Here is a 112,380-nt window from a genome sequence, read left to right as displayed (position 1 = left end):
TGTTCCACACCAAAATGTTGCTGAAGAACTTCGAACTGGACAACTACCTGTTCGGTGACGCCACCAGCAATCTGTCCTCTGAGCAGCGTGCCCAGGTGACCGACCGTGTGAAACACGAAATGCTCGAAATTTTCTACGCGCGCAATATGTCGAGCTAAGACCACCGAGCACAAAAAAGGCGACTACCTTGCGGCAGTCGCCTTTTTTATTACTGGCGCGGGCGCCTGTCAAAAACGGAGTCAGATCCGATAAGTACTCTTGGTCATGACCTTGGCCAACAAGCTCATGCCGAACTTCACCGGCGCCGGAAAGCGGAAACCACCCGCCTCGCGCGCGCTCTCGGCATGTTGTTCTTCATCAAGGCGCATCTGCTCAAGAATCGCCCGGGACTTTTCATCTTCGGCTGGCAGTTGCTCAAGGTGTTCGTTCAAATGCTTGCATACCTGATCTTCGGTCGCTGCAACGAACCCCAGGCTGACTTTGTCGCTGATCAACCCGGCGACCGCACCAATCCCGAAGGACATGCCGTAAAACAGCGGATTGAGAATGCTGGTATGGCTACCCAGCTGATGAATGCGTTGCTCGCACCAGACCAGATGGTCGATTTCTTCTTCGGCGGCATGCTCCATGGCGGCACGCACCTTCGGCAGCTTGGCGGTCAGGGCCTGACCCTGGTACAGCGCCTGGGCGCAGACTTCACCGGTGTGGTTGATGCGCATCAGGCCGGCAACGTGCCGAGTGTCTTCATCGCTCATCTTCGCATCCGGCTGCACGATGGCAGGCGACGGACGGTACGGTTGACCACTGAAGGGCAGCAAAGTACGCATTGCGGCATCGGCTTGCAACAGAAGGCGGTCAATTGGCGAGTAGTGACGCTGGGTAGTCATGCTGACCTCCGGGGGGGAATCTCGGCGGCCAGTTTAACTCAATCGGCCGTGGAAGGTTTGCGCTGGGTCATTTCCGGTGGGGCGATAGCAAACCTGTAGAAGCTCGGCTTGCCGGCGATAGCGACCTCACTGATGCCATCGTCGGTAAGTCGGGCTCCCACTAAGTCGGGTTATCAATCAGCCCGGCGGCCAGTGCATCTGGCGCTGACCCAGCACGTGCATGTGAATGTGATAGACGGTCTGGCCACCCAGTTCATTGCAGTTCATGACGACGCGGAAGCCGTCTTCGCAACCCAGTTCCTTGGCCAGGCGCTGGGCCGTGAACAGGATATGCCCGGCCAATGCCTTGTCGTCCTCGGTCAGGTCATTCAGGGTGCGCACCGGTTTTTTCGGAATCACCAGAAAATGCACGGGCGCCTGTGGGGCGATGTCGTGGAAGGCCAGTACCTGGTCGTCCTCGTAAATGATCTTCGCCGGGATTTCCCGGTTGATGATCTTGGTGAACAGAGTATCCACAGCTGTTTTCTCCGTTGTTTGGGCTGGCCTGAGTGTACTCATGGGTTCTGCCCGAGCCCAGCGTTTTACCTTGCAGGTCGATCAGCGCGGGCAGTGAGCCTTGATGACCATGCCAGCGATTGTCCGGGTCAGCCACCGCGAGCCGAAGCGGGGCAGGGCAGCGAGCCAGCGGTTGCGTCGTCCCGGGATGATGATTGCGCGATTTTTTTCCAGGGCCCGCACCGTATAGAGTGCAACTTCTTCCGGACTCATCAGCAGTTTGCTGTCGGCCAGTTTGTCGGTGTTCAGTTGTGCGGTACGGAAAAAGCCTGTGCGCGTCGGGCCAGGGCAGAGCACTGATACGTTGACCGCGCATTTTTTCAGCTCGACGCGCAGGCCTTCGGAAAAATGCAGCACGTAAGCCTTGCTGGCGTAATACGTACTCATCCACGGGCCGGGCTGGAACGCCGCAAGCGAGGCCACATTCAGAATCTGTCCACCGCCCTGTAGCGCCATGCTGTTGCCGATGGCATGGCACAGGCGAGTCAGGGCCAGGATGTTCACTTCGATCAGATCTTGTTCAGTCATCCAGTCCTGGGCCAGGAATGGGCCGCAAGTGCCAATGCCGGCACAATTGACCAGCAAGTCGATTTGCCGGTCACCTTCCTCCAGTTCCAGCAGGAACCCGGAGAGCCGCAGCGGCTCACCCAGGTCACAGGCACGGAACAACACTTCCACGCCAAAACGTTGGGTCAGTTCAATCGCAATACTTTCCAGCTGATCACGCTGGCGGGCCACCAGAATCAGGCTGCGGCCACGCCGGGCCAGCGCTTCGGCCATCGCCAGGCCGATGCCGCTGGAAGCGCCAGTGATCAGAGCGTAACGGGTCATGCAGTTCTCCATCGCAACAGCTCCGCGCCGCGACGCAGGTGTCATGGGCGGGGAGCGCTGTTCATTCTTGCGCAGAGTCTACAGGGGGCTGGGCTTGTTCGGCTGCATCGTCGGTGGAATTTGGTGTCGGTTCGACCTCGACCTCGATCTCGTCGGTGGTGACCGAGCCGCTTTGGTAGCTGTTTTCGAGGGTGTTTTCGTATGTGTCCTGAATGGCTGAGATACCGCCTGCCATTGCTCCGACGATCATCAGGGCGATCAACACCAGCCATAACGAAGACAGTACCTTGACCGCCGTGCTGTTGGGCGGCGGAGGTGCGCCGTAGCGGTTGGCCACGCCGGATCCCGGTAAAACTACTAGCAGCAGCGGAAAGAAACTGCCTACGAACGGTACAAGGTTCAGCAACCATAGCCAGCCCGACCAGCCGACATCATGCAGGCGCTGAACGCTGATGAGGATGGTGGCGATGAGGAATACCACACACAGGACGAACGCCAGAATGCCCCCGGCGATCAGGCCAGCGGTCGAGTCGGTGCTGACGAGGGCCAGGGCGATCAGGGCAAATACGCCGACCACCGCGATCGTCACCAGGCTCAGCACCATTGACCATGCCAGAAACCGCAAGCGTCCGATGCGTCCTTCGATGCTGAACGGCTTGAGCAGCGCGTACTCAGGCACGCGCTCAGCGACGTCAGCCTGCGGTGGCGCGTAAGGGGAGTCGGGCTCTGTTACGGCGGGCGCGTGATCACGGACATCGGAGAGACTCAGTTCAATCACGGGTTCCGGCTCGAGGCGGGCATCTATACCGGTGTTTTTCAGGGCTTGCAGGTAGGTCTGTGCGTCAATCTGCGACAGGTCACGTTTGAGTGTGACGGGTTGACCGCTGAACAAGCGTTCGACGGCGGCGACCTCGCTTTTGTATAGCGCGGCGAGATTGAGTTTGGCGGTATTGATATCAACACCCGGCAGTAGCGTGCCGTCGAAGACGATTTTGAAGCGGTGTTCGCTCATTGCCGAGGCATCCTTGTCGCGAGTGTTTTAAGGGTGAAATGCCGGATGGCCTGATTTTTCTGTCAGCGAGGCCAGCGTTTGGGCAGTTGTGCGGCTTGTTCCAGTGCCTTGCGATACTCCGCGTCGAGCCGCGCCACCAACTGGTCAACGCTGGGTAAATCATCTATTCCCCCAACGCCCTGGCCTGCGGACCACACGGTTTTCCAGGCTTTGGCTTCATCGCTGATCGGCTTGAGCTTGGCGCCGAAGTTGACTTCGCCCTTGTTTTGCAGCGCTGCCATGTCAAACCCGGCGGCTTCCAGGCTCTGGCGCATGAAACTCGCCGGTACACCCGACACCGCTGGAGTATGAATGATGTCTGCCGCCCTGGATGTCAGCAGCATCTCCTTGTAGGCGTCAGGCGCATGACTTTCGGCCGTGCCGATAAAGCGTGTGCCGAAGTAGGCCAGGTCCGCACCGAGCAATTGGGCGGCGAGGATTTCGTGCCCGTGGTTCAGGCATCCAGCCAGCAGCAACGTTTTGTCGAAGAATTGTCGGATCTCGGCGATCAGCGAGAACGGGCTCCAGGTCCCGGCATGCCCACCGGCACCGGCGGCCACGGCGATCAACCCATCCACGCCGGCCTCGGCGGCTTTTTCGGCATGGCGGCGAGTCGTCACGTCATGGAACACCAGGCCGCCGTAACTGTGCACGGCGTCGACCACTTCTTTCGCAGCACCAAGGCTGGTGATCACGATCGGCACTTTGTGCTCGATGCAGATCGCCAGATCCGCCTGTAATCGCGGGTTGCTGTTGTGGACGATGAGGTTCACAGCGTACGGCGCGGGATTGTCCAGCGAAGCGAGCCCGGCTTCGATCTCTTCCAGCCAGCCCTTGAAGCCGCTGCTCTCGCGCTGATTGAGCGCAGGAAAGCTGCCCACCAGCCCGTTGCGGCAGCAGGCGAGCACCAGTTGCGGATTGGAAATCAGGAACATCGGCGCCACCACCACGGGTAGGCGCAAGCATTGTTCGAGCAGAGCGGGCAGCGACATGGGATGTACCCCGGTGAGATGTGCCTGTTGAGTTTAGAACGGCCGTACAACGACCAGAATCACGATAGCCAGCAATATCAGAACCGGCACTTCATTGAACCAGCGATAAAAGACATGGCTACGGGTGTTTTCGCCACGGGCAAATCGCTTCACTTGGGCGCCGCACATGTGGTGGTAGCCGATCAGCAGGACCACCAGGGACAGTTTCGCGTGCATCCAGCCGCCCTGGCTGAAGTAGGCGCCAGGGTTGAGGCTGATCAGCCAGCCGCCGAAAATAAGCGTCGCGATCATTGCCGGGCCCATGATGCCGCGGTACAGCTTGCGCTCCATGAGGCTGAAGCGTTCCTTGCTGACGGTGTCCTCGCTTTGAGCGTGATAGACGAACAGGCGCGGCAGGTAAAACAGGCCGGCAAACCAGCACACGATGCTGATGATGTGAAAAGCTTTGAGCCACAGATAAAGCATTTTGGTTATTCCCAGATTCACGGTAGTCGGGATAGTAGAGGCTTGAGGCTCCATACGTCACCTTGCCGGTTGTCGCAGGCGCGCCAGCCCCCTATCATCGACGGCTTTCCAGTGGGTTCGTTGAGGGCAGGTTTATGGTCAAGGTCGGTATCGTCGGCGGCACGGGTTACACCGGTGTCGAACTGCTGCGTCTGTTGGCACAGCATCCGCAAGCTGAAGTGGTAGTCATCACTTCCCGATCCGAGGCCGGCCTGGCCGTGGCCGACCTGTACCCGAACCTGCGAGGCCATTACGACGGGCTCGCGTTCACGGTTCCGGACATCAAGACCCTGGGCGCCTGCGACGTGGTGTTCTTCGCCACGCCACACGGCGTTGCCCACGCTCTGGCGGGTGAGTTGCTGGCGGCGGGGACCAAGGTCATCGACCTGTCGGCTGACTTCCGTCTGCAGGATGCTGATGAATGGGCCAAGTGGTACGGCCAGCCGCACGGCGCACCAGAGTTGCTGGATGAGGCGGTGTATGGCCTGCCGGAAGTTAATCGCGAGCAGATCAAGAAGGCGCGACTGATCGCAGTGCCGGGTTGCTACCCGACTGCTACGCAATTGGGTTTCCTGCCGTTGCTTGAAGCTGGCCTTGCCGATGCATCGCGCCTGATCGCCGACTGCAAGTCCGGTGTCAGCGGTGCCGGTCGTGGCGCTGCTGTCGGTTCGTTGTACTCCGAGACATCGGAGAGCATGAAGGCCTATGCCGTCAAAGGCCACCGTCACTTGCCGGAAATCCGCCAGGGTCTGCGTCGTGCCGCAGGCAAGGATGTCGGCCTGACCTTTGTTCCGCATCTGACGCCGATGATCCGTGGCATTCATTCCACGCTGTACGCGACTGTCGTGGATCGCTCGGTGGATCTGCAGGCGCTGTTCGAAAAGCGTTATGCCAACGAACCGTTTGTCGACGTCATGCCCGCCGGAAGCCACCCGGAAACCCGCAGCGTGCGTGGTGCCAACGTCTGCCGGATTGCGGTACATCGGCCACAGGACGGCGATCTGGTGGTTGTGCTGTCGGTGATCGACAACCTGGTCAAAGGCGCATCGGGTCAGGCGGTGCAGAACATGAACATCCTGTTCGGACTGGATGAACGCCTTGGTCTGTCTCACGCTGGCATGTTGCCGTAAGGCTCTGTAGCGCCCAGTAAAAAGGCCCGTTGAACGGGCCTTTTTTCATTCTGGGTCGGCGACTTGATTGGTTGATATACCCTAACAATAGTTGACCGCTTTTCTAGGAGAAGCGGATAATGCGCGTCATCACGCATTATGGCGGCGTAGCGCCGGGAGATAGTCAGCATGAGCGTCGAATCCTTCACCCCCACGGCTTTGCAATTTACCCACGGTGCCGCGCACAAGGTGAAGAGCCTGGTCGATGAAGAGGGGAATGATCGCTTGAAGCTGCGCGTATTCGTTACGGGCGGCGGTTGTTCAGGTTTTCAGTACGGCTTCACCTTCGATGAAGAAGTGGCCGATGACGACACCATCGTCGAGCGCGAAGGTGTGAGTCTGGTGGTCGATCCGATGAGCTTCCAGTACCTGGCCGGGGCCGAGGTGGATTATCAGGAAGGTCTGGAAGGTTCGCGCTTCGTCATCAAGAACCCGAATGCAACCACAACCTGTGGCTGTGGCTCTTCGTTCTCGATCTGATCAGCACGCCTGCATCACTAAGCGCCGCATGGCCTCTGGGCTCTGCGGCGTTTTGCTGTCTGGCGTTTATGCGGGGTAGATCGCGCCCAATACACGCAAGCCGCGGGCGCCGGTGACGCTCGGGCGATTAGCCGCGATGCCTTCGAGACAGCAGTGGGCCAGCCAGGCGAAGGCCATGGCTTCGACCCAGTCAGGGTCGACACCGTAAGCCGCAGTGCTGCTGACGGTTGCGCCTGGCAGCAGGCTGGCCAGTCGGTTCATCAGCGTGGTGTTATGCGCGCCGCCGCCACAGACCAGCAGTTCCTGGGTGTTCGATTGGGCGCTTTGCAGGGATTCGACGATGGTCAGCGCAGTCAACTCAAGTAGTGTTGCCTGCACGTCCTCGGAAGCGAAGGTCGGCAACTGCGCCAGGTGATGCATCAGCCATGGCAGGTTGAAAACCTCCCGGCCTGTGCTCTTTGGTCCCTTGGTCAAGAAGAATGGGTCGCTAAGCAGCGCTTTTAACAGCACAGGCTCGACTTTTCCGCTGGCAGCCCATTGACCGTTGCGATCAAAGTTGTCGCCACGCTGCTGATGAATCCAGGCGTCCAGCAGTACATTCCCCGGGCCGCAATCGAAACCGGCGACAGGCTTGCCCGGCTCGATCAGGCTGAGGTTGCTGAAGCCGCCGACGTTGAGCACGGCTCGGTTGCCGGCCCGTTCTTCAAACAAGGCTTCGTGGAAGGCGGGCACCAGGGGGGCGCCTTGCCCGCCTGCGGCCACATCGCGGCTGCGGAAATCACTGACCACGGTGATATGGGTCAGCTCCGTCAGTAGCGCCGGATTACCGATCTGTACCGTAAAGCCTCGCGCCGGCTCGTGGCGAATGGTCTGGCCATGGCTGCCAATCGCTCGAATGTCTTCAGGTTTGAGTTGTTCTTGTGCGAGGAGGTCGTGAATGCCCTGCGCTGCGAGCGTTACCCAGTTCTGCTGGGCGATGGCGGAGCGGGCTATCTCGTCGGGTCCGCTGGCGCACAGGCCAAGTAGCTCGGTGCGCAGCGTTTCGGGCATGGGTATGTAGTGTGTGGCGATCAGCCTGATCGCCTGGTTTTGCTCGATCAGCGCAATATCCAATCCATCAAGGCTGGTCCCGGACATTACGCCTATATAGAGCGGCATGGCTTAGCGCTTGCTCGAAGCCAGCATGGTGGCCTTTTCCTGCTCCATGCGCGCCATCAGAGGCTGGCTCTGTGCGAGGAAGCGGGCGCGTTCGGCCTTGGCGATTGGATCAGCCATTGGCAATTTCTGGCCCAGTGGATCCACGTGCACGCCATTGACCTGGAACTCGTAGTGCAAGTGCGGTCCGGTCGAAAGTCCGGTGGTGCCAATGTAGCCGATGACCTGGCCCTGTTTGACGGTGCCACCGGTCTTCACACCCTTGGCAAAGCCTTGCATGTGGCCATACAGCGTGGTGTAGGTGTTGCCATGCTGGAGGATAATGGTATTGCCGTAGCCGCCGCGGCGTCCTGCCAGCAATACCTTGCCATCACCGGCAGCCTTGATCGGAGTGCCACGTGGTGCTGCGTAGTCGACACCTTTATGTGCGCGGATTTTGTTCAGGATCGGGTGCTTGCGCCCCATGGAAAACTTCGAGCTGATGCGGGCAAAGTCCACTGGGGTGCGGATGAATGCCTTGCGCATGCTGTTGCCTTCAGCGGTGTAGTAGCTGCTGTTGCCTTGTTTATTGGTGTAACGCACAGCCGTGTAGGTTTTGCCACGGTTTGTGAAGCGTGCGGACAGGATCGGACCGTTGCCGACGGCTTTGCCATTGACGACTTTCTGCTCGTAAATCACATCGAATTCGTCGCCCTGGCGAATGTCCTGGGCGAAATCGACGTCATAACCAAACACGCTGGCCATGTCCATGGTCAGGCTGTGGGACAGGCCGGCACGTGCAGCGGACTGCGACAGCGAGCTGTTGATCACGCCATGAACGTAGGCGGAGCGGACGGTCGGCTTGGCGGTAATGCGATTGAACGTATAGCCCTTGTTGTTCTTGGTGAGGGTGATGGTTTCGAGGTCGTTGACCTTGCTGTGCAGGTTGGTCAGCTGGCCGTCGGGGCTCAGTTCGAATTCGAGTTTCTGCCCGTGCTTGAGCTGACTGAACTGCTTGGCCTGCTTGTCGCTGGCCAGCACGTCATGTACCGAGGTGGCTGGAAGGCCAACTTTCTCGAACAGCGTGGAGAGAGTGTCGCCTTTGGCGACGATCACTTCCCTGTGGTTGGGAGCCTTCTTTTCTTCGACAGCCGGAGCAGGCGCGGATTGAGCGGTTTCCTGGGTGTCTTCAGCGCTGTTGTCGATCTGTGCGAAAGGTGAAGCTACTGGCTCATTTGTGGCTTGAACGGCGTCAGCAGCGTCTTGATCTTGTGTCAGTTGTTCAGCAGGACTTTCCAGTTCAAGACTCAGGGTCGTCTTTTTGGCTTCTACATCACTGGAGGGAAATACCAGAAGGGCCAGGCTCAGAAGGGCGGCGATGCCGCTCGCGGCGAGCAGGTGGGTCTTCGGGTAAAGCGGTGGCGCTTTAGACGATTCTTTGGTCATAAGTAATTTTGACTTTGAATAAAGATGAATTGGAAAAGATGAATGACATGATGAAGATGAAATAACTGTATAAAATATAACCAAATCATCTCTGAAGCAAGTCTGCGGACGCTCTGTCCGTGGATTGGCGTCCGTGCGCCGGGCAAACTTTGTATTTGACGCACGATCTTGTATGGTTGGGTCCCTTTGAATCTGAGCCTTGCGGGTCTGTTATGAAGTCGGTTGAAGAGCAGCTAGCGCTGATCAAACGTGGTGCGGAAGAACTGTTGGTCGAGTCCGAGCTGATTGAGAAGCTCAAGCGCGGCCAGCCGCTGCGCATTAAGGCAGGCTTCGATCCGACTGCGCCGGATTTGCACCTGGGTCATACCGTGCTTATCAATAAGCTGCGCCAGTTTCAGGAGTTGGGTCACCAGGTGATCTTCCTGATTGGCGATTTCACCGGGATGATCGGTGATCCCAGTGGCAAGAGTGCTACGCGCCCACCGCTGACCCGAGAGCAGGTGCTGGAGAACGCCGAGACCTACAAGACTCAAGTCTTCAAGATTCTTGATCCGGCTAAAACCGAGGTGGCTTTCAACTCCACCTGGATGGATCAGATGGGGCCGGCCGACTTCATTCGGCTGACCTCGCAGTACACCGTAGCTCGCATGCTTGAGCGCGATGACTTCGATAAGCGATATACGACCAATCAGCCGATCGCCATTCACGAGTTCCTCTATCCATTGGTTCAGGGCTACGATTCTGTTGCCTTGCGCGCGGACGTCGAGCTGGGCGGTACCGATCAGAAGTTCAACCTGTTGATGGGGCGTGAGCTGCAGCGTGGTTATGGTCAGGAGGCTCAGTGCATTCTGACCATGCCATTGCTCGAAGGGCTGGATGGCGTGAAGAAAATGTCCAAGTCGCTGGGCAACTACGTCGGCATTCAGGAGGCGCCGGGTGTCATGTACGGCAAACTGGTCTCCATTCCGGATGCGCTAATGTGGCGTTACTTCGAGCTGCTTAGCTTCCGTTCCATGGATGAGATCAATGCCTTCCGTGCTGATGTAGAGGCTGGCGCCAACCCGCGTGATATCAAGATCAAGCTGGCGGAAGAGATTGTTGCGCGCTTCCATGGCGAGGAGGCTGCGGCCAATGCTCATCGAGCAGCTGGCAACCGTATGAAGGATGGCGAGCTGCCTGATGATCTGCCGGAGATTGAGTTGAGTGCAACGGAGGATATGCCGATCGCTGCTGTCCTCAATAAAGCAGGCCTGGTGAAGAACTCGGCCGTCGCTCGGGATCTGCTCGGCTCCGGCGGCGTGCGTATCGATGGTGAGGTTGTTGATCGCACCTTTATATACGCGCTGGGTGCAACCCATGTTTGTCAGGCGGGAAAGAAGGTATTTGCGCGAATTACACTCAAATCAGAATGAACCTGAAATAAAGGGTTGACGGCGAATTATAGAAGCCTATAATTCGCCCCACTTCCGGCGCAGTCGAAACGGAAAACTCCTTGATAAACAATGAGTTACGCAGTTTTCGGCAGCAAGTTGCTTCAGGTCATCGAAGTCGAAAGGAAGTTGAAAAAGAGGTGTTGACAGCAGCGAGTAACGCTGTAGAATTCGCCTCCCGCTGACGAGAGATCGAAAGCGCAAGTGGTTGAAGTTGTTAAGGAATCCTTGAAAACTTCTGAAAATAATCACTTGACAGCAAATGAGGCTGCTGTAGAATGCGCGCCTCGGTTGAGACGAAAGATCTTAACCAACCGCTCTTTAACAACTGAATCAAGCAATTCGTGTGGGTGCTTGTGGAGTCAGACTGCTAGTCAACAGATTATCAGCATCACAAGTTACTCCGCGAGAAATCAAAGATGTAACCAACGATTGCTGAGCCAAGTTTAGGGTTTTCTCAAAACCCAAAGATGTTTGAACTGAAGAGTTTGATCATGGCTCAGATTGAACGCTGGCGGCAGGCCTAACACATGCAAGTCGAGCGGATGAAGAGAGCTTGCTCTCTGATTCAGCGGCGGACGGGTGAGTAATGCCTAGGAATCTGCCTGGTAGTGGGGGACAACGTCTCGAAAGGGACGCTAATACCGCATACGTCCTACGGGAGAAAGCAGGGGACCTTCGGGCCTTGCGCTATCAGATGAGCCTAGGTCGGATTAGCTAGTTGGTGAGGTAATGGCTCACCAAGGCGACGATCCGTAACTGGTCTGAGAGGATGATCAGTCACACTGGAACTGAGACACGGTCCAGACTCCTACGGGAGGCAGCAGTGGGGAATATTGGACAATGGGCGAAAGCCTGATCCAGCCATGCCGCGTGTGTGAAGAAGGTCTTCGGATTGTAAAGCACTTTAAGTTGGGAGGAAGGGCAGTAACTTAATACGTTGCTGTTTTGACGTTACCGACAGAATAAGCACCGGCTAACTCTGTGCCAGCAGCCGCGGTAATACAGAGGGTGCAAGCGTTAATCGGAATTACTGGGCGTAAAGCGCGCGTAGGTGGTTTGTTAAGTTGGATGTGAAAGCCCCGGGCTCAACCTGGGAACTGCATTCAAAACTGACAAGCTAGAGTATGGTAGAGGGTGGTGGAATTTCCTGTGTAGCGGTGAAATGCGTAGATATAGGAAGGAACACCAGTGGCGAAGGCGACCACCTGGACTGATACTGACACTGAGGTGCGAAAGCGTGGGGAGCAAACAGGATTAGATACCCTGGTAGTCCACGCCGTAAACGATGTCAACTAGCCGTTGGGAGCCTTGAGCTCTTAGTGGCGCAGCTAACGCATTAAGTTGACCGCCTGGGGAGTACGGCCGCAAGGTTAAAACTCAAATGAATTGACGGGGGCCCGCACAAGCGGTGGAGCATGTGGTTTAATTCGAAGCAACGCGAAGAACCTTACCAGGCCTTGACATCCAATGAACTTTCCAGAGATGGATTGGTGCCTTCGGGAACATTGAGACAGGTGCTGCATGGCTGTCGTCAGCTCGTGTCGTGAGATGTTGGGTTAAGTCCCGTAACGAGCGCAACCCTTGTCCTTAGTTACCAGCACGTAATGGTGGGCACTCTAAGGAGACTGCCGGTGACAAACCGGAGGAAGGTGGGGATGACGTCAAGTCATCATGGCCCTTACGGCCTGGGCTACACACGTGCTACAATGGTCGGTACAGAGGGTTGCCAAGCCGCGAGGTGGAGCTAATCCCACAAAACCGATCGTAGTCCGGATCGCAGTCTGCAACTCGACTGCGTGAAGTCGGAATCGCTAGTAATCGCGAATCAGAATGTCGCGGTGAATACGTTCCCGGGCCTTGTACACACCGCCCGTCACACCATGGGAGTGGGTTGCACCAGAAGTAGCTAGTCTAACCTTCGGGAGGACGGTTACCACGGTGTGATTCATGACTGGGGTGAAGTCGTAACAAGGTAGCCGTAGGGGAACCTGCGGCTGGATCACCTCCTTAATCGACGACTCAGCTGCTCCATAAGTTCCCACACGAATTGCTTGATTCATTGAAGAAGACGATAGAAGCAGCTTTAAGCTCCAAGCTGATAGCTCCAAGCTAACAGTTACGCGCTCGAAATTGGGTCTGTAGCTCAGTTGGTTAGAGCGCACCCCTGATAAGGGTGAGGTCGGCAGTTCGAATCTGCCCAGACCCACCAATTTTGTATGGGGCCATAGCTCAGCTGGGAGAGCGCCTGCCTTGCACGCAGGAGGTCAACGGTTCGATCCCGTTTGGCTCCACCATTAACTGCTTCGAAGCGTTTGAGAGTTTAGAAATGAATATTCCGATGTGAATATTGATTTCTAGTCTTTTGACTAGATCGTTCTTTAAAAATTTGGGTATGTGATAGAAAGATAGACTGAACGTTACTTTCACTGGTAACGGATCAGGCTAAGGTAAAATTTGTGAGTTGCTCTTTATTGAGCAGCGCGAATTTTCGGCGAATGTCGTCTTCACAGTATAACCAGATTGCTTGGGGTTATATGGTCAAGTGAAGAAGCGCATACGGTGGATGCCTTGGCAGTCAGAGGCGATGAAAGACGTGGTAGCCTGCGAAAAGCTTCGGGGAGTCGGCAAACAGACTTTGATCCGGAGATGTCTGAATGGGGGAACCCAGCCATCATAAGATGGTTATCTTAAGCTGAATACATAGGCTTAAGAGGCGAACCAGGGGAACTGAAACATCTAAGTACCCTGAGGAAAAGAAATCAACCGAGATTCCCTTAGTAGTGGCGAGCGAACGGGGACTAGCCCTTAAGTGGCTTTGAGATTAGCGGAACGCTCTGGAAAGTGCGGCCATAGTGGGTGATAGCCCTGTACGCGAAAATCTCTTAGTCATGAAATCGAGTAGGACGGAGCACGAGAAACTTTGTCTGAATATGGGGGGACCATCCTCCAAGGCTAAATACTACTGACTGACCGATAGTGAACTAGTACCGTGAGGGAAAGGCGAAAAGAACCCCGGAGAGGGGAGTGAAATAGATCCTGAAACCGTATGCGTACAAGCAGTGGGAGCAGACTTTGTTCTGTGACTGCGTACCTTTTGTATAATGGGTCAGCGACTTATTTTCAGTGGCGAGCTTAACCGAATAGGGGAGGCGTAGCGAAAGCGAGTCTTAATAGGGCGTCTAGTCGCTGGGAATAGACCCGAAACCGGGCGATCTATCCATGGGCAGGTTGAAGGTTAGGTAACACTGACTGGAGGACCGAACCGACTACCGTTGAAAAGTTAGCGGATGACCTGTGGATCGGAGTGAAAGGCTAATCAAGCTCGGAGATAGCTGGTTCTCCTCGAAAGCTATTTAGGTAGCGCCTCATGTATCACTGTAGGGGGTAGAGCACTGTTTCGGCTAGGGGGTCATCCCGACTTACCAAACCGATGCAAACTCCGAATACCTACAAGTGCCGAGCATGGGAGACACACGGCGGGTGCTAACGTCCGTCGTGAAAAGGGAAACAACCCAGACCGTCAGCTAAGGTCCCAAAGTTATGGTTAAGTGGGAAACGATGTGGGAAGGCTTAGACAGCTAGGAGGTTGGCTTAGAAGCAGCCACCCTTTAAAGAAAGCGTAATAGCTCACTAGTCGAGTCGGCCTGCGCGGAAGATGTAACGGGGCTCAAACCATACACCGAAGCTACGGGTATCACTTAGGTGATGCGGTAGAGGAGCGTTCTGTAAGCCTGTGAAGGTGAGTTGAGAAGCTTGCTGGAGGTATCAGAAGTGCGAATGCTGACATGAGTAACGACAATGGGTGTGAAAAACACCCACGCCGAAAGACCAAGGTTTCCTGCGCAACGTTAATCGACGCAGGGTTAGTCGGTCCCTAAGGCGAGGCTGAAAAGCGTAGTCGATGGAAAACAGGTTAATATTCCTGTACTTCTGGTTATTGCGATGGAGGGACGGAGAAGGCTAGGCCAGCTTGGCGTTGGTTGTCCAAGTTTAAGGTGGTAGGCTGGAATCTTAGGTAAATCCGGGATTCTAAGGCCGAGAGCTGATGACGAGTGTTCTTTTAGAACACGAAGTGGTTGATGCCATGCTTCCAAGAAAAGCTTCTAAGCTTCAGGTAACCAGGAACCGTACCCCAAACCGACACAGGTGGTTGGGTAGAGAATACCAAGGCGCTTGAGAGAACTCGGGTGAAGGAACTAGGCAAAATGGCACCGTAACTTCGGGAGAAGGTGCGCCGGTGAGGGTGAAGCACTTGCTGCGTAAGCCCACGCCGGTCGAAGATACCAGGCCGCTGCGACTGTTTATTAAAAACACAGCACTCTGCAAACACGAAAGTGGACGTATAGGGTGTGACGCCTGCCCGGTGCCGGAAGGTTAATTGATGGGGTTAGCTAACGCGAAGCTCTTGATCGAAGCCCCGGTAAACGGCGGCCGTAACTATAACGGTCCTAAGGTAGCGAAATTCCTTGTCGGGTAAGTTCCGACCTGCACGAATGGCGTAACGATGGCGGCGCTGTCTCCACCCGAGACTCAGTGAAATTGAAATCGCTGTGAAGATGCAGTGTATCCGCGGCTAGACGGAAAGACCCCGTGAACCTTTACTATAGCTTTGCACTGGACTTTGAATTTGCTTGTGTAGGATAGGTGGGAGGCTTTGAAGCGTGGACGCCAGTTCGCGTGGAGCCATCCTTGAAATACCACCCTGGCAACTTTGAGGTTCTAACTCAGGTCCGTTATCCGGATCGAGGACAGTGTATGGTGGGTAGTTTGACTGGGGCGGTCTCCTCCTAAAGAGTAACGGAGGAGTACGAAGGTGCGCTCAGACCGGTCGGAAATCGGTCGTAGAGTATAAAGGCAAAAGCGCGCTTGACTGCGAGACAGACACGTCGAGCAGGTACGAAAGTAGGTCTTAGTGATCCGGTGGTTCTGTATGGAAGGGCCATCGCTCAACGGATAAAAGGTACTCCGGGGATAACAGGCTGATACCGCCCAAGAGTTCATATCGACGGCGGTGTTTGGCACCTCGATGTCGGCTCATCACATCCTGGGGCTGAAGCCGGTCCCAAGGGTATGGCTGTTCGCCATTTAAAGTGGTACGCGAGCTGGGTTTAGAACGTCGTGAGACAGTTCGGTCCCTATCTGCCGTGGACGTTTGAGATTTGAGAGGGGCTGCTCCTAGTACGAGAGGACCGGAGTGGACGAACCTCTGGTGTTCCGGTTGTCACGCCAGTGGCATTGCCGGGTAGCTATGTTCGGAATAGATAACCGCTGAAAGCATCTAAGCGGGAAACTAGCCTCAAGATGAGATCTCACTGGGACCTTGAGTCCCCTGAAGGGCCGTCGAAGACTACGACGTTGATAGGTTGGGTGTGTAAGCGCTGTGAGGCGTTGAGCTAACCAATACTAATTGCCCGTGAGGCTTGACCATATAACACCCAAGCAATTTGCTGACCTGAAAAGGCACCAGATTGCGGTGTGTGAAGACGCCATGAACCGAAAGTTCGCAACCATTCACAAAAGCCGCACAAACTATCGCATACCCAATTTGCTGAAGCGAGGCCAACTGGCCACGACTCAGTACCCGAATTTCTTGACGACCATAGAGCATTGGAACCACCTGATCCCATCCCGAACTCAGCAGTGAAACGATGCATCGCCGATGGTAGTGTGGGGTTTCCCCATGTGAGAGTAGGTCATCGTCAAGATTAAATTCCAAAACCCCTATCTGCGTATGCAGGTAGGGGTTTTGTTTTTGTCCGCAGGAAAATCTGACTCTCCGGGTTTCTATGCAACTGCTCGGGGCGTGGCTATCATGCGGGCCTCATTGTGAGGCGAGACTTGCATGCTGACGTTGTTAAAGCTTCTTAAAGATGGCCGATTCCATTCGGGTGAAGCGCTAGGTGCTGCCTTGGGCATCAGTCGCAGTGCTGTCTGGAAGCAGCTCCAGCACCTGGAGGCTGAGCTGGGTTTGTCCATTCATAAGGTCCGAGGGCGAGGTTATCAGTTGGCCGCGCCATTGACGCTGCTTGATCCACAGGAAATTGGCCGGCTTGCGTCTTCCTGTAATTGGCCGGTTTTGGCTTTTGACTCGATTGACTCCACCAATGCCGAGGCGCTACGCGCCATAGATCAAGGCCAGGCGTCTCCCTTTATCGTACTCGCCGAGCGTCAGACGGCGGGTCGTGGAAGGCGCGGAAGGCGATGGGCGAGTCCATTTGCAGAGAATATCTATTACAGCCTGGTGCTACGTATTGAAGGTGGGATGCGTCAGCTGGAAGGTTTGAGCCTTGTTGTGGGGCTCGCTGTCATGCATACGCTGCGAGAGCTTGGCATTTCGGCGGCTGGATTGAAGTGGCCCAACGATGTTCTTGTGGGTCAGAAGAAGATTGCCGGAATTCTGCTTGAGCTGGTGGGGGATCCCGCCGATGTCTGCCATGTGGTGCTGGGTGTTGGGATCAATGTAAACATGCAGGTAACTGAGGAGGTCGATCAGCAGTGGACTTCCATGCGGCTTCAGTCCGGCAAGGTGTTCGATCGCAATCTTCTTGTCGCCGAGCTTGGATTGATGCTTCAGAAGTATCTGTCGCGTCACCAGGCGGGCGGATTTTCAGCTATTCAGGCTGAGTGGGAGCAAAATCATCTGTGGCAGGGGCGAGCGGTGTCGTTGATAGCTGGTGTAACCCATATAGACGGTGAAGTGCTGGGGATCGATAGCCAAGGCGCCTTGCGCTTGAAGGTGGATGGCGTGGAAAAAGTTTTCAGTGGTGGCGAGCTGAGTCTGAGGTTGCGCGATGATTCTTGAGCTCGATTGCGGAAATAGTTTCATCAAGTGGCGCGTGCTTGAGGCGAATGCGCGGTCAGTGGTGGGTGAGGGCGTTGTCGATTCGGATCTGGCGCTGCTTGACGACTTGAAAACACTGAAAGGCCTTGCTCTGAAGTTTTGTCGGCTGGTGAGTGTCAGGACCGCGGATGAAACCAGTGAGTTGACTGCTTTGTTGAAGGCATCCTTCAATGTCTCGGCGGTCTGCGCGGTTCCCGCGCGGGAAATGTCCGGGGTGCGCAATGGTTATGAGGATTTCGATCGGCTCGGGCTGGATCGCTGGCTCGCAATGCTGGGCGGTTTTCATCTGGCTGCAGGCGCGTGCCTTGTCCTTGATTTCGGTACTGCTGTGACAGCTGACTTCGTTGCCAGGGATGGAGGGCACTTGGGTGGATTCATCTGTCCAGGTATGCCATTGATGCGTAATCAGCTTCGCACACATACCCGCAAAATTCGTTACGGTGATCGCGCGGCCGAGCGCGCGTTGGAGAGTCTGATTCCGGGTCGTACGACGGTCGAAGCTGTCGAGCGGGGGTGTCTGTTGATGCTTCAAGGGTTTGTGCTTACTCAGCTGGAACTGGCGCGCAGTTACTGGGGTAAAGAATTCGTAGTGTTCCTGACGGGGGGCGATGCTGCCTTGGTTTCAGGCATCGTGCCGGAGGCGAGGGTGGTTCCGGACCTGGTATTCGTTGGCTTGGCTATGGCGTGTCCTTTGTCCTGAGGTCCTTATGCGTTGGTTGTTTCTGCTTCTGCTGGTTCTCAACGTCTTCTATTACATCTGGCATCAGCAAGAGGCTCCTCTGCGTGCGAAAGATGTGACGCCTTTAAGTTTGTATCGGGGGGGGCAGCAGGATATTCGCCTGTTGAGTGAAACGCCTGATTCGACCAAGGAAAAAGAAAAGGCTGCTCAAGTAGATGCTGGCTGCCTCTATATAGGCGGATTTTCGCGGCAGGATGTCGCTCAGGGGCTTGAGCGCCGATTGAGCGGCATGGAGGTGAAATATCAGTCGTTGCCGAAGGGGAGCGCCGAATCAGCCGGTTACTGGGTGCGTGTGGCCCCCGAGAGCAGGCGTTGGCTCGACGATTTGCAGTTGCTAAACCTTTCTAGAGAATTCAATGAGTTAAAACATAAAATAATGCCTTGCGAGGGGGTTGCGCCCATCGAATAGTTTGCATAGAATGGCGCCCGCTCCACAGCGAAGACCTAAAGCGGTCAGCGATGTGAAGCAAGGTCAACGCAGCTAACCTCAGGTTTTTAATGAGAAAAATGCTTGACAGAAGGCTGGCATGATGTAGAATGCCGGCTCGCTTAGGAGGGGTTCCCGAGCGGCCAAAGGGATCAGACTGTAAATCTGACGTCTACGACTTCGAAGGTTCGAATCCTTCCCCCTCCACCATTTTTAGCGAGAGCTGCAAGCCTCGCGGGTATAGTTTAGTGGTAGAACCTCAGCCTTCCAAGCTGATGATGCGGGTTCGATTCCCGCTACCCGCTCCAAGTTTGCAGGTTTTGCACGGTGTTTCGCTCTTGTAGCTCAGTTGGTAGAGCACACCCTTGGTAAGGGTGAGGTCAGCGGTTCAAATCCGCTCAAGAGCTCCATATAACAAGGCAGATATGAAAATATCTGCCTTTGTTTTAATGGCTAGAGGTTGTTTGTCATTGTTTGCAAGGGTGGTTTTGGCCTCCTGGTGCGGGCGAGCGATCTGGGTCATTGAGTAAGTTGTTGTAAAGTCTTTTTCAGGCCGGCATAATGGTCGGCCTGATTTTGTTTTAGGTCAGTAGCTCAATTGGCAGAGCGACGGTCTCCAAAACCGTAGGTTGGGGGTTCGATTCCCTCCTGACCTGCCAGATTCACCAGGTGTGTCTGGCTTTCTTTTCACAGGATCTTCATAGATGACTCCTAAAGCTGAAGCTCAAGGTTCTCGCTTCGATCTGCTCAAGTGGCTAGTGGTAGTCGCTTTGGTGGTTATTGGCGTTGTTGGCAATCAGTATTTCTCTGCTTCGCCGATCCTGTACCGTGTGCTCGCTTTGCTTGTGATTGCTGCTGTAGCTGCCTTTGTAGGCTTGCAGACGGTCAAGGGCAAGTCTTTCTTTGTTCTTGTCAAGGAAGCGCGCACCGAGATTCGTAAAGTCGTTTGGCCAACTCGCCAAGAAACCACGCAGACCACGTTGATTGTTGTGGCTGTTGTTCTGGTTATGGCGTTGCTGTTGTGGGGGCTTGATTCCCTGCTCGGCTGGCTTGTTTCCTTGATTGTCGGCTAAGGGTGTCCCGTGGCTAAGCGTTGGTATGTTGTGCATGCTTACTCCGGTTACGAGAAGCATGTCATGCGCTCGTTGATTGAGCGCGTAAAGCTGGCTGGCATGGAAGATGGCTTCGGCGAGATTCTGGTTCCCACTGAAGAAGTGGTTGAAATGCGTAATGGCCAGAAGCGTAAAAGCGAGCGTAAATTCTTCCCTGGTTACGTGCTGGTCCAGATGGACATGAATGAGGGTACTTGGCACTTGGTCAAGGATACTCCTCGAGTTATGGGTTTCATTGGCGGTACCGCTGATAAGCCGGCTCCAATCACTGATAAGGAAGCAGAAGCAATTCTGCGCCGCGTCGCTGATGGTAGCGACAAGCCGAAGCCGAAGACGCTGTTCGAGCCTGGTGAGTCGGTGCGCGTCAATGACGGTCCTTTTGCCGATTTTACCGGCACTGTTGAAGAAGTTAACTACGAAAAGAGTCGCATCCAGGTGGCTGTACTCATTTTCGGTCGCTCTACTCCGGTAGAGTTGGAGTTCAGTCAGGTCGAAAAGGTCTAACTGAGCAAGCATCCCAACCCCGCAGCCTTAGGCTGTGGGGTTTTGTCGTCACTGGGATAAACGCGCAAGTAACCGGGGAGCCTTTCGAGGCGTTTGAACCCGTAATTGGAGTGCCTCATGGCCAAGAAGATTACCGCTTACATCAAGCTGCAAGTGAAGGCCGCTCAGGCTAACCCAAGCCCACCTGTTGGTCCTGCTCTGGGTCAGCACGGCGTGAACATCATGGAATTCTGCAAGGCTTTCAACGCCCGTACTCAGGGTCTTGAGCCAGGTCTGCCGACTCCAGTGATCATCACTGTCTACAGCGACCGTAGCTTCACGTTCGAAACCAAATCCACCCCTGCTTCGGTTCTGCTGAAGAAGGCGGCCGGTCTGACCAGCGGTTCCGCTCGTCCGAACACCGTTAAGGTTGGCACCGTTACCCGTGCTCAGCTGGAAGAAATCGCGAAAACCAAAAACGCGGATCTGACTGCAGCTGATATGGAAGCAGCCGTGCGTACTATCGCCGGTTCTGCTCGTAGCATGGGCCTTAACGTGGAGGGTGTGTAATGGCTAAGCTGACCAAGCGTCAAAAGGCTATCGCCGGCAAAATCGAAGCAGGCAAGGCCTACAACTTTGTAGACGCCGCTGCACTGCTGGCCGAGCTGTCGACTGTCAAGTTCAGCGAGTCGTTCGACGTTGCTGTAAACCTGGGCGTTGACCCACGTAAATCCGACCAGGTCGTTCGTAGCGCTACTGTGCTGCCACACGGCACTGGCAAGACCGTTCGCGTTGCCGTGTTCACCCAGGGTCCAGCTGCTGAAGCCGCTCTGGCTGCCGGCGCTGACCGCGTAGGTATGGACGATCTGGCTGCCGAAATGAAAGGCGGCGACCTGAACTACGACGTAGTGATCGCATCCCCGGATGCCATGCGCGTAGTGGGTCAGCTGGGTCAGATCCTCGGTCCACGTGGTCTGATGCCTAACCCTAAAGTCGGCACCGTAACTCCAGACGTAGCTACCGCGGTTAAAAACGCCAAGGCTGGTCAGGTTCGTTATCGCACCGACAAAAACGGCATCATCCACACTTCCGTTGGCAAGATTGGCTTCGACGCCGTCAAGCTGAAGGAAAACGTTGAAGCCCTGATCGCTGATCTGAAGCGTATCAAGCCGGCTTCCTCGAAAGGTATTTACGTCAAGCGCGTTACCCTGAGCACCACTATGGGCCCAGGTCTGGTCATCGACCAGAGCTCGCTGGACGCGTAAGACGCGGATTGACGCAAGCGATTGCGTCAATTGAAAAATTGGGGTCCCTGCCTGGCGGGGGCTGTCCAAGACCGTAGGCGACGCAAGTCTTAAACCTCAAGCCTACGCAGATGGTGCTCCCGGTTCCTTACCGAATCAGACACCAAAACGACATCTGGTTTCGACTGGATGAAACGGTAACAAGCAGGAGTTAAACCCGTGGCAATTAAACTCGAAGACAAGAAGGCCATCGTCGCTGAAGTCAACGAGGCTGCCAAAGTCGCTCTGTCCGCTGTCGTGGCTGATGCCCGTGGCGTAACAGTAGGCGCGATGACCGGACTCCGTAAAGAGGCTCGTGAAGCTGGCGTTTACGTACGTGTTGTACGTAACACCCTGCTCAAGCGCGCTGTTGCTGACACTGAATACAGTGTTCTCAACGACGTGTTCACCGGCCCTACCTTGATTGCATTCTCGAAAGAGCATCCGGGCGCTGCTGCCCGTATCTTCAAAGAGTTCGCAAAAGGTCAGGATAAGTTCGAGATCAAGGCAGCTGCGTTCGAGGGCAAGTTCCTCGCAGCTAACCAAATCGACGTGCTGGCAACTCTGCCGACCCGTGACGAAGCAATTTCTCAGCTGATGAGCGTGATTCAAGGCGCAACCAGCAAATTGGCTCGTACTCTGGCGGCACTTCGCGACCAGAAAGAAGCTGCTGCAGCCTAAGGCTGAGCGACTCCTTTCAGCGTTTATTGTTTATTTCGATGGCCGCGTAGGCCGTCACCCCAATACAGGAATTAATAGTCATGTCTCTGACTAACGAGCAAATCATCGAAGCAATCGGCGAAAAATCCGTAATGGAAATCGTTGAGCTGATCAAGGCAATGGAAGAGAAGTTCGGCGTTTCCGCTGCTGCTGCTTCCGCTGGCCCAGCTGTTGCTGCTGCCGTTGTTGAAGAACAAACTGAATTCAACGTCATGCTGACCGAAGCTGGCGAGAAGAAAGTTAACGTGATCAAGGCTGTACGTGAACTGACCGGTCTGGGCCTGAAAGAAGCCAAGGCTGTAGTTGACGGCGCTCCTGCCATGGTTCTGGAAGCTGTTGCCAAAGACGCAGCTGACAAAGCCAAAGCAGCTCTGGAAGAAGCAGGCGCTAAAGTCGAGCTGAAGTAAGCATCGACTTTGCGTTTCCAGCCCGAGCGTTAAGCGACAGGCTGATGGCTGGTGGCTCTTGCCACCGGCCTTTTTCCGTTATTGGCAGCCGGCTCGGTCGGCGCTGATAGCGAGCTGTAACCACCCGATGCGGTGGCGCAAACCATGGGGTTTGCACGATTTTCTGGCTGCTCCCGTCGGGAGGGGCCAAACAAGCAGGTGACCAAGCTGGGGAACGCTGATGGCTTACTCATATACTGAGAAAAAACGTATCCGCAAGGACTTTAGCAAGTTGCCGGACGTCATGGATGTGCCGTACCTCCTGGCCATCCAGCTGGATTCGTATCGTGAATTCTTGCAAGCGGGAGCGACTAAAGATCAGTTCCGCGACGTGGGCCTGCATGCGGCCTTCAAATCCGTTTTCCCGATCATCAGCTACTCCGGCAATGCTGCGCTGGAGTACGTCGGTTATCGCCTGGGCGAACCGGCATTTGATGTCAAAGAATGCGTATTGCGCGGTGTAACTTACGCCGTACCTTTGCGGGTAAAAGTGCGCCTGATCATTTTCGACAAAGAGTCGTCGAACAAAGCGATCAAGGACATCAAAGAGCAAGAAGTCTACATGGGTGAAATCCCCCTGATGACTGAGAACGGTACCTTCGTAATCAACGGTACTGAGCGTGTAATCGTTTCCCAGCTGCACCGTTCCCCGGGCGTGTTCTTCGACCACGACCGTGGCAAGACGCACAGCTCCGGTAAACTGCTGTACTCCGCGCGCATCATTCCTTACCGCGGTTCGTGGCTGGACTTCGAGTTCGACCCGAAAGACTGCGTATTCGTGCGTATCGACCGTCGTCGCAAGCTGCCTGCATCGGTACTGCTGCGCGCGCTCGGCTATACCACCGAAGAAGTGCTGGACGCGTTCTACACCACCAACGTATTCCACGTGAAAGGCGAGAGCCTGAGCCTGGAGCTGGTGCCTCAGCGCCTGCGTGGTGAAATTGCGGTCCTGGATATCCTGGATGACAAAGGCAAGGTTATTGTCGAGCAAGGTCGTCGTATCACCGCTCGTCACATCAACCAGCTGGAAAAAGCAGCGATCAAAGAGCTGGAAGTGCCTCTGGACTACGTCCTGGGTCGCACCACCGCCAAGGTCATCGTGCATCCAGCAACTGGCGAAATCCTGGCAGAGTGCAACACCGAGCTGAACACCGAGATCCTGGCGAAAATCGCCAAGGCCGGCGTTGTACGCATCGAAACTCTGTACACCAACGATATCGACTGCGGTCCGTTCGTCTCCGACACGCTGAAGATCGACTCCACCAGCAACCAACTGGAAGCGCTGGTCGAGATCTATCGCATGATGCGCCCTGGCGAGCCGCCGACCAAGGACGCTGCCGAAACCCTGTTCAACAACCTGTTCTTCAGCCCTGAGCGCTATGACCTGTCTGCGGTCGGCCGGATGAAGTTCAACCGTCGTATCGGTCGTACCGAAATCGAAGGTTCGGGCGTGTTGTGCAAGGAAGACATCGTTGCGGTACTGAAGACTCTGGTCGACATCCGTAACGGTAAAGGCATCGTCGATGACATCGACCACCTGGGTAACCGTCGTGTTCGCTGCGTAGGCGAAATGGCCGAGAACCAGTTCCGCGTTGGCCTTGTGCGTGTTGAGCGTGCGGTCAAAGAGCGTCTGTCGATGGCTGAAAGCGAAGGCCTGATGCCGCAAGACCTGATCAACGCCAAGCCGGTAGCGGCAGCGGTGAAAGAGTTCTTCGGTTCGAGCCAGCTGTCCCAGTTCATGGACCAGAACAACCCGCTGTCCGAGATCACCCACAAGCGCCGTGTTTCTGCACTCGGCCCTGGCGGTCTGACTCGTGAGCGTGCCGGCTTCGAAGTTCGTGACGTACACCCGACGCACTACGGTCGTGTTTGCCCGATCGAAACGCCGGAAGGTCCGAACATTGGTCTGATCAACTCCCTGGCTGCCTATGCGCGCACCAACCAGTACGGCTTCCTCGAGAGCCCGTACCGCGTGGTGAAAGACGCTCTGGTCACCGACGAGATCGTGTTCCTGTCCGCCATCGAAGAAGCTGATCACGTGATCGCTCAGGCTTCGGCCACGATGAACGACAAGAAAGTCCTGATCGACGAGCTGGTAGCTGTTCGTCACCTGAACGAGTTCACCGTCAAGGCGCCTGAAGACGTCACCTTGATGGACGTATCGCCGAAGCAGGTAGTTTCGGTTGCAGCGTCGCTGATCCCGTTCCTCGAGCACGACGACGCCAACCGTGCGTTGATGGGTTCGAACATGCAGCGTCAAGCTGTACCAACCCTGCGTGCTGACAAGCCGCTGGTCGGTACCGGTATGGAGCGTAACGTAGCCCGTGACTCCGGCGTTTGCGTCGTGGCTCGTCGTGGTGGCGTGATCGATTCCGTCGATGCCAGCCGTATCGTGGTTCGTGTTGCCGATGACGAAGTTGAAACCGGTGAAGCCGGTGTCGACATCTACAACCTGACCAAATACACCCGCTCCAACCAGAACACCTGCATCAACCAGCGTCCGCTGGTGCGTAAAGGTGATCGGGTTCAGCGTAGCGACATCATGGCCGATGGTCCGTCCACCGATATGGGTGAATTGGCACTGGGTCAGAACATGCGCATCGCGTTCATGGCATGGAACGGCTTCAACTTCGAAGACTCCATCTGCCTGTCCGAGCGTGTTGTTCAGGAAGACCGTTTCACCACGATCCACATCCAGGAACTGACCTGTGTGGCCCGTGACACCAAGCTTGGCCCAGAGGAAATCACTGCGGACATCCCGAACGTGGGTGAAGCTGCACTGAACAAGCTGGACGAAGCCGGTATCGTTTACGTAGGTGCTGAAGTAGGCGCAGGCGACATCCTGGTTGGTAAAGTCACTCCGAAAGGCGAGACCCAGCTGACTCCGGAAGAGAAGCTCTTGCGTGCGATCTTCGGTGAAAAAGCCAGCGACGTTAAAGACACCTCCCTGCGTGTACCTACCGGTACCAAGGGTACTGTCATCGACGTACAGGTCTTCACCCGCGACGGCGTTGAGCGTGATGCTCGTGCCCTGTCGATCGAGAAGTCCCAGCTGGACGAGATCCGCAAGGACCTCAACGAAGAGTTCCGTATCGTCGAAGGCGCTACTTTCGAACGTCTGCGTTCCGCTCTGGTCGGCCACAAAGCCGAAGGCGGCGCCGGTCTGAAGAAAGGCCAGGACATCACCGACGAAGTACTCGACGGTCTTGAGCACGGCCAGTGGTTCAAACTGCGCATGGCTGAAGATGCTCTGAACGAGCAGCTCGAGAAGGCTCAGGCCTACATCGTTGATCGTCGTCGTCTGCTGGATGACAAGTTCGAAGACAAGAAGCGCAAACTGCAGCAAGGCGATGACCTAGCTCCAGGCGTGCTGAAGATCGTCAAGGTTTACCTGGCAATCCGTCGTCGCATCCAACCGGGCGACAAGATGGCCGGTCGTCACGGTAACAAGGGTGTGGTCTCCGTGATCATGCCGGTTGAAGACATGCCGCACGATGCCAATGGCACCCCGGTCGACGTCGTCCTCAACCCGTTGGGCGTACCTTCGCGTATGAACGTTGGTCAGATCCTTGAAACCCACCTGGGCCTCGCGGCCAAAGGTCTGGGCGAGAAGATCAACCGCATGATTGAAGAGCAGCGTAAAGTTGCCGAGCTGCGTAAATTCCTGCACGAGATCTACAACGAGATCGGCGGTCGTCAGGAAAGCCTCGATGACTTCTCGGACCAGGAAATTCTGGATCTGGCTCAAAACCTGCGCGGCGGTGTACCGATGGCCACTCCGGTGTTCGACGGTGCCAAGGAAAGCGAAATCAAGGCCATGCTGAAACTGGCAGACCTGCCAGAAAGCGGCCAGATGCAGCTGACCGATGGCCGTACCGGCAACAAGTTCGAGCGCCCGGTTACCGTTGGCTACATGTACATGCTGAAGCTGAACCACTTGGTAGACGACAAGATGCACGCTCGTTCTACCGGTTCGTACAGCCTGGTTACCCAGCAACCGTTGGGTGGTAAGGCGCAGTTCGGTGGTCAGCGTTTCGGGGAGATGGAGGTCTGGGCACTGGAAGCATACGGTGCTGCATACACTCTGCAAGAAATGCTCACAGTGAAGTCGGACGATGTGAACGGCCGGACCAAGATGTACAAAAACATCGTGGACGGCGATCACCGTATGGAGCCGGGCATGCCCGAGTCCTTCAACGTGTTGATCAAGGAAATTCGTTCCCTCGGCATCGATATCGATCTGGAAACCGAATAACACGTGACGCGAATCGAGAGCGGGGCTGGATTGCCCGCTCTCTGCTCCGCCAGGAGGAAAGGCCTTGAAAGACCTACTGAATTTGCTGAAAAACCAGGGTCAAGTCGAAGAGTTCGACGCCATCCGTATCGGATTGGCATCACCTGAGATGATCCGTTCGTGGTCGTTCGGTGAAGTTAAAAAGCCGGAAACCATCAACTACCGTACGTTCAAACCTGAGCGTGACGGCCTGTTCTGCGCCAAAATCTTTGGCCCGGTAAAGGATTACGAGTGCCTGTGCGGTAAGTACAAGCGCTTGAAGCACCGCGGTGTGATCTGCGAGAAGTGCGGCGTTGAAGTCGCGCTGGCAAAAGTTCGTCGTGAGCGCATGGCGCACATCGAACTGGCTTCTCCGGTCGCCCACATCTGGTTCCTGAAGTCGCTGCCGTCCCGTATCGGCTTGCTGATGGACATGACCCTGCGTGATATCGAGCGCGTTCTCTACTTCGAGAGCTACGTCGTTATCGATCCAGGCATGACCACCCTTGAAAAAGGTCAGCTGCTCAACGACGAGCAGTACTTCGAAGCGCTGGAAGAGTTCGGCGACGATTTCGATGCCCGCATGGGTGCCGAGGCTGTCCGTGAACTGCTGCACGCTATCGACCTGGAGCACGAGATTGGTCGCCTGCGTGAAGAGATTCCGCAAACCAACTCCGAAACCAAGATCAAGAAGCTGTCCAAGCGTCTGAAGTTGATGGAAGCCTTCCAGGGTTCCGGCAACCTGCCAGAGTGGATGGTGCTGACCGTTCTGCCGGTTCTGCCGCCAGATCTGCGTCCACTGGTCCCGCTGGATGGCGGTCGTTTCGCGACTTCCGACCTCAACGATCTGTATCGTCGGGTGATCAACCGTAACAACCGTTTGAAGCGCCTGCTGGATCTGTCCGCTCCGGACATCATCGTGCGCAACGAAAAGCGTATGTTGCAGGAAGCCGTCGACGCATTGCTCGACAACGGTCGTCGTGGCCGCGCGATTACTGGTTCCAACAAGCGTCCTCTGAAATCCCTGGCTGACATGATCAAGGGTAAGCAGGGTCGTTTCCGTCAGAACTTGCTCGGTAAGCGTGTTGACTACTCGGGTCGTTCGGTAATTACCGTAGGTCCGACCCTGCGTCTGCACCAGTGCGGTCTGCCGAAGAAGATGGCTCTCGAGCTGTTCAAGCCGTTCATTTTCGGCAAGCTGGAAATGCGTGGTCTCGCGACCACCATCAAAGCTGCCAAGAAGATGGTCGAGCGCGAGCTGCCAGAGGTTTGGGACGTTCTCGCTGAAGTGATTCGCGAACACCCAGTGCTTCTCAACCGTGCACCGACCCTTCACCGTCTGGGTATCCAGGCGTTTGAACCGGTACTGATCGAAGGTAAGGCTATCCAGCTGCACCCTCTGGTCTGCGCTGCGTACAACGCCGACTTCGACGGCGACCAAATGGCCGTGCACGTACCGCTGACACTGGAAGCCCAGTTGGAAGCGCGTGCGTTGATGATGTCGACCAACAACATTCTGTCGCCAGCCAACGGTGAGCCAATCATCGTTCCGTCGCAGGACGTTGTATTGGGTCTGTACTACATGACTCGTGAAGCGATCAACGCCAAGGGCGAAGGTCGTGTGTTCGCGGATCTGCAGGAAGTTGACCGTGTGTTCCGTGCCGGCGAAGCCGCTCTGCACGCCAAGGTCAAAGTGCGGATCAACGAAACCGTCAACGACCGTGATGGCGGCAGCGTGACCAACACCCGTATCGTCGACACCACTGTCGGCCGTGCGCTGTTGTTCCAGGTTGTGCCAAAAGGTCTGTCGTACGACGTCGTCAACCTGCCGATGAAGAAAAAGGCGATCTCCAAGCTGATCAACCAGTGCTACCGCGTGGTTGGTCTGAAAGAGACCGTGATTTTCGCTGACCAGTTGATGTACACCGGTTTTGCCTATTCGACCATTTCCGGCGTTTCCATCGGTGTTAACGACTTCGTTATCCCGGATGAAAAAGCCCGCATCATCGGTGCAGCCACCGACGAAGTGAAAGAGATCGAAAGTCAGTACGCCTCCGGCCTGGTAACCCAGGGCGAGAAGTACAACAAAGTGATCGACCTCTGGTCCAAGGCGAACGACGAAGTTTCCAAGGCGATGATGGCCAACCTCTCGAAAGAGAAAGTCATCGACCGTCATGGTGTCGAAGTCGACCAGGAATCCTTCAACTCGATGTACATGATGGCCGACTCGGGCGCACGGGGTTCTGCTGCGCAGATCCGTCAGCTCGCCGGTATGCGTGGCCTGATGGCCAAGCCGGACGGCTCCATCATCGAAACGCCGATTACTGCGAACTTCCGTGAAGGTTTGAGCGTACTCCAGTACTTCATCTCCACTCACGGTGCTCGTAAGGGTCTTGCGGATACCGCGTTGAAAACAGCTAACTCTGGTTATCTGACTCGTCGTCTGGTAGACGTAGCACAAGATCTGGTTGTAACCGAGATCGATTGCGGTACCGAACACGGCCTGGTAATGACTCCGCACATTGAAGGCGGTGACGTTGTAGAGCCGTTGGGTGAACGCGTATTGGGTCGTGTTATCGCCCGTGACGTATTCAAGCCGGGTACCGAGGACGTCATCGTTCCTGCCGGCACTCTGGTAGACGAGAAGTGGGTCGAGTTCATCGAGCTGAACAGCATCGACGAAGTGATCGTGCGTTCGCCGATCAGCTGCGAAACCCGCTATGGCATTTGCGCCAAGTGCTACGGCCGTGACCTGGCTCGTGGTCACCAGGTGAACATCGGTGAAGCGGTCGGCGTTATCGCTGCCCAGTCCATCGGTGAGCCGGGTACCCAGCTGACGATGCGTACGTTCCACATCGGTGGTGCGGCAAGCCGGACCTCCGCAGCCGACAGCGTTCAGGTGAAGAATGGCGGTACCGTCCGTCTGCACAACCTGAAACACGTTGAGCGAGTGGATGGCCACCTGGTTGCCGTGTCCCGTTCTGGCGAGCTGGCTATCGCTGATGACTTCGGTCGTGAGCGCGAGCGTTACAAGCTGCCGTACGGTGCCGTGATTTCGGTTAAAGAAGGTGACAAGGTCGACGCTGGCGCAATCGTGGCCAAGTGGGATCCGCACACTCACCCAATCGTCACCGAGATGAAAGGTACCGTGACCTACGTGGGCATGGAAGAAGGCATCACGATCAAGCGTCAGACTGACGAATTGACCGGTATGACCAACATTGAAGTGCTCGACGCCAAAGACCGTCCAGCTGCCGGTAAGGACATCCGTCCCGCCGTGAAGATGGTCGACGACAACGGCAAGGATCTGTTGCTGCCAGGTACTGACGTTATTGCTCAGTACTTCCTGCCAGCCAACGCCCTGGTCGGTGTGGCGGATGGTGCGAAGATTGCGATCGGTGATGTTATCGCTCGTATTCCGCAAGAAACTTCGAAAACCCGTGACATCACCGGTGGTCTGCCGCGTGTTGCCGACTTGTTCGAAGCTCGTCGTCCGAAAGAAGCGTCGATTCTGGCTGAAGTCAGCGGCACCATCGCGTTCGGTAAAGAGACCAAAGGCAAGCGCCGTCTGGTTATCACCCCGAACGACGGTAGCGATCCGTATGAAGAGCTGATTCCGAAGTGGCGTCACCTGAACGTCTTCGAAGGCGAACAAGTGAACCGCGGCGAAGTTATCTCCGACGGCCCGAGCGATCCACACGACATCCTGCGTCTGTTGGGTGTAAGTGCGCTCGCCAAGTACATCGTTAACGAGATCCAGGACGTTTACCGTCTGCAAGGCGTGAAGATCAACGACAAGCACATCGAGACCATCCTGCGTCAGATGCTGCGTAAAGTTGAGATCGCTGAATCCGGCGATTCCAGTTTCATCAAGGGCGACCAGATGGAACTGACTCACGTACTGGTAGAGAACGAGCGCCTGAGCGCGGAAGACAAGTTTGTCTCCAAGTTCACTCGCGTTCTGCTGGGTATCACCAAGGCGTCGTTGTCCACCGAATCGTTCATCTCGGCGGCTTCCTTCCAGGAAACCACTCGCGTACTGACCGAAGCGGCGGTAACCGGCAAGCGCGATTACCTGCGCGGCCTGAAAGAAAACGTGGTCGTGGGTCGTCTGATCCCGGCTGGTACCGGTCTGGCTTATCACAGCGAGCGCAAGCGTCGCCGTGATGCAGACAAACCGTTGCGCGTGAGCGCCAGTGAAGTGGAAGCTGCACTGACCGAAGCGCTGAACTCGAGCGGTAACTGAGTTCTGCGGTAAATGAGCGTAAGGCCCTGGTCACTCCGTTCATCGAATCAAGACAATTTGTCGAGGTTGGATGAGTGGGGAGGTCGGGGCCTTGCCTTGACTGGGGGCAAGATCCTCTTTAGACTCTTGTACCCCTAAATTTGGCGGGAACTCGTTCCTGCCATTTTGCTTTTCTTGCAAGACAATAGCGTCGCAAGACAACAGTGGAGCTAGTAGATGGCAACTATCAACCAGCTGGTACGTCAGCCGCGTAAGCGTATCGTCGAGAAATCCGACGTGCCTGCGCTGCAGAACTGCCCGCAACGTCGTGGCGTGTGCACCCGTGTGTACACCACTACGCCGAAAAAACCTAACTCGGCACTGCGTAAAGTATGCCGTGTGCGTCTGACCAACGGTTTCGAGGTTTCCTCGTACATCGGCGGTGAAGGCCACAACCTGCAAGAGCACAGCGTGGTACTGATCCGCGGCGGTCGTGTAAAAGACTTGCCAGGTGTTCGTTACCACACCGTACGCGGTTCTTTGGATACTTCCGGCGTTAAGGGTCGTAACCAGGGTCGTTCGAAGTACGGTACCAAGAAGCCTAAGTAGTAGCGGCTTTTTGTAAACTGAATCATCTATTTTTCTGAGTCGATAAGAGTAAGGTCGGAGGCGTCCCGCAAGGGCACCGATTCCGAGCGAACCTGAAGACCGTTTGAGGGCTTATCCATGCCAAGAAGACGCGTAGCAGCCAAGCGCGAAGTGCTTGACGATCCAAAATACGGAAGCCAGATCCTGGCCAAGTTCATGAACCACGTGATGGAAAGCGGCAAGAAAGCCGTTGCCGAGCGTATCGTTTATGGCGCGCTGGAAAAGGTTAAAGAACGCAAGAACAGCGACCCCCTGGAAATCTTCGAGAAAGCTCTCGACGCCATCGCTCCGCTGGTCGAAGTAAAGTCGCGCCGTGTAGGCGGTGCTACTTACCAGGTTCCGGTTGAAGTTCGTCCGTCCCGTCGTAACGCTCTGGCAATGCGCTGGTTGGTAGACTTCGCCCGTAAGCGCGGCGAGAAGTCTATGGCTCTGCGTTTGGCTGGCGAACTGTTGGACGCCGCCGAAGGTAAAGGTGCTGCAGTTAAGAAGCGTGAAGACGTGCACCGTATGGCTGAAGCTAACAAAGCTTTCTCGCACTACCGCTTCTAATTTTAGCGTCACTAATTTTGCGAGGGCTTTATGGCTCGTACTACACCGATTAATCGCTACCGTAACATTGGTATCGTTGCTCACGTGGATGCTGGTAAAACCACCACCACCGAGCGCGTCCTTTTTTACACTGGCAAAAGTCACAAGATGGGCGAGGTGCATGACGGCGCCGCGACCACAGACTGGATGGTTCAGGAGCAGGAGCGTGGTATTACCATTACTTCTGCTGCTATTACCGCCTTCTGGCAGGGTTCTGCTAAGCAGCACAAAGACCAATACCGCTTCAACGTCATTGACACCCCGGGTCACGTAGACTTCACCATTGAAGTTGAACGTTCCCTGCGTGTACTCGACGGCGCGGTCGTTGTGTTCTGCGGTACTTCCGGCGTTGAGCCTCAGTCCGAAACCGTATGGCGTCAAGCCAACAAGTACGGTGTTCCACGTATCGTTTACGTGAACAAGATGGACCGTGCCGGTGCGAACTTCCTGCGCGTGATCGCTCAGATCAAGCAGCGTCTGGGTCACACTCCGGTGCCGATCCAGTTGGCTATCGGTTCTGAAGACAACTTCCAGGGTCAGATCGATCTGATGACCATGGAAGCGGTTTACTGGAACGATGCTGACAAGGGCATGACTCCACGTCGCGAAGCTATCCCTGCTGAACTGCAGGAGCTGGCTGAAGAGTGGCGTAGCAACATGGTTGAGGCTGCGGCCGAAGCCAGCGAAGAGCTGATGAACAAGTACCTCGAGGGCGAAGAGCTCACCATCGAGGAAATCAAGGCCGCTCTGCGTCAGCGTACTATCGCTGGCGAAATCGTCCTGGCTGTTTGCGGTTCTTCCTTCAAGAACAAGGGTGTTCCCCTGGTTCTCGACGCCGTTATCGACTACCTGCCGGCTCCAACCGACATTCCTGCCATCAAGGGTACTGACCCGGATGACGAGGAAAAGCAAATGGAGCGTCATGCAGACGACAACGAGCCGTTCTCGGCTCTGGCGTTCAAGATCGCTACCGACCCATTCGTGGGTACCTTGACCTTCGTCCGCGTTTACTCGGGCGTGTTGGCCTCCGGCGACGGCGTGATCAACTCGGTTAAAGGCAAGAAAGAGCGCGTGGGTCGTATGGTGCAAATGCACGCAAACGCCCGTGAAGAGATCAAGGAAGTACGCGCTGGCGACATCGCGGCCCTGATCGGCATGAAGGACGTCACCACCGGTGAAACCCTCTGCAACGCTGACAAGCCAATCATCCTGGTTCGTATGGACTTCCCGGAGCCGGTTATTTCGGTTGCCGTTGAGCCTAAGACCAAGGATGACCAGGAAAAAATGGGTATCGCTCTGGGCAAACTTGCTCAGGAAGACCCGTCTTTCCGCGTCAAAACTGATGAAGAGACTGGTCAAACGATCATCTCTGGCATGGGCGAGCTGCACCTGGACATCCTGGTTGACCGGATGCGCCGTGAGTTCAACGTCGAAGCCAACATCGGTAAGCCTCAGGTTTCCTATCGTGAGCGCATCACGAAGAGCTGTGAAATCGAAGGCAAGTTCGTTCGTCAGTCCGGCGGTCGTGGCCAGTTCGGTCATTGCTGGATCCGTTTTGCACCTGCTGACGAAGGTCAGGAAGGTCTGCAATTCCTGAACGAAGTAGTGGGTGGTGTGGTTCCTAAGGAATACATCCCGGCTATCCAGAAGGGTATCGAAGAGCAGATGAAGAACGGTGTTGTTGCCGGCTATCCGCTGATCGGCCTGAAGGCTACCGTGTTTGATGGTTCTTACCACGACGTCGACTCGAACGAGATGGCGTTTAAGGTGGCTGCTTCCATGGCGACCAAGCAACTGGCCCAGAAGGGCGGTGGTGAGTTGCTCGAGCCGATCATGGCGGTAGAGGTTGTTACGCCTGAAGACTATATGGGTGACGTGATGGGCGACCTTAACCGTCGTCGCGGCATGATTCTGGGTATGGAAGATACGGTTTCCGGTAAGGTTATCCGTGCTGAAGTTCCGTTGGGCGAGATGTTCGGTTATGCGACCGACGTTCGTTCGATGTCCCAGGGTCGCGCAAGCTACTCTATGGAATTCAAAAAATACAATACGGCTCCGTCGCACATCGTCGAAACCGTTACCAAAAAACAAGGCTGATTCAGTCCTTTAGGCAAGGAGTTAATTGTCGTGGCTAAAGAAAAATTTGATCGTTCCCTACCGCACGTCAACGTTGGCACTATCGGTCACGTTGACCACGGTAAAACCACTCTGACCGCTGCTCTGACTCGCGTCTGCTCCGAAGTTTTCGGTTCGGCTCGTGTTGACTTCGACAAGATCGACAGCGCACCAGAAGAGAAAGCTCGCGGTATCACCATCAACACCGCGCACGTTGAGTACAACTCGAGCATTCGTCACTACGCTCACGTTGACTGCCCAGGTCACGCTGACTACGTGAAGAACATGATCACCGGTGCTGCCCAGATGGACGGCGCTATCCTGGTTTGCTCGGCCGCTGATGGTCCGATGCCACAAACCCGTGAGCACATCCTGCTGTCCCGTCAGGTAGGCGTTCCGTACATCGTGGTTTTCCTGAACAAGGCTGACCTGGTAGACGACGCAGAGCTGCTGGAACTGGTTGAGATGGAAGTGCGCGATCTGCTGAGCACTTACGACTTCCCAGGTGACGACACTCCAATCATCATCGGTTCCGCGCGTATGGCGCTGGAAGGTAACGATGAAAACGAGATGGGCACCACTGCTGTCAAGAAGCTGGTTGAAACTCTGGACAGCTACATCCCAGAGCCAGAGCGTGCTATCGACAAGCCATTCCTGATGCCAATCGAAGACGTATTCTCGATCTCGGGTCGTGGTACTGTTGTGACTGGTCGTATCGAGCGCGGTATCGTTCGCGTTCAAGATGCACTGGAAATCGTTGGTCTGCGTGACACCACCACCACCACCTGCACCGGTGTTGAAATGTTCCGCAAGCTGCTCGACGAAGGTCGTGCTGGCGAGAACTGCGGCGTTCTGCTGCGTGGTACCAAGCGTGACGACGTTGAGCGTGGCCAGGTTCTGGTTAAGCCAGGTTCGGTTAAGCCGCACACCAAGTTCACCGCAGAAGTTTACGTTCTGAGCAAGGAAGAAGGCGGTCGTCACACTCCGTTCTTCAAAGGCTACCGTCCACAGTTCTACTTCCGTACTACTGACGTGACCGGTAACTGCGAACTGCCAGAAGGCGTTGAAATGGTAATGCCAGGCGATAACATTCAAATGACTGTTACCCTGATCAAAACCATCGCAATGGAAGACGGTCTGCGCTTCGCTATCCGTGAAGGCGGCCGTACCGTTGGTGCTGGCGTTGTAGCTAAAATCATCGAGTAAGCTCTTTTTGAGTTAGCTTTGATGCTTTGAAAAGGCCCCCGCTCAGCGGGGGCTTTTTTTATTGGGTTGACACCTATCGGGGGCGTCTATAGAATTGCGCCTCCTTTTAACGGGCGTATTGCGCCCGGTGGGAATAGCAGCCGGAGTCTGAAATCCAATGCAAAATCAGCAAATCCGTATCAGGTTGAAGGCTTTCGACCATCGCCTGATCGACCAATCCACCCAGGAAATCGTGGAAACCGCGAAACGTACTGGTGCTCAAGTGCGTGGTCCAATTCCACTGCCTACCCGTAAAGAGCGGTTCACCGTTCTGGTCTCCCCGCACGTCAACAAAGACGCGCGTGACCAGTACGAGATCCGTACTCATAAGCGCGTTCTGGACATCGTCCAGCCAACGGATAAAACCGTTGATGCACTTATGAAGCTTGATCTTGCGGCCGGTGTGGAAGTGCAGATCAGCCTCGGCTAAGACTCGGTCTTAGTCGTGTAACGCTCTGAAATGGGCGGCCATAGCGGGTGAAAGCCCCGTACACTCATGAGGTTTACAACATGACTATTGGTGTAGTCGGTCGTAAATGCGGTATGACCCGTATTTTCACCGAAGAAGGTGTCTCCATTCCGGTCACGGTCATTGAGATCGAACCGAATCGCGTCACCCAGTTCAAAACTGAAGAGACCGATGGCTATCGTGCAGTGCAAGTCACTGTCGGCGAGCGTCGTGCTTCGCGTGTAACAGCAGCTCAGGCTGGCCACTTCGCTAAAGCGAACGTTGCCGCTGGTCGTACCGTAATGGAATTCCGTCTTGAAGAAGGCGAGTACCAGGCCGGCGATCTGATCAACGCTGAAATCTTCGCCGCTGGTCAACTGGTTGATGTAACCGGTCAGTCCAAGGGTAAAGGCTTCCAGGGTACGATCAAGCGTTGGAACTTCCGCGGGCAAGATAACACCCACGGTAACTCCGTATCCCACCGCGTTCCAGGCTCTATCGGCCAGTGCCAGACTCCTGGTCGTGTATTCAAGGGCAAAAAAATGTCCGGTCATATGGGCGCTGAGCGCGTGACCGTGCAGTCCCTCGAAGTAGTGCGCGTGGACGCTGAACGCAATCTGTTGTTGGTCAAGGGCGCTGTTCCTGGCGCTACTGGCGGCAACTTGGTTGTACGTCCAGCAGCCAAGGCTCGCGGTTAAGGGGAAGCTGACATGCAATTAAATGTAAATGACGCTCAAGCGATCGAAGTTTCCGAACTGACATTTGGCGGCGAATTCAACGAGACGCTGGTTCACCAAGCAGTCGTGGCCTACATGGCTGGCGGCCGTCAAGGTAGCAAGCAGCAAAAGACCCGTTCCGACGTTTCTGGTGGCGGTAAGCGCCCATGGCGTCAGAAAGGTACTGGCCGTGCTCGTGCCGGTACTATCCGTAGCCCAATCTGGCGTGGCGGCGGTACCACTTTCGCAGCTCGTCCTCAGGATCACTCCCAGAAGCTGAACAAGAAGATGTATCGCGCAGCAATGCGTTCCATCCTTGCTGAGCTGGTGCGTACTGATCGTCTGGTCGTGGTTCAGGATTTCGCTGTTGAAACGCCGAAAACCAAAGACCTGCTGGGCAAGCTGAACAACATGAGCCTGACCGATGTTTTGATCGTGTCGGACGCTGTTGATCAGAACCTGTACCTGGCTGCTCGTAACCTGCCACACGTAGATGTACGTGACGTGCAAGGTTCCGATCCAGTTAGTCTGATCGCATACGACAAGGTGTTGATCACCGTGTCGGCCGTGAAGAAATTCGAGGAGCTGCTGGGATGAACCAGGAACGCGTATTTAAAGTTCTGCTTGGCCCGCACGTTTCCGAGAAGGCTACGGTTCTGGCAGACAAGAAAGGCCAGTTCGTTTTCAAGGTTGCTACTGATGCAACCAAGCTGGAAATCAAGAAGGCCGTCGAAAGCCTGTTCAGCGTGAAAGTAGAGCGTGTTACTACCCTGAATGTTCTGGGTAAGAGCAAGCGCACTGCTCGCGGTCTGGGCAAGCGTAATGACTGGAAGAAGGCAGTTATCTCCCTTCAGCCAGGCCAAGATCTCGATTTCAGCAGCAGTGCTGAGTAAGGAAGGGGTGCATCATGGCAATCGTTAAATGCAAACCGACTTCCCCTGGCCGCCGTTTTGTGGTCAAGGTGGTCAACCAGGAGCTGCATAAAGGCGCTCCTCACGCACCGCTGCTCGAGAAGAAGTCGAAGTCTGGTGGTCGTAACAACAATGGCCGTATTACCACTCGTCACATCGGTGGTGGTCATAAGCAGCATTATCGTCTGGTCGACTTCCGTCGCAACGACAAAGATGGCATCGCTGCCACTGTCGAGCGTATCGAATACGATCCAAACCGTACTGCTCACATCGCTCTGCTGCTGTACGCAGATGGCGAGCGTCGCTACATCATCGCCCCTAAGGGCGTGAGCGCTGGCGACCAGCTGATCGCAGGTGCTCTGGCACCGATCAAGCCGGGCAACGCTCTGCAACTGCGTAACATTCCAGTTGGTAGCACCGTACACGGCATCGAATTGAAACCAGGTAAAGGCGCACAGATCGCTCGTTCCGCTGGTGCTTCGGCTCAGCTGATCGCTCGTGAAGGTGTCTACGTGACCCTGCGTCTGCGTTCTGGTGAGATGCGTAAAGTGCTGGCTGAATGCCGCGCGACCCTGGGCGAAGTCTCGAACTCCGAGCACAGCCTGCGTTCGCTGGGTAAAGCTGGTGCCAAACGCTGGCGTGGCGTTCGCCCAACCGTTCGTGGTGTTGCCATGAACCCGGTTGACCACCCACATGGTGGTGGTGAAGGTCGTACCTCTGGTGGTCGTCATCCGGTATCGCCATGGGGCTTCCCGACTAAGGGCGCGAAGACTCGTGGTAATAAGCGTACCGACAAAATGATCGTCCGTCGTCGCAAGTAAATAGAGGGATACGACAGTGCCACGTTCTCTGAAAAAAGGTCCTTTTATCGATCTTCACCTACTGAAGAAGATCGAAGTGGCGGCGGAAAAGAACGATCGCAAACCAGTTAAAACCTGGTCGCGTCGCTCGATGATCCTGCCACAAATGGTCGGTCTGACCATCGCAGTACACAACGGTCGTCAACACGTCCCAGTTCTCGTTAACGAAGACATGGTCGGCCACAAACTGGGCGAGTTCGCCGGTACCCGCACTTATCGTGGGCACGTGGCAGACAAGAAAGCCAAGCGTTAAGGGGTTAGGAAATGGAAGTAGCCGCTAAGTTGTCGGGCGCTCGAATCTCCGCCCAGAAAGCCCGCTTGGTCGCCGACCAGATCCGCGGGAAGAAGGTGGGCGAAGCGCTCAACCTGTTGGCTTTCAGCAGTAAGAAAGCCGCCGAGATCATGAAGAAAGTGCTGGAGTCGGCCGTAGCCAACGCCGAGCATAACGAAGGCGCAGACGTTGATGACCTGAAAGTCAGCACCGTTTTCGTTAACGAAGGGCGTTCGCTGAAGCGCATCATGCCACGTGCCAAAGGCCGTGCTGATCGCATCGTCAAGCGGTCTTGCCATATCACTGTCAAGGTTGCTGACAAGTAACGGAGTCGAAGAGATGGGTCAGAAAGTACATCCCATTGGCATTCGCCTGGGAATCGTCAAGGAGCACACCTCCGTCTGGTACGCAGACGGTCGGACTTATGCGGACTACTTGTTCGCTGATCTGAAGGTGCGTGAGTATCTCCAAGACAAACTAAAAAGCGCGTCCGTAAGCCGTATCGATATCCATCGTCCGGCCCAAACTGCACGTATCACCATTCACACCGCTCGCCCAGGTATCGTTATCGGGAAGAAAGGTGAAGATGTTGAGAAACTGCGTCAGGACCTGACCAAGCAAATGGGTGTGCCTGTGCACATCAATATCGAAGAGATCCGCAAGCCGGAGCTCGACGGTATGCTGGTTGCGCAGAGCGTAGCTCAGCAGCTGGAGCGTCGCGTTATGTTCCGTCGCGCTATGAAGCGCGCTGTACAGAACGCAATGCGCATTGGTGCCAAAGGCATCAAAATCCAAGTGAGCGGTCGTCTCGGCGGTGCTGAAATCGCACGTACTGAATGGTATCGCGAAGGTCGTGTGCCACTGCACACCCTGCGTGCCGACATCGACTATGCCAACTACGAAGCTCACACCACCTACGGTGTGATCGGTGTAAAGGTTTGGATCTTCAAAGGCGAAGTAATTGGTGGTCGCCAAGAAGAACTGAAACCACAAGCACCAGCGCCTCGTAAAAAAGCTGCTAAGTAAGGGGTACGCCAAATGTTGCAACCAAAGCGTACGAAGTTCCGCAAGCAAATGACTGGTCACAACCGTGGCCTGGCATTGCGCGGTAGCAAAGTCAGCTTCGGCGAGTTCGCGCTGAAGTCTGTTGCTCGTGGTCGTCTCACCGCTCGTCAGATCGAGTCAGCGCGTCGTGCTCTGACACGTCACGTAAAACGTGGCGGCAAGATCTGGATCCGTGTATTCCCGGACAAGCCGATCTCCAAAAAACCTCTCGAGGTTCGGATGGGTAAAGGTAAGGGTAACGTCGAATACTGGGTAGCCCAGATTCAGCCAGGCAAAGTCCTGTATGAAATCGAGGGTGTAACTGAAGAGCTGGCGCGTGAGGCTTTTGCCCTGGCTGCTGCAAAGCTGCCGCTCGCCACCGCCTTTGTTAAACGGACGGTGATGTGATGAAAGCGAATGAACTTCGTGAAAAATCCGCACAGCAGCTGAACGAGCAACTGCTCGGCTTGCTGCGCGACCAGTTCAATCTGCGTATGCAGAAAGCAACTGGCCAGTTGGGGCAGTCTCATCTGCTCTCGCAAGTTAAGCGTGACATCGCTCGCGTGAAGACTGTGCTCAACCAGCAGGCAGGTAAGTAATCATGGCTGAAGCCGAAAAAACTGTCCGTACGCTGACTGGCCGTGTTGTCAGCGACAAGATGGACAAAACCATCACCGTTCTGATCGAGCGTCGCGTAAAGCACCCGATCTACGGTAAATACGTTAAGCGTTCGACTAAGCTGCACGCGCACGACGAAACCAATCAGTGCCACATCGGCGACAAAGTCACTATTCGTGAAACTCGTCCTTTGGCCAAGACCAAGTCTTGGGCGCTGGTTGATGTTCTCGAACGCGCTGTGGAAGTCTAAGGACTAGGGGTCGGAGAAATTATATGATTCAGACTCAATCCATGCTCGATGTGGCCGATAACAGCGGCGCTCGCCGCGTTATGTGCATCAAGGTGCTGGGTGGCTCCCATCGTCGTTACGCTGGTATCGGTGACATCATCAAAGTTACCGTGAAGGAAGCAATTCCTCGCGGTAAGGTGAAAAAAGGCCAAGTGATGACTGCTGTTGTAGTCCGCACTCGTCACGGCGTACGTCGTGCTGATGGCTCCATTATCCGCTTTGATGGCAACGCTGCTGTTCTTCTGAACAACAAGCAAGAGCCAATCGGCACCCGTATCTTTGGGCCAGTGACCCGTGAACTTCGTACTGAGAAGTTCATGAAGATCGTCTCGCTCGCCCCAGAAGTGCTGTAAGGAGATCCGACATGCAAAAGATTCGTCGTGACGACGAGATCATCGTGATCGCCGGCAAAGACAAAGGTAAGCGCGGTAAGGTGCTGAAGGTTCTTGCTGACAACCGTCTGGTTGTTGGTGGTCTGAACCTGGTCAAGCGTCATACCAAGCCTAACCCGATGTCGGGCGTACAGGGCGGTATCGTCGAGAAAGAAGCGCCACTGCACGCTTCCAACGTCGCCATCTTCAACGGCGAAACCAACAAGGCTGACCGCGTTGGTTTCAAAGTAGAAGACGGTAAGAAAATTCGTGTCTTCAAGTCGACCCAAAAAGCGGTTGATGCTTGAACACTGCTAGGTAGAAGACCATGGCACGACTAAAAGAGATTTACCGGAAGGAAATCGCTCCGAAACTTAAGGAAGAACTTAAGCTTTCGAACGTGATGGAAGTTCCGCGCGTTACCAAAATCACCCTGAACATGGGTCTGGGCGAAGCGATCGGCGACAAAAAAGTCATCGAGCACGCTGTTGCTGACCTGGAAAAGATCACCGGCCAGAAAGTCGTTGTGACCTACGCTCGCAAATCCATCGCTGGCTTTAAAGTCCGTGAAGGTTGGCCGATCGGCGTCAAAGTGACCCTGCGCCGTGAGCGTATGTACGAGTTCCTGGATCGTCTGCTGTCGATCTCCCTGCCTCGGGTTCGCGACTTCCGCGGCCTGAATGCCAAGTCCTTCGATGGTCGTGGCAACTACAGCATGGGCGTGAAAGAGCAGATCATCTTCCCGGAAATCGACTACGACAAGATCGATGCTCTCCGCGGTCTGGACATCACCCTGACCACCACTGCCAAGAACGATGATGAAGGCCGCGCTCTGCTGCGTGCGTTCAAATTCCCGTTCCGCAACTGATTGGAGTAGGACCATGGCCAAGATGAGCATGAAAAACCGCGAGCTGAAGCGTCAGCTCACGGTTGCCAAGTACGCCAAGAAGCGTGCAGCACTGAAAGCTATCATCGTTGATCTGAACGCAAGTCCAGAAGCGCGTTGGGAAGCTACAGTAGCCCTGCAGAAGCAGCCACGTGACGCAAGCGCTTCGCGCATGCGTAACCGCTGCCGCCTGACCGGTCGTCCACACGGCGTTTACCGCAAGTTCGGCCTCGGCCGTAACAAACTGCGTGAAGCGGCAATGCGTGGTGATGTACCAGGTCTGGTTAAAGCTAGCTGGTAAGTACTGTCAAAGTCTCGGTGGTCGGAATCGCAAGATCCTGACCACCGGTGGCCTTGAATCTGAATCAAGCCCCTTTTGGGGCTTGATTCATTTCTGGGGTGTGTCTAGAATACCCGGCTCGCCTGAGCCCGTGTTTTCTATGCTCGGAGATTCTCGGCGACACGTAATAGCCGCAAGGCTAATTTTTTTGTATTAGGAGCGTCTAGCCCATGAGTATGCAGGACCCGTTAGCGGACATGCTAACTCGTATCCGTAATGCCCAGATGGCTGAAAAGTCCGTCGTAAGCATGCCATCTTCCACGTTGAAGGTAGCTGTTGCCAAAGTCCTGAAGGACGAAGGTTACATTGCGGGTTATCAGATCAGCAGCGAAACAAAGCCACTGCTGTCCATCGAGCTGAAATACTTCGAAGGCCGTCCGGTTATCGAAGAAGTGAAGCGCGTTAGCCGTCCAGGCCTGCGTCAGTACAAGTCCGTCGATGATCTGCCAAAAGTTCGTGGCGGTCTCGGTGTGTCTATCGTCTCCACCAACAAGGGTGTGATGACTGATCGTGCTGCGCGCGCTGCCGGTGTCGGCGGCGAAGTTCTTTGCACTGTGTTCTAAGGGGGGATAAGCATGTCTCGCGTCGCTAAGAACCCCGTTAAGCTGCCAGCCGGTGTCGAAGTAAAATTCGCAGGCCAACAGCTTTCGGTGAAGGGTGCCAAGGGCACTCTCGAACTGAACATCCATTCGTCCGTTGAGATTGTTGAAGAAGCTGGTGAGCTGCGTTTCGCTGCTCGCAATGGCGATCAACAAACTCGCGCAATGGCTGGTACCACTCGTGCGTTGGTAAACAACATGGTCCAAGGCGTAAGCCAAGGCTTCGAGCGCAAGCTCCAGCTGGTCGGTGTTGGTTACAAAGCGCAAGCAAAAGGCACAGTGCTGAACCTGGCTCTTGGCTTCTCGCATCCAGTGGATTACGAACTGCCGGAAGGCATCACCGCTGAGACTCCTAGCCAGACCGATATCCTGATCAAGGGCATCGACAAGCAGCTGGTAGGTCAAGTGGCCGCCGAGATCCGCGACTTCCGTCCACCAGAGCCGTACAAAGGCAAAGGTGTGCGCTACGCGGACGAAGTCGTCCGTCGTAAAGAAGCCAAGAAGAAGTAGGGCATAGCAAATGACCGACAAAAAAGTTACTCGACTGCGTCGCGCTCGCAAAGCACGCCTGAAAATGCACGAACTCGAAGTCGTGCGTCTCTGCGTGTTCCGCTCTTCGCAGCACATTTACGCCCAGGTCATTTCGGCCGACGGCAACAAAGTCCTGGCAAGCGCCTCGACTTTGGATAAAGAACTGCGTGATGGCGCCACTGGCAACATCGACGCGGCCACTAAGGTTGGCCAGCTGGTCGCTACGCGTGCTAAGGCCGCTGGCGTCTCGCAGGTGGCTTTCGACCGCTCTGGCTTCAAGTACCATGGCCGCGTTAAAGCGTTGGCTGATGCTGCTCGTGAAGCTGGGCTGGAGTTCTAAGTTATGTCAAATAACGACCAAAAGCGCGACGAAGGCTACATTGAGAAGCTGGTTCAAGTTAACCGCGTAGCCAAAACCGTTAAAGGCGGCCGTATCTTCACTTTCACCGCGTTGACCGTGGTTGGTGATGGTAAAGGGCGCGTTGGCTTCGGCCGTGGCAAGTCGCGTGAAGTGCCTGCTGCGATCCAGAAGGCAATGGAAGCTGCTCGCCGCAACATGATCCAGGTTGATCTGAACGGCACCACTCTGCAGTACGCAATGAAGTCCGCTCACGGCGCTTCGAAGGTGTACATGCAGCCTGCTTCTGAAGGTACCGGTATCATCGCTGGCGGCGCTATGCGTGCCGTTCTCGAAGTTGCTGGCGTTCAGAACGTTCTGGCCAAGTGCTACGGCTCGACTAACCCGGTAAACGTGGTTCACGCCACTTTCAAAGGTTTGAAGGCTATGCAGTCTCCTGAATCCATTGCCGCCAAGCGTGGCAAAAGCGTCAAGGAGATCTTCTGATCATGGCTACCGTTAAAGTTACGCTGATCAAAAGCATGACCGGCCGCATCCCTAACCACAAACTGTGCGTTAAGGGTCTGGGTCTGCGTCGCATCGGTCACACTGTAGAAGTCCAGGATACTCCCGAGAATCGCGGGATGATCAACAAGGCTTACTACATGCTGCGTGTCGAGGGTTAATCGATGAAACTCAATGATCTGAGTCCAGCGCCGGGTTCCCGTCGCGAAAAGCATCGTCCGGGCCGTGGTATCGGTAGTGGTTTGGGTAAGACTGGTGGCCGTGGCCACAAAGGTCAGACTTCCCGCTCCGGTGGCACCATTGCTCCAGGCTTTGAAGGCGGTCAACAGCCGCTGCATCGTCGCCTGCCGAAGTTCGGTTTCGTTTCCCTGAAAGCCATGGATCGCGCAGAAGTGCGTCTGTCCGAGCTGGCTAAAGTGGAAGGCGACATCGTCACCGTGCAGTCCCTGAAAGATGCCAACGTGATCAACGTCAACGTACAGCGTGTGAAAATCATGCTGTCCGGTGAAGTGACTCGCGCTGTCACTATCGGCAAGGGAATCGGCGCCACCAAAGGTGCGCGTGCGGCTATCGAAGCAGCTGGCGGCAAGTTCGAGGAATAAATGGCTAAGCAAGGTGCTCTCTCTGCGCTCGGCAAAGGCGGTATGTCTGAACTCTGGGCTCGTCTGCGTTTTCTGTTCTTGGCGATTATCGTCTACCGAATAGGCGCACACATCCCGGTTCCAGGTATCAACCCGGACCGACTCGCGGACCTGTTTCGACAGAATGAGGGGACCATTCTTAGCTTGTTCAACATGTTTTCCGGCGGCGCGCTGGAGCGGATGAGCATCTTTGCACTGGGGATCATGCCGTACATTTCGGCATCGATCATCATGCAGCTGATGACAGCCGTCAGCCCGCAGCTGGAGCAGTTGAAGAAGGAAGGTGAAGCTGGCCGTCGCAAGATCAGCCAGTACACCCGCTACGGCACTGTCGTCCTCGCTCTCGTTCAAGCCATTGGCATGTCCATTGGTCTGGCGGGGCAGGGCGTAGCGTTCACTGGTGACTTTGGCTTCCATTTCGTCGCGGTATCCACTTTTGTGGCTGGTGCGATGTTCATGATGTGGCTGGGTGAGCAGATTACTGAGCGTGGTGTTGGCAACGGTATCTCGATGTTGATTTTTTCGGGTATCGTCGCCGGTCTTCCGAGAGCGATCGGGCAGTCTTTCGAGTCTGCACGTCAGGGTGATATCAACATCTTCGCCCTGGTTGCCATCGGTTTGCTGGCAGTAGCGATTATCGGTTTCGTGGTGTTCATTGAGCGTGGCCAGCGTCGTATTGCTGTTCACTACGCCAAGCGTCAGCAGGGTCGCAAGGTCTTTGCTGCGCAGACCAGCCACTTGCCGCTGAAGGTGAACATGGCCGGTGTTATTCCGGCTATTTTCGCGAGCAGCATATTGCTGTTCCCGGCTTCGTTGGGTGCCTGGTTCGGCCAGTCTGAAGGTATGGGCTGGTTGCAGGACATCTCGCAGTCGATCGCTCCTGGTCAGCCGTTGAATATTCTGCTGTTTAGTGCAGGGATTATTTTCTTCTGCTTCTTCTATACGGCGTTGATGTTCAATCCGAAAGACGTAGCGGAAAACCTGAAGAAGTCCGGTGCCTTTATTCCGGGCATCCGTCCAGGTGAGCAGTCTGCGCGCTACATTGATGGCGTTCTGACTCGCTTGACCATGTTCGGTGCTCTTTACATGACGGCCGTCTGCCTGTTGCCCCAGTTCCTGGTGGTTGCAGCCAACGTTCCGTTCTACCTTGGCGGGACCTCGTTGCTGATCGTGGTCGTGGTTGTGATGGACTTCATGTCCCAAGTACAATCGCACCTCGTTTCGCACCAGTACGAATCCCTGATGAAGAAAGCCAACCTGAAGGGTTACGGCAGCGGCATGTTGCGCTGAGTACCCATAAGGTTCGAGGAGTTGGTGATGAAAGTTCGTGCATCGGTGAAAAAGCTGTGCCGTAACTGCAAGATTATTCGCCGCGAAGGTGTTGTTCGAGTAATTTGCAGCGCGGAACCGCGTCACAAACAGCGCCAAGGCTGAGTGTGATTGTGCTTCAAGCCCGGCAGCTAGTGCGCTGCCGGGTTGATTATTTGTTATTACAGCGATATTATCTCGCGCCCTATTTCTTGGCTTCCGGGGCGTAGGTAGCTGTCAATTGGAGTCCCACTGAATGGCCCGTATTGCAGGCGTTAACATTCCAGATAACAAGCATACTGTTATCTCGCTGACCTACATCTATGGTGTTGGTCGCACTACTGCACAGAAAATTTGTGCAGATACTGGGGTAAACCCAGCAGCAAAGATCAAGGATCTGAGCGACGAGCAAATTGAACAGCTGCGTGGCGAAGTGGCGAAGTTCACCACTGAAGGTGACCTGCGTCGCGAAATCAACATGAAAATCAAGCGCTTGATGGACCTCGGTTGCTATCGCGGTCTGCGTCATCGTCGTGGTCTTCCAGTACGCGGTCAGCGTACCAAGACCAACGCGCGTACCCGTAAAGGTCCGCGTAAGCCGATCCGCAAGTAATCGCCCCAGCGAATCGACAGGAAATTAATCATGGCAAAACCTGCTGCTCGTCCTCGTAAAAAAGTTAAAAAGACAGTGGTTGATGGCATCGCCCACATCCATGCATCTTTTAACAACACCATCGTGACCATTACCGACCGTCAAGGTAACGCTCTTTCCTGGGCTACCTCCGGTGGTTCGGGTTTCCGCGGTTCCCGCAAGTCCACCCCGTTTGCTGCTCAAGTAGCTGCTGAACGTGCTGGTCAAGCTGCGCTGGAATACGGCCTGAAAAACCTCGACGTAAACGTCAAAGGTCCAGGTCCAGGTCGTGAATCCGCAGTCCGCGCTTTGAACGGCTGTGGCTACAAGATCGCCAGCATCACCGACGTGACGCCAATCCCGCACAACGGGTGCCGTCCGCCGAAGAAGCGCCGCGTGTAATCCAGGAGATTGTAAAGAATGGCTCGTTACATTGGTCCAAAATGCAAACTCGCTCGTCGCGAAGGCACCGATCTCTTCCTGAAGAGCGGCGTGCGCGCGATCGAATCGAAGTGCAACATTGAAGCAGCACCTGGTATCCACGGTCAGCGCCGCGGTCGCCAGTCCGATTACGGCACCCAACTGCGTGAAAAGCAGAAGGTCCGTCGTATCTACGGCGTTCTCGAGCGTCAATTCAGCGGCTACTACAAAGAAGCTGCTGGCAAGAAAGGGGCAACTGGCGAAAACCTGTTGCAACTGCTCGAATGCCGTCTGGACAACGTTGTATACCGTATGGGCTTTGGTTCGACTCGTGCCGAATCCCGCCAACTGGTATCGCACAAGTCGATCAGCGTAAACGGTCAGACCGTTAACGTACCGTCCTACCAGGTTCGTGCTGGTGACGTGGTCGCTGTTCGCGAGAAAGCAAAAAATCAACTTCGCATTGTCCAAGCTCTCGATCTGTGTGCCCAACGTGGCCGCGTAGAATGGGTAGAAGTAGACACTGAGAAGAAGTCGGGCGTTTTCAAGAACGTTCCAGCTCGCAGTGATCTGTCCGCCGACATCAACGAAAGCCTGATTGTCGAGCTCTACTCCAAGTAAGGGCTAGAAAATAGGTGCATCCATGCAGATTTCGGTAAATGAGTTCCTGACACCCCGCCACATTGATGTGCAGGTTGTCAGTCCAACCCGCGCCAAGATCACTCTCGAGCCTCTCGAGCGTGGCTTTGGCCACACCCTGGGCAACGCGCTGCGCCGCATCCTGTTGTCCTCAATGCCCGGCTGTGCAGTAGTCGAGGCCGAGATTGACGGTGTGCTCCACGAGTACAGCGCCATCGAAGGTGTACAGGAAGACGTAATTGAAATCCTGTTGAACCTTAAAGGTCTGGCTATCAAGCTGCACGGCCGTGACGAAGTTACGCTGACCTTGTCGAAGAAGGGTTCGGGGGTGGTTACCGCTGCCGATATTCAGCTGGATCATGATGTCGAGATCGTTAACCCCGATCACGTAATCGCTAACCTGGCGTCTAACGGCGCCCTGAACATGAAGCTCGTCGTAGCTCGTGGTCGTGGTTATGAACCGGCAGACTCGCGTCAGAGCGATGAAGACGAAAGCCGCAGCATTGGTCGCTTGCAGCTTGACTCTTCGTTCAGCCCGGTTCGCCGTATCGCATACGTGGTGGAAAACGCCCGTGTCGAACAGCGTACTAACCTGGACAAGCTGGTTATTGATCTGGAAACCAACGGTACTCTGGATCCTGAAGAGGCTATTCGCCGCGCTGCAACCATCCTGCAACAGCAGTTGGCTGCGTTCGTCGACCTCAAAGGTGACAGCGAACCAGTGGTAATCGAGCAAGAAGACGAGATCGATCCGATCCTGCTTCGCCCGGTTGACGATCTGGAACTGACTGTACGTTCGGCTAACTGCCTTAAGGCGGAAAACATCTACTACATCGGTGACCTGATTCAGCGTACCGAAGTAGAGCTGTTGAAGACTCCGAACCTGGGCAAGAAATCCTTGACTGAAATCAAGGACGTTCTGGCCTCCCGCGGTCTGTCCCTCGGCATGCGCCTCGACAACTGGCCGCCTGCAAGTCTTAAGAAGGACGACAAGGCGACTGCCTGATCGTCGTAATCACCGAACGTAGTGTTTGGTAAGGAATGAACCATGCGTCATCGTAAAAGTGGTCGTCACCTCAGCCGCACCAGCTCGCACCGCAAGGCCATGTTCCAGAACATGGCGGTGTCGCTGTTCGAGCACGAGCTGATCAAAACTACTCTGCCAAAAGCCAAAGAACTGCGTCGCGTTGCTGAGCCGCTGATCACTCTGGCCAAGACAGACAGCCTGGCTAACCGCCGTCTGGCTTTCGACCGTACTCGTTCGAAAGCTATCGTTGGTAAGCTCTTCAACGACCTGGGCAAGCGTTACGCTACCCGTGAGGGTGGCTACCTGCGCATCCTCAAGTGCGGTTTCCGCGCTGGCGACAACGCGCCTATGGCGTACGTCGAGTTGGTTGATCGTGCTGTCGGCGGTGAAGCTGTATCCGCTGAGTAAGACGTCAGTCTGAAACAAGGAACCGGGCCCAGTGCCCGGTTTTTTGTGCCTGTAAGAAATGCGCTCTGCGTACAAGCTTCAATCCTTTCCGGTCGGCACTATAAGTGTGGGTTGATCATTAGTAATTTTCTATCGATGTCCACAAATTAATGAATTTGTGGCTGTCATGATGATGATCAATACTTCCCGCCAAGCCGATTACCCGGCAGTTCAAGACTGAAAAAGGAAGAGTTCGCATGAGCCAAAATAAAACACTGACTACCGCCAGTGGCGCTCCTGTCGCCGATAATCAGAATTCCCGTTCAGCCGGCCCCCGGGGCCCGCTGCTGCTCGACGATTTCCACCTGATCGAGAAACTCGCCCACTTCAACCGAGAAAACATCCCTGAACGACGTGTGCACGCCAAAGGTTCGGGTGCGTACGGTACGTTTACCGTGACTCGCGACATTACTCAGTTCACCAGCGCCAAGCTGTTTGAAACGGTGGGTAAACAAACGCCGACCTTTTTGCGGTTTTCCACCGTTGGCGGTGAGCGCGGTTCGGCGGACACCGAGCGCGATCCACGCGGTTTCGCGTTGAAGTTCTACACCGAGGAAGGAAACTGGGACATTGTTGGCAACAACACACCAGTGTTCTTCATCCGCGATCCGCTCAAATTCCCGGACTTTATCCATACGCAAAAGCGGCTGCCGCAAAGCAATCTCAAAAGCGCGCAGGCGATGTGGGACTTCTGGTCCCACTCTCCTGAAGCGCTGCACCAGGTCACGATCCTGTTTTCCGATCGAGGCATTCCTGACGGCTATCGTCATATGCACGGCTTTGGCAGTCACACGTACAGCTTGATCAATGCCAATGGCGAGCGCCACTGGGTCAAGTGGCACTACAAGACTCGACAAGGGATCAAGAACCTGGCGCCGGCAGAAGCTGCGCGCCTCGCGGGTACTGATCCGGATTACGCTCAGCGTGATCTGTTCAGCGCCATCGAGCGTGGCGACTTCCCGAAATGGCGTGTGTGCATCCAGATCATGACCGAGGCACAAGCTGCCGCGCATTATGAGAACCCGTTCGACGTGACCAAGACTTGGTCGCAGAAAGAGTTTCCGCTGATTGAAGTCGGCGAGTTGGAGCTCAATCGCAACCCGCTCAACTATTTCGCGGAAGTCGAGCAAGCGGCATTCGGCCCAAGCAACATGGTACCGGGGGTTGGGCTGTCGCCAGACCGGATGCTACAGGGGCGCGTTTTCGCTTATGCCGATGCCCACCGCTACCGTGTCGGCACCAATCACCAACAATTGCCGGTTAACGCTCCACGTAGCCCGGTTAACAGCTATCAGCGCGATGGATCGATGGCGTTTGGCACCAATGGCGGTGCAGCACCCAACTACGAACCGAACAGTTATGTCGAATCGCCTAAACAAGCACCTCGTTACGCTGAGCCAGCGCTAGCGTTAAGCGGTTCGGCCGATCGCTACGATCACCGCAAAGATACCGATTACTACAGTCATGCCGGTGCGCTGTTTCGCTTGATGAGCGATCAGCAGAAAGCATTGTTGGTCGGTAACATCGCCGGTGCGATGGGAGGTGTATCCAGTGATGTGGTTGACCGCCAATTGCAGCATTTCTACAAGGCCGATCCGGCGTATGGAGAAGCAATCGCGAAGCTACTCGACGTACAGCTTAACGAAGTCTAAATGAGAAGCAGAACCGCCCTTGATTGGGCGGTTTTTGCGTCATTTAAACCACTTTTCTCAGAATATCTTCTACTTTGTTGCGCCCGGCGAGTGACGTTATGTTCGGCTTGGTTCAAACTACAGACTTTCAAGCAGGGAGATGTAGGGCGATGCAAGGCCACCCAGACGTTATCGATTACCTCAACACGTTGCTGACCGGCGAATTGGCCGCGCGTGATCAATATTTCGTCCATTCGCGGATGTATGAGGACTGGGGATTCACCAAGCTCTACGAACGAATCAATCACGAGATGGAAGAAGAAGCCGGTCACGCCGATGCGTTGATGCGGCGGATCCTGATGCTGGAAGGCACGCCACGCATGCGTCCGGACGATCTCGATGTGGGCACTACAGTGCCTGAGATGCTCGAGGCTGATCTGCGTCTTGAGTACAAGGTCCGCGCAGCACTGTGCAAAGGTATCGAGCTTTGCGAGCAGCACAAGGACTACGTCAGTCGCGAAATCTTGCGTATTCAGCTCAATGACACCGAAGAAGATCACACGTACTGGCTGGAAAAGCAGTTGGGTCTGATCAAGTTGATCGGTCTCGAGAACTACCTGCAATCGCACACCTGATTGCAGCGGGTATCAAAAAGCCCCTGTCACTGATGAAGTGACAGGGGGCTTTTTCTTTTTGCGGGCTCAGGCCCGATCGCGTTCCAGCAGCGGTTTCAGGTAGAAGCCGGTGTGAGACTGTTTCATCTCTGCAACTTCCTCCGGTGTGCCGACGGCAATGATTTGGCCGCCCTTGGACCCGCCTTCAGGCCCCAGGTCCACCAACCAGTCAGCGGTCTTGATCACGTCCAGGTTGTGCTCGATCACTACGACCGTGTTGCCGTGGTCGCGCAGTCTATGCAACACGTCGAGCAATTGCTGGATATCTGCGAAGTGCAGGCCCGTGGTCGGCTCGTCCAGGATGTACAGGGTCTTGCCCGTGTCGCGCTTGGACAGTTCGCGGGACAGTTTCACCCGCTGTGCTTCGCCACCGGACAGCGTGGTCGCCGATTGCCCCAGCTTGATGTAAGACAGGCCGACATCCATCAGCGTCTGCAGCTTGCGCGCCAGTGCCGGCACGGCGTCGAAGAACTCCCGCGCTTCCTCGATGGTCATCTCGAGGGTTTCGTGGATGCTCTTGCCCTTGTACTTGATCTCCAGGGTTTCGCGGTTGTAGCGCTTGCTCTTGCACACGTCACAAGGAACGTAGATGTCCGGCAGGAAGTGCATTTCCACCTTGATCAGGCCATCGCCCTGGCAGGCCTCGCAGCGTCCGCCCTTCACGTTGAAGGAGAAGCGCCCTGGCCCGTAACCACGGGAGCGGGACTCCGGCACGCCGGCGAACAGCTCGCGAATCGGCGTGAACAATCCGGTGTAGGTCGCCGGGTTGGAACGCGGCGTACGACCAATCGGGCTCTGGTCGATATCGACGACCTTGTCCAGGTGTTCCAGACCCTTGATGCTGTCGTGTGCGGCGGCTTCCAGTGTGGTCGCGCCGTTAAGTGCCGTGGCGCTCAGGGGAAACAGCGTGTTGTTGATCAGGGTCGATTTGCCTGAACCGGATACACCGGTCACACAGGTCAGCAGCCCGATCGGAATCTCGAGGTCGACGTTGCGCAAATTGTTGCCGCGAGCGCCCTTGAGCGATAGCGACAGCTTCTTGTTGCGCGGCGTACGTTTGGCCGGCACCTCGATCTTCACCCGACCCGACAGGTACTTGCCCGTCAGCGAGTCTGGGTGAGCCATGACTTCGGCCGGCGTGCCTTCGGCAACGATATGCCCGCCATGAACCCCGGCGCCCGGGCCGATATCCACCACGTAGTCAGCCAGGCGAATCGCATCTTCGTCGTGCTCGACCACGATCACCGTGTTACCGATGTCCCGCAGGTGCTTGAGGGTGCCGAGCAGTCGGTCGTTGTCGCGTTGGTGCAAACCAATCGATGGCTCGTCGAGGATGTACAGGACACCAACCAGGCCGGCACCGATCTGGCTGGCCAGGCGAATACGCTGGGCCTCACCACCGGACAAGGTGTCGGCGCTGCGATCCAGCGACAGGTAATCAAGACCGACGTTGACGAGGAACTGCAGACGCTCGCGGATTTCCTTGAGGATCTTGTCGGCGATTTCCCCGCGGCGTCCGGTGAGCTTGAGCTCGCCGAAGTAGTCGCAGGCATCGCCGATAGGCAGGTTGGTCACCGCCGGCAGGGTTTTCTCGCCGACCCATACATGCCGCGCCTCACGCCGCAGACGGGTGCCGCGGCAGTCCGGGCAAGCCTGGGTGCTTAAGAACTTGGCCAGCTCTTCGCGCACTGAAGCCGATTCGGTTTCGCGGTAGCGGCGTTCCAGGTTCGGCACGATGCCTTCGAACGGGTGCGAACGCTTGACGATGTCGCCACGGTCGTTCAGGTATTTGAAGTCGACGTTTTGCGAGCCGCTACCGTGCAGGATGAACTTCTGCTGGTCGCCAGGCAGTTCGTTGAACGGCACTTCGAGGCTGAACTTGTAGTGCGAGGCCAGCGAGCCGAGCATCTGGAAGTAATAGACGTTGCGTCGATCCCAGCCGCGAATTGCGCCTTCGGCCAGGGTCAACTCGCCATTGACCAGTCGCTTGATGTCGAAAAACTGCTTCACACCCAGGCCATCACACGTCGGGCAGGCGCCGGCCGGGTTGTTGAAGGAGAACAGCTTGGGTTCGAGCTCGCTGATGGCGTGGCCGCAAATCGGGCAGGCGAAGCGCGCGGAGAAGATCATCTCTTCACCCGGCTCATCGTCCATCGGCGCTACAAGGGCGATGCCGTCCGCCAACTTCAACGCAGTCTCGAAGGATTCGGCCAGGCGTTGCTGCAGATCGGCGCGGACCTTGAAGCGGTCGACCACCACATCGATGGAATGCTTCTTTTGTTTGTCGAGCTTGGGCGCTTCGTCCAGCTCATACAGCTTGCCGTTGATCCGGGCACGCACGAAGCCCTGGGCGCGCAGCTCTTCGAACACCGAAAGGTGCTCGCCTTTGCGCTCGCGAATGACCGGGGCCAGCAGCATGAGCTTGCTGCCCTCCGGTTGCGCCAGAACCAGGTCGACCATCTGGCTGACGGTCTGTGCCTCAAGCGGGATGTCGTGATCCGGACAGCGCGGAATGCCCACGCGTGCATAAAGCAGGCGCAGGTAGTCGTAGATTTCGGTGATGGTGCCGACCGTCGAGCGCGGGTTGTGCGAGGTCGACTTCTGTTCGATGGAGATGGCCGGCGAAAGGCCTTCGATGGTGTCGACATCGGGCTTTTCCATCATCGACAGGAACTGGCGGGCGTAGGCCGACAAAGATTCGACGTAGCGGCGCTGGCCTTCGGCGTAGAGCGTATCGAAAGCCAGGGATGACTTGCCGGAGCCGGACAGGCCGGTGATGACGATCAGCTTGTCCCTTGGCAGGGTCAGGTCGATATTCTTCAGGTTGTGGGTTCGAGCCCCACGAATCAGGATCTTGTCCAAAGTGGCCTCGCTTGGCGGGCGTCGAAAACGTAAGAGTATACGGCCAAATACTGGATGGATGCACACTATCAAATGACGGGAGTATTGGCTTACATGAAGAGTCTGTCAGATGAGCGCGTCAAAGCGTCGCGATATACCCCGCCAATCGATGGGACTGGTAGAATCGCCGCCGGTTCACATGAGGTTTTTCCATGCACGATCCCCACAGCGAACGCATGAGTGGCAGCGAGACCCGCGCGGCGAGTGGTCTGGCCCTGGTGTTCGCCTTCCGTATGCTTGGCATGTTCATGGTGTTGCCGGTATTGGCGACCTATGGGATGGACCTGGCGGGAGCGACCCCGGCCCTTATTGGGCTGGCGATTGGCGCTTACGGCCTGACCCAGGCGATTTTCCAGATTCCTTTCGGTTTCATTTCCGACCGCATCGGTCGCCGCCCGGTCATTTATCTCGGTTTGATTATCTTTGCGCTGGGCAGTCTGCTGGCCGCCAACGCCGATTCGATCTGGGGCGTGATCGCCGGACGTATCCTCCAGGGGGCCGGAGCGATTTCCGCCGCAGTGATGGCATTGTTGTCAGATCTGACCCGCGAGCAGCATCGGACCAAAGCCATGGCCATGATCGGCATGACGATTGGCCTGTCGTTTGCCGTCGCCATGGTGGTCGGACCTTTGCTGACGCGCGCTTTCGGCCTGAGCGGATTGTTCCTCGCCACCGGTGGCATGGCGCTGTTCGGCATTGTGATCGTGATGTTCATGGTGCCGCGTGCCACCGGGCCGTTGCAGCATCGTGAATCCGGTGTCGCACGCCAGGCGCTGATTCCGACGCTCAAGCACCCGGACCTACTGCGCCTGGACCTGGGCATCTTTGTGTTGCACGCGATGTTGATGTCGAGTTTCGTTGCGTTGCCCTTGGCCTTGGTCGAAAAAGCCGGGCTGCCTAAAGAGCAGCACTGGTGGGTCTATCTGACCGCGCTGCTGATTTCCTTCTTCGCCATGATTCCGTTCATTATCTACGGCGAGAAAAAACGCAAAATGAAACGAGTTTTGTTGGGCGCGGTACTGACGCTGATGCTCACTGAGCTATTCTTCTGGCAGTTCGGCGACAGCTTGCGGGCTCTGGTGATCGGGACGGTGGTGTTCTTCACTGCGTTCAATCTGCTGGAAGCTTCGTTGCCGTCGCTGATCAGCAAGGTTTCACCGGCCGGCGGCAAGGGCACGGCCATGGGGGTGTATTCCACCAGCCAGTTCCTCGGTTCGGCACTGGGCGGCATTCTCGGCGGCTGGTTGTTCCAGCATGGCGGTTTGTCGGTTGTGTTCCTGGGATGCGCCGGTCTGGCTGCCCTCTGGCTGGCCTTTGCTGTTACCATGCGCGAACCTCCCTACGTCACGAGCCTGCGCTTGCCGTTGTCGCCCGAGGCGATCCGCGAAGCGGGTCTGGTTGAGCGCCTGAAGGCGGTCGTAGGGGTAACAGATGCAGTGATCGTCGCTGATGAAGCGGCCATTTACATCAAATTGGACACCGAACTATTGGATCGCACCACCCTTGAGCGCCTGGTGAACAGCCCGGCCGAGGCAGCGTGCGTAGCCTAGGAGAACGTAATGGCCCGTGGGGTTAACAAAGTCATATTGGTCGGCACTTGCGGCCAGGATCCTGAAGTTCGCTACCTGCCAAACGGTAACGCCGTGACCAACCTGAGTCTGGCGACCAGCGAGCAGTGGACTGACAAGCAAACCGGTCAGAAAGTCGAAAAGACCGAATGGCACCGTGTGTCGATGTTCGGCAAAGTTGCAGAGATCGCTGGCGAGTACCTGCGTAAAGGTTCGCAGGTGTACATCGAAGGCAAGCTGCAGACCCGCGAGTGGGAAAAAGACGGCATCAAGCGTTACACCACCGAAATCGTCGTCGACATGCAAGGCACCATGCAACTGCTGGGCGGCCGTCCACAGGGCGACCAGCAAGGCCAGGGCGGCGGTAACAACTACCAGCAATCCGCTCCGCGCCAGCAGGCTCCACGTCCTGCACCGCAACAGCAGCCACAGCGTCCGGCACCGCAACAAGCCGCGCCGCAACCGGCACCGGATTTCGACAGCTTTGATGACGATATTCCGTTCTGACAAGCCGCTTCACCCGCTCTAAATACAAAGGCCCGGCGCTCACAGCGTCGGGCCTTTTTTGTGGGCGTCGGATTGATCTATCCGTCACCAGGCGCGGCAAGCTCCGGTCCTAGACCTGGCTGGCAGACAGGAACTCGTCAGTGGAAATCACCTTGGCGTAGGCAAAACCCAAGGCTGACATAAAGGCCGCATGCACCTGGGCCGCCGGAACGGTCAGGCCGTTGAACTCCAGATCACGGGAAGCGCAGGCGTCGTGGATCACCGTGACGCTATAGCCGAGGTCGTTGGCGGCACGGGTGATACCGTCGATGCACATGTGGCTCATGCTGCCGGCGACCACCAGTTCCTTGATGCCTTGTTCGTCGAGGATCGACTGCAGTTCAGTTTCGCGGAACGAGTTGACGAAGTGCTTGAGTACCACCGGCTCATCGGCACGGTTGAGAACGTTGGGGTGCAACTTCGCGCCTTCGGAGCCAGGGGTGAAAAACGGTGCTTCTTCGGACGTGAATTCGTGGCGGATATGCACCACTGAATCACCAGCGTCGCGGAAGGCTTTGAGCAGGCGGACCGCGTTGTCTGCCGCGGCATCGGCGCCGACCAGCGGCCACTTGCCTTGGGGGAAGTAGTCGTTTTGGATATCGACTAGGATGAGTGCTTGCTTGGCCATGACTGTTTCCTTGAAGTGCGGGTTGAATGTGGAATCAAGTATTGGTCCAGGCACGCCATCCGGGGATTGGCCGCACCGACAATAGAAGGGGGAAAACTGACAATGGATGCACACAGGGCAATCGCCGAACTGGGCGTATTGATCTATCCCGGCGCGCAAATGGCGGCGGTGCATGGGTTGACGGACCTGTTCGGGGTGGCCAACCGGATCGCCGCCGAACATCAAGCGGCGCAGTTACCGTTGCTTCGGGTCAGTCATTGGCAAGTGGACGGCGAGCAGGCGCCAGCACGGGTGTACGACAGCCATCCCGGGGAGGACGGCGCCTTGGTGGCGGTATTGATTCCGCCGTCGATTGCCGGGTTCCGCGAAGGCCAGGCATCGCAGGCGTTGATTCGCTGGATGCGTCAGCAACATGCCAGCGGCGCAACCCTCGGTGGTATCTGCGTGGGCTCGATTCTGCTGGCCGAAAGCGGCCTGCTCGACGGCCGGAGTGCCACCACCCACTGGACCTCGGCCAAGGCATTCGCCGAACGTTACCCGGCAATCAAGCTCAAGGCCGATACCCCCATCGTCGATGACGGCGACCTGATCACCACCGCCGGGCTGATGGCCTGGTCGGAGCTGGGTCTGCGCCTGGTGGATCGCTTGCTGGGGCCGAGCATCGCCACCGGTACCGCGCGTTTTCTGGTGGTTGAACACAGTGACAGCGCCAGCGAGTGCGGCAGCAATTTCGCGCCGATTCTCAGTCATGGCGATGCATCGATCCTCAAGGTTCAACACTGGCTGCAAAGCACCGGGGCCACCGACGTGTCGTTGACGTCCATGGCCGAGCGGGCAGGATTGGAGGAGCGCACATTCCTGCGCCGGTTCCGTGCCGCCACCGGGCTCAAGCCCACCGAGTACTGCCAGCACTTGCGGGTCGGCAAGGCGCGGGAAATGCTTGAATTCACCAACAGCACCATCGACCACATTGCCTGGACCGTGGGGTATCAGGACCCAGGCGCCTTTCGCTCGACATTCAAGAAAATCACCGGGCTGGCGCCGAGTGATTACCGGACGCGGTTTGGGGTGATGCCGAGTGTTGTTACCCGATAAAAGCTGCACTACTTAGCCCGTGGGAGCGAGCTTGCCCGCGAATGCAATGTGCCAGTCAAATCGATGTTGAATAGTCTGCCGCCATCGCGAGCAAGTTCGCTTCCACAGGGGGGAGGAAGGTTGGAGCCGTGCAAAATGCCGGAATATTAAAGGTCGTCGTGCAGAATAGAGCAGGCGTGGTGCCACTACCCATTTCGCAAATGGCTGATTCGAAAACCGTTTTTCTCAAGAAGCGGTTGGCCTGAACCTTGCACCTCATCAGCTACATTCATTCAGCGACAATTGAAGGGGGACGCATGACCCCAACAAGCCGCAAGAAAACAGTGGTCGCCCATTCGGTGCGTTCCGACGCGCCATTGCACGAAGTCGAAACCAATCGCGCGCTGGCCCGCTGGCTGGCGCACATCCTCGGGCTCAAGTACGGCGGCAATTACGACCCTGTGCAGCATCACGGCCTTGAACATTACCTGCTCCCGACCCAGACGCTGGTGGGTGCTGCCGCCGCCCGGCAACTGGGCGTCAAGGGGCCGGAGGATTTGTGGGGCGGTTACGTCGAGCATGACTTCATCTGCACCAAGGCCATCAGTCACGGTTTGTGCAACCCTCAAGCCCGAGCTCCCCATGGCTGGTCGCCGTTGTTTTCCCAACGGGTGCGCCCTGTGGTGCTGGATGGCCTCAGCGTATTTTCCTTCGACGATGCGCGGCCGGCGGCGGAGCACCTGCTTTACACCGGCCCGATCCGCCTCAAGCCGATTCATGCGTGCGCCGGGCGGGGCCAGGAAGTCATCAAGAGCCTCGACCAGTTCGATGAAATCCTTGCCCGGCCCGAGGCCAAAACGCTATTCACTGAAGGCGTGGTGCTGGAGCAGGATCTGGACCAGGTGATTACCCACAGCGTTGGTCAGAGTTTCATCGGCGACAAGGTACTGAGTTACTGCGGTGATCAATATTTGACCAAGGACGCCCACGGTGAAGAGGTCTATGGTGGTTCCAACCTGCTGGTGGTGCAGGGGGGCTACGACGAATTGCTGAAACTGGACCTGCTCGATGACGTGCGGCTGGCCATCCAGCAGGCACAAGTGTTCGACAGCGCCGCGGACGAAGCCTACCCCGGTTTTTATGCATCACGGCGCAACTACGACATCGCCCAGGGCGTGGCCAGCGACGGCAAGCCACGCAGCGGCGTGCTCGAACAATCCTGGCGCATGGGCGGTGCCAGCAGTGCCGAAATGGCGGCCTTGCAGAGCTTCGTCAACGACCCTGGGATGCGCGCGATCCGTGTGTCTTCGGTGGAAACCTACATCGAACAGCCATTACCGGCGCACGCCATCGAGGTGTATCGCGGACCGGCGCAAGACAGTGATTTTCTCCTCAAGTACGTAACGGTCAAATCCTATGACGGCTAGAAGCGAAAGCATTCAAATCGACATCGATGACGAACAGATGAGCGGGACGTTTCTCAGTCCCAAATCGAAAGTCCCCGGCGTGTTATTCGTGCACGGTTGGGGCGGTAGTCAGGAGCGCGACCTGGAACGGGCGAAAGGCATCGCCGGCCTGGGTTGTGTGTGCCTGACCTTCGACCTGCGCGGGCATACCGGCGGCACCGGCATTCCGTTGTCCCGGGTGACCCGTGAAGATAACCTGCGCGACCTGCTGGCGGCTTACGATCGACTGCTCGCGCACCCGGCGCTCGATACCTCGGCGATTGCCGTGGTGGGCACTAGCTATGGCGGTTACCTGGCTGCGATCCTGACTTCGTTGCGCCCCGTGCGCTGGCTGGCGCTGCGGGTGCCGGCGCTGTACCGCGACGATCAATGGCACACGCCCAAGCGCGATCTGGACAAACTCGATCTGCGCGATTATCGCAGCACCCTGGTGCGCGCCGATGGCAACCGGGCGCTGCATGCCTGTTCGCAATTTACCGGGGATGTGCTGCTGGTGCAGTCCGAGACCGATGACTACGTGCCCCACGCAACCATCATGAGTTATCGCGCGGCCTGTCAGCAGACCCATTCGCTGACGCACCGCATCATCGACGGTGCCGACCATGCCCTGAGTGATCCGGTTTCACAGCAGGCCTACACCTCGATCCTCGTGGACTGGATCACGGAAATGGTGGTGGGCGAGCGGCTGAGCATCATTCAGTCCCGGTGATAGTGGGTGTCTCGAAGAACGCCATCGCGGGCAAGCCCGCTCCCACAATGGATCCTGGTTGAACACATTATTTGTGAACACCAGGGACCCTGTGGGAGCGGGCTTGCCCGCGAAGGCGGCCTTTCAGGCAGCAACAGTCACTTGGGCTTCTTCGAGATCCGCAACGCCTTGGCCTTGGCCTCGACTACCAGATACATCACCAGTGTGATCAACAACGGCAGCAGGAAGTAGATCGCCCGATAAGCCAGCAGCCCCGCCACCAGGCTGCCCCGCGACACCTCATGTTGCAGCAGCGCCACGAACACTGCCTCCAGCACACCGAGGCCGGCCGGGATGTGGGTGATTACCCCGGCGATGGCGCTGATCAGTAGCACGCCAAGCACCAGCGGATAGTCCAGTTTGCTCGGCAGCAGGGTGAAAATCACCGCCGCCATCAACGACCAATTCAAGGCCCCGAGGGCCAGTTGCAGGATCGCCATGCGCAGTGACGGCAAGTTGATTTCCACACCGCGAATGACCCATTCCCGGCGGGTGGAATACCGGCACGCGGCCAGATAGCCCGCACTCGCCAGCAGCAGCAACACGCCCACCCCTTGCAGCGCGCCGCTGCTGAGTGTCCAGCCGGTCGGCATGCGCACCAGACCGCTGCTGAACACCGCGCCTGCAATCACCATGTAGCCGAACCAATTGGTGGCCAGGCTCAGGCCGAGGATTTTCGCAATGTTGGCTTTGCTTACACCGAGTCGTGAGTACAGCCGATAACGCATGGCGATGCCGCCGACCCAGGCACTCAGGTTGAGGTTGAAGGCGTAACTGATGATCCCGACGGGCAGGATCTGTTTCCACGTGAGGTCCTGGCGGATGTAAGTGCGGCCGATCAGGTCGAAGCAGGCATACACCAGGAAACTCGTGAGGGTCAGCCCGGACGCGATGATCAGCGTACGCACCTTGAAGTCGGCCAGGGTGTCGAACACTTCGTTCCATTCGATGCGCTGGGCGAACATCGTCAACAGCACGATCAGCGCCAGAAAAAACAGCAGCGTCAACGGTCGCTTCCAGTGGCTCCAGCGCGACTTGGCCGGGTGTTCGGCGTTACGCATGGCGGGTGCTTCAGTGCGGCTCATGATGGCTCGCTCCCGGTCGGCGCGGTGAAGGCCTTGAGGCGGGGTTTATGCGCCGGCAACCAACCGGCCCAGGCCGGGAAATGCCGCAGGAAGTGGAAGACCAGAAAACCCACGGTCATGTGCCAAATTCGGCCGCGCGGGGCGTTGTCGACCGACATGACCTTGCAGTGGTTGTCGCTGAGATCTTCGAGGCGCTCGAACAGTTGCCGGTTGAACCCTCGGTCGCGGATCAACACGTTGGCCTCCAGGTTCATCGACAGGCTCAACGGGTCGAGGTTGCTGGAGCCGACCGTGCTCCAGTCCTCATCCACCAGCGCGACTTTGCCGTGCAGCGGGCGGTCGCAATATTCGTAAATCCTCACACCGGACTTGAGCAGGTAGTCGTAGGTCATGCGCGCCGCGAGTTTGGCCACCAGCATGTCCGGTTGCCCCTGCAGAATCAGCCGCACCTCGACACCCCGGCGGGCCGCGTTGCGAATCTCGCGCAGCAGGCGGTAGCCGGGAAAGAAGTAAGCATTGGCGATCACCACGCGCCGTTGCGCCGTACGCAGTACCTGGCGGTAAACCTCCTCGATGTCGGTCCGATGCTCGCCGTTGTCGCGATACACCAGGCGCACTTGTCCATCGTGATCGCTGAACGCCAACTCCGAGCGGCGTTGTCGACGGCGTTGCCACCAGTACTTGGCGCGTACCGGGCGCCCGCATTGCAGCAGGGCAAAGTGATGGATGTCGGTCACCGCCGGGCCTTGTACTTCCACCGAGTAATCCTGCTTGGCCTCCGGGCCGAAGTCGGCCAAATGGTCGGCGGAAAAATTGATCCCGCCGAGGAACGCGAAGGTCCCGTCGACGACCACGATCTTGCGGTGCAGGCGCCGAAACCAGTTGGTGCGGATGCCCAGGTGTTTTGGCGCCGGGTCGAACATTTGCAGATGCACACCGGCGTCACTGAGGGCAGCGAGGTAACCGCTGCTCAGTTCTCCGCAACCAAAACCATCGAAGCTGGCGGTGACGCGCACGCCGCGCCGGGCCGCGTCGATCAGTACGGCCTGCAGTTCTGCGCCGACCTTGTCCTCGAAGACGATGAAGGTTTCCAGGAGGATTTCGCTTTTGGCCTGACGCATGGCCTCGAACACCCGGGGGAAATAGGCTTCGCCGTTTTCCAGCAACTCGACCCGGTTGTTGCCCTGCCAGCGGTACTCGACATCGACGACAGCCGGTTCGCTGACCGGGGGCGCGGAAACCGGATCCACGGTGGTTTTATCCATCGGCGAAGCGCTCATAGCTCGATCTCCACTGATAGCGGTGCGTGGTCGGAAAGGTGTGACCAGGGTCGGTTCGTCAGTACTTGCGGGCGACTGGCCTTCAGATTGCGTACGTAGATGCGGTCCAGGCGCAGCGCCGGCCATCGCGCGGGAAAACTGCGCGCCGGTTGGCCATGGTGTTCGGCGAAGACTTCGCGCAAGCCGCAAGGCTTGAGCAAGGCATCGGCGCGCTGGCGCCAGTCGTTGAAATCACCGGCGATGATCACTGGTGCGTCACCGGGCAGTTCTTCCAGGCGACGGGCCAACAGTTTGAGCTGTTCAGTGCGGTGGCTTTCACGCAGGCCCAAGTGAACGCATATGGCATGCACCTCCGGGCCTTCGCCGGGCAAGCGCAACACACAATGCAGCACGCCGCGATTCTCGTGGCCGCTGATCGATACGTCGAGATTGTCATGGCGCACGATCTGGAATTTCGACAGCAGCGCATTACCGTGATCGCCCGCCGGATAGACCGCGTTGCGCCCATAGGCGAACTGCGGCCAGAGGCTGTCGGCGAGGAATTCGTATTGCGGCATCGCCGGCCAATTGTCATAGCGCTTGGGGTGGTGTTCGTGGGTGCCGTGGACTTCCTGCAAAAACACCACATCGGCGGACACACTGCGCACCGCTTCGCGCAATTGCGGCAAGATGAAACGCCGGTTCAATGCGGTGAAGCCTTTGTGGGTATTGACCGTCAGTACGGTGAAGCGATGCACCAGGGGCTCGATGGGCGCTTGCTCGTCGGTGACGCCAACCGGCTCGGGAATGCTCATGCCAGCACTCCTTCGGCAGCCGGCTCCCCGGGGGTGGTAGCCAGGTCCTTGTCGAGATCGAAACGTTCCAGCAAGCGCCGGGCATCGAAGGGTGCACGGACTTTGATGTCATTGTCGAAGTAGCAGAACACCTCGCGGGACTTTCGCGTCCTGGGTTTGAGCTGCGGCGCGATCAGTTGCGCGTCATCCGGTTGCTGGCCGTGTTGCCAGGCCTCGATCCGGTCACCCCAGCGCTTCAGCGCCTGCGGGGTGTAGCCGCTGGCGTAGAGCTCTTCGGCACCGTGCAGGCGCAGGTAGACGAAGTCGCTGGTGATGTCTTCACGGTATGGCCATTTACCGGCGGTGTCGGCAATGACCAGAGCTGTGTTGTAGCGCTTGAGCAGGCGGACAAACGTCGGGTCGACGAAGCTGTCATGGCGGATTTCCACGGCGTGACGAACCGGCTTCTTTTTGTAAGCCTTCAGGCTGGCGTGGCCATTGACGTGCGCGTCGTGCTGGCGGGCGAGGGCGGCGGCTTGTTCGGTATCGTGGGGCAATTGTTCGAGGAAGGTTTCGAACAGATCGGCATTGAATGTGAAGTTGGGCGGGAATTGCCAGAGGATCGGGCCGAGTTTTTCTTTCAGCTCCAGAACCCCGGAGGCGAAGAAATTCGCCAGGGGTTTATGAATGTCGCGCAGACGCTTGATGTGAGTGATGAAGCGTGGCGCCTTGACGCTGAATACGAACAACGCTGGGGTGTCGGCGTAACACTGCGCGTAGCGGTCTGGCCGTTGCAGGGCATAAAACGATCCATTGATTTCGATGCTGTTGACCGCCCGCGAGGCGAATTGCAATTCGCGCTTCTGGGCCAGGCCCTGCGGGTAGAAATCCCCCCGCCAAGGCGTGTACCGCCAACCTGAAATACCGATATGAATCGCCGCCATGTCGCCTCCGGTCCGTGTGCCCCTGTTTTTTGATGACTGCGGGGCAGTGGCGAAAGTTTCGACGGGACTACGGGTGGCCGATATTTCACAGGTCACCGCAAAAGCTGTAGGAGCCGGCTTGTCGGCGATGGTCGTCAACGATAACGCGTGTGTTCTGGATAGACGCGGCGTACTGGAGACCATCGCCAGCAGGCTGGCTCCTACAGGTATTACGTGACCGGCGCGGTCCTCTGTAGGAGCCGGCTTGTCGGCGATGGTCGTCAACGATAACGCGTGTGTTCTGGATAGACACGGCGCACTCGAGACCATCGCCAGCAGGCTGGCTCCTACAGGTATTACGTGACCGGCGCGGTCCTCTGTGGGAGCTGGCTTGCCAGCGATGGTCGTCAACGATAACGCATGTGGTCTGGATGAATGCGGCGCACTGGAGACCATCGCCAGCAGGCTGGCTCCTACAGGTATTGCGTGACCGGCGCGGTCCTCTGTGGGAGCTGGCTTGCCAGCGATGGTCGTCAACGATAACGCGTGTGTTCTGGATAGACGCGGCGTACTGGAGACCATCGCCAGCAGGCTGGCTCCTACAGGGGATCAGTGACCAACGACGATACGGGTTGAACCTTCGGCGTACGCAGGGCCGAGGCGATCGAGACGGCCGCTCCACGCGGTCAGCGCCAGTGCCACCAACACCACCAGGCCGCCAATCCACGCCGTATGAATCAGCCCCATATGCGCGACAATTAGGCCACCACCCCAGGCACCGCCGGCGATGCCGAGGTTGAACGCGGCAATGTTCAGGCCGGAAGCCACGTCCACCGCATGTGGCGTGTGATGTTCGGCCTGGCGCACCACATACACCTGCAACCCCGGCACATTACCGAACGCCACGGCCCCCCAGACCAGCACGGTGGCCAGCGCCAGCCATGGATTGCCGGCCGTGAAGGTCAGCACGAACAGCACGGCGGCGAGCAGGCTGAAGATGATTTTCAGGGCGCTGATCGGACCGCGTTTGTCCGCCAGTTTGCCGCCCCAGATGTTGCCCACGGCCACCGAGATGCCGTAGACCAGCAGCACCAGGCTGACGGTGCTGGCGCTGAAGCCGGAAATGTCCTGAAGGATCGGTGCCAGGAAGGTGAACGCAATGAACGAACCGCCGTAGCCAACCGCCGTCATGGCGTACACCAGCAACAACCGTGGCTGCTTGAGCACCTGCAATTGCTGCAACAGCGACGCGGGTTTGCTGTGGGCGATGTTTTTCGGCACGTACAGCAGGCTGCCGATGAACGCGATGACGCCCAGCGCCGACACGGCGAGAAAGGTTTCACGCCAGCCGAAATGCTGGCCGATGAAGGTGCCCAACGGCACGCCAGTCACCAGCGCCACGGTCAGTCCTGTGAACATGATGGCAATCGCGCTGGCGGCTTTTTCCTTGGGCACCAGGCTGGTGGCGATAGTCGAGCCGATGGAGAAAAACACCCCGTGGGCCAGGCCGGTGACGATCCGCGCAATGATCAGCGATTCATAGCTCGGGGCCTTCCAGGCCAGCAGGTTGCCGAGGGTGAACAGCACCATCAGCGACAACAGCAGCATTTTGCGGGGGACTTTGCCGGTGAGGGCGGTCAGCACGGGGGCGCCGACCGCGACGCCCAGCGCATACAGGCTGACCAGAAGGCCGGCGGACGGCAGGCTGACACCCAGGTCGGCGCCGATGGTGGGTAACAGGCCAACGATGACGAATTCGGTCGTCCCGATGGCGAATGCGCTGAGGGTCAGCGCGAGCAAGGCAATGGGCATGGCTGCAACTCCGGTGGGTTGATTCGATGGAGCGCAGTGTCGAGGTTTGGGGTGTGCGGAAAAATACAGGGATGAGCATTTGATATTTGCGTGCAGATCAAATATTGCCGCGACAATCGAAAACCTGCGGCGAGGGAGCTTGCACCGGGCGGCGTTCCGACGATGAGGCCAGCCCAGGCAGCACTAATGCCGGATCAGCTTGCCGTGCACTTCAGCCATGGCCTGTTGATCCAGCTCAAGCCAGAAATGCGGTTGGCCGGCGATCTCGGCAGCGGCCGGCAAACCGTCGCGGTACACCAGCCGATTGCTTGCCAGTGCCGGTACTTTGGGGCCGGGCAGCAGGGTGCCGGCGAGGTTCAAGGGATCGACGCCGCACACCGCGATCAAGCTGCCGTCATGGGGCCGGCGCCGAACTTCGCGCAACAGCGCAATCGCCTCGGGCAGGGCGAATTGCTCGCCCGCCAGGCCACTGACAAAGCGTCCACCGCGAATCTCGCCCCGCGCCTCCAGTCGATGGAAGGTGCGCAGCAATTCTCGCCAGCTCGGCAACCAATCGGCCTCGCGCTCCAGCAAACGCCAGAACACCACGCCATAGCGACGCAGCAGGGTCATGGCGATGTGTTCCAGGGTCTCGGCAGGCGTGGCCGCGGGTTGTTTGTTATCGACAACCGGCGCGACAGCCCCGCGCCGTAACAGTGCCCAACGTCCGGCATCGTCCATACCCCCGACAAACGCGCCGCGCCCGCGACGGCTGCTGCGATTCAGGCGTTTGCTGGCCGGAGTGATCAGCGCCCGCAGTCCGGCGAAGCTGTCGGCGTTTACCCGTCCGGCGCCCACCAGTTCCTGCAAGGCAATTTCCAACTCCGAGCGCAGCAGGTGGGCCTCGTGAATCAACTCATCGAAAAACAGCGCGCCGTGCTGGCTGAGTGCGGCATGGACCTTTTGCGTTTTCGGCGACAGTTCGCTGATCGGCGTTTGCTCGGTCAAGTCGCTCCAAAGCCCGACCCGATTGCGCGGCAGTAACAGAATCGGCGTACTGCGCAGCGCAGTGCCGGCGCTTTTGTTGCGCGCGGTGAGTCGGGTCCAGACCAGTTTGCCACTGCGGCACAGGTCATCCAGCCAACCTGGCGCATAGTCCTTGAGGCGTGCTGGCAGCAGGTCGCTGTCCCAGGCCGATGCGGCGCCGGGGTAGCCCTCGAACTGCGCGATGATCGTCGGCAACACCGCACTGCCCTGGCCCTGAGTGGCGCTGGACACGTGCTGCCAGTCGAACAGAAACCGCATGAAATCCTGCAACGCCACCGGCTCGATTTCCCGGCGCAGGCGCTTGACCGTGTAGCGATGAATCCGTGCCAGCAAATGACGCTCGCACCATTGTTCTTCGGTCGCACCCGGCGTGAAGCGGCCGCGCAGCACATAACCTTCGCGTTCCAGTTGCGCCAGTGCCTGGGCGACCTGAGTCGCGGGCAAGCCGAGCGGATCGGCAATCGCCTTCAACGGTAACGGGCCAAAAGCACTGAGCCGGGCGCGGATGACTTCAAGCACCGCATCGTCCGCGTTCCAGGCTTCATCGAATCCCGGCAGCGCCTCCCGTGCCGGCAGTACATCAGCCTGTGGGTAAATCGCCCGCAGACAGGTCAGCCGTTCCCGTGCCAGCCACAGCGACGAGTCGAGGCGGCAGGCGCGGCCGCTGTCGGCCAGGGTGTTGAGCCAGTCGAGCCAGTTCGGGTTGGCCTGGGCTTCGGCTTCGGTGATGCAGGCCAGGCTCATCAACGCCTCATGCATTTCATCGATGCCGTTGGGGGCAGGCCAGGCTTCTTCGCGCACGGCGGCAATCGCTTCGGCGTCCAGCGCGCCGAGGTCGTCGGTCGATTCCGGGTCGCTCCAGCGACGGTTGAGCACCGCTTGCGTGCGGCGTTCTTCCAGCGGCGCATCGTCGAGAAAGGTGTAGGGGCGGGCGCTGAGAATCTCCGCCGCCAATGGCGAGGGCGCCGGCAGGTCGCGACTGATCAGCCGGACCTCGCCGCGCTCCATGCGCCGCAACAGCGCGAGCCAGCCTTCGCTGTCCATGGCTTCGTGCAGGCAATCGTCGAGGGTTTGTTCCACCAACGGATGGTCGGGAATGTCCCGCTCGCCGACGAGGTTCTCCACGCAGGCGATCTGATCGGGAAACACGCTGGCGATCAGGTCTTCGCTCTTCATCCGCTGGATTTGCGGCGGGACTTTTCGCCCGCCGGAATAGCGTGGCAACGCCAGCGCCACCCCGGCATTCCAGCGCCAGCGCACGCCGAACAGCGGCGCATCGAGGACGGCTTGAATCAGCGTGTGCTCGGCGCTGTTACTGTGCAGGTAACGCCACACGTCATCCAGTTCAAAGCTGTGGCTGCTGGACAACGACAGCACGATGGCGTCTTCACTGGCGGCTGCTTGCAATTCGAAGTTGAAGGTGCGGCAGAAACGCTTGCGCAGGGCCAGGCCCCAGGCACGGTTGATGCGGCTGCCGAACGGTGTGTGGATGATCAGTTGCGTGCCACCGGACTCGTCGAAAAACCGTTCCATCAACAGTGTGTCTTGCGAGGGCAGGGCGCCGAAGGCCTGGCGGGCGCGGGCCAGGTATTCCACCAGTTGTTCGGCGCTGGCCAGGTTCAGGCCGAGGGTTTGCGTCAGCCAGTCGAGGCCGAGCTGCAAGTTGCCCGGCGTGGCACCCAGCAGTTCATCGAGTTGCGCTTGCAGGCGCGCGACGGCGAACGACAGTTCCGCGCTGCGCCCCGGTGCTTCGCCGAGCCAGAACGGTATGGTCGGCGGTTGACCCTGGGCATCCTCGACCCGGACCTTGCCGGTCTCGACCCGCAGGATCCGGTACGACGTGTTGCCCAGTTGAAAAACGTCGCCAGCGATGCTTTCCACCGCGAAGTCTTCGTTGACGCTGCCGATGTTCAACCCTTGTGGCTCCAGCAACACGCTGTAGTCGGCGTTGTCCGGAATGGTCCCGCCGCTGGTCACGGCCGTCAGCTTGGCGCCCCGGCGACCGCGCAGGCTGCGGGTCACCGCATCGCGGTGCAGGTAAGCGCTGCGGATGCCCTGGCGACCGTTGTAGCCCTCGGCGAGCATGCGCAGCAGCGCCTGGTAATGTTTTTCGTCGAGCCCGGCATAGGGCGAAGCTTGGCGGAACAGCGCCAATAGCGCGTCTTCCTGCCATTCCTGACAACTGACTTCGGCGATGATCTGCTGGGCCAGCACGTCCAGCGGGGCCTCGGGGATTTGCAGGGTATCGAGTTCGCCCCGGCGCACGCAGTCGAGCAGGGCGGCGCATTCGATCAGGTCGTCGCGGGTGGTGGCGAACAGGCGGCCCTTGGGGGTGCCGCCGACCTGGTGTCCGGAGCGACCGACCCGTTGCAAAAAAGCCGAAATCGAGCGCGGCGAGGCGATCTGGCAGACCAGGTCGACGTCGCCGATATCGATGCCCAACTCCAGCGACGCCGTGGCGATCAGCACTTGCAGTTCGCCGCGCTTGAGCCGTTGCTCGGCATCCAGGCGAAACTCCTTGGCCAGGCTGCCGTGGTGGGCGGCCACGGCGTTCTTACCCAGACGTTCGCTCAAGTGGCGGCTCAGGCGTTCGGCCAGGCGCCGGGTGTTGACGAAAATCAGCGTGGTCCGGTGTTCGCGGGCGAGGGCGGCGAGTCGGTCATACACCAATTCCCAGACATCGTTGGCCATCACCGCTGACAACGGCACCGGTGGTACTTCAATGTCCAGGTCCCGTGGGCGGGCGTGGCCGATGTCGATGATTTCGCACGGACGGGCGCGGCCCACCAGAAAACGTGACACCGCGTCGATGGGTTTTTGCGTGGCGGACAGACCGATGCGCACCAGTGGCTCGGCGCAGAGCGCTTGCAGGCGCTCGAGGCTCAGGGCGAGGTGGCTGCCGCGTTTGCTGGCGGCGATGGCATGGATTTCATCGACGATCACCGTGCGCGTGGTACCGAGCATTTGCCGGCCCGAATCGGAGCCGAGCAGCACGTAGAGCGATTCCGGGGTGGTGACCAGAATGTGCGGTGCCGTCTTGCGCATCGCCGAGCGCTCTTTTTGCGGGGTGTCGCCGGTGCGCACGGCCGTCGTGATCTGCAATTCGGGCAAGCCCAGCAGGCGCAATTGTTCGGTGATCCCGGCCAGCGGGTTTTGCAGGTTGATGCGGATGTCGTTGGACAGCGCCTTGAGCGGCGAGACGTAGACCACCAGGGTTTCGTCCGGCAGGCCTTCGGGCTGCTCCAGGCCACGGTGCACCAGGTCGTCGATCACGGCGAGAAACGCGGTGAGGGTCTTGCCGGAGCCTGTGGGGGCGGCGATCAGGGTCGAGCGACGCTGGCGGATCAACGGCCACGCCCGGGCCTGGGCGGCGGTTACCGTCGCGAAGGTCTTGCTGAACCAGGCGCTGACGGCGGGGTGGAAGCCGTTCAGGGCACTGTCTGCGGGGATGGGCAGGTTCATGTAACAAGTTATGCGGTTGGGGCGCGCAAGATGCAAGTACCGCTCAAGATCTTCGCTGAGTCTGAGGGCCCTATCGCGAGCAGGCTCGCTCCCACAGGGATCTGCTGTGTATTCCAATCCAATGGGGGAGCGAGCTTGCTCGCGATGGCGCAGGCGCAGGCAGCACAAATCCCGCACATCTACACTTTACGGATGACGGTTGCGCACTAAACCCGCAAAATGCAAGGATTCTGACTACTTTCAACGACAGCGCTCGCGAGCGCTGTCGACAAACCCTCGTTCCAATCAGACTGGGCCTGCTGACTCTATGCGAATGCGCCTTATGTTACTGGGCGGCGGAAATGCCCTTGGGCAGGCGCTGATTCGCCTCGGTGCGGAAGAAGACATCGGTTTCCTCGCCCCCCGCCCACCGCAAGACGGCTGGGATGCCGCGAGCCTGACGCAACTGCTCGACGACACCCGCCCGGACGCGTTGATCAACCTCGCCTACTACTTCGACTGGTTCCAGGCGGAGACGGTCAGCGAACAGCGTCTGGCCGGGCAGGAGCGGGCGATCGAGCGCCTGGCTGAACTGTGCCAGCACCACAACATCGTCCTGCTGCAACCTTCCAGCTATCGCGTGTTCGATGGCTCCCGGGCGACTGCCTACAGCGAAAAAGACGAGCCGGTGCCGTTGGGCCTGCGCGGTCAGGCGTTGTGGCGCATCGAGCAAAGTGTGCGCGCCACGTGCCCGCAACATGTGCTGTTGCGTTTCGGCTGGCTGCTCGATGACAGCCCCGACGGGACGCTGGGGCGTTTTCTCAGTCGCGCCGAACTGCCGGAAGAGTTGCTGATGGCCGACGATCGCCGGGGCAATCCGACCCCGGTGGATGACGCTGCCCGCGTGATCATCTCCGTACTCAAGCAACTGGACTGCGCAGCGCCGCTGTGGGGCACTTACCACTACGCCGGGCATGAAGCGACCACGCCGCTGGCCCTGGGCCAGGCGATCCTCACCGAGGCACGCGCCCTGCATCCGCTGGCCATCGAAGCGCCGACCGCCCAGGCTCACGCCGCGCGCCCGGACGCCGCTGAAGAACCGCAACACGCGGTATTGGCCTGCAAAAAAATTCTGCACACGTTCGGGATCAAGCCACGCGCTTGGCGTGCGGCCCTCCCGGGCTTACTCGACAGGTACTATCGCCATGGCTGACGGCCCCGTTTTAATCACCGGCGGTGCCGGTTTCATTGGTTCGCATCTCGCCGATGCCTTGCTCGCCAAGGGCCATTCGGTGCGGATACTCGATGACCTGTCGACCGGCAAGCGCAGCAACCTGCCGCTGGACAATCCCAAGGTCGAGTTGATCGTCGGTGACGTCGCCGATGCCGCACTGGTCGCGCGGGCGATGGCTGGTTGCAGCGCCGTGGCACACCTGGCGGCGGTGGCGTCGGTGCAAGCCTCGGTGGACGATCCGGTGAAAACGCACCAGAGCAATTTCATCGGCTCGCTCAATGTCTGCGAAGCCATGCGCCAGACGGGCGTCAAACGCGTGTTGTTCGCCTCCAGCGCGGCGGTGTATGGCAACAATGGCGAAGGTGAACCGATCGATGAAGACACGCCCAAGGCGCCGTTGACCCCTTACGCATCGGACAAATTGTCCAGCGAACATTACTTCGATTTCTATGGGCGCCAGCATGGGCTGGAACCGGTGATTTTCCGCTTCTTCAACATCTTCGGCCCACGTCAGGACCCGTCCTCGCCGTATTCCGGGGTGATCAGCATTTTCAGCGAGCGTGCGCAGAACGGCCTGCCGATCACGGTGTTTGGCGACGGCGAGCAGACACGCGATTTTGTCTACGTCGAGGATCTGGTCAGCCTGCTGGTGCAAGCCATCGAGAAACCGCAGGTGGACGTCGGCGCGGTCAACGTTGGCTGGAACGAGGCGACGAGCCTCAAGCAGATGCTGACGGCGCTCAAGCAAGTGATCGGTGAGTTGCCGCCGGTGAGCTACGGCCCGGCACGCTCCGGCGACATCCGTCATTCACGGGCGAACAACCGGCGCCTGCTGGAGCGCTTTACCCTCCCGCAACAGACGCCGTTGAGTGTCGGACTGGCGCGATTGTTGGGACGCTGAGATTCAGCGAGCACAAAAAAGGCGCCCCTGAGGGCGCCTTTTTTGTGGCCGGATTTCGCTTCTAAGGCGAGGTAATTCCTGTGGTGAGGGGGCAAGCCCCTTCACCACAAAAGCCAGGTTCACCACCACGTGAACATCCGTTAGAACTTGTAACCCAGACCTACCATGTAGATGAACGGGTCCACATCGACGTTGACGCGGGCACGGGTGCCCGGTGCCACGGCGTCGTTTTCCACGGTCGCGCGGGTATCGATGTCGATGTAGCGCAACTGGGCGTTGAGCATGATGTTGTCGGTGATCATGTAATCGGCACCGACCTGGAACGCCATGCCCCAGGAGTTACTCGCCTTGAAGTTGCTGAAGCCATTGGCCTGGGCCTGGCTGCTGACGTGTTCGTCGTAGATCCAGGTGTAGTTGATACCGGCGCCGACGTAAGGCTGGAATGCGGACTTCGCGTCCAGCGGGTAGTACACGACGCTCAGGGTCGGTGGCAGGTGTTTCAGCGAACCGAGTTTGCCGTTCGCTGCACCCAGGGCGGTGCCCTTGAGTTTGACGTCATGCTCGAACGGCGTGGCTGCGAGCAGCTCGATCCCCCAGTTGTTGGTGATCATGTAGGCAAAGTTGAGACCCAACTGTGTGTCGCTGTTCAGGGTCGCCTTGCCCCCCAGATTGGCACCCGCCAACGGACCCTGATCGACTTTGACGCTCGAGCTGTCGTCTTTCGGGTTCACGGTGATTGCACCGGCACGAAGGATGATGTCACCGGCTTCGTGAGCGTGTGCGAGCGGGGCGGCGAGCGCGAGGGAGACCAGCGCGACGCTGAGCAAGGACTTGTTCATGGGGGCTCCAGAGGACGTTAGAAATATTTGATGTCCAATGGTAAACAGCCGTTTGATTCGGTCTTTTGACTCAGCTCAATGAAAGTAGGGTGTGGGGAATTTTGTTGGCGATTTTGCGGGCCTCTTCGCGAGCTTGCTCGCGATGGCGGATGATCTGACAACGCAAAAAAAACGGGTTCACTCCGGCAATTCATAGATGTAAATCTTGTCCGCCTCCATCTGATACCCGGCATCGGCCAGTTCGCTGGTGGAGGGTTTGACCTGCATCGCACCTTCGATCCAATACGGCTGATACAGTTCGTCGAGCTTCACGCCGACTTCGCTTTTGACATGCACGATCTGGTTCGAGGGCGGCGGCGGAACGTGGATGCAGGCGCCGAAATATGGCACCAGCAGAAACTCCGTCGTACGCCCTTCTTCACTCACTTCCAGCGGCACGATGTAACCCGGCAGGCGAACGTTTTTCCCGTCAAGGGCCTTGACCACCGGCGCGTTGGGCATGTCCTGCCTGGCGGCGGGCGCGGATTCGGCGGACAGCGCGCTGCTCATCTGCGACATGTCGTGCAGTGGCGTCATGTTCGGCACTTCCGCCGGGGCGTCCGGCGGGATCATTTCCGACCAGGTCAGCTCTTTTGGCTCGGCCGCCCATAGGGGCAGGGCGACCAGCATCAACAGCGCAAGCAGAGCGCGGGGCATTTTCAACGTCCTCATAAACGGATCGACAGGCCATCGGCCAAGGATTGGCGATAAGCGCGCCAGGCCGGCACGCTGCCCATCAGCAGCGCGGCGATCAGAATGCCACCGAGCAGCGTCCATTCATATTCGCTTGGCCAGGTCAGCGGCAGAAACAGACCGTAATTGGCTTGCACGTAACCCTGGGCGGCGGCGATGCACACATACAGCAGCGCCACGCCGGCGACCACGCCGGACAATGCCAGGGCAAACGCCTCCAGCACCAGCAGCGTTGCGATGTGCCACGGCCGCGCGCCCACCGAACGCAGGATCGCCATCTCTCGGCGCCGCTCGTTGAGGCTGGTGAGAATGGCCGTGAGCATGCCGATCAGTCCGGTCAGCACAACGAACAGCGACACCACGAACAAGGCTTTTTCCGCCGTGCCCATCAAGCTCCACAATTCTTGCAGGGCCACTCCCGGCAGGATCGCCAGCATTGGTTCGCCGCGGAATTCATTGATTTCACGCTGCAGGGCAAAGGTCGAAATCTTGTTGTTGAGGCCAAGCATGAACGCGGTGATCGCTTGCGGCGTCAGGTCCATGTTGCGCGCCTGATCGGCGCTGACCCGACCTTCGCCCCTGGCCGGCACGCCGTTGTGCCAGTCGATGTGAATGGCTTCCATGCCGCCAAGACTGATGTGCAGCGTGCGGTCCACCGGGGTACCCGTGCGCTTGAGAATGCCGACCACGGTGAAGGGCTTGTCGTCGTGCTTGACCAGGCTGATCGCCGCGACACCGTGGGCCAAGACCAGTTTGTCGCCCAGTTTGTAGTGCAGTGCATCGGCCACTTCGGCTCCGAGCACCACTTCGAACGGATCGGTGGCGAAGGCGCGACCGTCGGCCAATTCCAGGTGTTGCTGGCGGCCGTACTGATAATGCTCGAAGTACGCTTCGGTGGTGCCCATCACCCGATAACCGCGGTGGGAGTCACCGAGGGACATCGGGATCGCCCACTTCACTTTCGGGTTGCTGGCGAAGTGTTCGAAGCTGTCCCAACGAATGTTGTTGGTGGCGTTGCCGATGCGGAACACCGAGTACAACAGCAAGTTTACCGAGCCGGAGCGTGCGCCGACGATCAGGTCGGTGCCGCTGATGGTGCTGGCGAAACTGGCCTTGGCCTCGGTGCGCACCCGCTCAACCGCCAACAACAGGCAGACCGACAGGGCAATGGCGAACGCAGTGAGGATCGCGGTGAAGCGGCGGTTAGCCAGGCTGGCCATGGCTAGACGAAACAAATACATCTCAGACCTCGGACGGGGTGGCGGCGCGATTGAGATCGGCCAGCGACAGGTGGCGATCGAACAGCGGCGCGAGGCTTTGATCATGGCTGACGAATAGCAGGCTCGATCCGGCTTCGCGGCATTCGGCGAACAGCAGGCGAATGAAGTTTTCGCGGGCGTCGTAATCCAGGGCAGAGGTCGGTTCGTCGGCGATCACCAGTTCCGGCTGGCCGATCAACGCCCGTGCGGCCGCCACTCTTTGCTGTTGGCCGATGGACAGCGAGTCGGCGCGGCGACTGAGGATGCTTTCATCTTTCAAACCCAAATGTGCAAGCAACGTGGCCGCTGCCTGATCGATGCTGCCATGACGCTGGATCGCCCGTCGGGCGCGCAACTTGGAGAAGCGGCAAGGCAGCTCGACGTTTTCGCGTACCGAGAGAAACGGCAGCAGGTTGAACTGCTGGAAGATGTAGCCGGTGTGATCGACGCGAAAGTGATCGCGGGCACCGGCCGAGAGTTCGGTCAGTTCCTGGCCGAGCAGGCGGATACTGCCACGATTCGGTTTCTGCACACCGCCGAGCAGGCCGAGCAGGGTGGTCTTGCCACTGCCGCTCGGGCCTTTGAGGAACAGGGTTTCCCCCGGCTCCAGGCGAAACGCCGGAATATCCAGCAACGGTGGGTGACCGGGCCAACTGAAGCCCAGGTCGGACAGTTCGATGAGTGCTTGGGTCATGTGAAACCGGTCTGGTTGGTGGTAAACCCTGTAGGAGCGAGCCTGCTCGCGATGGTGTGTCAGTCAACATCAACGTGGCTGACACTCCTTCGCGAGCAGGCTCGCTCCTACAGGTGATCTTCAGCTAATTCAGAATTTCAGGGCAGCCGCCTTCGCCGTCACCTCAACCCCTTGTTGCCCGCTCGGGCCGATCAGTTGTACCTGAATTTTCTGGGTGGCCGGGAACGTGTTGAAGATATTCGCCAGATCCAGAGTCTTCAGCGCACCGGGAGTGGCGCAGGTAAAACTGTAATGGGCGTGAATTTCGCTGTGGTCGTGGTGATGTTCGTCCTTGGCGTCTTCGTCGTGATCGTCATCAGCCTCTGGTTTGTCGCCGAACAGCGGGCTTTCCAGTTTCTGACTCGCCACTTCGCAACCGGCGGCTTTCGCCAGGGAGAACAGCGCCACGGGCTTCTCCAGTTGGGCGCGGACGGCAGCCACCTTGGCCTTGTCGGCATCGGTGGTGGCGGTGTGTTCGAAGCCCACCAGGTTCATCGCCGGGCTTTCCAGTTCCAGCTCCAGGGTCTGACCCTCCAGCACCGCGTTCAAGCGACCGACACCGTGTTCGTGGGCGCCGAGGCTACCGTGCTCATGGTCGTGGTCATGTTCGTCAGCCGAGTGGGCGACAGCCAGCGGCAGCAGGGCAAACGGCAAAGCGAGCAGCAGACGACGCATGGGTGACACTCCGGAAAGTAAAATGAAAAATATGTTATGTAATCTTATAACGTAAGTGCGGAGAGTTTGACTGGCTGCTTGGCGTTGCACAAGTCCCATGGGAGCATGACGCTTAGAAATAGGCGGGAGCAGACTCATGTTGCGAATTCGCGGGAGCATCGGCGATTGGCCGGTGGATTTGACGCTGGAGATGGATGACGCCGACTGGGCGCGGCTGGGGGCGCAGTTGACCGTGGAAAAAACCGGGGTCACTGCCGCGCCAGCCAAACCGCAGAATCAGGATGATGCGCTGTGGCAGATTGCCAGGGACCTGCTGCGCAAGGCAGGGCAGTTGAGTGGGCCGGATCTGCTGGAGCAACTGGAAGGGCTGACCGGCAATGCGTCGGCGGGCAAACGCCTGTTGGTGCGTTTGCGCCATAGCCCGGATGTGAAGGTGGAAAGTGGCGCGGATACGCCGATCTACCGCTGGTTGTAGGAGCGAGCTGGCTCGCGAAGGATATACGGGAGCCCTGGTTATACAGTTAGCCCGCGTTATGGTTGACGTCCATCGCGAGCAGGCTCGCTCCTACAAGGTCTTGCTTAGTAAAGGGCTGCAAACAACTTGCGACGGTAGGTGGTCACCAGCGGGTGATCGTTGCCGAGCAGTTCGAACACCTGTAGCAAAGTCTTGTGTGGCAAGCCTTCGCTGTAGCTGCGGTTGCGAATGAACAGCTTGAGCAGGCCATCCAGCGCCGCGTCGTATTGCTGGCGGGCCAGTTGCTGCACCGCCAGTTGATAGACCGCCTCATCGTCCTGCGGATTTTTTGCCAGGCGTGCCTTCAGCTCGGCGGCATCCGGCAAGTCCTTGGCCTGGCCGAGAAACTTGATCTGCGCCTTGGCGCCGGCCAATGCAGCCTTGTGTTCATCACTCTTGACCGCGTCGAGCACCGCTTGCGCCTCACTCAGTTCACCGCGTTCGGTGAGGCAGCGGGCATAGAGGATCAGCGCCTTGGCGTTGGTGTTGTCTTCGCCCAGCAGCACTTTGAGGATGGCTTCGGCGTCGGCGAAGCGGCTGTCCTCGAACAGCGCCTGGGCCTGGTCGAACGGATCGGCCGCCGCGGGCGGCGGCATTTGCACGTGAGGCTCGAGCATCGCCCGCACGGCTGATTCCGGCTGCGCCCCGGCAAACCCGTCGACGGGCTGACCATCCTTGAACAGCACCACGGTCGGCAGGCTGCGAATGCCGAAACGGGCGACGATGTCCTGTTCGATGTCGCAGTTGACCTTGGCCAGCAGCAACTCACCCTGATAACTCTCGGCAATGGTCTGCAGCATCGGCATCAGCACTTTGCACGGCGCACACCATTCGGCCCAGAAATCCACCAGCACCGGTTTGTGGAAAGAATTCTCGATCACCGACTGGTCGAAGTCGGCAGTCGTGGCGTCGAAGATGTACGGCGTTTCCTGGCTCATGGGGGATCTCGTAGAAGCGTGAATGGGGCAACTATACGGCCTGGCGCGACGCTTTCAAGCGCGCCGCGCATGGTAAAGGCTCACATGCCGAAACTCTTCCGGCTCGGCCAGATCCGGCAGGGTCATCGCTTCAAGCATTTCGATCCGGCGATACAACGGATGGCGAAAATCCCGGACTCGCGAATCGGCCACCAGCGCCTCCTGGCCACGACTCAGGAACTCATCGAGTAGCGGCAGGTTCGCCCGGTCGTACAGCACATCGGCGACCAGGATCAGATCAAAGCGATCGGCTTCGGCGAAAAAATCCGTCGAGTAGTGGAGCTGCACATCATTGAGTTCGGCATTCGCCCGGCAGGCGGCAATCGCCAGCGGGTCGAGGTCGCAAGCCACCACTTCCAGCGCTCCGGCCTTCACCGACGCAATCGCGGCCACGCCGGAGCCTGCGCCGAAATCCAGGATTCGTTTGCCTTTGACCCACTCAGGGAATTGCGCGAGATAGCGGGCTACCGCCAAGCCACTGGCCCAACAGAAACACCAGTAAGGCGGTTCATGCAGAATCCGTCGGGTTTCTTCCGGGGTGAAGGCGCGGTCCATGTTGTCGCCATCGATCAGCCACAGCTTCAGCTCGGTGCCCGGCAGCTGGCAGTCGACCAATTGCGCGTCGCCAAGCAATTCCCCCAAGGCCCGTTGCAGGTCGAGCGGTGCACTCATGGGGCTTTGACGAATTGCAGTTGGCCCAGCACCTGGGTATTCGGTTGCGTGATCGGCTGCGCCGGCAGATGCAGGATCAACTGGCCGGACTGGCTGGCGCGACCGCGCAGTTCAACCCGGGCACCGGCCGGGAAGGATTCCGGATTGAAGCGCAAGTGAAACGGCAGCTGCTGGTTGTTGCCGATCAGGTTCGAACTGGCGAGTAATTGTTGCGGACGACCTTTTTCGTCGATCACCAGCAGCGCCAGTTCGACTTCGGCGCCTTCGGGCACGCCTTGCAGGGTCCCGCTCAGTTCGCGTTGATAGGCGGGCAACGGGCCGAGGTTGGCCGACTCCCTGGCTATCTTCTGCGCCTGTGCCGGTGCGGGGCCTGGCGTCGGTGACTGGGGTTTGGGTGCATCGCTGCCGCAAGCCACCAGCAGGCTGAAAACACTGAGCAAAACGAGCGGTCGTAACGACATTGGCAGCTCCGTAAACGTAAATTCCATGGATCTGAAGATCATGCCCGTCTGTATACCGCAAACCCTATGGCTTGTCTTGCCACCGGGATGCGCTACCATGGCCCTCCCTTTTTTTGTTGCCTGCCACCATGCACTGTCCCTTCTGCGGTGCCAACGACACCAAGGTCATCGACTCGCGTCTGGTCGCCGAGGGCGAACAGGTGCGCCGCCGGCGTGAATGCCTGGCCTGCGGCGAGCGATTCACGACGTTCGAGACCGCCGAACTGGTGTTGCCGCGCCTGATCAAAACCGACGGCAGTCGTCAGCCGTTCGACGAAGAAAAACTCCGCGCCGGCATGCAGCGCGCGCTGGAAAAGCGTCCTGTGAGTGTAGAACGCCTGGAATCGTCGCTGGTGCACATCAAACACAAACTGCGTGCCACTGGCGAGCGCGAGGTCAAATCCCTCGTCGTCGGCGAACTGGTGATGGCCGAGCTGCAGAAGCTCGACGAAGTCGCCTACATCCGTTTCGCCTCGGTGTATCGACGCTTCCAGGACCTCAATGAGTTCCGTGAAGAGATCGATCGCTTGGCCCGTGAGCCGGTGAAAGAATGAGCATGCCTGCCGAACAAGCCATCCTCGACGCCCATTTCATGGCCCGTGCCCTGGAACTGGCGCGCAAAGGTCATTACACGACGCACCCCAATCCCCGGGTCGGTTGTGTGATCGTGCGTGACGGGCAGATCGTCGGCGAAGGCTGGCACGAACGCGCCGGCGAACCCCACGCCGAGGTCCACGCCTTGCGCGCCGCCGGTGAGCTCGCCCGAGGCGCCACCGCTTACGTAACCCTCGAACCCTGCAGCCATCATGGCCGGACGCCGCCCTGTGCCGACGCACTGGTCAATGCCGGTGTGGCGCGGGTGGTCGCGGCGATGCAGGACCCGAACCCGGAAGTCGCCGGTCGCGGCCTGCAACGCCTGGAACAGGCCGGCATCGTTACCGAAAGCGGTGTGCTGGAAGGCGAGGCGCGCCAGCTCAATCAAGGCTTCTTGAAACGCATGGAACACGGCTTGCCGTTCGTGCGGGTCAAGTTGGCCATGAGCCTCGATGGCCGCACGGCGATGGAAAGCGGTGAAAGCCAATGGATCACCGGCCCGGCGGCGCGTTCGGCGGTGCAACGCCTGCGGGCCCAGGCCAGTGTGGTATTGACCGGTGCCGACACGGTGCTGGCGGATAACGCCCGCTTGACCGTGCGTGCCGATGAGCTGGGCCTGGACGCCGGGCAAACCGCTCTGGCCATGAGTCGTCCGCCGCTGCGCGTGCTGGTCGACGGTCGTCTGCGCGTGCCGCTGGATGCGCCATTCTTCAAGGCCGGCCCGGCGCTGGTTGCCACGTGCATGGCGGTGGAAGAACAATATGCCAACGGACCTGAGTGCCTGATCGTGCCGGGCTACGATGGCCAGGTCGATCTGCGCCAGTTACTGATCGAACTGGCCGCTCGCGGAGTCAACGAGGTGTTGGTCGAGGCGGGGCCGCGTCTTGCCGGGGCTTTTGCTCAGCAAGGTTTGGTCGATGAGTTTCAGATCTTCATGGCCGGCAAGTTCCTGGGCTCCTCGGCGCGCCCACTGCTGGACTGGCCGCTCGCGCAAATGAAAGACGCGCCAGTGCTCAAAATTATCGAAATTCGTGCGGTTGGCGATGACTGGCGAGTCACTGCCATTCCTTTGCCAGCAGCGAGCGTATAATTTCCGGCCATCGCTACAGCGCTGGCTCTGTTCTCGAGGAGAACCCCATGTTCACCGGCATTATCGAATCCATCGGCAGTATTCGCGCATTGACCCCAAAAGGCGGAGATGTGCGGGTCCATGTAGAAACCGGTAAGCTCGACCTGAGCGACGTCAAACTGGGCGACAGCATTGCGGTCAACGGCGTGTGCCTGACCGCGGTTGAACTGCCGGGCAACGGCTTTGCGGCCGACGTCAGCCGCGAAACCCTCGACTGCACCGCCATGAACGATCTGAAAAGCGGCAGTCCGGTCAATCTGGAAAAAGCCCTGACTCCGACGACTCGCCTTGGCGGGCATCTGGTCAGCGGGCACGTCGATGGCGTGGGTGAAGTGGTTGCCCGCACCGAGAATGCCCGTGCCGTGGAGTTCCGAATCCGCGCACCGAAAGAACTGGCCAAGTACATCGCCCATAAAGGCTCGATCACCGTCGACGGCACCAGCCTGACCGTGAACGCGGTCGATGGCGCCGAGTTCCTGCTGACGATCATTCCGCACACCCTGAGCGAAACGATCATGGCGTCGTACCAGCCGGGTCGCCGGGTGAATCTGGAAGTGGACTTGCTGGCGCGTTACCTGGAGCGCCTGTTGCTGGGCGACAAGGCCGCAGAGCCTACGGCTGGCAGCACCATTACTGAAAGCTTTCTGGCCGCCAACGGCTACCTCAAATCCTGACTCAAGGGGGTGCCTTGTGGCGCTCAATAGCATCGAAGAACTGGTTGAAGACATCCGCCAAGGCAAGATGGTCATCCTCATGGATGACGAAGACCGCGAGAACGAAGGCGACCTGATCATGGCCGCCGAGTGCTGCAAACCCGAGCACATCAACTTCATGGCCAAGCACGCCCGCGGCCTGATCTGCATGCCGATGAGCCGCGAGCGCTGCGAGCTGTTGAAGCTGCCGCTGATGGCGCCGCGCAACGGTTCCGGTTTCGGCACCAAGTTCACCGTTTCGATCGAAGCGGCCACCGGCGTGACCACCGGCATCTCCGCCGCCGACCGTGCCCGCACCGTGCAGGCGGCAGCCGCGAAAGACGCCAAGGCTGAAGACATCGTCAGCCCTGGCCACATCTTCCCGCTGATGGCCCAGGCCGGCGGTACGCTGGCTCGCGCTGGCCACACCGAAGCCGCCTGCGACCTGGCGCGCATGGCCGGTTTCGAGCCGAGCGGCGTGATCTGCGAAGTGATGAACGACGACGGCACCATGTCCCGTCGCGCGGAACTCGAAGCTTTCGCTGCCGAACACAACATCAAGATCGGCACCATCGCCGATCTGATTCACTACCGGATGATCCACGAACGTACCGTTCAGCGGATTGCCGAGCAGCCGCTGGACAGCGAACTGGGCCAATTCAACCTGGTGACCTATCGTGACTCCGTGGAAGGCGACGTGCACATGGCACTGACCCTGGGCAATGTCTGCGCTGATGAACCGACCCTGGTTCGCGTGCACAACATGGACCCGCTGCGCGACCTGCTGATGGTCAAGCAACCGGGCCGCTGGAGCCTGCGCGCCGCCATGGCCGCGGTTGCCGAGGCCGGCAGCGGCGTGGTGCTGTTGCTCGGCCACCCGCTTGATGGCGACGTGTTGCTGGCGCACATCCGCGAAACCGCAGACCACGCGGCCGTGAAAAAACCGACCACCTACAGCATTGTCGGTGCCGGTTCGCAGATCCTGCGTGACCTCGGTGTGCGCAAAATGCGCCTGATGTCTGCGCCGATGAAATTTAATGCGATATCCGGTTTCGATCTGGAAGTTGTAGAATACGTGCCCTCCGAATAATGACCGGTTGTTTCCGGCCTTGAATTCGCGGTTCAAATATCACTGAGGGGCGCGTAGAAGACGCGTCCCGGCTCTTTAAGAGATCTAACGAATGACCCTGAAGACCATCGAAGGTACCTTCATCGCCCCTAAAGGCCGCTACGCTCTGGTAGTGGGCCGTTTCAACAGCTTCGTCGTTGAAAGCCTGGTCAGCGGTGCAGTTGATGCCCTGGTTCGCCATGGCGTGAGCGAAAGCGACATCACCATCATCCGTGCGCCTGGCGCCTTCGAAATCCCGCTGGTTGCGCAGAAAGTCGCTCAGAAGGGTGAGTTCGCGGCAATCATCGCCCTGGGCGCGGTCATTCGTGGCGGTACTCCGCATTTCGAATACGTGGCAGGCGAATGCACCAAGGGCCTGGCCCAGGTGTCCATGGAGTTCGGCGTTCCGGTCGCTTTCGGCGTCCTGACCGTTGATTCCATCGAGCAAGCCATCGAACGTTCCGGCACCAAGGCCGGTAACAAAGGTGCTGAAGCTGCCCTGTCCGCTCTGGAAATGGTCAGCCTGCTGGCGCAGTTGGAGGCCAAGTGATTAGCGACGAAAGCGATCGTTTCAACCCGCGCGATCCAAAGCCTGCGGATGCCGGCAAGCCATCGAAAAGCGTCAAGCGTCGTGAAGCCCGTCAGCTCGCGACCCAGGCGCTGTACCAATGGCACATGGCCAAACAGTCGCTGAACGAGATCGAAGCGCAGTTCCGGGTCGATAACGATTTCACCGATGTCGATGGCGCTTACTTCCGCGAGATCCTCCACGGGGTTCCGCAGTTCAAGACCGAAATCGACATCGCACTCAAGCCTTGCCTGGACCTGACCATCGAAGAGCTCGACCCGGTTGAGCTGGCGGTTCTGCGTCTGTCCACCTGGGAACTGCTCAAGCGCGTCGACGTACCGTACCGCGTTGTGATCAACGAAGGTATCGAACTGGCCAAGGTCTTCGGTTCCACCGACGGTCACAAGTTCGTCAACGGTGTGCTCGACAAACTGGCCCCGCGCCTGCGTGAAGCTGAAGTAAAGGCGTTCAAGCGCTAACCTGCGCTTGAGCTGCCATTACCATGGGTGAGTTTGAGCTGATCCGCAATTTCTTCGCCGCCGCGCCTTGTGCGCAGGGCGGCGAAGGCGTTGACCTCGGGATCGGTGACGATTGCGCCTTGCTGGCTGTTCCCCCGGGGGAGCAGTTGGCGATTTCTACCGATACGCTGGTGGCCGGCGTGCATTTCGCCGACCCTTGCGACCCCTTTCTGCTCGGTCAGCGCTCGCTGGCCGTGGCCGTCAGTGACCTGGCCGCCATGGGCGCCACCCCCATTGCCTTTACCCTTGCCCTGACCTTGCCAACGGTGACTGCCGATTGGTTGCAGGCCTATGCCCACGGTTTGAACCGGATGGCGCAAAGCTGCGGCGTTGCATTGGTGGGCGGTGACACCACCCGCGGGCCGTTGAGCGTGACCATGACCGTGTTCGGGCGCGTACCCAACGGGCTGGCCCTTTGCCGCAGCGGCGCGCAACCGGGCGACTTGTTGTGCGTCGGCGGTGAACTGGGCAATGCCGCTGGCGCCTTGCCGCTGGTGCTCGGCGAGCGCACTGCCGAACCTGCCATCGCCGATCCGCTGCTGGCGCACTATTGGTCGCCGCAACCGCAGTTGGCGCTGGGCCAGGCATTACGTGGCAAGGCAACGGCGGCGCTGGACATCTCCGACGGCTTGCTCGCTGACTGTGGGCATATTGCCCAGGCCTCGAAGGTCGCCGTTCAAGTCGAGCGCGATCGCTTGCCGTTGTCCGGGGCCCTGGTCGCTTTCCTCGGGCAGGCGGGCGCGCAGCACGCGGCCCTCAGCGGTGGTGATGATTACGTATTGGCTTTCACGCTGCCGTCCGTCGAGTTATCGCCATTACTGTCCGAGGGCTGGCCGATTCATGTGATCGGGCGGATTGTGGCGGGGCAGGGCGTGACACTGCTCGATAGCGATGGGCAAGACATCACCCCGCAAACCCGGGGTTATCAACATTTTCGGGAGTCACCGTGACAGATCATCCCAAACAGGTCCCGGCGGAAGTCGTACCGCCGTCGGTCTGGCGCAACCCGTGGCATTTCCTGGCGTTCGGCTTCGGCTCGGGCACCTTGCCAAAGGCCCCCGGCACCTGGGGTTCATTGGTTGCGCTACCCTTTATCCCGTTGTGGCAGATGCTGCCGGACTGGGGTTACTGGCTGATGCTAGGCATCACCATGCTGTTCGGCTTCTGGCTGTGCGGCAAAGTCGCGGACGACTTGCGGGTGCACGACCATGAAGGCATCGTCTGGGACGAGATGGTCGGGATGTGGATCACCCTGTGGCTGGTGCCGGAAGGCTGGCAGTGGTTGCTGGCGGGTTTCCTGATGTTCCGTTTCTTCGATATTCTCAAGCCGTGGCCGATTCGCTGGATCGATCGGCATGTGCACGGTGGCGTCGGGATCATGCTCGATGATGTTTTGGCGGGTGTGTTTGCGTGGCTGGCAATGCAGGGGTTGGTATGGATTTTCGCCTGACCTGACCGTAAAGGTCTTGAGGCGCCAAGTGGGAGAACTAAGGATGGCTCTACACAGGTTGATAGTAATGGTGCTTGCGGTGTTTTTCTCCCTCGCGCAAGCGCAGGAGGTCGTGGCGCCGCCGTCGGTCATTCACCTGGCCAGCGAAGACTGGGAGGACTATACCGCCGCCGACGGCCATGGGCTGGGCTGGGACGTGCTGCGACAAGTTTTCGAACCGGCAGGCGTCAAGCTCGATATCCGCACTGAACCCTATCTGCGCTCCGTAGGCCTGGCCAAGCGTGGCGAGGTCGACGCCTGTGTCGGTTCCTATCGCGACGAATCCAGCGAACTGCTCTATCCCCGCTGGAACTTCGATACCGATCACATCTACGCCTTGGGGCTGGCCAGCAGCCCGGTGCCGACCCCGGAAACCCTGGGCAATTATCGGCTGGCGTGGGTTCGTGGCTACGACTACCAGGATTACTTGCCCAATGTGCGTCATTACGCCGAAGTCATCCGGCGTACCGGTATCGTTTCGATGCTGACCCACGACCGTGCCGACTTCTATATAGACGCGTTGACCGAGGTCGATTACGTCGTCAGCCGCGCCAAGGATCCATCGCAGTTGCGCCGCACCCACATCGCAGAACTGCCGCTGTATCTGTGCTTTGCCAAGACCCCGCAGGCCCGTACGCTGATGGTGTTGTTTGACCAGCGCATGGAACAACTGGTGAAAAGCGGTGAGCTCAAACCCATTTTCGAACGCTGGAAACAGCCTTATCCGTTTGATGAAAACTGAAGGGCTGACACCTCACAGGAGCGGTGTTGTCAGGGGGCATATCAAACTTTTTGATCGTTATCCCCGATAATTCAGCCTAAGCGTCATCCGGAACCTGCTGTTACAATGCCCGCCTGCGAATCTTCAGACTTTTAGATCAGGAGCACACAGGTGCCTGTCGTTTTTGTCGCCGCTTGCAAGCTGCCAACGCCTTTTGCGCAATTCACCATGCATGGCTTTCTCGATGAAGCCACCGGCCGTGAGCACGTTGTGCTGAGCCTGGGCGAGATTGCCGACGGTGCCCCGGTACTCGGCCGGTTGCACTCCGAATGCCTGACGGGCGATGCCTTGTTCAGCCAGCGTTGCGACTGCGGCTCGCAACTCGAAGCCGCGTTGCAGGCGATTGCCCGCGAAGGCCGTGGCGTATTGCTGTACTTGCGTCAGGAAGGCCGTGGCATTGGCCTGCTGAACAAGATCCGCGCCTATGAGCTGCAGGATGGCGGTGCCGACACCGTTGAAGCCAACGAGCGCCTGGGCTTTGCCGCCGACCAGCGCGACTACGCCATGTGCCTGCCGATGCTGGAGCACCTGGGCGTGAAATCCCTGCGTTTGATGACCAACAACCCGCGCAAGGTCAAAGCCTTGACCGAGATGGGCATCGTGGTCGCCGAGCGCGTGCCATTGCACACCGGTCACAATCCGCACAACAAACTCTACCTGGCGACCAAGGCCAGCAAGCTTGACCACATGATGGGCAATGAACATCAGGGCGAGGTAGACCGGGCGTGACCCGCGGTCAGGTGCGGCGGCGACTGTCCGTCAACTGGTGGCAATACCTGGCGCTGGCCTTGTTGCCGCTGTTCGTGATCAACGGCGTATTCGGCCAGAGCGAAGCGATCTTGCCGGTGCTGGCGATGCCGTTGTTCATCGCCGGTGTGGCTTCGATGTTTGTCAGCCTGAAGTTTTTCGGTGCTTACAAGCACGCCTTGATCGCCACCCAGAAAGCCCTTGATACCCCTGAAGAGCCTGCCGCGTGGGTCAGTCTGGCGGCCAAACGGCGTACGGCATTTCTTGTCGCCGGCCTGCCGGCATGGATCGGTGCCCTGGCCGTGTTTGTCGGTCTCGAAGCCGTGCCGCTGGTGCTGCTGGCGCTCTCGACCACGGTGCTGTTCTACCTCTACCGCATTCCGCGTCAACTCGGCTGATGCATGCGGCCTGGCTGGCGGTTCTGCTGCTGGCCGTCAGCGGCTCGGTGGCGGCGGTCGAACGGGTCGTCAGTCTCGCGCCATCGCTCTCTGAAATCGTTGTCGAACTGGGTTCAGCCGACCTGCTGGTGGGGGTGCTGGATGCCGGTGAGCGTCCCGCTGAAATCCAGGGCCTGCCTTCCGTTGGCCGCTACGGTCAGTTGGACATGGAGCGGCTGCTCAGCCTCAAGCCCGACTTGCTGCTGCTCTGGCCCGGCAGCGTCGGTCCGGCCCAGCGTGAACAACTCAAAAACCTGAACATCCCGACCTACGTCGCCGAACCCCATGACCTGGACCAACTCGCCGCGCAAATCGAGGCGATTGCCACGCAACTGGGGCGGCCGGAGCGCGGTGTCTCACTGGCGACGGGGTTAAGGCAGCGCCTGACGGAGTTGCGTCAACGTTATCGCCGCGATCAACCGTTGCGGGTGTTTTATCAGGTCTGGGATCGGCCGCTGTACACCATTGGTGGCGGGCAGATCATCAGTAATGCGCTCGAAGTTTGCGGGGCACGAAATGTATTCGGCGACCAGACGCTGGCCGCGCCACAGGTCAGTGTGGAGGCGGTGTTACAGCGCAATCCGCAGGTGATTCTGGCCGGCGATCAGGCGCAGCTCGATGCGTGGAAAACCTGGGGCCAGGTGGAAGCGGTGGCGAAGGGGCAGTTGCTGTTGGTGGCGGATAAAGGCCTGGAGCGGCCCAGCGGGCAAATGATCGAAGCGACCGCCAAGCTTTGCCAGTTGATCGCACCTGACCGTTGAGGCCTGTCCGAACACCGCTCTTTTCAGGTCAGATCTGCGGCGTCCACGTCACCCCAAACATCCACGTTCGACCTTCCTCACGATACCCATACTGACTGCCTTCATGGCTGTACAGCACCCGGCTGTAGTCCTTGTCCAGCAGGTTATCGATCTTCAACTCCAGCTTGATCTCGCGATTGAGCTCCCAGCTGCTACGCAACCCCAACAAGGCATAGCCGCCCAAGGGTTGTTGATTGTTCAGGTCGTCATAGCTGCCGCTCACCGCTTGCCAGCTGGCGCCGAGGCCCAGGCGGTCGAACTGCCGGTCCAGGTCCAGGCTCAAGGTGCGCCGGGCACGCCGCGCCAGGGTATGGCCCGTGTCGCGATCGCGGGGGTCAATGATCGCTACGCCGAGGTTGCTCTGCCAGCCGAACAGCTCTTGTTTCAACGCCGCTTCAAAGCCGTTGATCCGCGCCGAAGCCACGTTCTGCGGGCGCGAGTTGCTGCCGAAGATGATCGCGTCTTCCAAATCCGTGCGGTACAGCGAGGCTTCCAGGCGACTGTCCTGCGTCAACTGACTGCGCCATTGCAGCTCATAGCTCTTTGACGTTTCGGGTTTCAGGTCCGGGTTGCTGAAGTCCGGGTAATACAGGTCGTTGAAGGTCGGTGCGCGGAAGCCTTCGCTGTAGCTCAGCAGGATGTCGTTGTCCGGGTTCAGCGGCAGCGTGAAGGTGCCGCTCCAGCTGTTCTGGCCGCCGAACTGCTGATTGTCATCGTGACGCAAGCCCAGCTCGGTGGAGAAGCGGTCTGTCTGATAACGGTGCTGGATGAACGCCGCGCGGTTCCAGCGACTGTCTTCGTTGAAGTCCGTGCTGCTGTTTATCCGGTCTTCGTACCAGTCGCCGCCGAGGATCAGGCTGTTGTGCTCGTTGAGCGTCAGGTCGTTCTGCCAGGTCAGCGAGTCGCGATAGGTGTTGAACACGCTGCGCTCGTCACTGAGTTTGTCGAGGGTCTTCTCGCGGTTTTCGCTGTGGCCGAATTCGAGGCGGGTTTTCCAGAGGTCATTCACTCGCGCGTCGAGGTAGCTGCTGACACTGCTCACGTCGAATTCGCTGTAGGGCTGCTGCTCCAACGACTCGAAGGTGACCGGGTCAAAGCGGCCGAACGGGTTGTCGAACGCGTTTTTGCCGCGGTTATCCAGCACGTTGGCGCCGATTTCGATGTCGTCGGTGAGTGCGTGGCTCAGGCTCAGGCTCAGCGACTTGTTGCGGTATTCATCGTGATCGCCATCGCTGGGATACGACTGGCGGGTGCGGTTGATCCCGGCGGTTTCATCAAGGCTGGTGCCAAGGTTGAAGCGAGTGCGTTCATCGCCACCGGACAGGCCGAGGCTGCGCTCCCAGGTCTGGTTGCTGCCAAAGCCCATGTGCAGGCGTGGTTGCAAGCCTTGCTCGCCGCCGCGACGGGTGAAGATCTGGATGACGCCGCCAATCGCGTCGCTGCCGTAAATCGCCGAGCGGGAGCCGCGCAGCACTTCCACGCGCTCGACCTGCTCGATGTTGATGTGTTGCAGGTTGCTGTCACCGGAGGTCGAGTTGCCGATGCGTTGGCCGTCCACCAGCACCAGGCTCTGGGCCGATTGAGTGCCGCGAATGTACACCCCCGGCAAACTGCCACGACCACCGGTTTGCGCCACTTGTACGCCCGGCACTCGACGCAGCAAATCGGCGATGCTGTTCGGTTGCAGGCGGTCGATGTCTTCGCGGGTGAACACGGTATTGGCGGCGCTGCTGTCGTTGCGCGCTTCGACCTGGCGGTTGGCACTGATCAGCACGTCGGGCAGTTTCAGGGCTTGATCGCGTTCGAAAGTGTCAGCGAGGGTATTGGCGGTGGGTAGCAGAATCAGGGGCAGGGCGATGCGGGCAAACTTCATTGATAGTCCGATGGTGCTTTGAGGCAAATACAGTTTTGAGAGCCCACAAAACACTGTGGGAGCGGGCTTGCCCGCGAAGGCGTCGGTACAGCCAACATTGATGCTGGATAAGCCGGCCTCTTCGCGGGCAAGCCCGCTCCCACAGGGAAAGTGTGTTTAGCGGTTAAGCAGCTGCAGCCGTTCGCGGATCCTGGCTTCGATGCCTGCCTCGTCCAATCCACACTCCGCCAGCATTTGCGCCGGCTTGGCATGCTCGACGTAGCTGTCCGGCAAGCCCAGGTGCAGCATCGACTTGAGGATGTTTTCCCGGGCAAGGAACTCGCTGACCGCGCTGCCGGCGCCGCCCATGATCGCGTTTTCCTCGACGGTCACCAGCAGCTCATGGCTGGCGGCGATTTCACGGACCAGTGCTTCGTCCAGTGGTTTGACGAAACGCATGTCGACCACGGTGGCGTCCAGCGTCTCGGCGACTTTCAGCGCCTCGGCCAGTTGCACGCCAAACACCAGCAGGGCGACATTTCGGCCTTGACGGCGAACCACGCCCTTGCCGATTTCGATCGGTTCGAGGTTCTTCTCGATGGTCGCATTCGGGCCGGTGCCACGCGGGTAGCGCACCGCCGCCGGGCCTTCGTACAGATGGCCGGTGGTGAGCATTTTGCGCAGCTCGTTTTCGTCGCTCGGGGTCATCACCAGCATGCCGGGAATGCAGCGCAGGAACGACAGGTCGAAACTGCCGGCGTGCGTCGGGCCGTCTTCGCCCACCAGACCTGCACGGTCAATGGCGAACAATACGTCGAGGTTTTGTACCGCCACATCATGAATGAGCTGGTCGTAGCCGCGCTGCAGGAAGGTCGAGTAAATCGCCACCACCGGTTTCGCGCCTTCGCAGGCCATGCCGGCGGCAAGGGTCACGGCGTGTTGCTCGGCGATCGCCACGTCGAAGTAACGCAACGGGAAGCGCTCGCTGAAGGCCACCAGGTCGGAGCCTTCCTTCATTGCCGGGGTAATGCCCACCAGGCGTGGGTCGGCAGCGGCCATATCGCACAGCCATTCACCGAACACACCGGAATACTTCGGCCCGCTGGCTTTTTTCGGCGCAGCGGCAGGGGCGTCCAGTGGCTCGAGCTTGGTGATCGCGTGGTAGCCGATCGGATCGACTTCAGCAGGCGCGAAGCCCTTGCCCTTCTTGGTGACGATGTGCAGGAACTGCGGGCCTTTCAGATCGCGCATGTTGCGCAGGGTGGCGATCAGGGTCGGCAGGTCGTGGCCATCGATCGGGCCGATGTAGTTCCAGCCCAGCTCTTCGAACAGGGTGCCGGGCACCAGCATGCCTTTTGCGTATTCTTCGGTGCGCCGGGCGATTTCCCAGGCCCCGGGCAGGCGCGACAGCACTTTCTTGCTGCCTTCGCGCATGCTGGCGTAGGTGCGGCTGGAAAGGATCTTCGCCAGATAGTTGGACAAGCCACCGACGTTGCGCGAGATCGACATGTCGTTGTCGTTGAGGATCACCAGCATGTCGGCGTTCACTTCCGGCGCGTGGTTCAGCGCTTCGAACGCCATGCCGGCGGTCAAGGCGCCGTCGCCGATCACCGCGATGGCCTTGCGATCATTGTTTTGCAGGCGGGAGGCAATGGCCATGCCCAGCGCTGCGCTGATCGAGGTGCTGGAGTGGCCGACGCCAAAGGTGTCGTATTCGCTCTCGGAGCGGCGCGGGAAGGCGGCGATGCCGTCCTTCTGGCGCAGGGTGCCCATGCGCTCGCGACGACCGGTGAGGATCTTGTGCGGATAAGCCTGATGACCCACGTCCCACACCAGCCGGTCGTCCGGGGTGTCGAAGACGTAATGCAACGCGATGGTCAGCTCGATCACGCCCAGGCCGGCGCCGAAATGCCCACCGGTCTGACCGACCGTGTAGAGCAATTCCAGGCGCAACTCATCGGCCAGGGTTTCCAGCTCGGCTTCGCCTAACCGGCGCAGGCCGTCCGGCGTATTCGCGCGGTCGAGCAGGGGCGTGGTTGGGCGCTTGCGGGGAATCTCATGAAACGTCGTGGGCATCAGGCGAATCGTTATAGGTATAAAAGATGCGGCAGTTTACCTGATGGATCGCACCCTGCCCACGCATAGGTCCTTTTTGGCGGATACGCCTTTAGTTGCGGCGCTCGACGATGTAACGGGCCAGATCGCGCAGAGGCTCTGCCGCCGCGTCAAACGGTCGCATCGCGTGCAGGGCCTGATCGCGCAATTCCAGAGCGTAGGCCTTGGCGGCGTCGAGGCCGAGCAGGGCCGGGTAGGTCGGCTTGTCGCGGGCAATGTCGGCGCCCTGGCGTTTGCCGAGGGTTTCGGTATCGCTTTCGACGTCGAGAATGTCGTCCTGGACCTGAAATGCCAGACCAACGGCCTGTGCATAAGTCTGCAGGGATTTGAGTTCGTCCTTCTGCGCGTGCCCACTGGCCAGGGCTCCGAGCTTGACGCTGACTTCGATCAGCGCACCGGTCTTGTGCCGGTGCATGTATTCGAGGGCCTTCTGATCGAGCTTGAGGCCGACCGAACCCAGGTCGATGGCCTGCCCGCCGACCATGCCCGCCGGGCCTGCCGCCAATGCCAGGGCGCTGACCATCTGCAGGCGGATTTCCGCGTCTGCGCTGTTCAGGCGCGGGTCGAGCAGGGCGCTGAAAGCCAGGCTCTGCAAGCCGTCGCCGGCGAGGATCGCGCAGGCTTCATCGAATTTCTTGTGAGTGGTGGGCTGGCCGCGGCGCAGGTCGTCGTCGTCCATGGCCGGCAAATCGTCGTGCACCAGCGAGTAGGCGTGGATCAGCTCCACCGCGCAGGCCGCGCCGTTGGCTTGCTCGGCCTTGCCACCCAGTGCTTCACACGCGGCGTAGGCCAGCAGCGGGCGCACACGCTTGCCGCCGTTCATCACGCTGTAGCGCATGGCTTCGTAGAGACGCGCCAGCTCAGGGCCGGGCGCGATGAACAGGGTTTCCAGGGCCGCATTGACCCGGGCCTGGCTGGTCGCCGAATACGCTGCAATCATTCTGGTTGATCCGCGTCGAAGGGTTCCTCGGCCAACTCGCCATCACGCTCGAGCAGCACCTGCACCTTTTGCTCGGCCTGGGCCAGCGCCGCCTGGCAATCGCGGGTCAGACCGATGCCCTGCTCGAAAGCGGTCAGCGAGTCTTCCAGCGACAATTCACCATTCTCCAGACGCTCGACCAGCGTTTGCAGGTCAGCGAGGGATTGTTCGAAATCCAGTGCAGCTTTTTTGCGGGCCATGGCGGCGATTTCCGGTTGACGTTAAACCGGCGCGACACTAGCAGACATGGGGTTTATGGGCAAATGAGCGGGGCATTTGGCGACTGCTTCGCGGCCAAGCGAGAGCGAGCTCCCCGGCCACAAGTGGATGATGGCGCAGACTTGGGGATTATTCGGCTCACAAAATGAGCCGAATAGAAGCATTATTCGGCTCACCGTCCACTCACCCGCGTGATTTGCACCGCATTTTCACGGCGATCTCATTGTTAGAAGCGGCCACGGCGGTTAACCTTCGCGCCCTATACGACCCGACAGTCACGGGTCTTTCAGACGAAACGCAGTATCAACCTCTGTAACGCGCCGAGGATCGGGCGCAAGGTTTCGTCATGCATGGCAGGAGGCATCACATGCGTTCGATTCTTTTGCTGCTTGTTGGATGGCTCTGTGCGTCGGGCCTCCTGGCCGCGCCGAGTGCCGAGGTCTCGGAACCCGTGGGCGGCTGGCGCTACAACGGTTTGCTCGACCGTACGGAAAATCCTCAAGTGGCCTATCCCACGCCGCCCATCGACCGGGGTGTGCAGCGCAATCGCACGATGATCGAGGGCCAGCTCAAGGCCATCGGCACGCAACGTGGTCCTCACACCCTGGCGGTCAACGGCAATCCGTTGAACCTGTACACCGACGATCAGGGGCGTTTCGCCCGACCCTATGCGTTCGGCGCGGGCTCCAACAGTGTCGAAGTGCGCAGTGCCGAAGGCCAGTCGCTCAAGCGCGTTCAATTCTATGAAGCCAACAACCTGCGCACCCCGGCGCGGATTCGGGTGGTGCTCGGTTGGGACGACCCGAAGGCCGAGCTGGACCTGCACATTATTACTCCCGATGGCCAGCACGCGTTCTGGGCTCATTCGGCGCTGACCAACGGCGGCGGCCTCGACCCGGACGGCGTCGACGGTCCCGGCCCGGAAATGTTCACTATGACGGCGCCGCTGCATGGCACCTATCTGGTTTACGTGAACTATTGGGGCAACTTCGGCAGTGGCGGCTATAACTTCGATGAGGCCAGCAACCAGAACGAGGTGATCACCTCGCAGATCAATCTGGTGCTCAACGAAAACACCGTCGACGAAAAACGCGAGACCTTCATCGTGCCCTTGCGTGCGATCGGCGACCTGCTGCTGGTCAAGACTTTCAACTATTAAGCATCCCGCACCACGGATGAATTGGGTTTTGTGAAATGAGTGAAAACATCGTGTCCCCTGCCGCCGATTCAGCGGCCGCCAAACCTTCCCGGCGCTGGCCGGCGCTATTGCTTGGGTTAGGCCTGGTAGCCGTTGTGGCGGGCGGGGTGGGGTGGTTCCTGCACAAACCCAAGACCCCCGCGCCCGTATTGGCCAGCGATAAACTGGGCATGAGCCGGCCGGATGGCCTGCTGGAAACCCGTTCCTTGAGCCAATTGCCCAAGGATCTGTTGGCGGTGCCGTTCCTCAAGGAAACCCTCACCGAAGATTTCGTCTTCTATTACGAAACTCACGCGGATCGTCTCGGACTGATCGGCAGTCTGCGGCGGATCATTTACGAGCATGACCTGAAGTTGCAGGACAGCCTGATCGAGCAGCTCTTCGATCAACCCGCCGACGTGGCGCTGTGGCGTGGGGCGGATGGTCGGCTCAAGGATTTCCTGCTGGTGATGGATCGCGGCGGACTGGCCAAGGTGCTCGAGCCGCTGGCGAAGGTCGCGCTGGATGATTCACAGCTGAGCAAAATCGCCGATGTGAAAGTCGGCAACGACGATGTGGCGCTCTATCAGCTTACCTACAACGCCAGCAAGGCGCTGCTGTTTGCCTCCCATGGCGACAAACTGGTGGTGCTGTCCAATCCGTCGAAACTCTACGACCCGCAAAGTGGCCAGGCCGAGGAGCCCGGCAGTGTCTCGACAGCCGCCATCGCCGCGTTGCTCAACGGTGACAAACTGTTCCCCGAAGCATTCGGCCTGCCGCCGCGCGCGCCTGAAGTGAAGCAGCGCCTGTCGGTCAACGCCAGTGTGCTGGCGATGGGTTACCAGCGCTTCATCCCCAACTTCGCCGGGTTGCGCTTCGACATGGACGACAAGGGCTGGCACAGCTTCCTCGCCATGGATGAACTGGACGACCAGCCGGGCTTCGATTTCAAGCCGATCTGGCAAGCCATGCCCATGGGCGCCAGCGCCTGTGTGGCCTTGCCACTCGCCGCCGCACAACAGAGACCGCTGTTGGTTAAGCTCGGTGCCGAGGAGAAGGTGGCACAGGCCTTGACCGAACACATGGCCGGTGCCGCGGGCCTGTGCTGGTACGCCGATTCGCGCCTGTACACGCCGCTGCTGGTGGCCGGCCTGAGCGATAAGGACAGCGCCCGACTCGACGGTGATCTGGGCAAACTGTTCGGCTCGATGGTCGGTGCCTACGAAGGCAAGGTCGATGATCACGCGTTCCCGGTGGTCGAAAAGCAGGAGGGCCAGAGCCATCAATGGCAGCGCCAGGTCAGCTCAAACTTCGGTCCGTACGCGGCCAAGGACGCCGAAGACCCGGATGCGATCACCGGCAAGGCGTTCATGCGCGTCAGCCTGGCGCGTCACGGTTCGACGCTGCTGTTCTCCCTCGACGACAAACTGGTGGACAAGGCGCTCGGCACCCTCGACAAACGCTTCCCGCCGATGGCCGACGTGGTGCCGAAAGACCTGCTGATGCCGGTCTATTTCGGTCCGGATGCGATGGCCCAACTGATGCAACGGGAAACCCTCGACAGCCTGCCCCAGGACATGGAGCCGGTGTTCTACAACGCCGCGCAAACCTACCTGATCCCGAAACTGCGCAAGCTCGGCGGTTACGGCAAGTACGCCCTGACCTTGCCTGAAGGCAGCGAACCCGACGGCCACTGGCAATGGCTGCCACTGGAATGGAAAGCGCTGTGACCGGACTGATCCGAAGCCTTGGCCTGCTTGTGGTGTTGCTGAGCGCGGGTGCCCGGGCCGTCGAAACCCCGGCGCTCGACCCGCAGCAATCCCAGGTGTTCCGCGCCTGGTTCGTGCGCATCGCCCAAGAGCAACTGAGCCAGGGCCCGAGCCCACGCTGGTATCAGCAGGATTGCGCCGGGCTGGTGCGCTTCGCCGCCAACGAAGCGCTGAAGGTGCATGACGACAAATGGCTGCGCAGCAATGGCCTGTCCAACCGCTACCTGCCGCCGGAACTGCAACTGAGCGACGCCCAGCGCGGCCTCGCCCAGCAGTGGCAGCAGGGCGGCGGCCAGGTCGGGCCGTACGTCAACGCGATCAAGCTGATTCAGTTCAACAGCCATCTGGTCGGCCGTGATGTGGCCCAGGCGCGTCCCGGCGACCTGATGTTTTTCGATCAGGGTGACGACCAGCACCTGATGATCTGGATGGGCCGCTACATCGCTTATCACACCGGCACCACCACACCCACTGACAACGGCATGCGCTCTGCAAGCCTGCAACAACTCATGACATGGAAGGACACCCGATGGATACCCGATGCAGCCAACCCCAACTTCATCGGCGTTTATCGACTGAATTTTCTCTCCCAATGATCGGTGCCCGCATGTTGCGTTTTCTGCCCCTGCTGTTGGTCTTGATGCTGCCTTTTTCGTGGGTGAATGCCGAAGACACCGTCGAGCCGAGTGGCTATACGCCGGTGGCCGGTGAGAGTTTCTTTCTGCTGGCGGACAGCAGTTTCGCCAGCGACGAACAGGCGATGGTGCGTCTCGAAGCACCGGGCCGCGACTATCGCCGGTTCCGCATGGAACCCTACGGCGGCGCCGACATTCGCGTGTATCGCATCGACAAGCCGCTGGATTTCCTCAAGCGCCAGAAGAACCTGCACCGGGTGGTCAGCGACGGCCAGTTCAAGGGCGAAGGCCTGTCCAACACCTTGGCGTACCTGTGGGATAGCTGGTACCGCAAGTCCCGCCGGGTAATGCAGCGAGCGTTTTCCTACGAGTCGCGTAAACAAGTCACCGAAGAAGTGCCGGAACTGAAGATGGGCAACGCCATGGCCGCGCCCACGCCCTACGACGCTCAGCCGCAATTCGCGTTGATTCCGGGGCTGTCAGTGGTCAGCCAGTTTCGCTACCCGCTGTGGCAGGCCAAGCCGATCCAGCCACCGGAAGGGGTGAACCTCGCTGGCTCCTCCAGTGAATTCGTCAGCGTCGCGCCGGGTAACGTTTATATCCCGTTGGGCAACCTGAAACCGGGCCTTTATCTGGTGGAAGCGCTGATCGGCAAGTACCGGGCAACCACCATGGTCTTCGTCTCCAACACCGTGGCCGTGAGCAAGATCGCTGGCGATGAGTTGCTGGTGTGGGCTGCGCGCAAACACGAAGGCAGTTCGGTGCCCAAGGTCAATGTGTTGTGGACCGACGGCCTCGGCGTGATGAGCAGCGGTACCACCGATGCCGATGGCCTGCTGCGCTTGAAGCACGTCAGCCCCGAGCGTTCGTTCGTGATAGGCGAAGACGAAGAGGGCGGCGTTTTTGTCTCGGAAAACTTCTACTACGACAGTGAAATCTACTACACCAAACTCTATGCCTTCACCGACCGGCCGCTGTACCGGCCAGGGGACTGGGTGTCGCTGAAGATCGTCGGGCGCGAGTTCAAGAATGCCAGGGATTCGGTGCAACCCAGTGCCGCTGACGTCAATGTGACGGTGTTGGATGCGACGGGATCGGCGTTGCAAACCCTGGACTTGAAACTCGATGCCAAGGCCGGCACCCAAGGCCGATTCCAGTTGCCCGACAACGCGGTGGCCGGCGGTTATGAACTGCGTTTCAGCTACAAGGATCAGGCCTACAGCAGCGCCTTCCGGGTCGCGGAGTACATCAAGCCGCACTTCGAGATTTCACTGAACCTGGCCAAACAGGACTACCGCACCGGCGAAGCGGTCAAGGGCAGCCTGGTGCTGCTGTATCCCGACGGCAAACCGGTGGCCAATGCCAAATTGAGCCTGAGCCTGCGCGCTCAGCAGCTGTCGATGGTCGACAACGAGCTGCAGTACCTCGGGCAATTCCCGGTGGAGCTGACCAGCACCGAACTGACCACCGATGCCAAGGGCAACGCCACCCTCGAACTGCCGGCCGCGGAGAAACCGAGCCGCTACATGCTCACCGTGTTCGCCAGTGATGGCGCGGCGTACCGGGTCAAGACCACCAAGGAAATTCTCATTGATCGCGGTGCGGCAAATTTCCGCTTGAGCGCGCCGCAACGCTTCAGTGAGGTGGGCGACAAGGTGGCATTCAGCTACGCCAATGAAAGCGAGCAGCGCCAGTCGGTCACGCCGAGCAGTTATGGCTGGGTGCGCCTGGAGGATCAGAGCACCGGCGAAGGCAAACTGGCGGCCACCGACAAGGGGTTCACCCTGGCTTTCGAGCGTCCTGGCACCTACAACCTGACGCTCAGGGATGACCACGGCCGCACCCTCGGCGCTACGGGTCATTCGGTCACCGGCGAGGGTGTCAAAGCGGTGCCGGGCACCGTTGAAATCGTCCTCGACAAACCGGAGTACAAGGCCGGCGACGAAGCGCTGGCACTGATCACCTTCCCCGAGCCGATCAGCGACGCATTGCTGTCGCTGGAACGCGACAAGGTCGAGGCCACGGCGTTGCTTTCCAGGGGCGGTGACTGGCTGAAGATGGAAAAACTCAGCGACACCCAATACCGCGCGCGCATTGCGGTGAAGGACAACTTCGCGCCGAACCTGACCTTCTCGGTGCTGTACACCAAGGGCGGCCAGTACAGTTTCCAGAACGCCGGCATCAAGGTGATTGCGCCGCAGATAGACGTGGCCATCGCCACCGATAAAGACACCTATCAACCCGGCGATACCGTGTCGGTGGACCTGACCACCCAGTTCGCCGGCAAGCCGATCCCGGCACACCTGACGGTCAGCGTGGTCGATGAAATGGTCTACGCGCTGCAGCCGGAGGTGGCGCCGAGCATCGACCAGTTCTTCTACCACCCGCGGCGTAACAACGTGCGCACCAGCGCCAGCCTGTCGTTCATCAGCTACGACGTGGCGCTGCCCGGCAGCCCAGGCGCGCCGGGCAAGGCCAACCGCAGCGAACGTGGCGTGAAGGTGCTGGAGCGGCCGCGTCGCGAAGACGTCGACACCGCCGCGTGGCAACCGGAGCTGGTGACCGACGCCAGTGGCAAGACCCGCTTCACCTTCAAGATGCCGGACTCGCTGACCCGCTGGCGCATCACCGCCCGGGCCATCGCCGATGACGGTCAGGTCGGGCAGAAGAAGCAGTTCGTGCGCTCGGAGAAACCGCTGTACCTGAAGTGGAGCGGGCCAAACACATTCCGCACGGGCGATAAGCCGGATCTCGGTGTGTTCGCGTTCAGCCAGGCAGAAAAACCGGTCAAGGCCGAACTGGTGATTCATTACGCGGGCAACGAGCAGCGTGTGCCCGTGACGCTGAGCAACGGCATCAACTACATCGCGTTGCCGGCGTTCTCGTTGGCCAGTGGCGAGTGGACCGCCGAGCTGGTGCAGGATGGCAAAACCGCTGATGCCTTGGCCGTGCGCCTGGCCGCCACCGGCGAAGGTTGGCAGGTCACGCAGAGCCAAAGCCTGGACGTGACCGTCGGTGATACGCCGCTGACACTGCCGGCGGACGCCACCCATATTCGCCTGCGTCTGGATGACAGCCCGCAAGCGCTGTTCCGCTCGGCGCTGGACGATCTGCTGAGCTACCCCTATGGCGGCGTCGAACAAACCGCCAGTCGCTTGCTGCCGCTGAGCATTGCCTATCCGAGCCTGTCGTCGAACCCGCAGGTCCGCGACCGCTTGCGCCTGATCATGCAGAACAGCCGCTTGCGTCTGGTGCAAATGGCCGGGCCGTCGGCGAGTTTCACCTGGTGGGGCATGGACGGCGAGCCGGACGCGTTCCTGACCGCCTACGCCTATTACGCCGACTGGCACGCCAGCAAAGTGCTGGAGCTGAGCCTGCCGCCGGAGCATTGGCAGCGGGTATTGGAGGTCTATTCGAAGCAGGCGAAGAACACGCCGCTGTTGCAGCGAGCGCTGATTCTGTCGTTCGCCAAACAGATGCAATTGCCGGTGAACACCTTGCTCAGTGGATTGATGGAGGATCTGGCGAAAGCGGGCGAGGGCAATGCCGCGAACCTGATGGACGATGGCGAAGACAGCATCGTCATGAGCGATCCGGATTCGGCGCTGGGTCTGGCCGCGGCCCGGGCGTTGACGGCGTCTTTGGCCAAGCAATCGAAGGTCACCGTGCCCGACGCTTTCAACCGGCAACTGGCCGATGCACAGCAGCGCCTGGCCGTCAGTTCCCAGCCGTTTGCCGAAGCCCTGAACCTGTCACTGCAAGCCTTCGATCAGGCCCGCGCGCAAGCGTTGCTGCAGCGTTTGCTGCCACAGCAGTCGACGCTGGAACGTGCCTTGGCGCTGACCTGGCTGCAGCGCAGTATCGAACAGGCGTCACCCACCATCGCCTTGGCGCCGGGTGAGGGCTGGAAGAAAAAATACGGTGACACCGGTGAGGTGTATTGGACGTGGCAGGGGGCTACGCCCGTACCGACGGTGTTGTCCCTGAGCGGGGTGCAGGAGCGACCATTGCGGGCCGCATTGAGCTTCCAGAGCCAGCAACCGACCGTCGATCCGATGGCCGTGACCATCACCCGTCGTCTGTCGCGCCTGGTGCCGGGGGATGAAGCGTTCACGTTCAAACTGGAAGCGGTCGGCAACGCGCCGTTGTCCAGTGACAACCTGTACCTGGACGAAGTGATCCTCACCAGCAAAACTGCCAAACCGCTGCGCTACGGCTTGCTTGAAGTGCCGTTGCCACCGGGCGCCGACGTTGAGCGCACTACCTGGGGCATCAAGCTGATGGGCAAGGCCGGCACGGAACCCACGGCACTGGAAAAGGCCCGTTTCGAACCGGGACAACTGGCCTATGCCGTGCCGGTGGATGCGCTGAGCGGTGAGCTGCGCCTGCGTCATCTGGTGCGTTTCTCGCAGAAAGGCCAATTCAACCTGCCGCCGGCGCGTTTCACTCAGGTGTATGCGCCACAGCATCAGGCTCAAGAACAGAAACCGGCGCTCGGTCAGGTCACGGTCCACTGACATGCCACGGCTTCTGGTCTGCTGGCTGTTGTGTTTGATCCCTGCGCTGGCCACGGCGCAGGACGAACCGCTGCATCTGGCGCTCAAGGGCGATTTGCTGTCCTTGAGCCGGACTCAGTTGCTGTCGCGTGAGCCGTTGCCCGACACCTTGCAGACCCCGCTGGGCAGTGTGTGGAAGTTGTTTGTCTACGCTTGGCTGGTGGACACCGGCGCCCGCGAGGCGGCTTATGAATGTCGCGGGCAGTCGAAGGAGGAAGTCTATTGCTGCACGGCGGGCGGCAAGATCGAGCGTGATCAGGCGCTGGTCAAATCCTGCGGATTGTATTTCGAACCGGCGCGTCTGGGCATTTCCAGCGCCGATTGGCGAGCCTATTGGCAGACGCGACAGGCGCCGGAATGGTTGCGGAGCTTGCCGTCGTTGCAGCCCGCCACTCGGGTCCCGGTGGCTCAGTTGTTGCGCTCGTTGGCGCTGCTGCCGGCCCAGGATCAGGCCCGCCGGGTGTTGCTCGATGTGGTGCTCAATGCCGCAGACGGCAATGTGGTCGGCGAGCTCGGCGGCCGGTTGCGGGTGAAAACCTGGAGCTGGCTGGGGGATCGGGATCCGGCGTCGCGCCAGGGCGGTTTTGCTGGTTGGACGGTGGACGGTACGCCGATCTGGGCCGGTGGGCGCGGGACCAGTCAGCGAGTCTTGCGTGAGTATGGTCCGGCGTTGGCGACGGTGCTCCCGCCATCAGGCGCGGCTGAGAGCGGAACGTGCGTGGAGGTCAGTCTGTTCTCTCGTTATCCACTGAAACGCGTACTGTCGGGAGGTCGCGTGGCAGCGTCCGGACCTTTACAGGGCGACTACCGCGTCGAGTTCGCCAGCGGCAATCAGCTCGATATCCACAGCGATGGCGAACTGTTTTTACTGAACGACACACTGGTAGCTCGGCTGGACCGCGAAGAATACGTCGCGCGCGTGCTGCAGCGCGAAGCCACCGCTGAACCCGCCGAAGCGGCCAAAGCCCTGGCCGTGGCCATTCGCACCTACCTGCTGCAAAACGCCACGCGCCACGGCGACTGCCTGAGCATCGACGACAGCAGCCAGCGCCAACGGGTCGCACCGCGTCCGGCCAGCGCCGAAGCGCGCGACATCGCCGCCTGGACCCGTGATCTGGTACTGGCCGGCAGCACCGTGACCTACCATTCCGATCAACCCGGCCCGGACAAACTGTCCTGGCAGCACGCCGTCGAACAAGCCAATGCCGGCCAACGCTACGACGCCATCCTGCTGCACGCTTACCCACGCGCCAGCCTCAGCCGTTGGGACAATCCCGTCGCCTCCTGCGAAGCGCTGCCCGCTGCGCAGGACTGGCTGCAAAAGCAGCGTCGCGGCTGGCGCCCACGGCTGGAAAGCGAAACCGGCTACAACGAAGTCAGCACGTTCGCCGTCTGTCGCCTGACTTTTGGCCGCCCCTATGTCGACCGCGAACGCCAGCGTATCTACGTGCGCGGCGTGCTCTCGCTGCAAGACCGTCTCGACCTGACTCATGAATACCTGCACCTGGCCTTTGAGGCACACCCCAACGGCCAGGATGAAACCTACATCGAAGGGCTCGCCCGTCATCTTTTGCTGGAATAGACCATGACACTCCGTTATCCACAGGTCTTGCTGTTGCTCTTCGCGTCGGCCGTGTTATCGCCGACCCAGGCTGCCGATAGCGTCAAGCTCGACACCCCCGCAGGCGGTTGGCGCACCGGTGCGGCGGAAGGCGAGGGGGAGAACTTCCGTCAGACCGTCAACTACCCGGCCTCCTCGGTGAACACACCGGCAGGCCAGGCCAACACCGCGCGCATCGCCGGACAGATCAAAGCCACGCCCAAGTCGGCGGAGCCCGGCCGGTTGATTGTGAACGGTGTCAGCATGCCGCTGAAAATCGATCCGGCGGGCCGCTTTGATCGCCCGTTCTCGTTTCCCAACGGCAGCAACAGTGTCGAGGTCCGTAGCCCTGACGGCCAGCAACGCCGTCGTGTTCAGTTCTTGAATGCCAGCGGTGGAGCAACACCGGCCAAATTGCGCGTTCTGCTGTCATGGGACAGCGACAACACCGACCTCGACCTGCACCTGATCACCCCCGATGGTGCGCACATCTGGTACGGCGACCGCGTCGCCCCCAATGGCGCAGCACTCGATGTCGACGTCACCACCGGCTACGGTCCGGAAATCTTCGCCATGCCTGCGCCGATCAAGGGGCAGTATCTGGTGTATGTGAATTACTTCGGCGGTGGCTATCGCAGTGACGAAGAGGGGCAGGAAGAGGCGGTTCAAGCGCTGACCACCGCGCAGGTCACGGTGATTACCGAGGAGGGGACGCCGAGCGAGAAGATCGAGACGTTTCTGGTGCCGATGCGGGCGGTGGGGGAGTTGACGCTGGTGAAGGGGTTCAGTTATCCGTGAGGCTCAAGTACATCTTGCGCAGGGTCTGAACGCGGTTACGTCCCCGATCCTTTGCCCCGTATAGCGCTTCATCCGCTTGTGAAAGCAGGCCGAAAAGATCGTAGCCCGACTCACGCGTGGTGACGACACCAATGCTGACACTGAGCATCCCCGGTTCCAGCATCGACAGCTGTGAAAAGGACAGGCGAATGCGCTCGGCCACCTGAACCGCTTCCTGCTCACCTGCCTCCTTGAGCAGGCAGGCAAACTCTTCGCCACCGATACGACCGAACACATCCTGCTTGCGCAGGTTCTCCGCCAGAATCCGACTGAATGCGATCAAGGCCTGGTCCCCCATCGGGTGACCAAAGCTGTCGTTCAGGCGCTTGAAATGATCCAGGTCGCATAGCAGCAGAGCGGCGGGTTCCTTGTGGCGATTGCTGTCCGCCAGCAAGCGTTCCCCGTTAGCCATGAACGCGCGACGGTTGCCGATTCCGGTCAGCGCATCACAGAAAGCGGCGGCCTTGAACTTGAGTTCGGCGCGCTCCTTGACCATGGCCAACGCCACATAGGCAATGCCAATGACGTAGAGCATGGACTCGAACAGCATGAAGGAGAAAAAGCGCACGCCATCGCCGACGCCCGACAAGGCCTGATCCAGCGGCAGGCTTTTGTCGATCACACTACGGACAACATAAAAAGTGGTGTGCAGCAGCGTCAGCAGCAGCGCGGGCATGTACGCGACTTCAAGGCTGCGACGGCTGCGCCAGAACTCCAGTGCCGTCAGCACGCCATAACCGGCGACCAACAGGGAATACACCACAACTCGAACAGGCATGGCGTCATAGAAGGCCGGACTCAGACACAGCGTCAGCCAGAGGCCGGCCCCAGCCAGAATCCCCTGCATTGATGGTGTGCGTCCGACGAACACGCGCATGGCCGTCCAGTTCATCGCCGCGCTCAACAACAGGGCGACGTTACCGAAGATGATCGGCACAAAATCGACCCCCCGACCCCGCCAACTGACCAGCACCACACCCAGCGCAGCCAGCAGCATCATGGCGCCCAGATAAGCCAGGGTCCGCTCACGGGGTTCACGCCACCAGGCGTGACAGGTCAACAGCCCCATCAACGCGAAGACGAAGACTGACGCGACCAGCAAGGTCGGGATGTGAAGCGCCATGTCTTTGGTTCCCGCGAAGCTCAAACCGGAGTGGTCCCGCAGAAGGGGTGTCGGGTCAACGAGGTTGTGGTCGAAAGGGTGGATTTAGCACTTGGGGTATCAGTATTGGCAAGGGGGGCATTTATCCGAGTCGTCGACACCGAGTGACAAAGGACAGCGATTAAGTAGCCTGGAGAGGCCGTTCCATCTTGATGATCTCGATGGAGACCGGGCTGTTGCCTCGGGAAAACGTGCCTTCGCCGATCTTGCGAAAACCGAGTTGCTGGTAGAACTTTTCCGCGGTCAAGGTCGCCTCCAGGTAGGCCCTGGAGTGGCCAGCATCACGGATCTGTTGCAACGCCTTCTCCAACAGCAGCCTGCCGATACCTTGCCGCGCCCCGCTGCCGCGTATGAACAGTTTGCTGACTTCATGCCCGTCAACCTCGACAAACCCCTGGATCCCGTCGTTTTGCGCCAGCCACACGTTGCCGCCCACGATCGCCTCCCGGTACGTCTGTGGCGAACGCCCGTCCAGCCACATGGCGATCTGTTCGGCGCTGTAGTCAGCCGTGCACAGGCTCTCAACCGAATCTTTGTGGGTCTGAAAAATGTTCTCGGCGTCCTCCAGGGTCGCCGGGCGGATCTGCACATGACTCATCAGGTGAACTCCAGTTTCTTTTACGGCCAGCCACTTGCCGCGAATGAGCCCAGGCCCATTTCTCTACGACGGCCCGCCAATTGAAAGCGAAGAAGCCAGGATTTACGCCTGGCAGGTTTGACGAGCAAGCGTAGCCCATGACTCTCGTCATTGGTGCCGGGTTGGGTCAGGTTTTCGAAGGATTCAGCTTACCCATTGATTTTCCCCTGTCGTCCCATTACTTCGTCGGACGAGATCAAATGGCGTTGAACACCATCAGACAGGGACGCGCCTGAAACGCCCGTGATAGCCAGGCTATCGGCAGGATTCTCGGATGGGACAGGATTATTTAGGGCAATTAAAAAGCCGGCTTGTGGCCGGCTTCTCGGGGACTGGCTTGGTTCATTTTTGGTAAACCGCGCCAGCCTTCAAAACGTACACCCGGATCTTGCGTCCGGCTGTGGGACTCGGCGAGAAAATCATCTGCCTTGTCGGTGCGATTCTCCGCCGCGGAGCGGGGGATGCGCAAATGTGGGGCGCAGCATACTGATTTTTTGAGGAAATTCCCAGCTTGGTGTGCGAGATAGAGCTCTGGGTTGGTTCTCAGGGTGATTCTCTCGACGTCTTTGCGGGCAAGTCCGTTCCCACAGGTCTCGCCTGTCCCTGCGGGCGCATGGCTTGCGCGTGATGAATTCACCGCGGTATCACAGAAATGGCACTTCCGGCCGGCGCTTGTTCAGTGTCGACCACCAGAACACCCAACCTAATACCCGAATGTTTTGCTCTTCGATCTGCGCGGCCCGGAAGATTTCGTCCGGGTATTCGATCCTGTTGTGGCTGCGCATGCGAATGGCGTTGCCGGGCACTCGGTGCAGGTATTTGATCCGCAGCATGCCGTCATGTTCGATCGCGTAGATCTCGCCATCGATGATGTCCTTGAGCCCACGGTCAATGCCCACGAAGGAGCCGTCTTCAATTCTTTCGCCCATGCTGTTGCCGATCATGCGGGCACAGATGGCATCGGTATGTTTGATTTCCAGGGAATCGAGGTGGCTGCGGGGCAATCGGATGGATTGGCCGGGGTCTTCGACGACGTGGGTTTTGTTGGAGCCAGGTGCGGTGGCGGTTTCTTTGTAGAAGGGCAGTTCGACGTCAAGGGGCTCGACGACGGTGTAAATGCCGCGGATGGCCTGGGCATCGAATGTATGGCCGGTTTCGTCGAGCAGGCGCAGGTGTCTGGCGTCTTTCGGGCCTTCGCCCGTTTTCAGCCATTCACTGTTCACGGAGAGTTTTCTGGCCACTTCTTCCATGCAGTGCGCAGGCACGCCACGGGTGTACCAGTTGTGGACTTTCTGCGGGACTGCGTCCAGAAACTCGGCAAATCCCGTTGTCGTGATGTTCGCTTCTTCAAGGAGCGCTTTAAAGCGCGGGCCGCTAGTGTTCTTTTTCATAAACGCGAGTCTACTGGCGGCGCATAAGGCTTTGAATAAACGAACCGTTCAAATTTCGAGGGAGATTTAAGACTGGATGTAAGACGTTCTTGAGTGAAATTAAACAAGAAAAAACCAATTCGGAGCCTGTTAAACGATCCGTTTAAGTGGCGCTTTTCGAGCGCCCAAAAAAAACCCCGGATCACCGGGGCTTTTCTTGAAGCTCGCAGCGGCGCTTAGCCTTTATAGGCAGCAACCGACTTGGTGATCGCGGCACGGGCGGCGTCTGCGCCGTCCCAGCCTTCGATTTTCACCCATTTGCCTTTTTCGAGATCTTTGTAGTTCGCGAAGAAGTGCTCGATCTGCTGAATCAGCAGCGGTGGCAGGTCGGTGTATTCCTTCACGTCCACGTACAGCTGGGACAGCTTGTCGTGTGGAACCGCGATGACTTTGGCATCGCCGCCGCCGTCGTCGGTCATGTTCAGGATGCCGACCGGACGAGCGCGGATCACGGAGCCTGGCGCAACCGGGTAAGGGGTCACGACCAGCACGTCGAGGGGATCACCGTCGTCAGCCAGGGTGTTCGGGATGTAACCGTAGTTGGCCGGGTAGAACATTGGGGTGGCCATGAAACGGTCAACGAAGAGGCAATCGCTGTCTTTGTCGATTTCGTACTTGATCGGCGCGTGGTTGGCCGGGATCTCGATCGCGACGTAGATGTCGTTCGGCAGGTCTTTGCCAGCCGGAATCTTGCTGTAGCTCATTGGGCGTTGCCCCCGTTAGTTGACCAAAAACACTTGGCCGGATTGACCAAAAAGTGGCGGCGATTATAGGCATATTCCTACGTCGACGCCATGTACCAGAGGTCGTAGACCTTAGTCATGTGCCTGATAGACCGGGTCCTCGGCGAGAAGTTGCTTGAGCCTCCTCAGCGGGTCCTGGCGATAGAACAGTTTCAGCTGCTCATAGACCTGTGGATAAGCCTCGTGCAGCAAATCCGGAGCACTGAAGAAGTACTCGCTGGTCACGGCGAAAAATTCGGCCGGGTTCTCGGCGGCGTAGGGATCTATCGCGGTCTCGGCGTCAGGATGGCGATCAAGTTGTCGGTCGAGATCGTCATAGGCTTCTTGCATGACTTTCGCCCAGTCGCTGACCCGCATGTCGGCATGCAACGGTGGCAGGCCATTGGCATCGCCGCTGAGCATGTCGAGTTTGTGCGCCAGCTCGTGGATTACCAGGTTGTAGCCTTCCCAGCCACCGCTGGCCATGACGCCGGGCCAGGCGAGGATGATCGGGCCCTGCTGCCAGGCTTCGCCGCTGTGCTCGCCATCCCATTCGTGCTCGACACCGCTGGCGTCGCGATGCCGTTGCGGACTGAGGAAATCATCGGGGTAGAGGATGATTTCGTGAAAACCCTGGTACCAGTTCAGGTCGCCCAGGTTCAGCAATGGCAGTTGCGCCTGGGCCGCGAGCAGCAGGCGTTGCTCCTGATGGAGTTCAACGCCCGGCAGGGCGGTCAGGTGTTTGTCTTGCAGGAACAGCACGCTGGCTTCACGTAGCCACTGGTCTTCGGCGGCGCTGATGCCATCCAGAAAACTCAGTTGATGGCGCACCCGTTGCCACATGTCGTCGGCAATCGGGTGTTTGGCCAAGGTGCGCTGGCGTCGCCAGGCGCTTAGGGACCACATCGTGAATCAGCGTGTTTCGGCTTTGGAGTTCGAGTTGCCGAAGCGGCTGCGAATCACGCCGATGATCATCGGTAGCAGTGACAGCAGGATGATCCCGACCACCAGCAGCGACAGGTTTTTCTTGATGAACGGTACGTTACCGAAGAAATAACCGAGGGTGACCAGGCCGCCAACCCAAAAAACCGTGCCCAGTACGCTGAATCCGAAAAAGCGCGGGTAAGGCATCTTGCCCACGCCGGCGACGAACGGCGCAAAGGTGCGGATGATGGGCAGGAAGCGCGCCAGGGTCACGGTTTTGCCACCGTGCTTGTCATAGAAGTCATGGGTTTGTTGCAGGTAGTCGCGGCGGAAGATTTTCGAGTTCGGGTTGCTGAACAGTTTTTCACCGGCTGTTCGTCCGATCACGTAGTTGGTGCTGTCACCGAGAATCGCCGCCAGCATCAGCAGCCCGCCCAGCAACACCGGATCCATACCGCCACCGGCGGCAACGGCGCCGGCGATGAATAGCAGCGAGTCGCCTGGCAGGAAAGGCATCACCACCAGGCCGGTTTCACAAAAGATCACCAGAAACAGAATGGCGTAAATCCAGGCCCCGAAGTTGGTTACGAGCATGTCGAGGTAGACGTCGAGATGCAGAACGATATCGATCGGGTTGAAATCCATGGTGGGCACCTGTGATAACGGCCCGACTCGGCAGGCCTGTGCATATGACTTCGCGTAAGACTACCGATGGGTGTAGTTTTTCTTACAAGCCGGAAAGATCGGGATTATACGGAGTGAGAAGTGAAAAGAGCGTCGAGATTGTAGCGGGGGATTTCACTCGGGCCGACGCTGGGTGCGCTCTGTTTTGCGGGCGCACACCTGCTCGCGATGAAGGTGACAAATGACACACCGCAATCGAGAGCAAGCTTGCGCCTGCAGGTTTGACGCGGGTCAAAGCTCTTCGCTGATCGGCAACACGTAGTTCTTGAACTCGGTGTCTTCCTTGAACCCGATGGATTCATAGGTTTTCTGTGCGGCCTGGTTGTTGCTGCTGGTGGAAACACGCATGCGCACGGCATTGGTTTCCTTGGCCATTTTCTTCGCGGTACGGATCAGGTTGTCAGCCACCAGTTGGCGGCGGGCGTCCTCGGCGACATAGATGTCGTTGAGGATCCACACGCGTTTGAGCGAGAGCGAGGAAAAGCTTGGATATAACTGACAGAAACCCATCAGCTTGTTGTTGTCGTCATCGGCCAGTGCCAGGTAAATCACTGACTCCTTGCGACGCAGGCGTTTCTCGAGGAACGCCCGGGACGAGTCCGGATACGGCAGGGAGCCATAAAATTCGCGATATTTGACGAACAACGGGGTCAGCAGGTCCAGGTGTTCGAGGGTCGCTTGAATAATCCGCATGGTAGGTCTCGTCTTCAAGTGGCTGTCTTCACGTGCTCTGACGGCAAAAGGTACTCACTGGCAGCCGTGCGTCGATCCTGCCTGAAATCATCCCGAAAGTGCAATGCGGAAGCGGTTCAGGCATCCGGCGGACTCAGTAGGAAATTACCTTTCATGTCCGCGTCAACGTCCGACTCCAGCGTCTGAACCTGCGCTTCATCCTTTAAATTGACGCCCGAAAGCTGCCGTCGGCAGGCCTCGCGCATCAGATACAGCAAACGGTGTGCCGCCATGCCATAACTCAGGCCTTCAAGGCGAACATTAGAGATGCAGTTGCGGTACGCGTCCGTCAGGCCGACCTTGGGACTGTAGGTGAAATACAATCCCAGGCTGTCTGGTGAGCTGAGGCCGGGGCGCTCGCCGATCAGAATCACTGTCATTTTGGCGCCCAGCAGTTCACCGACCTCATCGGCCACCGCAACGCGACCTTGCTCCACCAGAATCACCGGGGCCAGGGACCAGTTTTCGGCGCCAATCTGTTCTTCCAGGCGCGCCAGAAACGGCAACGTGTGGCGATGAACGGCCAGGGCCGACAAACCATCGGCGACTATGATCGCCAGATCGACCCCGCCGGGATGGGCTGATGCGTAATCGCGCAGGATCTGAGCGGACTCATCGCTCAACTTTCGCCCCAAATCGGGGCGCTGCAGGTAGCTGTTGCGATTGATCGCCGCGCTGTGCAGCAAGATGCTTTCGCGCCCACGTTCTGCCAATTGCGAGCTCAGTGCCTTGTGGTCAAACGGCAAATGCACGGCGTCCCGGGCCTGGGCATGGGCATACTGGAAGTCCAGCTGCGCGCGCGTGGGCATGCTGGTGCCCGTGCGGCCCAGGGCGATCCGCGCCGGTGTCAGGCGTCGCAGTTCCAGCCATGGGTTGTGCGGATCGAAGGGTGGTTTATCCATGGAAACACTCATCCCAATTGCGCCAAGGCCTGGCGGAACGCCGGAGGCAGGCTGTTGCCGAAGAGAATCTTGCCGTCCGCTTGAGTGAAGATGCCCATTTTCGCCAGCCATTGTTCGAACTCCGGCGCGGGCTTCAGGCCCAGGGTCTGACGGGCATAGAGCGCGTCGTGGAACGAAGTGGTCTGGTAGTTGAGCATGATGTCGTCGGAGCCGGGGATGCCCATGATGAAGTTGATCCCGGCCACGCCCAGCAGGGTCAACAGGGTGTCCATGTCGTCCTGGTCGGCTTCGGCGTGGTTGGTGTAGCAGATGTCACAGCCCATCGGTACGCCCAGCAGCTTGCCGCAGAAGTGATCTTCAAGGCCGGCGCGAATGATCTGTTTGCCGTTGTAGAGGTACTCCGGGCCGATAAATCCTACGACGGTGTTCACCAGAAACGGATTGAAATGTCGTGCCACGGCATACGCCCGGGTTTCGCACGTCTGTT

General features: G+C 58.7%; 113 protein-coding genes, 6 tRNA genes and 3 rRNA genes (2 of these 122 cut by a window edge). 84 read left to right on the top strand and 38 right to left on the bottom strand.

Translation table 11 applies throughout. The annotated features are described in order from the left end of the window. On the top strand, window positions 1-158 hold the final stretch of the coding sequence (gene speD / locus GQ39_RS22220; protein WP_047534092.1) for an adenosylmethionine decarboxylase. It extends 637 nt beyond the left edge of the window; only the last 158 of its 795 coding nucleotides appear in the window; its start codon lies off the left edge, out of view; the stop codon is at window positions 156-158. An 81-nt stretch (window positions 159-239) separates the two neighbouring features. On the opposite strand, the gene coq7 is transcribed toward speD, so the two are convergent. From coq7 to hemJ, 6 genes are all read right to left on the bottom strand, one after another. Then, a complete protein-coding gene (coq7, locus tag GQ39_RS22215) occupies window positions 240-887 on the bottom strand; it encodes a 2-polyprenyl-3-methyl-6-methoxy-1,4-benzoquinone monooxygenase (protein WP_047534090.1) in 648 nt (215 codons plus the stop codon). 177 nt (window positions 888-1,064) lie between these two features. Beyond that, window positions 1,065-1,403, bottom strand: a complete 339-nt coding sequence (locus GQ39_RS22210; protein ID WP_047534088.1) for a histidine triad nucleotide-binding protein — start codon at window positions 1,401-1,403, stop codon at window positions 1,065-1,067. 81 nt (window positions 1,404-1,484) lie between these two features. Further along, window positions 1,485-2,273, bottom strand: coding sequence for an SDR family NAD(P)-dependent oxidoreductase (locus GQ39_RS22205; protein ID WP_047534086.1), 789 nt, complete (start codon window positions 2,271-2,273; stop codon window positions 1,485-1,487). 61 nt (window positions 2,274-2,334) lie between these two features. After that, on the bottom strand, window positions 2,335-3,285 hold the full coding sequence (locus tag GQ39_RS22200; RefSeq protein WP_047534085.1) for a DUF805 domain-containing protein: 951 nt from the start codon (window positions 3,283-3,285) through the stop codon (window positions 2,335-2,337). A gap of 62 nt (window positions 3,286-3,347) precedes the next feature. Beyond that, a complete protein-coding gene (locus GQ39_RS22195) occupies window positions 3,348-4,316 on the bottom strand; it encodes an NAD(P)H-dependent flavin oxidoreductase (RefSeq protein ID WP_047534083.1) in 969 nt (322 codons plus the stop codon). A 33-nt stretch (window positions 4,317-4,349) separates the two neighbouring features. Continuing rightward, entirely contained in the window at window positions 4,350-4,781 is a 432-nt protein-coding gene (gene hemJ, locus GQ39_RS22190) for a protoporphyrinogen oxidase HemJ (protein WP_047534081.1), read from the bottom strand. A 134-nt stretch (window positions 4,782-4,915) separates the two neighbouring features. Between hemJ and argC the strand changes: the two genes are divergently transcribed. Continuing rightward, complete coding sequence (gene argC / locus GQ39_RS22185) at window positions 4,916-5,950, top strand: N-acetyl-gamma-glutamyl-phosphate reductase (RefSeq protein ID WP_047534080.1); 1,035 nt, start codon at window positions 4,916-4,918, stop codon at window positions 5,948-5,950. 168 nt (window positions 5,951-6,118) lie between these two features. Then, window positions 6,119-6,469, top strand: coding sequence for an iron-sulfur cluster insertion protein ErpA (gene erpA / locus GQ39_RS22180; protein ID WP_007906865.1), 351 nt, complete (start codon window positions 6,119-6,121; stop codon window positions 6,467-6,469). 66 nt (window positions 6,470-6,535) lie between these two features. On the opposite strand, the gene GQ39_RS22175 is transcribed toward erpA, so the two are convergent. Next, entirely contained in the window at window positions 6,536-7,627 is a 1,092-nt protein-coding gene (locus tag GQ39_RS22175) for an anhydro-N-acetylmuramic acid kinase (RefSeq protein ID WP_047534069.1), read from the bottom strand. A gap of 3 nt (window positions 7,628-7,630) precedes the next feature. Then, entirely contained in the window at window positions 7,631-9,049 is a 1,419-nt protein-coding gene (locus GQ39_RS22170) for a peptidoglycan DD-metalloendopeptidase family protein (protein ID WP_047534066.1), read from the bottom strand. 212 nt (window positions 9,050-9,261) lie between these two features. Between GQ39_RS22170 and tyrS the strand changes: the two genes are divergently transcribed. From tyrS to bfr, 55 genes are all read left to right on the top strand, one after another. Next, window positions 9,262-10,461, top strand: coding sequence for a tyrosine--tRNA ligase (gene tyrS, locus GQ39_RS22165; protein WP_047534063.1), 1,200 nt, complete (start codon window positions 9,262-9,264; stop codon window positions 10,459-10,461). Window positions 10,462-10,955: 494 nt separating this feature from the next. Further along, a 16S ribosomal RNA gene (locus tag GQ39_RS22160) occupies window positions 10,956-12,492 on the top strand. 122 nt (window positions 12,493-12,614) lie between these two features. Then, window positions 12,615-12,691, top strand: a tRNA-Ile gene (locus tag GQ39_RS22155). A gap of 9 nt (window positions 12,692-12,700) precedes the next feature. Further along, a tRNA-Ala gene (locus GQ39_RS22150) sits at window positions 12,701-12,776 on the top strand. 242 nt (window positions 12,777-13,018) lie between these two features. Next, window positions 13,019-15,910 (top strand): 23S ribosomal RNA (locus GQ39_RS22145). Window positions 15,911-16,071: 161 nt separating this feature from the next. Next, window positions 16,072-16,187: ribosomal RNA gene (gene rrf, locus GQ39_RS22140) — 5S ribosomal RNA — on the top strand. The 16S, 23S and 5S rRNA genes sit together here with 2 tRNA genes alongside, the layout of an rRNA operon. A 137-nt stretch (window positions 16,188-16,324) precedes the next feature. Beyond that, window positions 16,325-17,284, top strand: coding sequence for a bifunctional biotin--[acetyl-CoA-carboxylase] ligase/biotin operon repressor BirA (birA, locus tag GQ39_RS22135; RefSeq protein ID WP_047534060.1), 960 nt, complete (start codon window positions 16,325-16,327; stop codon window positions 17,282-17,284). Then, on the top strand, window positions 17,274-18,023 hold the full coding sequence (locus tag GQ39_RS22130; RefSeq protein WP_047534058.1) for a pantothenate kinase: 750 nt from the start codon (window positions 17,274-17,276) through the stop codon (window positions 18,021-18,023). Before birA ends, GQ39_RS22130 begins: the two co-directional genes overlap by 11 nt. 7 nt (window positions 18,024-18,030) lie before the next feature. Next, complete coding sequence (locus GQ39_RS22125) at window positions 18,031-18,471, top strand: hypothetical protein (RefSeq protein WP_047534055.1); 441 nt, start codon at window positions 18,031-18,033, stop codon at window positions 18,469-18,471. Between the two features lie 143 nt (window positions 18,472-18,614). Then, window positions 18,615-18,699: transfer RNA gene (locus GQ39_RS22120), tRNA-Tyr, on the top strand. A gap of 24 nt (window positions 18,700-18,723) precedes the next feature. Continuing rightward, window positions 18,724-18,797, top strand: a tRNA-Gly gene (locus tag GQ39_RS22115). A 26-nt stretch (window positions 18,798-18,823) separates the two neighbouring features. Next, window positions 18,824-18,899: transfer RNA gene (locus GQ39_RS22110), tRNA-Thr, on the top strand. Between the two features lie 173 nt (window positions 18,900-19,072). Further along, window positions 19,073-19,148 (top strand) — tRNA-Trp (locus GQ39_RS22105). Window positions 19,149-19,193: 45 nt separating this feature from the next. Next, a complete protein-coding gene (secE, locus tag GQ39_RS22100; RefSeq protein ID WP_047534052.1) occupies window positions 19,194-19,562 on the top strand; it encodes a preprotein translocase subunit SecE in 369 nt (122 codons plus the stop codon). A gap of 9 nt (window positions 19,563-19,571) precedes the next feature. Next, window positions 19,572-20,105, top strand: a complete 534-nt coding sequence (gene nusG / locus GQ39_RS22095) for a transcription termination/antitermination protein NusG (RefSeq protein ID WP_007933727.1) — start codon at window positions 19,572-19,574, stop codon at window positions 20,103-20,105. Between the two features lie 117 nt (window positions 20,106-20,222). After that, a complete protein-coding gene (gene rplK / locus GQ39_RS22090) occupies window positions 20,223-20,654 on the top strand; it encodes a 50S ribosomal protein L11 (protein ID WP_007933726.1) in 432 nt (143 codons plus the stop codon). After that, window positions 20,654-21,349, top strand: a complete 696-nt coding sequence (rplA, locus tag GQ39_RS22085) for a 50S ribosomal protein L1 (protein WP_003186095.1) — start codon at window positions 20,654-20,656, stop codon at window positions 21,347-21,349. The genes rplK and rplA overlap by 1 nt, the downstream gene beginning before the upstream one ends. Before the next feature lie 198 nt (window positions 21,350-21,547). Beyond that, the gene (rplJ, locus tag GQ39_RS22080; protein WP_007933724.1) at window positions 21,548-22,048 is read left to right on the top strand and encodes a 50S ribosomal protein L10; all 501 of its coding nucleotides are present in this window, start codon (window positions 21,548-21,550) and stop codon (window positions 22,046-22,048) included. Between the two features lie 80 nt (window positions 22,049-22,128). Next, on the top strand, window positions 22,129-22,494 hold the full coding sequence (gene rplL / locus GQ39_RS22075; RefSeq protein WP_007933723.1) for a 50S ribosomal protein L7/L12: 366 nt from the start codon (window positions 22,129-22,131) through the stop codon (window positions 22,492-22,494). Window positions 22,495-22,714: 220 nt separating this feature from the next. After that, a complete protein-coding gene (gene rpoB, locus GQ39_RS22070; protein ID WP_047534046.1) occupies window positions 22,715-26,788 on the top strand; it encodes a DNA-directed RNA polymerase subunit beta in 4,074 nt (1,357 codons plus the stop codon). A gap of 64 nt (window positions 26,789-26,852) precedes the next feature. Further along, window positions 26,853-31,052 carry a DNA-directed RNA polymerase subunit beta' gene (rpoC, locus tag GQ39_RS22065; protein WP_047534044.1) on the top strand — a complete coding sequence of 1,400 codons (4,200 nt, stop codon included), beginning with the start codon at window positions 26,853-26,855 and terminating at the stop codon, window positions 31,050-31,052. Window positions 31,053-31,268: 216 nt separating this feature from the next. Continuing rightward, complete coding sequence (gene rpsL / locus GQ39_RS22060; protein WP_002555494.1) at window positions 31,269-31,640, top strand: 30S ribosomal protein S12; 372 nt, start codon at window positions 31,269-31,271, stop codon at window positions 31,638-31,640. Window positions 31,641-31,757: 117 nt separating this feature from the next. Then, complete coding sequence (rpsG, locus tag GQ39_RS22055) at window positions 31,758-32,228, top strand: 30S ribosomal protein S7 (RefSeq protein ID WP_002555493.1); 471 nt, start codon at window positions 31,758-31,760, stop codon at window positions 32,226-32,228. A gap of 30 nt (window positions 32,229-32,258) precedes the next feature. Then, a complete protein-coding gene (gene fusA / locus GQ39_RS22050) occupies window positions 32,259-34,364 on the top strand; it encodes an elongation factor G (RefSeq protein ID WP_008065706.1) in 2,106 nt (701 codons plus the stop codon). A gap of 30 nt (window positions 34,365-34,394) precedes the next feature. Continuing rightward, a complete protein-coding gene (gene tuf / locus GQ39_RS22045; protein ID WP_047534034.1) occupies window positions 34,395-35,588 on the top strand; it encodes an elongation factor Tu in 1,194 nt (397 codons plus the stop codon). Between the two features lie 157 nt (window positions 35,589-35,745). Continuing rightward, window positions 35,746-36,057, top strand: coding sequence for a 30S ribosomal protein S10 (gene rpsJ / locus GQ39_RS22040; RefSeq protein ID WP_003186070.1), 312 nt, complete (start codon window positions 35,746-35,748; stop codon window positions 36,055-36,057). An 80-nt stretch (window positions 36,058-36,137) separates the two neighbouring features. Next, window positions 36,138-36,773 (top strand): 50S ribosomal protein L3, encoded by a 636-nt coding sequence (gene rplC / locus GQ39_RS22035; protein ID WP_003186059.1) that lies wholly within the window; start codon window positions 36,138-36,140, stop codon window positions 36,771-36,773. A gap of 12 nt (window positions 36,774-36,785) precedes the next feature. Next, complete coding sequence (rplD, locus tag GQ39_RS22030; RefSeq protein WP_007924200.1) at window positions 36,786-37,388, top strand: 50S ribosomal protein L4; 603 nt, start codon at window positions 36,786-36,788, stop codon at window positions 37,386-37,388. Beyond that, the gene (rplW, locus tag GQ39_RS22025) at window positions 37,385-37,684 is read left to right on the top strand and encodes a 50S ribosomal protein L23 (RefSeq protein WP_002555488.1); all 300 of its coding nucleotides are present in this window, start codon (window positions 37,385-37,387) and stop codon (window positions 37,682-37,684) included. Before rplD ends, rplW begins: the two co-directional genes overlap by 4 nt. 14 nt (window positions 37,685-37,698) lie before the next feature. Next, the gene (rplB, locus tag GQ39_RS22020; protein WP_003186055.1) at window positions 37,699-38,523 is read left to right on the top strand and encodes a 50S ribosomal protein L2; all 825 of its coding nucleotides are present in this window, start codon (window positions 37,699-37,701) and stop codon (window positions 38,521-38,523) included. A 16-nt stretch (window positions 38,524-38,539) separates the two neighbouring features. Further along, window positions 38,540-38,815 (top strand): 30S ribosomal protein S19, encoded by a 276-nt coding sequence (gene rpsS / locus GQ39_RS22015; protein ID WP_002555486.1) that lies wholly within the window; start codon window positions 38,540-38,542, stop codon window positions 38,813-38,815. Between the two features lie 11 nt (window positions 38,816-38,826). Continuing rightward, window positions 38,827-39,159 carry a 50S ribosomal protein L22 gene (gene rplV, locus GQ39_RS22010; protein ID WP_003103908.1) on the top strand — a complete coding sequence of 111 codons (333 nt, stop codon included), beginning with the start codon at window positions 38,827-38,829 and terminating at the stop codon, window positions 39,157-39,159. A gap of 13 nt (window positions 39,160-39,172) precedes the next feature. Continuing rightward, complete coding sequence (gene rpsC / locus GQ39_RS22005; protein ID WP_003176422.1) at window positions 39,173-39,859, top strand: 30S ribosomal protein S3; 687 nt, start codon at window positions 39,173-39,175, stop codon at window positions 39,857-39,859. Window positions 39,860-39,871: 12 nt separating this feature from the next. Continuing rightward, window positions 39,872-40,285 (top strand): 50S ribosomal protein L16, encoded by a 414-nt coding sequence (gene rplP / locus GQ39_RS22000; protein ID WP_025215754.1) that lies wholly within the window; start codon window positions 39,872-39,874, stop codon window positions 40,283-40,285. Beyond that, window positions 40,285-40,476, top strand: a complete 192-nt coding sequence (gene rpmC / locus GQ39_RS21995; protein ID WP_002555481.1) for a 50S ribosomal protein L29 — start codon at window positions 40,285-40,287, stop codon at window positions 40,474-40,476. The genes rplP and rpmC overlap by 1 nt, the downstream gene beginning before the upstream one ends. Window positions 40,477-40,478: 2 nt before the next feature. Beyond that, window positions 40,479-40,745 (top strand): 30S ribosomal protein S17, encoded by a 267-nt coding sequence (rpsQ, locus tag GQ39_RS21990; protein ID WP_003176419.1) that lies wholly within the window; start codon window positions 40,479-40,481, stop codon window positions 40,743-40,745. A 23-nt stretch (window positions 40,746-40,768) separates the two neighbouring features. Then, a complete protein-coding gene (rplN, locus tag GQ39_RS21985) occupies window positions 40,769-41,137 on the top strand; it encodes a 50S ribosomal protein L14 (RefSeq protein ID WP_002555479.1) in 369 nt (122 codons plus the stop codon). Window positions 41,138-41,148: 11 nt separating this feature from the next. Next, window positions 41,149-41,463 (top strand): 50S ribosomal protein L24, encoded by a 315-nt coding sequence (gene rplX, locus GQ39_RS21980; RefSeq protein ID WP_003186046.1) that lies wholly within the window; start codon window positions 41,149-41,151, stop codon window positions 41,461-41,463. Between the two features lie 20 nt (window positions 41,464-41,483). Beyond that, entirely contained in the window at window positions 41,484-42,023 is a 540-nt protein-coding gene (rplE, locus tag GQ39_RS21975; RefSeq protein WP_003210069.1) for a 50S ribosomal protein L5, read from the top strand. A 13-nt stretch (window positions 42,024-42,036) separates the two neighbouring features. Further along, window positions 42,037-42,342 (top strand): 30S ribosomal protein S14, encoded by a 306-nt coding sequence (gene rpsN, locus GQ39_RS21970; protein WP_003176414.1) that lies wholly within the window; start codon window positions 42,037-42,039, stop codon window positions 42,340-42,342. A 209-nt stretch (window positions 42,343-42,551) separates the two neighbouring features. Next, the gene (rpsH, locus tag GQ39_RS21965; protein WP_008065722.1) at window positions 42,552-42,944 is read left to right on the top strand and encodes a 30S ribosomal protein S8; all 393 of its coding nucleotides are present in this window, start codon (window positions 42,552-42,554) and stop codon (window positions 42,942-42,944) included. Window positions 42,945-42,956: 12 nt separating this feature from the next. Next, the gene (rplF, locus tag GQ39_RS21960; protein ID WP_003176412.1) at window positions 42,957-43,490 is read left to right on the top strand and encodes a 50S ribosomal protein L6; all 534 of its coding nucleotides are present in this window, start codon (window positions 42,957-42,959) and stop codon (window positions 43,488-43,490) included. Between the two features lie 10 nt (window positions 43,491-43,500). Then, entirely contained in the window at window positions 43,501-43,851 is a 351-nt protein-coding gene (rplR, locus tag GQ39_RS21955; RefSeq protein WP_003186037.1) for a 50S ribosomal protein L18, read from the top strand. Between the two features lie 3 nt (window positions 43,852-43,854). Beyond that, complete coding sequence (rpsE, locus tag GQ39_RS21950) at window positions 43,855-44,355, top strand: 30S ribosomal protein S5 (protein ID WP_003186035.1); 501 nt, start codon at window positions 43,855-43,857, stop codon at window positions 44,353-44,355. A gap of 2 nt (window positions 44,356-44,357) precedes the next feature. Further along, a complete protein-coding gene (gene rpmD, locus GQ39_RS21945; protein WP_003176408.1) occupies window positions 44,358-44,534 on the top strand; it encodes a 50S ribosomal protein L30 in 177 nt (58 codons plus the stop codon). A gap of 3 nt (window positions 44,535-44,537) precedes the next feature. Continuing rightward, complete coding sequence (gene rplO, locus GQ39_RS21940; RefSeq protein ID WP_003228720.1) at window positions 44,538-44,975, top strand: 50S ribosomal protein L15; 438 nt, start codon at window positions 44,538-44,540, stop codon at window positions 44,973-44,975. Next, window positions 44,976-46,304: a preprotein translocase subunit SecY gene (gene secY / locus GQ39_RS21935; protein WP_003228718.1), complete on the top strand. Its 1,329-nt coding sequence runs from the start codon at window positions 44,976-44,978 to the stop codon at window positions 46,302-46,304. A 27-nt stretch (window positions 46,305-46,331) separates the two neighbouring features. Beyond that, window positions 46,332-46,448 carry a 50S ribosomal protein L36 gene (gene rpmJ / locus GQ39_RS31725; RefSeq protein ID WP_002555468.1) on the top strand — a complete coding sequence of 39 codons (117 nt, stop codon included), beginning with the start codon at window positions 46,332-46,334 and terminating at the stop codon, window positions 46,446-46,448. A 130-nt stretch (window positions 46,449-46,578) separates the two neighbouring features. Then, entirely contained in the window at window positions 46,579-46,935 is a 357-nt protein-coding gene (gene rpsM, locus GQ39_RS21930; protein WP_008374135.1) for a 30S ribosomal protein S13, read from the top strand. A 30-nt stretch (window positions 46,936-46,965) separates the two neighbouring features. Then, on the top strand, window positions 46,966-47,355 hold the full coding sequence (gene rpsK / locus GQ39_RS21925; protein ID WP_002555466.1) for a 30S ribosomal protein S11: 390 nt from the start codon (window positions 46,966-46,968) through the stop codon (window positions 47,353-47,355). An 18-nt stretch (window positions 47,356-47,373) separates the two neighbouring features. Beyond that, window positions 47,374-47,994, top strand: a complete 621-nt coding sequence (gene rpsD, locus GQ39_RS21920; RefSeq protein WP_003176404.1) for a 30S ribosomal protein S4 — start codon at window positions 47,374-47,376, stop codon at window positions 47,992-47,994. A 22-nt stretch (window positions 47,995-48,016) separates the two neighbouring features. After that, window positions 48,017-49,018, top strand: coding sequence for a DNA-directed RNA polymerase subunit alpha (locus tag GQ39_RS21915; protein ID WP_007924176.1), 1,002 nt, complete (start codon window positions 48,017-48,019; stop codon window positions 49,016-49,018). A 42-nt stretch (window positions 49,019-49,060) separates the two neighbouring features. Beyond that, window positions 49,061-49,447, top strand: a complete 387-nt coding sequence (rplQ, locus tag GQ39_RS21910) for a 50S ribosomal protein L17 (protein ID WP_007924175.1) — start codon at window positions 49,061-49,063, stop codon at window positions 49,445-49,447. A gap of 236 nt (window positions 49,448-49,683) precedes the next feature. Continuing rightward, entirely contained in the window at window positions 49,684-51,138 is a 1,455-nt protein-coding gene (locus GQ39_RS21905) for a catalase (protein WP_047533939.1), read from the top strand. A gap of 149 nt (window positions 51,139-51,287) precedes the next feature. Next, entirely contained in the window at window positions 51,288-51,752 is a 465-nt protein-coding gene (gene bfr, locus GQ39_RS21900; protein ID WP_025109504.1) for a bacterioferritin, read from the top strand. A 66-nt stretch (window positions 51,753-51,818) separates the two neighbouring features. Here the strand turns inward: bfr and uvrA are convergent, their stop codons facing one another. Beyond that, window positions 51,819-54,653, bottom strand: coding sequence for an excinuclease ABC subunit UvrA (gene uvrA / locus GQ39_RS21895; RefSeq protein WP_047533932.1), 2,835 nt, complete (start codon window positions 54,651-54,653; stop codon window positions 51,819-51,821). Window positions 54,654-54,844: 191 nt separating this feature from the next. On the opposite strand from uvrA, the gene GQ39_RS21890 reads away from it, so the two are divergent. Both GQ39_RS21890 and GQ39_RS21885 read left to right on the top strand, forming a co-directional pair. Then, a complete protein-coding gene (locus GQ39_RS21890) occupies window positions 54,845-56,242 on the top strand; it encodes an MFS transporter (protein ID WP_047533929.1) in 1,398 nt (465 codons plus the stop codon). A 9-nt stretch (window positions 56,243-56,251) separates the two neighbouring features. Next, window positions 56,252-56,767: a single-stranded DNA-binding protein gene (locus tag GQ39_RS21885; RefSeq protein ID WP_007970128.1), complete on the top strand. Its 516-nt coding sequence runs from the start codon at window positions 56,252-56,254 to the stop codon at window positions 56,765-56,767. A gap of 109 nt (window positions 56,768-56,876) precedes the next feature. On the opposite strand, the gene GQ39_RS21880 is transcribed toward GQ39_RS21885, so the two are convergent. Continuing rightward, window positions 56,877-57,434, bottom strand: coding sequence for a cysteine hydrolase family protein (locus GQ39_RS21880; RefSeq protein WP_047533925.1), 558 nt, complete (start codon window positions 57,432-57,434; stop codon window positions 56,877-56,879). Window positions 57,435-57,536: 102 nt separating this feature from the next. On the opposite strand from GQ39_RS21880, the gene GQ39_RS21875 reads away from it, so the two are divergent. From GQ39_RS21875 to GQ39_RS21865, 3 genes are all read left to right on the top strand, one after another. Continuing rightward, window positions 57,537-58,529 (top strand): GlxA family transcriptional regulator, encoded by a 993-nt coding sequence (locus GQ39_RS21875; RefSeq protein WP_047533922.1) that lies wholly within the window; start codon window positions 57,537-57,539, stop codon window positions 58,527-58,529. Between the two features lie 296 nt (window positions 58,530-58,825). Continuing rightward, the gene (locus GQ39_RS21870; protein ID WP_047533920.1) at window positions 58,826-59,935 is read left to right on the top strand and encodes a DUF3182 family protein; all 1,110 of its coding nucleotides are present in this window, start codon (window positions 58,826-58,828) and stop codon (window positions 59,933-59,935) included. After that, window positions 59,925-60,683 (top strand): alpha/beta hydrolase family protein, encoded by a 759-nt coding sequence (locus tag GQ39_RS21865; RefSeq protein ID WP_047533918.1) that lies wholly within the window; start codon window positions 59,925-59,927, stop codon window positions 60,681-60,683. The genes GQ39_RS21870 and GQ39_RS21865 overlap by 11 nt, the downstream gene beginning before the upstream one ends. A gap of 137 nt (window positions 60,684-60,820) precedes the next feature. Here the strand turns inward: GQ39_RS21865 and GQ39_RS21860 are convergent, their stop codons facing one another. The 6 genes from GQ39_RS21860 to GQ39_RS21830 form a co-directional block, all read right to left on the bottom strand. After that, window positions 60,821-61,807, bottom strand: a complete 987-nt coding sequence (locus GQ39_RS21860; RefSeq protein ID WP_047533916.1) for a lysylphosphatidylglycerol synthase domain-containing protein — start codon at window positions 61,805-61,807, stop codon at window positions 60,821-60,823. After that, on the bottom strand, window positions 61,804-63,087 hold the full coding sequence (gene clsB / locus GQ39_RS21855; RefSeq protein WP_047533914.1) for a cardiolipin synthase ClsB: 1,284 nt from the start codon (window positions 63,085-63,087) through the stop codon (window positions 61,804-61,806). The genes GQ39_RS21860 and clsB overlap by 4 nt, the downstream gene beginning before the upstream one ends. Beyond that, entirely contained in the window at window positions 63,084-63,881 is a 798-nt protein-coding gene (locus tag GQ39_RS21850; RefSeq protein WP_047533912.1) for an endonuclease/exonuclease/phosphatase family protein, read from the bottom strand. Before GQ39_RS21850 ends, clsB begins: the two co-directional genes overlap by 4 nt. Continuing rightward, a complete protein-coding gene (locus GQ39_RS21845; protein ID WP_047533910.1) occupies window positions 63,878-64,804 on the bottom strand; it encodes a DUF72 domain-containing protein in 927 nt (308 codons plus the stop codon). Before GQ39_RS21845 ends, GQ39_RS21850 begins: the two co-directional genes overlap by 4 nt. Window positions 64,805-65,392: 588 nt before the next feature. After that, window positions 65,393-66,595, bottom strand: a complete 1,203-nt coding sequence (locus GQ39_RS21835) for an MFS transporter (RefSeq protein WP_047533906.1) — start codon at window positions 66,593-66,595, stop codon at window positions 65,393-65,395. Between the two features lie 183 nt (window positions 66,596-66,778). Continuing rightward, a complete protein-coding gene (locus GQ39_RS21830; RefSeq protein WP_047533904.1) occupies window positions 66,779-71,083 on the bottom strand; it encodes an Lhr family helicase in 4,305 nt (1,434 codons plus the stop codon). 307 nt (window positions 71,084-71,390) lie between these two features. On the opposite strand from GQ39_RS21830, the gene GQ39_RS21820 reads away from it, so the two are divergent. Continuing rightward, the gene (locus GQ39_RS21820; RefSeq protein WP_047533900.1) at window positions 71,391-72,275 is read left to right on the top strand and encodes a sugar nucleotide-binding protein; all 885 of its coding nucleotides are present in this window, start codon (window positions 71,391-71,393) and stop codon (window positions 72,273-72,275) included. Further along, window positions 72,268-73,197, top strand: coding sequence for an NAD-dependent epimerase/dehydratase family protein (locus GQ39_RS21815; RefSeq protein WP_047533898.1), 930 nt, complete (start codon window positions 72,268-72,270; stop codon window positions 73,195-73,197). Before GQ39_RS21820 ends, GQ39_RS21815 begins: the two co-directional genes overlap by 8 nt. Window positions 73,198-73,337: 140 nt before the next feature. Here the strand turns inward: GQ39_RS21815 and GQ39_RS21810 are convergent, their stop codons facing one another. The 5 genes from GQ39_RS21810 to GQ39_RS21790 all read right to left on the bottom strand — a co-directional run bounded on the left by GQ39_RS21810 (window position 73,338) and on the right by GQ39_RS21790 (window position 77,435). Next, entirely contained in the window at window positions 73,338-74,036 is a 699-nt protein-coding gene (locus tag GQ39_RS21810; RefSeq protein ID WP_047533897.1) for an OmpW/AlkL family protein, read from the bottom strand. 177 nt (window positions 74,037-74,213) lie between these two features. Continuing rightward, window positions 74,214-74,732 carry a DUF3299 domain-containing protein gene (locus GQ39_RS21805; RefSeq protein WP_047533895.1) on the bottom strand — a complete coding sequence of 173 codons (519 nt, stop codon included), beginning with the start codon at window positions 74,730-74,732 and terminating at the stop codon, window positions 74,214-74,216. Window positions 74,733-74,743: 11 nt separating this feature from the next. Next, window positions 74,744-76,009, bottom strand: a complete 1,266-nt coding sequence (locus tag GQ39_RS21800) for an ABC transporter permease (RefSeq protein ID WP_047533894.1) — start codon at window positions 76,007-76,009, stop codon at window positions 74,744-74,746. 1 nt (window position 76,010) lies between these two features. Next, on the bottom strand, window positions 76,011-76,721 hold the full coding sequence (locus GQ39_RS21795) for an ABC transporter ATP-binding protein (protein ID WP_047533892.1): 711 nt from the start codon (window positions 76,719-76,721) through the stop codon (window positions 76,011-76,013). A 129-nt stretch (window positions 76,722-76,850) separates the two neighbouring features. Next, entirely contained in the window at window positions 76,851-77,435 is a 585-nt protein-coding gene (locus GQ39_RS21790; protein ID WP_047533890.1) for a DUF2796 domain-containing protein, read from the bottom strand. Window positions 77,436-77,571: 136 nt separating this feature from the next. On the opposite strand from GQ39_RS21790, the gene GQ39_RS21785 reads away from it, so the two are divergent. Further along, entirely contained in the window at window positions 77,572-77,910 is a 339-nt protein-coding gene (locus GQ39_RS21785) for a hypothetical protein (protein ID WP_047533888.1), read from the top strand. 104 nt (window positions 77,911-78,014) lie between these two features. On the opposite strand, the gene trxA is transcribed toward GQ39_RS21785, so the two are convergent. From trxA to GQ39_RS21770, 3 genes are read right to left on the bottom strand one after another with little or no spacing between them, the layout of a single operon-like run. Further along, on the bottom strand, window positions 78,015-78,887 hold the full coding sequence (gene trxA / locus GQ39_RS21780; RefSeq protein WP_047533887.1) for a thioredoxin: 873 nt from the start codon (window positions 78,885-78,887) through the stop codon (window positions 78,015-78,017). A gap of 54 nt (window positions 78,888-78,941) precedes the next feature. Beyond that, window positions 78,942-79,598, bottom strand: a complete 657-nt coding sequence (locus tag GQ39_RS21775; protein ID WP_047533884.1) for a class I SAM-dependent methyltransferase — start codon at window positions 79,596-79,598, stop codon at window positions 78,942-78,944. Continuing rightward, window positions 79,595-80,059, bottom strand: coding sequence for a YbaY family lipoprotein (locus tag GQ39_RS21770; protein WP_047533882.1), 465 nt, complete (start codon window positions 80,057-80,059; stop codon window positions 79,595-79,597). Before GQ39_RS21770 ends, GQ39_RS21775 begins: the two co-directional genes overlap by 4 nt. Window positions 80,060-80,187: 128 nt before the next feature. On the opposite strand from GQ39_RS21770, the gene nrdR reads away from it, so the two are divergent. The 12 genes from nrdR (at window position 80,188) to GQ39_RS21710 (ending at window position 88,922) form a co-directional block, all read left to right on the top strand. Further along, window positions 80,188-80,652, top strand: coding sequence for a transcriptional regulator NrdR (nrdR, locus tag GQ39_RS21765; RefSeq protein ID WP_003228656.1), 465 nt, complete (start codon window positions 80,188-80,190; stop codon window positions 80,650-80,652). After that, window positions 80,649-81,782, top strand: coding sequence for a bifunctional diaminohydroxyphosphoribosylaminopyrimidine deaminase/5-amino-6-(5-phosphoribosylamino)uracil reductase RibD (ribD, locus tag GQ39_RS21760; protein WP_047533880.1), 1,134 nt, complete (start codon window positions 80,649-80,651; stop codon window positions 81,780-81,782). Before nrdR ends, ribD begins: the two co-directional genes overlap by 4 nt. 47 nt (window positions 81,783-81,829) lie before the next feature. Then, window positions 81,830-82,495, top strand: coding sequence for a riboflavin synthase (locus tag GQ39_RS21755; RefSeq protein ID WP_008059524.1), 666 nt, complete (start codon window positions 81,830-81,832; stop codon window positions 82,493-82,495). Between the two features lie 16 nt (window positions 82,496-82,511). After that, window positions 82,512-83,603 carry a bifunctional 3,4-dihydroxy-2-butanone-4-phosphate synthase/GTP cyclohydrolase II gene (ribBA, locus tag GQ39_RS21750; RefSeq protein ID WP_047533876.1) on the top strand — a complete coding sequence of 364 codons (1,092 nt, stop codon included), beginning with the start codon at window positions 82,512-82,514 and terminating at the stop codon, window positions 83,601-83,603. 91 nt (window positions 83,604-83,694) lie between these two features. After that, a complete protein-coding gene (gene ribH, locus GQ39_RS21745) occupies window positions 83,695-84,171 on the top strand; it encodes a 6,7-dimethyl-8-ribityllumazine synthase (RefSeq protein ID WP_003228649.1) in 477 nt (158 codons plus the stop codon). Beyond that, window positions 84,168-84,668, top strand: coding sequence for a transcription antitermination factor NusB (gene nusB / locus GQ39_RS21740; RefSeq protein ID WP_047533869.1), 501 nt, complete (start codon window positions 84,168-84,170; stop codon window positions 84,666-84,668). The genes ribH and nusB overlap by 4 nt, the downstream gene beginning before the upstream one ends. 23 nt (window positions 84,669-84,691) lie before the next feature. Next, complete coding sequence (thiL, locus tag GQ39_RS21735) at window positions 84,692-85,657, top strand: thiamine-phosphate kinase (RefSeq protein WP_047533866.1); 966 nt, start codon at window positions 84,692-84,694, stop codon at window positions 85,655-85,657. Beyond that, complete coding sequence (locus GQ39_RS21730) at window positions 85,654-86,157, top strand: phosphatidylglycerophosphatase A family protein (protein ID WP_047533863.1); 504 nt, start codon at window positions 85,654-85,656, stop codon at window positions 86,155-86,157. The genes thiL and GQ39_RS21730 overlap by 4 nt, the downstream gene beginning before the upstream one ends. A gap of 43 nt (window positions 86,158-86,200) precedes the next feature. Next, window positions 86,201-86,938, top strand: a complete 738-nt coding sequence (locus tag GQ39_RS21725; protein WP_047533861.1) for a substrate-binding periplasmic protein — start codon at window positions 86,201-86,203, stop codon at window positions 86,936-86,938. 150 nt (window positions 86,939-87,088) lie between these two features. Beyond that, a complete protein-coding gene (ribA, locus tag GQ39_RS21720) occupies window positions 87,089-87,706 on the top strand; it encodes a GTP cyclohydrolase II (RefSeq protein ID WP_047533858.1) in 618 nt (205 codons plus the stop codon). After that, window positions 87,703-88,122: a hypothetical protein gene (locus GQ39_RS21715; RefSeq protein WP_047533855.1), complete on the top strand. Its 420-nt coding sequence runs from the start codon at window positions 87,703-87,705 to the stop codon at window positions 88,120-88,122. Before ribA ends, GQ39_RS21715 begins: the two co-directional genes overlap by 4 nt. Then, complete coding sequence (locus GQ39_RS21710; RefSeq protein ID WP_047533852.1) at window positions 88,122-88,922, top strand: cobalamin-binding protein; 801 nt, start codon at window positions 88,122-88,124, stop codon at window positions 88,920-88,922. The genes GQ39_RS21715 and GQ39_RS21710 overlap by 1 nt, the downstream gene beginning before the upstream one ends. 28 nt (window positions 88,923-88,950) lie before the next feature. Here the strand turns inward: GQ39_RS21710 and GQ39_RS21705 are convergent, their stop codons facing one another. The 4 genes from GQ39_RS21705 to GQ39_RS21690 form a co-directional block, all read right to left on the bottom strand. Continuing rightward, a complete protein-coding gene (locus GQ39_RS21705) occupies window positions 88,951-90,834 on the bottom strand; it encodes a TonB-dependent receptor domain-containing protein (RefSeq protein ID WP_047533850.1) in 1,884 nt (627 codons plus the stop codon). A 156-nt stretch (window positions 90,835-90,990) separates the two neighbouring features. Next, window positions 90,991-92,889: a 1-deoxy-D-xylulose-5-phosphate synthase gene (dxs, locus tag GQ39_RS21700; protein ID WP_047533847.1), complete on the bottom strand. Its 1,899-nt coding sequence runs from the start codon at window positions 92,887-92,889 to the stop codon at window positions 90,991-90,993. Window positions 92,890-92,980: 91 nt separating this feature from the next. After that, complete coding sequence (gene ispA, locus GQ39_RS21695; protein ID WP_047533844.1) at window positions 92,981-93,868, bottom strand: (2E,6E)-farnesyl diphosphate synthase; 888 nt, start codon at window positions 93,866-93,868, stop codon at window positions 92,981-92,983. Continuing rightward, window positions 93,865-94,107 carry an exodeoxyribonuclease VII small subunit gene (locus GQ39_RS21690; protein WP_007894317.1) on the bottom strand — a complete coding sequence of 81 codons (243 nt, stop codon included), beginning with the start codon at window positions 94,105-94,107 and terminating at the stop codon, window positions 93,865-93,867. The genes ispA and GQ39_RS21690 overlap by 4 nt, the downstream gene beginning before the upstream one ends. 386 nt (window positions 94,108-94,493) lie before the next feature. Between GQ39_RS21690 and GQ39_RS21685 the strand changes: the two genes are divergently transcribed. The 6 genes from GQ39_RS21685 to GQ39_RS21660 are packed head-to-tail and all read left to right on the top strand — an operon-like array spanning window position 94,494 to window position 104,661. Continuing rightward, window positions 94,494-95,285 (top strand): YfaP family protein, encoded by a 792-nt coding sequence (locus GQ39_RS21685; RefSeq protein WP_047533809.1) that lies wholly within the window; start codon window positions 94,494-94,496, stop codon window positions 95,283-95,285. A gap of 35 nt (window positions 95,286-95,320) precedes the next feature. Then, on the top strand, window positions 95,321-97,033 hold the full coding sequence (locus GQ39_RS21680) for a DUF2138 domain-containing protein (RefSeq protein ID WP_047533807.1): 1,713 nt from the start codon (window positions 95,321-95,323) through the stop codon (window positions 97,031-97,033). Next, window positions 97,018-97,668, top strand: a complete 651-nt coding sequence (locus tag GQ39_RS21675) for a DUF1175 domain-containing protein (RefSeq protein ID WP_047533805.1) — start codon at window positions 97,018-97,020, stop codon at window positions 97,666-97,668. The genes GQ39_RS21680 and GQ39_RS21675 overlap by 16 nt, the downstream gene beginning before the upstream one ends. Next, window positions 97,665-102,224, top strand: a complete 4,560-nt coding sequence (locus GQ39_RS21670) for an alpha-2-macroglobulin family protein (RefSeq protein WP_047533803.1) — start codon at window positions 97,665-97,667, stop codon at window positions 102,222-102,224. Before GQ39_RS21675 ends, GQ39_RS21670 begins: the two co-directional genes overlap by 4 nt. A 1-nt stretch (window position 102,225) precedes the next feature. Beyond that, window positions 102,226-103,845, top strand: a complete 1,620-nt coding sequence (locus tag GQ39_RS21665) for a DUF2300 domain-containing protein (RefSeq protein WP_047533800.1) — start codon at window positions 102,226-102,228, stop codon at window positions 103,843-103,845. Window positions 103,846-103,848: 3 nt separating this feature from the next. Beyond that, a complete protein-coding gene (locus GQ39_RS21660; protein WP_047533798.1) occupies window positions 103,849-104,661 on the top strand; it encodes a YfaP family protein in 813 nt (270 codons plus the stop codon). Here the strand turns inward: GQ39_RS21660 and GQ39_RS21655 are convergent. The 10 genes from GQ39_RS21655 to GQ39_RS21615 all read right to left on the bottom strand — a co-directional run. After that, window positions 104,648-105,823 (bottom strand): GGDEF domain-containing protein, encoded by a 1,176-nt coding sequence (locus tag GQ39_RS21655; protein WP_047533796.1) that lies wholly within the window; start codon window positions 105,821-105,823, stop codon window positions 104,648-104,650. The two genes, GQ39_RS21660 and GQ39_RS21655, sit on opposite strands and share 14 nt — an antisense overlap. A gap of 160 nt (window positions 105,824-105,983) precedes the next feature. Next, window positions 105,984-106,460 (bottom strand): GNAT family N-acetyltransferase, encoded by a 477-nt coding sequence (locus GQ39_RS21650; RefSeq protein ID WP_047533794.1) that lies wholly within the window; start codon window positions 106,458-106,460, stop codon window positions 105,984-105,986. Between the two features lie 20 nt (window positions 106,461-106,480). After that, complete coding sequence (locus tag GQ39_RS33620; RefSeq protein WP_330218071.1) at window positions 106,481-106,588, bottom strand: hypothetical protein; 108 nt, start codon at window positions 106,586-106,588, stop codon at window positions 106,481-106,483. A gap of 555 nt (window positions 106,589-107,143) precedes the next feature. After that, the gene (locus tag GQ39_RS21645; protein ID WP_047533792.1) at window positions 107,144-107,890 is read right to left on the bottom strand and encodes a S24 family peptidase; all 747 of its coding nucleotides are present in this window, start codon (window positions 107,888-107,890) and stop codon (window positions 107,144-107,146) included. A gap of 215 nt (window positions 107,891-108,105) precedes the next feature. Next, window positions 108,106-108,633 carry an inorganic diphosphatase gene (gene ppa / locus GQ39_RS21640; RefSeq protein ID WP_003228599.1) on the bottom strand — a complete coding sequence of 176 codons (528 nt, stop codon included), beginning with the start codon at window positions 108,631-108,633 and terminating at the stop codon, window positions 108,106-108,108. 111 nt (window positions 108,634-108,744) lie between these two features. Further along, window positions 108,745-109,557, bottom strand: coding sequence for a zinc-dependent peptidase (locus GQ39_RS21635; RefSeq protein ID WP_047533790.1), 813 nt, complete (start codon window positions 109,555-109,557; stop codon window positions 108,745-108,747). A gap of 6 nt (window positions 109,558-109,563) precedes the next feature. Next, a complete protein-coding gene (locus GQ39_RS21630) occupies window positions 109,564-110,220 on the bottom strand; it encodes a DedA family protein (RefSeq protein WP_047533789.1) in 657 nt (218 codons plus the stop codon). A 270-nt stretch (window positions 110,221-110,490) separates the two neighbouring features. Next, on the bottom strand, window positions 110,491-110,952 hold the full coding sequence (locus GQ39_RS21625; protein WP_047533786.1) for a GNAT family N-acetyltransferase: 462 nt from the start codon (window positions 110,950-110,952) through the stop codon (window positions 110,491-110,493). A 116-nt stretch (window positions 110,953-111,068) separates the two neighbouring features. Next, the gene (gene eutC / locus GQ39_RS21620) at window positions 111,069-111,893 is read right to left on the bottom strand and encodes an ethanolamine ammonia-lyase subunit EutC (RefSeq protein WP_047533784.1); all 825 of its coding nucleotides are present in this window, start codon (window positions 111,891-111,893) and stop codon (window positions 111,069-111,071) included. An 8-nt stretch (window positions 111,894-111,901) separates the two neighbouring features. Further along, window positions 111,902-112,380, bottom strand: partial view of an ethanolamine ammonia-lyase subunit EutB gene (locus GQ39_RS21615; protein WP_047533782.1) — the end only. It continues 916 nt past the right edge of the window; 479 of the gene's 1,395 nt are visible here — the last part of the coding sequence; its start codon lies beyond the right edge, outside the window; the stop codon is at window positions 111,902-111,904.

Origin of the sequence: Pseudomonas sp. 11/12A (assembly GCF_000800055.1) — a bacterium.
Lineage (GTDB): Bacteria > Pseudomonadota > Gammaproteobacteria > Pseudomonadales > Pseudomonadaceae > Aquipseudomonas > Aquipseudomonas mohnii.
Note: the sequence above shows the minus strand (reverse complement) of the source record. Positions and strands in the feature narration are given on the sequence as shown.

Excerpts from the sequence above, each read along its gene's own strand:
- rplP (WP_025215754.1), top strand. The coding sequence starts at position 39,872 with ATGTTGCAACCAAAGCGTACGAAGTTCCGCAAGCAAATGACTGGTCAC.
- GQ39_RS21865 (WP_047533918.1), top strand. The coding sequence starts at position 59,925 with ATGACGGCTAGAAGCGAAAGCATTCAAATCGACATCGATGACGAACAG.
- GQ39_RS21875 (WP_047533922.1), top strand. The coding sequence starts at position 57,537 with ATGGATGCACACAGGGCAATCGCCGAACTGGGCGTATTGATCTATCCC.
- rplA (WP_003186095.1), top strand. The coding sequence starts at position 20,654 with ATGGCTAAGCTGACCAAGCGTCAAAAGGCTATCGCCGGCAAAATCGAA.
- GQ39_RS22170 (WP_047534066.1), bottom strand. The coding sequence starts at position 9,049 with ATGACCAAAGAATCGTCTAAAGCGCCACCGCTTTACCCGAAGACCCAC.
- secE (WP_047534052.1), top strand. The coding sequence starts at position 19,194 with ATGACTCCTAAAGCTGAAGCTCAAGGTTCTCGCTTCGATCTGCTCAAG.
- rplC (WP_003186059.1), top strand. The coding sequence starts at position 36,138 with ATGACTATTGGTGTAGTCGGTCGTAAATGCGGTATGACCCGTATTTTC.
- argC (WP_047534080.1), top strand. The coding sequence starts at position 4,916 with ATGGTCAAGGTCGGTATCGTCGGCGGCACGGGTTACACCGGTGTCGAA.
- hemJ (WP_047534081.1), bottom strand. The coding sequence starts at position 4,781 with ATGCTTTATCTGTGGCTCAAAGCTTTTCACATCATCAGCATCGTGTGC.
- birA (WP_047534060.1), top strand. The coding sequence starts at position 16,325 with ATGCTGACGTTGTTAAAGCTTCTTAAAGATGGCCGATTCCATTCGGGT.
- GQ39_RS21785 (WP_047533888.1), top strand. The coding sequence starts at position 77,572 with ATGTTGCGAATTCGCGGGAGCATCGGCGATTGGCCGGTGGATTTGACG.
- GQ39_RS21705 (WP_047533850.1), bottom strand. The coding sequence starts at position 90,834 with ATGAAGTTTGCCCGCATCGCCCTGCCCCTGATTCTGCTACCCACCGCC.
- thiL (WP_047533866.1), top strand. The coding sequence starts at position 84,692 with ATGGGTGAGTTTGAGCTGATCCGCAATTTCTTCGCCGCCGCGCCTTGT.
- GQ39_RS21770 (WP_047533882.1), bottom strand. The coding sequence starts at position 80,059 with ATGTCGTTACGACCGCTCGTTTTGCTCAGTGTTTTCAGCCTGCTGGTG.
- rplO (WP_003228720.1), top strand. The coding sequence starts at position 44,538 with ATGAAACTCAATGATCTGAGTCCAGCGCCGGGTTCCCGTCGCGAAAAG.
- rplN (WP_002555479.1), top strand. The coding sequence starts at position 40,769 with ATGATTCAGACTCAATCCATGCTCGATGTGGCCGATAACAGCGGCGCT.
- ribH (WP_003228649.1), top strand. The coding sequence starts at position 83,695 with ATGACCCTGAAGACCATCGAAGGTACCTTCATCGCCCCTAAAGGCCGC.
- rpmD (WP_003176408.1), top strand. The coding sequence starts at position 44,358 with ATGGCTACCGTTAAAGTTACGCTGATCAAAAGCATGACCGGCCGCATC.
- GQ39_RS21890 (WP_047533929.1), top strand. The coding sequence starts at position 54,845 with ATGCACGATCCCCACAGCGAACGCATGAGTGGCAGCGAGACCCGCGCG.
- rpmC (WP_002555481.1), top strand. The coding sequence starts at position 40,285 with ATGAAAGCGAATGAACTTCGTGAAAAATCCGCACAGCAGCTGAACGAG.
- rplB (WP_003186055.1), top strand. The coding sequence starts at position 37,699 with ATGGCAATCGTTAAATGCAAACCGACTTCCCCTGGCCGCCGTTTTGTG.
- GQ39_RS21860 (WP_047533916.1), bottom strand. The coding sequence starts at position 61,807 with ATGAGCCGCACTGAAGCACCCGCCATGCGTAACGCCGAACACCCGGCC.
- GQ39_RS22195 (WP_047534083.1), bottom strand. The coding sequence starts at position 4,316 with ATGTCGCTGCCCGCTCTGCTCGAACAATGCTTGCGCCTACCCGTGGTG.
- rplD (WP_007924200.1), top strand. The coding sequence starts at position 36,786 with ATGCAATTAAATGTAAATGACGCTCAAGCGATCGAAGTTTCCGAACTG.
- nrdR (WP_003228656.1), top strand. The coding sequence starts at position 80,188 with ATGCACTGTCCCTTCTGCGGTGCCAACGACACCAAGGTCATCGACTCG.
- GQ39_RS21800 (WP_047533894.1), bottom strand. The coding sequence starts at position 76,009 with ATGTATTTGTTTCGTCTAGCCATGGCCAGCCTGGCTAACCGCCGCTTC.
- GQ39_RS21650 (WP_047533794.1), bottom strand. The coding sequence starts at position 106,460 with ATGAGTCATGTGCAGATCCGCCCGGCGACCCTGGAGGACGCCGAGAAC.
- rplQ (WP_007924175.1), top strand. The coding sequence starts at position 49,061 with ATGCGTCATCGTAAAAGTGGTCGTCACCTCAGCCGCACCAGCTCGCAC.
- GQ39_RS21810 (WP_047533897.1), bottom strand. The coding sequence starts at position 74,036 with ATGAACAAGTCCTTGCTCAGCGTCGCGCTGGTCTCCCTCGCGCTCGCC.
- GQ39_RS21665 (WP_047533800.1), top strand. The coding sequence starts at position 102,226 with ATGCCACGGCTTCTGGTCTGCTGGCTGTTGTGTTTGATCCCTGCGCTG.
- GQ39_RS21820 (WP_047533900.1), top strand. The coding sequence starts at position 71,391 with ATGCGAATGCGCCTTATGTTACTGGGCGGCGGAAATGCCCTTGGGCAG.
- GQ39_RS21725 (WP_047533861.1), top strand. The coding sequence starts at position 86,201 with ATGGCTCTACACAGGTTGATAGTAATGGTGCTTGCGGTGTTTTTCTCC.
- rpsM (WP_008374135.1), top strand. The coding sequence starts at position 46,579 with ATGGCCCGTATTGCAGGCGTTAACATTCCAGATAACAAGCATACTGTT.
- GQ39_RS21755 (WP_008059524.1), top strand. The coding sequence starts at position 81,830 with ATGTTCACCGGCATTATCGAATCCATCGGCAGTATTCGCGCATTGACC.
- GQ39_RS21915 (WP_007924176.1), top strand. The coding sequence starts at position 48,017 with ATGCAGATTTCGGTAAATGAGTTCCTGACACCCCGCCACATTGATGTG.
- rplR (WP_003186037.1), top strand. The coding sequence starts at position 43,501 with ATGACCGACAAAAAAGTTACTCGACTGCGTCGCGCTCGCAAAGCACGC.
- GQ39_RS22175 (WP_047534069.1), bottom strand. The coding sequence starts at position 7,627 with ATGCCGCTCTATATAGGCGTAATGTCCGGGACCAGCCTTGATGGATTG.
- GQ39_RS21655 (WP_047533796.1), bottom strand. The coding sequence starts at position 105,823 with ATGGCGCTTCACATCCCGACCTTGCTGGTCGCGTCAGTCTTCGTCTTC.
- rpsL (WP_002555494.1), top strand. The coding sequence starts at position 31,269 with ATGGCAACTATCAACCAGCTGGTACGTCAGCCGCGTAAGCGTATCGTC.
- rplF (WP_003176412.1), top strand. The coding sequence starts at position 42,957 with ATGTCTCGCGTCGCTAAGAACCCCGTTAAGCTGCCAGCCGGTGTCGAA.
- GQ39_RS21660 (WP_047533798.1), top strand. The coding sequence starts at position 103,849 with ATGACACTCCGTTATCCACAGGTCTTGCTGTTGCTCTTCGCGTCGGCC.
- rpsK (WP_002555466.1), top strand. The coding sequence starts at position 46,966 with ATGGCAAAACCTGCTGCTCGTCCTCGTAAAAAAGTTAAAAAGACAGTG.
- GQ39_RS21880 (WP_047533925.1), bottom strand. The coding sequence starts at position 57,434 with ATGGCCAAGCAAGCACTCATCCTAGTCGATATCCAAAACGACTACTTC.
- GQ39_RS21850 (WP_047533912.1), bottom strand. The coding sequence starts at position 63,881 with ATGAGCATTCCCGAGCCGGTTGGCGTCACCGACGAGCAAGCGCCCATC.
- rpsH (WP_008065722.1), top strand. The coding sequence starts at position 42,552 with ATGAGTATGCAGGACCCGTTAGCGGACATGCTAACTCGTATCCGTAAT.
- GQ39_RS21635 (WP_047533790.1), bottom strand. The coding sequence starts at position 109,557 with ATGTGGTCCCTAAGCGCCTGGCGACGCCAGCGCACCTTGGCCAAACAC.
- rpsN (WP_003176414.1), top strand. The coding sequence starts at position 42,037 with ATGGCCAAGATGAGCATGAAAAACCGCGAGCTGAAGCGTCAGCTCACG.
- rpsJ (WP_003186070.1), top strand. The coding sequence starts at position 35,746 with ATGCAAAATCAGCAAATCCGTATCAGGTTGAAGGCTTTCGACCATCGC.
- rplL (WP_007933723.1), top strand. The coding sequence starts at position 22,129 with ATGTCTCTGACTAACGAGCAAATCATCGAAGCAATCGGCGAAAAATCC.
- GQ39_RS21885 (WP_007970128.1), top strand. The coding sequence starts at position 56,252 with ATGGCCCGTGGGGTTAACAAAGTCATATTGGTCGGCACTTGCGGCCAG.
- ribD (WP_047533880.1), top strand. The coding sequence starts at position 80,649 with ATGAGCATGCCTGCCGAACAAGCCATCCTCGACGCCCATTTCATGGCC.
- dxs (WP_047533847.1), bottom strand. The coding sequence starts at position 92,889 with ATGCCCACGACGTTTCATGAGATTCCCCGCAAGCGCCCAACCACGCCC.
- ispA (WP_047533844.1), bottom strand. The coding sequence starts at position 93,868 with ATGATTGCAGCGTATTCGGCGACCAGCCAGGCCCGGGTCAATGCGGCC.
- GQ39_RS22205 (WP_047534086.1), bottom strand. The coding sequence starts at position 2,273 with ATGACCCGTTACGCTCTGATCACTGGCGCTTCCAGCGGCATCGGCCTG.
- rpsD (WP_003176404.1), top strand. The coding sequence starts at position 47,374 with ATGGCTCGTTACATTGGTCCAAAATGCAAACTCGCTCGTCGCGAAGGC.
- GQ39_RS21710 (WP_047533852.1), top strand. The coding sequence starts at position 88,122 with ATGCATGCGGCCTGGCTGGCGGTTCTGCTGCTGGCCGTCAGCGGCTCG.
- GQ39_RS21675 (WP_047533805.1), top strand. The coding sequence starts at position 97,018 with ATGGAAAGCGCTGTGACCGGACTGATCCGAAGCCTTGGCCTGCTTGTG.
- GQ39_RS22125 (WP_047534055.1), top strand. The coding sequence starts at position 18,031 with ATGCGTTGGTTGTTTCTGCTTCTGCTGGTTCTCAACGTCTTCTATTAC.
- GQ39_RS21905 (WP_047533939.1), top strand. The coding sequence starts at position 49,684 with ATGAGCCAAAATAAAACACTGACTACCGCCAGTGGCGCTCCTGTCGCC.
- GQ39_RS21835 (WP_047533906.1), bottom strand. The coding sequence starts at position 66,595 with ATGCCCATTGCCTTGCTCGCGCTGACCCTCAGCGCATTCGCCATCGGG.
- rplK (WP_007933726.1), top strand. The coding sequence starts at position 20,223 with ATGGCCAAGAAGATTACCGCTTACATCAAGCTGCAAGTGAAGGCCGCT.
- rplX (WP_003186046.1), top strand. The coding sequence starts at position 41,149 with ATGCAAAAGATTCGTCGTGACGACGAGATCATCGTGATCGCCGGCAAA.
- GQ39_RS22130 (WP_047534058.1), top strand. The coding sequence starts at position 17,274 with ATGATTCTTGAGCTCGATTGCGGAAATAGTTTCATCAAGTGGCGCGTG.
- rpmJ (WP_002555468.1), top strand. The coding sequence starts at position 46,332 with ATGAAAGTTCGTGCATCGGTGAAAAAGCTGTGCCGTAACTGCAAGATT.
- GQ39_RS21805 (WP_047533895.1), bottom strand. The coding sequence starts at position 74,732 with ATGCCCCGCGCTCTGCTTGCGCTGTTGATGCTGGTCGCCCTGCCCCTA.
- GQ39_RS21680 (WP_047533807.1), top strand. The coding sequence starts at position 95,321 with ATGAGTGAAAACATCGTGTCCCCTGCCGCCGATTCAGCGGCCGCCAAA.
- rpoB (WP_047534046.1), top strand. The coding sequence starts at position 22,715 with ATGGCTTACTCATATACTGAGAAAAAACGTATCCGCAAGGACTTTAGC.
- bfr (WP_025109504.1), top strand. The coding sequence starts at position 51,288 with ATGCAAGGCCACCCAGACGTTATCGATTACCTCAACACGTTGCTGACC.
- GQ39_RS21690 (WP_007894317.1), bottom strand. The coding sequence starts at position 94,107 with ATGGCCCGCAAAAAAGCTGCACTGGATTTCGAACAATCCCTCGCTGAC.
- tyrS (WP_047534063.1), top strand. The coding sequence starts at position 9,262 with ATGAAGTCGGTTGAAGAGCAGCTAGCGCTGATCAAACGTGGTGCGGAA.
- GQ39_RS22200 (WP_047534085.1), bottom strand. The coding sequence starts at position 3,285 with ATGAGCGAACACCGCTTCAAAATCGTCTTCGACGGCACGCTACTGCCG.
- coq7 (WP_047534090.1), bottom strand. The coding sequence starts at position 887 with ATGACTACCCAGCGTCACTACTCGCCAATTGACCGCCTTCTGTTGCAA.
- rplW (WP_002555488.1), top strand. The coding sequence starts at position 37,385 with ATGAACCAGGAACGCGTATTTAAAGTTCTGCTTGGCCCGCACGTTTCC.
- GQ39_RS21795 (WP_047533892.1), bottom strand. The coding sequence starts at position 76,721 with ATGACCCAAGCACTCATCGAACTGTCCGACCTGGGCTTCAGTTGGCCC.
- GQ39_RS21830 (WP_047533904.1), bottom strand. The coding sequence starts at position 71,083 with ATGAACCTGCCCATCCCCGCAGACAGTGCCCTGAACGGCTTCCACCCC.
- GQ39_RS21670 (WP_047533803.1), top strand. The coding sequence starts at position 97,665 with ATGATCGGTGCCCGCATGTTGCGTTTTCTGCCCCTGCTGTTGGTCTTG.
- ppa (WP_003228599.1), bottom strand. The coding sequence starts at position 108,633 with ATGAGCTACAGCAAGATTCCGGCTGGCAAAGACCTGCCGAACGACATC.
- rplE (WP_003210069.1), top strand. The coding sequence starts at position 41,484 with ATGGCACGACTAAAAGAGATTTACCGGAAGGAAATCGCTCCGAAACTT.
- rpsG (WP_002555493.1), top strand. The coding sequence starts at position 31,758 with ATGCCAAGAAGACGCGTAGCAGCCAAGCGCGAAGTGCTTGACGATCCA.
- rplV (WP_003103908.1), top strand. The coding sequence starts at position 38,827 with ATGGAAGTAGCCGCTAAGTTGTCGGGCGCTCGAATCTCCGCCCAGAAA.
- GQ39_RS21815 (WP_047533898.1), top strand. The coding sequence starts at position 72,268 with ATGGCTGACGGCCCCGTTTTAATCACCGGCGGTGCCGGTTTCATTGGT.
- trxA (WP_047533887.1), bottom strand. The coding sequence starts at position 78,887 with ATGAGCCAGGAAACGCCGTACATCTTCGACGCCACGACTGCCGACTTC.
- fusA (WP_008065706.1), top strand. The coding sequence starts at position 32,259 with ATGGCTCGTACTACACCGATTAATCGCTACCGTAACATTGGTATCGTT.
- GQ39_RS21625 (WP_047533786.1), bottom strand. The coding sequence starts at position 110,952 with ATGCGGATTATTCAAGCGACCCTCGAACACCTGGACCTGCTGACCCCG.
- clsB (WP_047533914.1), bottom strand. The coding sequence starts at position 63,087 with ATGAGCGCTTCGCCGATGGATAAAACCACCGTGGATCCGGTTTCCGCG.
- GQ39_RS21775 (WP_047533884.1), bottom strand. The coding sequence starts at position 79,598 with ATGAGTGCACCGCTCGACCTGCAACGGGCCTTGGGGGAATTGCTTGGC.
- secY (WP_003228718.1), top strand. The coding sequence starts at position 44,976 with ATGGCTAAGCAAGGTGCTCTCTCTGCGCTCGGCAAAGGCGGTATGTCT.
- eutC (WP_047533784.1), bottom strand. The coding sequence starts at position 111,893 with ATGGATAAACCACCCTTCGATCCGCACAACCCATGGCTGGAACTGCGA.
- GQ39_RS21630 (WP_047533789.1), bottom strand. The coding sequence starts at position 110,220 with ATGGATTTCAACCCGATCGATATCGTTCTGCATCTCGACGTCTACCTC.
- erpA (WP_007906865.1), top strand. The coding sequence starts at position 6,119 with ATGAGCGTCGAATCCTTCACCCCCACGGCTTTGCAATTTACCCACGGT.
- GQ39_RS21845 (WP_047533910.1), bottom strand. The coding sequence starts at position 64,804 with ATGGCGGCGATTCATATCGGTATTTCAGGTTGGCGGTACACGCCTTGG.
- GQ39_RS21645 (WP_047533792.1), bottom strand. The coding sequence starts at position 107,890 with ATGAAAAAGAACACTAGCGGCCCGCGCTTTAAAGCGCTCCTTGAAGAA.
- GQ39_RS21685 (WP_047533809.1), top strand. The coding sequence starts at position 94,494 with ATGCGTTCGATTCTTTTGCTGCTTGTTGGATGGCTCTGTGCGTCGGGC.
- rpsQ (WP_003176419.1), top strand. The coding sequence starts at position 40,479 with ATGGCTGAAGCCGAAAAAACTGTCCGTACGCTGACTGGCCGTGTTGTC.
- rpsE (WP_003186035.1), top strand. The coding sequence starts at position 43,855 with ATGTCAAATAACGACCAAAAGCGCGACGAAGGCTACATTGAGAAGCTG.
- GQ39_RS21870 (WP_047533920.1), top strand. The coding sequence starts at position 58,826 with ATGACCCCAACAAGCCGCAAGAAAACAGTGGTCGCCCATTCGGTGCGT.
- GQ39_RS21790 (WP_047533890.1), bottom strand. The coding sequence starts at position 77,435 with ATGCGTCGTCTGCTGCTCGCTTTGCCGTTTGCCCTGCTGCCGCTGGCT.
- rpsC (WP_003176422.1), top strand. The coding sequence starts at position 39,173 with ATGGGTCAGAAAGTACATCCCATTGGCATTCGCCTGGGAATCGTCAAG.